The organism is Devosia sp. (genome assembly GCF_039927955.1).
Classification (GTDB): domain Bacteria; phylum Pseudomonadota; class Alphaproteobacteria; order Rhizobiales; family Devosiaceae; genus Devosia.
Map to the genome: position 1 here is coordinate 1 of NZ_JBDSUA010000026.1, position 86,454 is coordinate 86,454.

The following is an 86,454-nucleotide window of genomic DNA, read 5'->3' on the forward strand; positions in this document are numbered from 1 at the left end:
AGCCCTTGCCGCCTCCATCACCAAGGCCATCCGCCAATCAGGCTTCGACGCCCGCGACAGCGGCCATCCGTTCCCCGCCACCAATTCCGACAACCTCTGCAATCGCGGCCTGACCCATGCCGGGGCACAACTGGAACTACCGCGCAGCCTGCGCGACGAACTGGCCGACGATCTCGGCAAACGCACCGTATTCGGCAACGCCGTCGCCGCAGCAATCGACCAGCACCCGTAACCATGGTGCAGGCCAGCTTTTCCACCCAACTGCGTCAGTACGCCTTTCTTATCCTCGCGTTTTCTGCAACATCTATACTGTGAATGGAAACGGGAAGCCGGTTGAACACCGGCGCCGCCCCCGCGACTGTAACGGACGATAATTCGCTCTCGGGTGCAAAGCCCGGCCACTGGTTTGCGACTGGGAAGGCGAGCGAAGACGGGTCCGAAGCCAGGAGACCGGCCATTCAGCAAACGGTCAGGGACGGTGGGTCCCTCAAAGGAGCTTTCATGCGCGCATTTCTGGCTTTGGCTTTCGTCGTCCTGTTCCCGACCATGGCATTCGCTCATCCCGATCCGAGCCACGCGCTCGGCTTCGTGCATGGCTTCTCGCACCCGATCGGCGGCATCGACCATATCCTGGCCATGGTGGCCGTTGGCGTCTTCGCCTACGTGCTCGGCGGCCGCGCGCTGTTTCTGGTTCCCGCTGCCTTTGTCGGCATGATGGTTGTTGGCTTCCTGCTCGGCGTCGGCCACGTCAACGTGCCCTTCGTTGAACTGGGCATTGCCCTGTCGAGCGTCGTCATTGGTGGCGTCGCCGCCATGGGCCGCCCGATACCGGTTGCTGCTGCCATGGCGCTGGTCGGCGTCTTCGCTATTTTCCACGGCCACGCCCACGGCGCTGAAATGCCCGCAGATGCGGGCGGCGCGCTCTACGCAGCCGGCTTCATCGTCGCCACCGCCCTGCTCCACGTCGCTGGCATCCTCGCCGCCTTCGGTGTCGCCAGGGTCGTCGGCAAATACGGCAAACTCGTTGCCCAAGTCGCCGGCGGCGTCTTCGCTCTCGGCGGCATCGGCGTGCTGCTCGGCTGGCTCTAGGCACAATCCTTCTTTTTCTACCCTCTCCCCTTGAGGGAGAGGGACTGCAATTCTGCGTTCAGCAGAATTGCAGGGTGAGGGGTTGCAGCCGCATGCGCCCATCCAGAAAGAGACCCCTCATCCGCCCTTCGGGCACCTTCTCCCTCAAGGGGAGAAGGAATACGGGGCGTAGCTTGCCCCTCCCCTCATTCCATGCCAAACCACCGGTTGACGTATAGGGCAACCTGATGACCAATCCGCATACCGAACATCTGCGCCATTTCGAAGAGCTCGCGATCGGCGAAACTATCGATCTCGGCCACTCAACGGTGAGCAAGGATATGATCCTCACCTTCGCCCGCGAGTTCGATCCGCTGCCGTTCCACCTCGATGAAGCGGCCGCCAAGACCTCGCTGCTCGGCGGCCTCGCCTCCAGCGGCTGGCAAACCGGCGCCCTCAGCCTGCGCATGCTGGTGGACAGCTTCCTCAGCAAAATCGCCTCGGCCGGTGGACTTGGTTTCACCAATCTCAAGTGGAAAAACCCGGTCATGGTCGGCGACACCATTGGCGGCAAGGTCACCATCGCCGAATTGCGCCGCTCCGAAACCCATCCGCAATGGGGCATTGTCACGCTCGATTTCGATATCCGCAACCAGAAGGGCGCTCCGGTCATGTCGATGCGCCTCGCCAACCTGGTGGAGACCCGGCCATGACCCGGTGGTTTGAAGATATCGGCATCGACGAAGTCTTTCCGCTCGGCAGCCACACCTATTCCACTGAGGAAATCATCCGCTTCGCCAAAGCCTATGATCCGCAATATTTCCATCTCGATCCGGAGGCTGCCAAGCTCAGCCATTTCGGCGGGCTGGTCGCCAGCGGCTGGCACACAGTCAGCATCGGCCACCGCAAGATGGTCGATGCGCTGGAAGCGGAGGAAGAACGCCTGCGCGCCTTGGGCGAGCAACCCGGGGTTTCCGGCCCCTCGCCCGGTGTCAATTCCATGCAATTCAAGGTGCCCGTCCGCCCCGGCGATACCGTCACCTACATGCTCACCGTCATCGCCAAGCGCAATTCGGCGTCGATCCCCGGCTGGGGCGTGCTGATCAACCGCATTGATGCCAACAACCAGCGCGGCGAACAGGTCTATACCGCCGAACTCGCCAGTTTCTCCAAGCGCCGCGACTACGTGATGCCATTGCGGCTCAAACTGTTGCTGGCGCTCACCAAAACCCCGCTCATCGGTAAACTCATCAAGCGCAGCACTTGAAAGCGCGCGCCGCCCCAGCCAAAGTCTGTCGCATGCGCCGAATCATCACCGCCATCGCTGCTCTTTGCCTGCTCTCCGCTCCAGCCATGGCCCAGGCCTATACCGGCAATTGGGGCTGCAAAGCCAACGGCGTCAAAGCCGGCATCCTGACCATCTATGGCAACTCTTACGGTTTTGCCTCCGCAGTATTCGGCGACCCCGCCTCCGGCACTGGCGAATTGACCCCCTATACCGATGGCGTCGGCTTCAACAATGGCGCCCTGATGGAAAAGGGTAGTGTCGTTGCTGGCCGCATCGTTACCGATGCCAATGCCGTCACCGCGCTACAGCTGGAAAGCGCCACCGCCATCGTCATGCTCTGCACGCCGCGCTGACGCAAAAGTCTATTCCCACCTGCCCAGAACTATACTCGGCTGGCCGAAGTCGCATCATTGCGGGTGGGCGATCAGGCAAAATATCGGCTTGCGCAGTGTTGCCGCATTTGGGTTTTACCTCTGCTCCATTGCAAAGGAGACCAAGATGGGCCTGATCCAGGAAATCGTGTTCGACTGTGACCGCCCGGCAAAGCTGGCGGCGTTCTGGGTCGAACTTCTCGATGGCTATGCCATCCGCCCCTATGACCAAGTCGAAATCGCCCGCTTGGCAACGCTTGGCTTTACCCCCGATACCGACCCGACCGTGATGGTCGATGGCCCCGGTCCCAGCTTCTGCTTTCAAAATGTCGACGGCCGCCGCTATGACAATAATCGCGTGCATTTCGATATCGCCGTCACCAACCGCTCGGGCGAAGTCGATCGGCTGAAGGAAGCAGGTGCTGAAGTGGTGCGGGTGCTGCCCACCTATACGGTGCTGAAAGACCCCGAGGGCAACCAGTTCTGCCTGCTCGACCGGCAGCAAAGCATGGCCGCCTGACGCTGCTGACACGCCTTGTCAGCGGCGAGGGCTACAACAGGGCAAGTCCAGAACCGGAGTTTGCCATGACCTATGTCGCCACCTGCCATTGCGGCTCGACCCGCATCGAAGTCGATCGCCTGCCGGAAAGCGCCACCGCCTGCACCTGCACCTATTGCAGCAAATCCGGCGGACTCTGGGGCTATTATCGGCCCGACGAAGTGCGCGTCGTCGCTGCTGCGGAGGATCGGGTCTATACCGCCAGCGGCTTCAACCTGCACCATTTCTGCGCCAAATGCGGCACCAACACCTATGGCGACTCGCCGGACTGGTCCACTGCGGACATCGGTGGTGACGGCAGTTCCATGCCCACTGCCCGCAAGATCGGCCTCAACGTCCGCCTGTTCGATAACATCGACATCGCGTCATTCCGCATCGACACCATCGACGGCAGGAACCTGTGGTAGGCGCGAGGGGCTAGTGCCCCTCGAACTTCATCAATTCATGGATATTGACCGCCTCGGCGCGCAGCTTGTCAGCCCCGCCGAGATCCGGCAGATCGATGACAAAGGCCGCATAGTCGACGGTCGCGCCAGTACGGCGGAGCAGCCCGACAGCGGCAATAGCCGTGCCCCCTGTGGCGATCAGGTCATCAACCAGCAGCACCACGTCGCCCTTTTCCAGCACATCAGCATGGATTTCGATGGTATCGACGCCATATTCCAGCGCGTAGTTCTGGCCAATGGTTTCGCCGGGCAGCTTGCCCTTCTTGCGGATCGGGATGAACCCGACGCCCAGCGCAATCGCTACGCCAGCACCGAAGATAAAACCGCGCGCTTCGATCCCGGCCACATGGGTGATGCCCAGCCCGCGATGCGCCACCGCAATACGCTCGACGCTTTCCTTGAAGCCTTCGGGGTGTTCGATCAGCGTGGTGATATCGCGGAACAATATTCCCTTTTTGGGGTAGTCCGGAATCGTGCGGACCATGGCTTTGAGGTCGAGCGTCATTGAATAAACCTGATCTGAAAAACTATTGAACGCGCCGCCCGACGAGATGGCGCGCCACCACGCCCGCGGTATAGGCAACATCACGCGTCACACTGACGGCGATCTCGCGTGCCTTTGGATTGTCGGCAACCGCCCGCATCCCGGCACGCACCACAGGGTGTCGGCCCACCGTAACGGCAACGCCCAGCGCGGCAACGGCAATGCGGATGGCGGACATGGCAGCTCCTCAGGCGCGACTACAGCGGCAGGTTCGCAAGCGCCGCCCGCCTTGGCAAGTGCCTGGCAGCAACGTTATCGGCCCACAGGCAATTGCGACTCAAGAAAAAGGGCCCCGCGGGGCCCTTGATCGTTTTGGTCGGTGTCGAGCTTAGTGTTCGATACCCTGCCAGATTTTGCGTTTGGTCGCATACATCAGGCCGGCAAACAACACCAGGAACAGCAGCACCTTGAAGCCGGTTTCCTTGCGGGCAACCAGACCGGGCTCTGCCATCCACATCATGTAGGCAGCCACGTCCTTGGAATACTGGTCCACGGTCTGCGGCACTTCTTCCTGGCCTTCGGCTGCCACGTACGCCACCTGACCATCGGTCAACGGCGGCGGCATGCCGATCGCGTGGCCCGGGAACACGTGATTGTAGTGCTTGCCTTCCGGCAACGTGAAATCAGCTGGCGGCGTTTCTTCATAGCCGTTCAGCAGCGCGTGAATATAGTCCGGGCCACCTTCAGCGTACGCCGTAAAGTAGTTGGTGATCCACCACGGGAACGCGTCGGTGACGCCACGAGCCTTGGCCAGCACCGAAAAGTCTGGCGGGATGGCGCCGCCATTGGCATCGCGCGCGTCCTGATCCGTCGCAAACGGCGACGGCCAGCGATCAGCCGGCACACCGGGCCGCTTGCCGCCTTCGGCCGAGGGATCGGCGATTTCATACTCGGCCGCGAGCGCCTTGACCTGGGCTTCGGAAAATTCCGGGCCGCCCTCTTCCGCCAGGGTGCGGAAGGCGATCAGGCGAGCGCTGTGGCAGTTCGAGCAGACTTCGCGGAACACCTGAAAGCCGCGCTGCAGCTGGTTGGTGTCATACGTGCCGAACAGGCCGCCAAAGCTCCAGTGTTGCTTCTGGATGGTGATGGTTTCGTGTTCCTGCGCAAAGGCAGGAGCCGAAGCCATGGCGCCGATCAGTGCGGCAGCAGCGAGGATGGTCTTGATGTTGAACATGGTACCTGTCCCCGCCTTCAATGTGCCGAACCGAGCACGCTCTCGGAAATGCTGGTCGGCAGGGGCCGGGGCGTTTCAAAGATCGACAGTGCTGGCAGGACGACGAGGAAATGCAGGAAGTAGTAAGCCGTGCAGACCTTGGAGAGGATCAGGTAAATGCCATCCGCCGGAGCCGCGCCAAGATAGGCGAGGCCCAGGAAGTTGATCACGAACAGCCAGTAGAACCACTTGAACATCGGGCGGAAGGTGCCCGAACGGGTCTTGGACCGATCCAGCCACGGCAGGAAGAACAGGATGACGATGGAGCCACCGAAGAAAATCACGCCGCCCAGCTTGGAGTCGATGAACAGGATGTTGAAGTCGATGGCGCGCAGGATGGCGTAGAACGGCAGGAAGTACCATTCGGGCACGATATGCGCCGGTGTCACCTGGCTGTTGGCCTGGATGAAGTTATCCGGGTGGCCCAGGATATCGGGGATGAAGAACACGAACCACGCGAACGGGATCGCGAACAGCACGACGCCGTACAGATCCTTCATCGTGTAGTACGGATGGAAGGGCACGGTATCGCGGCTCGACTTCACATCGACGCCGATCGGGTTGTTATTGCCCGGCACGTGCAGCGCCCAGATATGCAGCACCACGACGGCGGCAATCACGAACGGCAGCAGGTAGTGCAGCGAGAAGAAGCGGTTCAGCGTCGGGTTGCCAACGGCGAAACCACCGCGCAGCAATTGGAGGATCGGATCGCCCAGGATCGGGATCGCCGAGAAGATATTGGTGATCACGGTCGCGGCCCAGAAGCTCATCTGGCCCCATGGCAACACGTAGCCCATGAACGCCGTCGCCATCATCAAAACGAAAATCAGCACGCCGAGAATCCACAGGATTTCGCGAGGCGCCTTGTACGAACCGAAATACAGGCCACGGAAGATGTGGATATAAACAGCAGCGAAGAACATCGAGGCGCCCACGGCGTGGGTCGCCTGGATGATGCGCCCGCCATTGACGTCGCGGCGAATATGCTCGACCGAGTCAAAGGCCAGACCGATATTTGGGGTGTAGTGCATGGCCAGGATCACCCCGGTCACGATCTGCACCACCAGCATGATCGCCAGGATCGCGCCGAAGGTCCACCAGTAGTTGAGGTTCTTCGGCGTCGGGAAATCCATCAGGTGTTCTTTGGAGAACCTGATGATCGGCAGGCGTTCATCGAGCCATTTCTCGATGCCGGTGCCGGGTGTGTAAGTCGAATGTTCTGACATCGGAAACGCCCCCATTAACCGATCTGGACCAGCGTATCGCTGATGAATTTATATGGTGGCAACACCAGGTTCTTCGGGGCAGGTCCCTTACGGATACGGCCGGCCGAGTCATACTGTGAACCGTGGCAGGGGCAGAACCAGCCATCGTAGTCGCCCGATTCACCCACCGGGATGCACCCCAGGTGGGTGCAGTTCGCGATCATGATCAGCCACTGTTCGTGACCTTCCTTGACCCGCGCCGAATCCGGTTCCGGATCCTTCAGATCGCTCATCGGAACGGCCTTGGCTTCCTCGATTTCCTTGGGCGTGCGGTGGCGCACAAACACCGGCAGGCCGCGCCACAGAATGGTCACCGACTGACCTTCCTCGATACCGGCGAGGCTGAATTCGATGCTGGCCAAAGCCAGCGTCGACTTGTCCGGGTTCATCTGGTTGATCAGCGGCCAAACCACTGCACCCACGCCCACTGCGCCCACGGCACCGGTGGCGACGAAGAGAAAGTCCCGCCGTGTCGATTGATGTTCTGCTTGCGTAGCCAAGGTACGATCCCCGTCAAATACACATGAGACGCGCCGGCTTTGGGACCATCTCCGCAGATGCGCAGAATCGGTCGCCGTCCGCCCTCAAGCGGCCCGTCATTCGGGTTCTTTTTGCACTGTCCCAGACACTTGTCCAGAGCAGCCCGCAGTGACAGGAGCCATCTGCGACACTATACCCATGTTCCCCGCCCCACTAAGGGCGTAAACCGCGTTCGCTCGATCTGAACCGCTTTTCCGGCCCGAAAAACATGCCCGTCGAAATCGCCCTCTACCAACCCGATATCGCGCTCAATACCGGCACGCTGTTGCGGCTGGGCGCCTGTCTCGATGTGCGCATCCACGTCATCCATCCAACCGGATTTCATTTCTCCCGCGCCGCGATGAAGCGCAGCGGGCTCGACTATCTTGAATATGCCGATTTCGTCGAGCACAACAGCTTTGCCCAGTTCGACGACTGGCGGCGCCAGGCAGGCAAGCGGCTGGTGCTGCTGACCACGAAGGCCAGCCAGTCCGCCTATGACGTTGCCTTTACCCCCGAGGACATCTTGCTGCTTGGCCGCGAAAGCGCTGGCGTGCCGCAGGGGGTCGCCGAAACTGCCGACCTGCGCATTCGCATCCCGATGCGCGAAGGCCTGCGCTCAATCAACGTCTCGCTCTCCGCCACGCTGATCATCGGCGAAGCCAAGCGCCAGACCGATGGATTCAAGACCCTGACATGACCCTGCCCGTCGATATCGAAACCAAACAGCTCACGGCCTCCACCTGGTTCCGCCAGCTCCGCGACCGCATCTGCGCCGAATTTGAAACCATCGAGGCCGAACTCACCGGCCCCAATGCAGACAAACCTGCCGGCAAATTCGAGCGCACGCCATGGGACCGCGAAGCTGGTGGTGGCGGCGAAATGTCGATGTTGCATGGTCGGGTCTTTGAAAAGGCCGGCGTCCACATTTCGGTGGTCCATGGCGAATTCTCGCCCGAATTTGCCAAACAGATGCCGGGCACCGAAGCCGGTGCAAAATTCTGGAGCGCCGGCATTTCGCTGATCGTTCACCCCTGCAATCCGCATGTGCCGGCAGTACACATGAACACGCGGATGATCGTCACCGGCCAGCAGTGGTTCGGCGGCGGCGCCGATCTCACCCCCGTGCTCGATCGCCGCCGCACCCAGACCGATCCCGACACGCTCGATTTCCACGCCGCCATGCGCGACGCCTGCACCAGAAATCCGGGCGTCGACTATCAGCGCTACAAGGAATGGTGCGACGACTATTTCTATCTGCCCCACCGCAAGGAACATCGCGGCGTCGGCGGCATTTTCTATGATCAGCTGAATTCGGGCAATTGGGACGCCGATTTCGCCTTCACCCAGGACGTCGGCACCGGATTTCTCCGGATTTACGCGGACCTGGTGCGCCGTAATTTTGAGACGGCCTGGACCGATTCGGACCGGCACGAACAACTGGTCCGCCGCGGTCGCTATGTCGAGTTCAACCTGCTCTACGATCGCGGTACCACGTTCGGACTGAAAACCGGCGGCAATGTCGATGCGATCCTCTCCTCGATGCCGCCAGAGGTGCGCTGGCCCTGATATGACCCTCACCGCTATCGAGATCGTTGGCTATCGCTCAATCCGGAAAATCCGTTTTCCGATGCGGCAGCTCACAGTGTTGGTCGGCGGCAATGGTGTAGGCAAAACCAACCTCTATCGCTCGCTCGAACTGCTGCAGGCCGCCGCCAGCGGCACCCTCGCCGGCGAAATCGCGCGCGAGGGCGGGCTGGCATCCATCTTCTGGGCCGGCGGCAAGAATTTGAGCCCGGATGACAGTTTCGATCCGATGTTTCGGACGGACGGTTACCGCCGCGGTGAAGGCAATAGCCTCCGGCTGGCTGCAAGTTTTGCCGATCTTGGCGATGGCAGTTTCGATCCAACCTATCGGCTGGAAGTGGGCTTCCCGCCAAAGGAAGGCACCGCCGCCTTCCCCAATGAAGCGCAGATCAAGACCGAAAGCCTTGAATGGCGACATCGCGGCAAGGCAGTTGAGCTCATGGAGCGCAAAGGGGCGACCGCCTGGGCCCGCGACGCGGCGGGAAAACGCGAGCTCGCCAATGACGATCTGCTCGCCAGCGAAACCGCGCTTGCGGCCCTGTCGGGGCGATCGGAAATTGCCTTGGTGCGGGATTCGCTGGTGGCCTGGAGGTTTTTTCACGGCTTTCGAACCGATGCGGGGTCGGCACTGCGCCGACCAGCACGCGCTGTAACTGCGCCGTCGCTGGCCTCGGACGGCAGCAATCTGGGCGCGGTACTGGCAACCCTGCACTACATTCGTGGCGACCGGATCGATCTCGACCGGGCCATCGAGGACGCTTTTCCCGGCGCAGAACTGGTGATCCCGGAGGTCGGAGAATTTGCCAGCTTCGGCATGCGCTATGCCGAAATGCCCAAGCGAGTCTTTGCGCCCCATGAACTATCCGACGGAACCTTGCAGTTCCTGGCGCTGGCTGGCGCCCTGCTGTCATATCGCCTTCCGCCGTTCATTGCGCTCAACGAACCCGAGAACAGCCTCCACCCCAGCCTGCTGCCAATGCTGGCGCGGTTGATCGTCCGGGCGGCTGAACTCAGCCAGGTCTGGGTGGTGACGCACGCCCGCGATCTGGCCGATGCGATTGCCGCCGAAAGTGGCATATTGCCCCGCGAAGTGGTCCGCAACGATGACGGGACCTGGATTGAAGGCCTTGGCAATCTTGGCGAATTTACCGACGGCTGACATCATCAGGCAAAGATGCATGGAACTCCCCCCCGCTCCGACCGTTGTGCCAAAGCACATCACATCGGAGATGAGACATGAAACGCTTTGACTCAGCCACCCTGATTCCGGGCTCCACTTGGTCTGCTGAGGCAGACACGACCGCCGAAGTGGTCCGCCGCGCAGTGGAAAATCTGCGCACGCTGCATGGCGAAACCGATATCCGCCCGGAAATGATCGAGCGGATCAAGGAACGTATCGTCGACAGCACTAGCACGCGGTCGCACTGACGGCTCAGTCGTCCAACAGATCCAGCAATTGCTGCGGGCCGAGGGTGAACCCACTCTCGACCCATTGTCTTTCCAGTCCGCGCAACGCCAGACCAAGCGCCGGACCCGGCGCAAAACCCCGCGCGATCAGGTCATTGCCCGAGACGGGCAGTGGCTTGGGTTCAATGAACGACAGCTTTTCCAGCACTGCCGCCTTGCCGGCCTCGCCCCATCCTGCCTCGACCCCCGCCACGTCCAGAGCTTCCGGCAAAATCGCCGCAAAGCGATACGCCGCCTCATTCAGCGACAATGCCACCAGCAACTTCGCCGCATCGTACAAAGCCAGCGCCCGCGCGATAACGTCATTGCTCAGCCGCCATTTGCCCTGCACTGGAGGGCAACGCTTGTGCAATAACGCCAGCCGTCCCTCAAGGCTCGGCACGCCCGCCTGCCGCTCATAGGCCAACAGCAGCCGCTGCGCATCCAGCCCGAAATCCACCAGCCCGATATCTTCAAGCTGCGCCAACGTCGCGGCAATCCTTGGCAGGCTGAGCATGCGCACCATTTCCGCGCCAACCCGCTCGGGCGACAGATGCGCCAGCCGCCCCGCCGCTTCCCCACAGGCCGCCAGCCCCGCCGCATCGAACTTCTGCTGCCCATGGCTCGCCGAAAACCGGAAGAACCGATAGACCCGCAAACCGTCTTCGGCGATGCGCTTGGCCGGATCGCCAATGAACCGCACATGGCCCGCCCGGCAATCGGCAATGCCGTCGACCGGATCGAACAGTTCGCCATCCATATTGGCGTAAAGCGCGTTCAGGGTAAAATCCCGCCGCCGCGCATCGGCCACCCAATCGCTGCCGAACTGCACCACGGCATGACGGCCGTCGGTCTCGATATCCTTGCGTAGCGTGGTAACTTCCACGCGGACCGCGCCATGCCGCAAAGTAACGGTGCCGTGGTCGATACCGGTCGGATAGGCAGCAATGCCCGCAGCCACGGCCCGCGCCATCACCTCGGCTGGCAACAACTCTGTCGCCATATCCACATCGCTCTCCGGCGTCACCCGTTCTAGCACGGTATCGCGCACAATGCCGCCCACGGCGCGGGTACGACCCGTTTCGCCATCGAGCAACCGGAAAATGTCCTGCACCTCGGGACGCGCCAGCCATTCGGCCTGTTGCAGGCGCAACATCGCCACCGCGATCATTGCCCGCCCTCCCCAAGCGCAATGTCGCGGAAGCGACGGGTCAGGTTGGCGGTAATACCCCAGATCACATGGCCATCATGGTCGATCTGCCAGGTCCGGTGCTCTTCCCCGTTCCGCTTGATCCGGTACTGGCCGTAGCTGCCAAGATCCAGAACCCGCGCCAGCGGCACCTCGAACAGCGAATATACCTCACTCGGATTGGGCACGAACGGATGCGTCGGGATAATTTCAGCCACGACGGGCGTGATCAGATAATTGGTGCCGGTATAATAGGTCGGCAGATAGCCCAGCACCCGCGCCTCATGCCGCCGCAGGCCAACCTCTTCGCCCGCCTCGCGCAGCGCAGCATCGGCTGCATCAATGTCGCTGGGATCAATCTTGCCGCCGGGAAACGCCACCTGCCCCGAATGCGCCCGCAATTCGCGCGAACGCTCGGTATAGAGAATCGTGTGCCCCTCCGGCCGCATCACTAGCCCGATCAGCACCGCGGCCAAAACCGGCGGCCGTTCAAACGGCAGCGTGGGGGCCCAGTCGGGGATCAGTTCGCCATGCGTGTCGAGGCCCGGCGCCTGCTGCAGCAGGCGCGCGGCAATCCGGTCGACAATGGCGTCATCCACCAACAAAGGCGTATCCCGCTGATTCACTTCAAGAGACCACCTTAGGCCAGCAAGATGACGCCTGCACCCCATTCGAGGTGCAGGCCTGTCACGCTTGTGGCACCAATCAGGCCCGGGCGTGCTTGAACGCGGCGATCGGACCGGCCAGAGATTTGGCCAGAGCCGTGTCGTCCGACAGCAGCAACACCCGCGATACATCGACCGGACCGGGGAACTGGATGGCGCCGGGCGTGGTGATTTCCCAGCCCAGCGGGCAGTAATAATCCTGGTCGCCTACTAGCAGCACAAAGCTGCCTTCGCCCCGCGCCAGCGCCCGCTTGCTCACTTCACGCGCCAGCAGTTTGCCAGCGCCCCGCTTGCGGAAATTGGGATGCGTGGCGAGCGGACCAAGCAGGTAGCCGTTCTTGCCATCCACACTGATCGGGGTCATCCACACCGAGCCGCAGGGCACGCCATCCACTTCGGCCACCAGCGACAGGCCCTTGTCGATCGGGAAGCGCTCACGCACCCGGAACGCTGTGCGGGCAAAACGGCCCGGACCGAAGGCAATGGCCTGCAGGTCGTCGATGAACAGGTCATCGGCGGCCACCGCGGGCCGAACAGTCAAAACACCGGTGAGAGGCGACGTCTCGGCCGCAGCCGAGGGGGCGGAAGGAGTGGTCATTGGATTGATCCAGATGCAGAGGTGATAACGAACCCGGCCGCATAAAATGCGAGCCCTTCAAGACCCATCAGGGTCGTCGTGTCACGTGTGCAACCTTTACCATCCTGGGCGCCTCCGACGCCTGATTTCCGCATTAGCATCATGGGCGCGTCACGTAAACAAAAAGGTCATATCGAACCCTGGTTTTTTCAGAAGCATTCTTGTCGAACCCGGCAACAATCCGTTGTCGCAAAACGTGCTTATCAATCCAGTTGCCAACCTCCAGATGAAGGCCACACTGCCGTGACGGTTCCATGATGATGATGGAGCGCCGAGAACACGGCCACACCGCGACGCAAAAGGGACCATCATGGGACAATTGGTAGACGGAAAATGGTCGACCGAATGGTACGACACCAAGAAAAGCGGCGGCAAATTTGTGCGCGCCCAATCCGGCTTCCGCAACTGGGTCACCGCTGACGGCAGCGCCGGCCCCTCGGGCGAAGGCGGCTTCCCCGCTGAGGCAGGCCGCTACCACCTCTATGTGTCGCTCGCCTGCCCCTGGGCCCACCGCACCCTGATCGTGCGCAAGCTGCGCCACCTTGAAGACCTGATTTCGGTCTCCATCGTTTCGCCGAAAATGCCCGACGAAACCGGCTGGAGCTTCCTCACCGAAGGCTCGACCGGCGATACGCTGCTGGGCAAGGACACCCTTTGGCAGGTCTATGCCGAAGCCGATCCGCACTATACCGGGCGCGTCACCGTCCCCGTGCTGTGGGACAAGCAGCGCCACACCATCGTTTCCAATGAAAGCTCGGAAATCATCCGCATGTTCAACTCGGCGTTCAATGCGCTGACCGGCAATGAGGAAGACCTGTATCCCGAGGCCCTGCATGGCGTGATCGATCCGATCAACGCCCGGGTCTATGATGAAATCAACAACGGCGTTTACAAAGCCGGCTTTGCCACCACCGAGGCGGCCTATACCGAAGCGGTGACCAGGCTATTCTCCGCGCTGGACTGGGTCGAAGAGCTGCTCGGCAAATCCGCCTACCTCGCCGGTGACAACATCACCGAAGCCGACTGGCGGCTGTTCACCACGCTGGTGCGCTTTGATAGCGTCTATGTCGGCCACTTCAAATGCAACATCCGCCGCATCGCCGACTATCCCAACCTGTCGCATTACCTCAAGGCGCTCTACGAAGTCCCGGGCGTCAAGCAAACCGTCGATATCGACCAGATCAAGACCCACTACTACTGGAGCCACATCACCATCAATCCAACCCGCATCGTCCCGGTCGGGCCAGATTTGGAATTCCTGAAGTAGGTCTGCAACCGACTTTGCGTAGCAACCGAACCCGCAGTCAGGTCTCCCTCCCCCTTGTGGGGAGGGGAAAGGGGTGGGGGTGGGCCACACGCACGGTACCAGCCGTCAGAGGCACGCAGAGGCCCCTCAATAACCCCAAACATCCCGCTTAGCCGCCCCATCGAAATATTCGTCGATCCGCTGCGAAGTGGCCGGGGTGACCTTCTCCGGCAATTGCCGCCGGTCGAACCAGCCGGCCTCGGCTATTTCGCGGTTCGCACGGAACTCGAACGCCTTCTCGAACTTGTGTGAGACAAAGAAGGCGACGTGATCGCGATCGGTGACCGGACTGGTATTGTGATAAAGCCCGAACAATTCCATAGCCCCGACAACGCGATAACCGGTTTCCTCCAGCACCTCGCGCGCCGCTGCGTACTCGGCCGTCTCTGCCGGCTCGACGCCACCGCCCGGAAACTGCCAGCCGGGCACATAAGTGTGGCGGATCAGGAAAACCTTGTCACCCTCGACCAGCATCACCCGGGCGCCAAAGGTCATGCGCCGCAATGTACCCAGCACGGTCAAGAACACCTTGGCGCGCAGGCGTTGAAAGCGATTCATCTGCATCATTTGCTCCCGATCGGCCCTAGCGGTAACAGCATTGGCAGCATGACAAAATTGGCATCAGCTGCAATTGTCCATTTTCTTGGTGGCCGCAGCATGGCATTACGCCTGCGATGACAACTCTCGCACATATCTCGGACATTCATCTTGGGCCGATGCCACCCGTCGCCTGGACCGACCTGCTGGGCAAGCGCCTCACTGGCTATCTCAACTGGCGGCTGATGCGGCACGATACGCTGAACGGAGAGGGCCTCAATAGCCTGGTCCGCCACATGCGCGAGCAGAACGCCGAATTCACCGCAGTCACCGGCGACCTGGTCAATCTGGCGCTGCCTGCCGAAGTTGTGCGCGCCGGAGAATGGCTCAAAACCGTCGGCCCCGCCGAAACCACCTGCGTCTCTCCTGGCAATCACGACGCTTACGTGCCGGGCGCACTCGAACAAGCCAAGCGCGATTGGGGCGCCTATATGCAGGGCGAAACCCTCGACAACGAGGCCTTCCCCTTCGTCCGTCGTGTTGGAGATCTCGCGATCATTTCCTGCTCGAGCGCCGTTCCCACCCGACCATTCCTCGCCATCGGCCGGTTTGAAGAAGCGCAGGCAGCCCGGCTCGCCAAAATCCTCAAGGCCATGGACGATGCTGGTTTCTTCCGCGTGGTGATGATCCATCATCCGCCCAATCAGGAACTGCAGCACCCATCCTTTGGCCTCAAGGGCCATAAACTGTTCCGCCAGGTGATTGCTGATAACGGCGCCGAACTGGTGCTGCATGGCCATACCCACCGCTCCTCGATCCACTCGATTAAGGGACTCAACCACGAAGTCCCGGTGATCGGCGTCGCCTCGGCAAGTTCGGCCCAGGGTGGCACGCTGGACGATCCGGCCCGCTACAATCTGTTCCGTGTCGATCGAAGTGGCACTGGCTGGACCTGCACCATGCGCGAATTCGGCTACCAACGGCTCGGCAGCGAAATCGTCATGCGGATGCAAATGCGCATCTACTGACGAATCCTGCCTTGATCGCTATATAGAAGAACAGCAGCGCCACGACGCGCGCGGAGTGCTTCGCAGATTGACCACGCATTTTCTCATCGAACGCCCGCTGTTTGACGCCGCCACCGGGATCGCGCGGTTCGAATATGGGCTCGATGACCGCAAGTTCATTGAAGTACTGGAACTGCCCGCTGGGTTTGATGCTTCGCAGGCGCAAACGGCAGCTTTCCGCAAACTGCTCGACCTGACTGCGCTCGTCCTCGGCGTCAGCTATTTCAAGCTGCTCGCTCCACTGGAAATTTGCGCCCCGACAATTGCGCTTACCAATGCCGAGCGCGCCTTCGTCATCGACATCTACGAAAATGGCCTCGGCGAATTTTACGCGCGCAATAACCTGCTGCGCTTTGGCAGACTGTCAGTCGATGCGCCGCTCGACGTTAACGATCCGCTAACAGTTTCGTCACTGCAAGACCGCGCTTTGTTACCCATTGGCGGCGGCAAGGACTCGCTGGTGAGCGTGGAATTGCTGCAGGCCGCAGGCATCGAATTTACCCCGTTTGCCGTCAGTCCCAAGGGTCCGATCCTGACCTCGGTCGACAAGATCGGCATCACCCCGATTTTCGTGACCCGCACGCTCGACAAGACCATGATCCAGCTTTCCCAGGAGCCGGGCTATTACAACGGCCATGTGCCCTCCACCGCCATCAACTCAATGATCGCCTCGCTCTGCGCGGTGCTGTTTGGCTACAATCGCATCGTGCTCTCCAACGAGCGCTCGGCCAGCGAAGGCAATGTTGTGTTCGACGGCCGCGAGGCCAATCACCAATATTCAAAATCCCTTGGTTTTGAACGACTTATCGCCAGCACCCTGAGCAACGCCACTGGCGGCGCGTTGAGTTATTTCTCCCTTCTGCGCCCTTATTCCGAAGCCCGCATCGCCACCTTGTTCGCCCGCGAAACCCGCTACGACAAGGTATTTTCGAGCTGCAATCGCAATTTCCGCCTCTCGGGTCACGAGGGCCCGCTCTGGTGCGGCGAATGTCCAAAATGCCATTTCGTCTTCCTGATCTTCGCCCCGGTGATGGACAAGGATCGCCTGATCGGCATTTTCGGCCAGAACCTGCTCGCCAAACCCGAGCACGAGGCCTCGTTCCGCGAACTGACCGGCCTGGCCGGACAAAAGCCATGGGAATGCGTCGGCGAAATCCTCGAAGCGGCCGCCTGCCTCTATGAGTTGACCAAACGCGCTGAATGGGCTGGCGAGGCTATCGTCGTGCGCCTCAAATCCGATCTGGAAGCCCAGTATGGCGAACAAAGGCTGGCCACCGCGCTGATCGAACTGATGACCGATAGCACCGAGCATCACATACCAGCCGATGTGGTCCGGCGGATAGCGTCCCATGCAGTTTGAACAGCCCGTCCTGCTCTACGGCGCCGGTCGCGAGGCCCGCTCCACCAGGTCGTTTCTCGCTGCGCGCCAGCCGGACCTTAAAGTCTATGTCACCGTCGATAGCGGCGACGCCGACATTGACGGTGCCGAAATTATCGCTCCCGCTGACCTTGATGCAGCCATTGCGGCCCACAAATTCGGGTCAATCATCAAAAGCCCCGGCGTGTCGCGCTACAAACCAATCTTCCAGACCGCTGAAGCCGCCGGCGTCCCCATCACGTCCAATCTCAATCTCTGGGCCGCCGCCTATCGCCACGGCCGCCAGGTCATTGCCATCACCGGCACCAAGGGTAAATCCACCACGGCCACGCTGGCCCACCTGATGCTGACAGCGTCTGGCATCGACGCGGGCCTTGCCGGCAATGTCGGTCTTGCACCGCTCGAAATCGCCGACAAACACCAGACGGTGGTGCTGGAGCTTTCCAGTTATCAAACCGCCGACATCAACTTCCTGCCCGATATCGCCGCCCTCACCAACCTGTACCCCGAACATGTCGACTGGCATGGCAGTGTCGAGCGGTACTTCCACGACAAGCTGCATCTGATTGACCGCGATGGTCCGATGCGTATCGCCCTGGGCGCGGCGGCACAGACCAATGCGCTGGTGCAGGCAGCAACGCGCGACCGCAGCCGCTTTGTGCCCGCGCTGACGGCCCAGCAGGAACAGGCCATTGTCGCGGCCGCCGGCACGTCGCGCCTCAAAGGCGCCCACAACCTGGACAACGCCCGCCTCGCTGCACAAATCACGCTGGCCGCTGGCGGCACGTTCGATGGTGTTATCAAAGGCGTCGCTGATTTCACGCCGCTGCCACACCGGCTGGAAGAGCACCATTTCGGCGACATCGCCTTTATCGACGACTCGATCTCGACCACCCCCGAAGCCACCAAGGCCGCACTCGCTGCCTATCACGGCCAGCGTATCGCACTGATCGCGGGCGGCCACGAACGGCAGCAGGATTATGCTGAACTGGCCACTCTGCTGTCCGGTCACGGCGTGGCCACTCTGGTCTGTCTGCCGGTAACGGGCGATCGTCTGGCAACCGCCACGCGCGCCGCCGCCCCGGACATTACGGTCCTGGAGCAGCCAAACCTCGACGGTGCCATGCGCGCGCTACTGGCGCTGCGCGCAGATTTTGACACCGTCATCCTGTCGCCGGGAGCGCCGTCCTATAACCAGTTCAAGAATTTCGAAGAACGTGGCCGGATCTTCGTCGCCCTTGCCGAACGATTGTTTGCCCCGGAGCGCTCGGCCTAGAAGGAGCCGCGCAGCGCCTCGTCGGGCACGCCGGCGTGCTTGAGCGCGGCTGCAATGGTGTCAAGCAGCGCCTTGTCGGCCACCCAGCGGCGCAGGCTGGGCAAAATGCCCTCCGCCCGGAAGCTGGTCGCGTCGAGAATCTGCGGCAAATAGCGGTTGACCACATCGGTATTGTTTGAGCCCACGGCCGCCACAACTGCCAATACCGGTCCCAGTTCCCGGTCGGCAGTTGCGTAAATGGCCGCGTCCTCAATCGCCAACGCAAAATCGGATTCGTGCAGCGCCACCAGCGCCGGCACGCCGTAATACCAGGGCGGCGGCTCCGGCGAGGCATATACCGCCGCATTGGACATTTCGATTGCATCGTCCAGATTGCCACCCAGCGCCAACAAACGGGCAAATCCTGCAAGCGCATCCGCATTGGCGGGATTGAGCTGGACTGATGAACTGAACGCGACGCGCGACGCTTCCACATCGCCCTGCGCCTGAGCAAAGCGTGCCTGCTGCTCCCACACAAAACCGCTGATCGGGGACTGGGCCAGCGCCATCTGCATGTCGTCACGCGCCAATGCGACCCGCGCGGCGCCGTCGCCGTCTCGCGGCTGGGGCGCATCGATCAACAAAATCGCGGCAGCCGCCAACGCGCGACCGCTTTGTCGATCACCATCAGGCAAGCCGGCGAAACAATCCGAGGCGAGCGCGCCGTCCGCCATCAGCCCGGTGTCGCGAAACTGGTGAAACTGCATCAGGCAGCCATACACACTCCTCGCAGACCCGGGAGCAATCGCAGCACCAACCCATTCACGCCCCGCCGCATGCAGGGGCCCTCTGGTACTACCCAAAATGAGACTGAAATCGCGAGAAATTGCATCGAGCCCAGCAGTCTCAAAGGCCTGTCCCTGCTTCATTGAAATCGACTTGCTCCACACCACCGTGCTGGAGCGAGCATCGGTCAGAATAGCGCTGTACTGCACATTGCCGTCGCTGATCCGCGCAATCCCCGTCAGATTATAGTCCGTCTCCTGCAGGCTATCGGCCGGAACCGCCGCAACGCCGGTGCCGGCGTAGCGCACGGTTACATCCTCGAACTGCTCGAGATCGGTCACCAATTCGATAGACAGTCCCGCCACCAGGGGCTTCCGGTTGGCGTCGCCGGTCAGGTTCTGAAATTCGAACACCGTCACCGATGGTGGCTGGGGCCCCTCGGATGCATGAAGGGTACTCATCATACCCGGGCCCATGGTCGACATCACGATCGCCAGCGCGGCGACTGCCAGCACCAGAAAGGCCAATGCCAGCCAAGAGCGCGCCATTCCCGAAAACCGTGATTCGGGGACGACTTCGGCGGACTGCCGACGCTCCTGGGCAGCGGTACCACTGTGAAATTCTGGCGTGTAACGTCCAACCGGCAGATAAAGCCGCACGAATGAGCCCCGGCCGGGGCCATCATAGTAACTGTCAAGTAAAGCCCGCAATCGACGCGCCTGCACCCTGACGATCGGATCGGTCTGCGGATCAAAATCCGGATTGCGACCGAACACATCAACCGCGATGGCGTAGGCCTTGATCCCTTGGCCGTCGCCATCCAGCGTCCGCATCACTATGTAATTGAGGAACTTTCCCAGTTGCGGGGAACGAGACATTTCTTCCCAGCCCAGGACATCCCCCAGGGCTTTGGTGACCTGCTCACGATCCGGCGCGGTCTCCGTTGCCAACGCGTCCTCCCGCGTTCATCTGGCCCGATTTACATGTAAAAAGCAAGGCGCGTTACGCTGGCTTTACACCAGTTTGCCTAACACTCCCCACAGATGAAGCGCATATCAGCGTCGTTGCAGTTTGCGGACTGCGGCTGTTTTCGGGCTCTAGGCCGGCCCGATTCCGTATTGACCACCATTTATTCTGTTAGAAACGCGCTTCTTCCAAGGGGCGTGTTTCTGGCGTTTTCAATCAGTGCCTGATGGCGCCAGCGGGGCGCAAGGAAGACCATGAATTTGCGTTCGAACACTGCCCTTGGGCTTGCGCTCATTGATGACGATGCTTTTTCGGCCCAATTGCTGACGCGCATGCTGCTGGCTGCTGGCGCGCCGCAGGTGACCTGGCTCGGCGGCCGTGACGACGGCAAAGCCAAGCTCGACGACCTGCTGGCGACACCCGGTGCAACCAGCGGAACGATGCTGATTGTTGACCTGAAGGCCAGCAGCCTGGCGACCCAGGAATTTGTTGCCTCGATCGCTGCTGCTGCCGGCGACCTCGATCTGCCGATCGTGGCGATGGCGCAGGCCGACGATCGCGAAACGCGCTCGGCGCTCTACAGGGCCGGCGCGGCCGGCGTTTTTGTACGCCATGCCGATCGCGATGCATACCGGCTGCAGGCAGCCGAAATAGTCAGTTTCTGGGCGCGCATCCGGCGCCCGGCAGCAGTTGGCATGTAACACCTGCGTCCACAGGTTGCATGCCTCGGTGGGGAAGGATGCTGCATGGGTACGCTTGCGCGGCACCTGCATTCCCAAGTGTCCTCCCCACCAAACTTCCCGGCGCAGCCAGCCCTCCTCTGGCTGCGCCGGTTGCGGTGCCCCTCCCTGGCACTGCAGGGAAATGCGGCAGCGAAACCCTCCCGGTCGCTTCCGCACCTGGGGAGAAGCACGTTGATGGCGCTGGTTCCCTGCGCCAATGGGCTGCTTCTCCCCACGACCCCAATTTCAGTCAAACGCCAGTTCGCACCAGCCGGCGCGCGCCGCTGCCTTCCTGTGCCAGCCGATCGCCGGCGTTATACAGCGGGCAACGATCCAGCGACAGGCAACCGCAGCCGATGCAACCATCCAGCTCGTCGCGGAGCCGCTCCAGCAGCGTAATGCGCCAGCTCAGTTTCTCCCGCCACTGCGTCGAAATGGCCGCCCAATCATCCCTGCCCGGCGCTCTCCCGTTTGGCAGGCCGCTCAACGCCTCGCCAACTTCGGCCAGCGAAATCCCCATCTCCTGCGCCATGCGAATAATTGCCACCCGCCGCAGCACGTCGTTCTCGTAACGCCGCTGGTTTCCCGACGTGCGATAGCTGCGGATCAGCCCCTTGGCTTCGTAGAAATGCAGCGCCGATACTGCCACCCCACTCCGCCGCGCCAATTCACCCACCGTCAGCGCTTTGTGCATTTTCCGCTTTACCTCAACTAAACTTGAGGTTGTACCGGTAGCATCGAACGGTGCATCAGCCTAGATGAACCCCCAATAGCCCAACTGCAGGATGACAAATGACCGAAGCCACCAGCACCTGGGGCGACCTTTTCCGCGGCAACAATGGCCTCCGCATTGCCGTATTGACTGGTGGGGTGGGCCTGCACGCCATCAATGTGTTGATGGGCGAAACCCTGTTGCCCTCAGTCGTCGGTGATATTGGCGGGTTGGATCTGTTCGCGTGGAACGTCTCGATATTCATCGTCGCATCGATCATTGCGTCGATCTTTGCGGCCATCCGCCCCTTTGGCATCGGACCGCGCAGCAATTACATCCTGGCCACCTGCGCATTCGGTCTTGGCAGCCTGATCTGCGGTCTTGCGGTCAACATGCCGATCATGCTGGTCGGACGCGCCGTTCAGGGACTTGGTGCCGGCCTGCTCATGGCCCTGAGCTACGGCATGGTCCGGCTGATTTTCCCACAAAATCTGTGGCCCCGTGCCATTTCCCTGGTGTCCGGGGTCTGGGGCGTCGCAACCCTGATCGGACCTGCCATCGGCGGGGTCTTTGCCCAGCTTGATGCCTGGCGCTTCGCCTTTATCCTGCTGGTGCCGCTTGCATTTATCCTCTGCGCGCTGTCGATGCGGGTCATTCCTCGCCACAGCGACGAGCGCGGCGTCGACAACGTGCCGGTCTTGCAGGTCGGCCTGGTGGTCGGCGCTGTGCTGCTGATCTCGGTGGCCAGCGTGCAAACCGCCAATCCTGCGCTTGCCCTGGCGCTCACTCTCGCCGCTGTTCTGGCGATAATCTGGCTTGGCTATGCTGAGCGCCATTCCGACCGCCGCCTGCTCCCGACGGGAACATTTACGGCCGCCTCAGTAATCGCGCCACTCTTTGCCACGATGCTGCTCCTGCAGTTGTCGATTACCAGCGACGTGTTCGTGCCGCTGTTCCTGCAGCGCCTGCACGCCCAACCGCCGCTGATGGCGGGCTATCTGGTTGCCCTGCTATCCCTGGGCTGGACCACGGGCTCGATGCTGTTGTCCGGGCAGACCGGCAACAATGCCCGAGCCGTTCTGGTTGGCGGCCCCATTGCCGTCGGGCTTGCTGCAATCGGGTTGGCGCTGTTCATGGCGCGAGATAACGCCAGTGGCGACCTGCTGCTGGTCCTCCCCGTTGCGGCGTCACTGCTCCTGCTTGGGCTCGGCATCGGTTCGGCATGGCCACATCTGCTGACCCGCTTGATGGCCGCGGCGCCAGAGGGCGAGAAGGACATCACCTCCGCCGCCATCTCGATGGTGCAGCTGTTTGCCAGCGGCTTTGGCGCCGCCCTTGGCGGCACCATCGTCAATCTGGCCGGCTTGTCCGAGAAGGGGAGCACGCAAGGCGCCATCCATGCCGCAAACTGGCTTTACAGCCTGTTCGCACTGGTGCCGATCATCGCCATCGGCACCGCGCTGATTGTCGTTCGCCGCGCCAACCAACCGGAAGGCCAGCTCAAACCGTCTTGAGCCAGCCGCCGTCAACGAAATAGGTGCTGCCCGTCGAATAGCTGGCCTTGGGCGAGCACATGAAGACGAAGAAGTTCGCCAACTCCTCAGGCGTGCCAAACCGCTTCATACCACCGGCTTCGTTGGCAACGTTTTGCAGATGGGCCTCCCAGCCGTCCTCGCCGGCGATCTGCTTGGCGGTCTTGATCCAGTCCGGCGTCAGGATCAGCCCCGGATTGATCGTATTGACGCGGATATTGTCGCCCACCACCTCATTGGCCAAGGTTTTGGAAAACATCATCAATGCGGCCTTGGTGGTGTTGTAGATCGGCTCATACCACAACGGCTGCACCGCGCAGATCGAAGCATTGTGCAACACCACGCCGCCACCGCGCTTCTTCATGCCCGGCACCAGTCCTCGCGCTAGTCGCACAGCCGCCATCACATGCAGATCCCAATAATACTGCCACTTGGCGTCGTCGGCTTCCTGGATGGTTTCGTTGGAACCCGTCCCGGCATTATTGATCAGGATATCGGCCCCACCGAAGGCTTTCTGCGTACCCTGGATCACGGCATCACAGCCTTCGGCGGTGGCAACGTCTGCCGCAATTGCTGTAGCGATAATGCCGAACGCATCGGCAATCCGCGCCGCCTCATCCTCGCCGCGCGCCTTGTCGCGCCCGACGAGCACCAGGTTCACCCCCTCTGCCGCCAACCCTTCGGCTACCGCCAGGCCTATCCCCACCGTGCCGCCGGTGATCACCGCAACCTTGTCGCGCAACTCCAAGTCCATGACGCTCTCCCCCCGCTCCTCCGTTATCGAAGGCTTACCTGGCCACGCGAATTTGCAGCTTCACATCGGTCGAGCGCGCTTCGACGGCTCGCTCGAATGCCTTGATCGAATCCTCGAACGCAAACGTCTCCGAAATCAGCGGCTTCAGATCCACCCGGCCCGACGCAAACAGCGCGATTGCGCGGTCGTATTGATGGGCATAGCGGAACACCGTCTCGATCTTGAGTTCCTTGGTCGACGCCGTGGCGATATCGAACGGTGCCGGCTCCACCGGCAGCCCCACCACCACAATGGTCCCACCGGGACGGGGCAGATCCATAATGGTCTTCCAGGCATGTGGCGAACCCGAACATTCAAACACTACGTCGGCGCCCCAGTCCTCGGTCAGTTTCTTAACCTCGGCAACCAGGTTTTGTTCACGAATATTGACCGGAATGACCCCCTGGTAGCGCGCCGCAATGTCGAGCTTGGGCTGCGCCAGATCGGCAACGATCACCCGGGCGCACCCACCGGCCAGCGCCGCAATCGCCACCATGGTGCCGATCGGGCCGGCCCCCAGCACCACGGCGGTGTCGCCCGGCTTGATGCCGGCCTTGAACGCTGCCTGCATGCCAACGGCAAACGGCTCCACCATCGCCCCTTCGGCAAAGCTCACATTATCGGGAAGTTTGAAGGTGTAATTGGCAGGATGCACCACCTCGGCGGTCAGCACGCCATGAACCGGCGGCGTAGCCCAGAATGTCACTGCCGGATCGATATTATACATGCCCAGCCGCGCCGCCCGCGAATTGGGGTCGGGAATACCCGGCTCCATGCAAACGCGATCACCAATCTTGAGATGGCTGACACCCTCGCCCACTTCGATGATCGTCCCGGCCGCTTCATGCCCCAGCACCATCGGCGCATTGACCACGAACGGGCCGATCTTGCCATGCGTGTAGTAGTGTATGTCAGACCCGCACACGCCCACCGTATGGATGGCAATCTTGACCATGCCGCGGCCAACCGCCAACGGCAGATCGATATCGCGCAAGGCCAGCTCGTGCTGACGCTCCAGAACCAGCGCCCTAACTTTCGTCATCTCAATTCCAATCTTGACCGCAACGGACGGCGAAGCACTGGCTCCAACCGCCCTCAACCATTCACATTGAATAGTCCCTGGGCCTGCCAACGGCAATGCGACCGTGCGTTTCATCGCGACGCCATGATGATTTGATTTTCTTTCAATCATCCGCCTTGCACGGAGCTATTTCCGGTTTTCGGTAACGTGTCCGCAATTCTACGTGGCTAGACTGGCGCCAATATCTGTCAATGGTCGCCCAATGCAGTCTAGATCGTCACCGATACAGCGCCGGCAGTTTTCCACGGGCGTTCTGCTGCCCGCCATTCTTGCATTGCTGATTACCGCTTCGGCTGTCCTGGGTTTCGTGATCTGGTCGACTGCCGATATTGATAATCGCGCCCTCAACCGGCAAACCACTCTGGTTGCTCAGGTCATGTCCGCGCAACTGGCCAGCATCATCCACGAACAGGAAAGCGTTTCCGTCTGGGATGACGCGGTTGTCAACACCAAGCTGGCGTTCAACCTCAAATGGGTCGACGCCAACCTCGGGCAGTGGATGTTCGAATTCTTTGGCCATAACCGCGCCATCGTGCTGGATGCCGAAAACCGGCCGCTCTATCTGATGAAAAATGGCAAATCCGCCCCGGTGGAGAACTATAGCGAGCTGTCTGGTACGATAGCACCTATCGTGACCAAGTTGCGCGCCGATATCGCCGCTGGCGGGCTCATCCCCTTCAATACCAAGGCCACTAGCGTTCCGGTCTCCGATGCTGAGTTCGTCATCATTGAAGGCATGCCCGCCATTGTCAGCGCCATGCCTATCGTTTCGGACACCCGCGCGCTGATCCAGGACCCGGGCACCGAAATTATTCTGGTCAACGTGCTGTTCCTCGATGCTGCCTATTCCAGTTGGCTGATGCAGGACTACCTGTTCGAAGGCGCCGCCTTCTCGCTGACGCGCACCGACGACATCTCCAAGTCTGTCTATCCGTTAGTCAGCGGCAGCGGCCGCATGGTCGGCTTTTTCGAGTGGCGCCGCGATCGGCCGGGCCAATTGATGCTGGCCCAGACTGGCCCGGCTTTGGCGCTGGCCTTTATGGTCGCCGGCCTTCTGATTTTCCTGCTGCTGCGAAAGCTCCACAAATCGTCGACCGCGCTCGAGGATGGACGACTGCATGCCGAACACCAGGCCGCACATGACCGGCTGACCGGCCTTGCCAACCGCGCCAGCTTTGATGCGCAACTGGCCCGCGTCCTGACCAGTTCGGGCACGGCCAATAGCCAGGTCACACTGATGATGCTGGATCTGGACCGGTTCAAGCAGGTCAATGATACGCTGGGCCATCAGGCTGGCGACGAACTGCTTTGTGCTGTGGGCGAACGCCTGCGCCGCGTAATGGCCAGCACCGAAGGCAGTAACGCATTATCCGGCATCGAAATCATCGCTCGCTTCGGCGGCGACGAATTTGCTATCCTGCACGTCTCACGCCACGGCATTGCCGACATGATGGCGCTTTCGGCCACTATCATCCAGACCATCGAACAGCCGTTCGAGATCTCGCGCGGCAAGGCGTTCATCGGTGTCAGTGTCGGCGTTGTCAATGCCGCCACCGGCGGCACCGAACCGCGCGAACTGATCCGCAAGGCTGATATTGCGCTGTATCAGGCCAAGTCCAGCGGCAGCAATCGCGCCGTGATCTACGAAGAGCACATGAACGAGATGCTGCAATTGCAGCGCACCATCGAGGCCGAGCTGCGTGAAGCGCTGCGCCGCGATGATCAGTTGTCGGTTGTTTTCCAGCCGCTGGTCGATCAGGCGACGCGCAAGACCATTGGCGCCGAGGCACTATCGCGCTGGAACCACCCCAAATTCGGACAGATTTCTCCCGCCAAGTTTATTCCGGTTGCCGAAAGCACGGGCCTGATTGAAAGCCTGGGCGATTTCGTGTTGCGCAAGGCCTGTCAGCTTGGCGCCTCGGTGCCAGGTCGCACCATTGCCGTCAACATTTCGCCGACCCAGTTGCGCAACCCCAAATTCGCCACTCGCGTCTTTGACGTGCTCCACCAGACCGGCATGCGGCCGACTGATCTTGAACTGGAAATCACCGAAAGCATCCTGCTGGACGATGAACATGTATCATCGCAGAACCTGCGCACCTTCCGCGCGTCAGGCATCCATATCGCCCTTGACGATTTCGGCACTGGCTATTCATCGCTGAGCTATCTCAAGCGCTATCCGGTGGACCGGATCAAGATCGACCGTTCATTCATCAACCAACTCTCCGAGGGTCACGTCTCCGTCGCCATCGCGCAAGCCATGGTGACTTTGGCCCACGCGATGGATATCGAAGTCACCGCCGAAGGGGTAGAAACTGAACAGCAGGCCGGAATCCTGGCGACGCTGGGGTGCAACACCCTGCAGGGGTTCCTGTTCTCCGCCGCAGTTCCGCGCGATCGCATCGAAGCGATGTTCGCTGATCCAGTGAACGCCATAGCGCGGCGGACCGAGGTCGCTTAGCTCAAGCGCGCCAATACCGCGCCCAACCGCTGCTCGCGCTGCTTGAGGCCGGGTTTTATCCGAGCCGTGCTGCTCCACAATGTGCCCAGCCTGCCCTCGTCAAACAGCTTGAACAAGCACGGTGCAATGTAGCTCTTGCGGCAGATCATCGGCGTGTTGCGCAAAAACTCCGATACCTCGCGCGCCACCTGCGCCATCTGTCGCTTCCGGGCAGAAACCGAAGCACCCAGTTCCAGCTTGGCCAAAGCCTCACCCGCCAACGCACTGGCGTGCAGAGTACGGAAATCCTTGGCCGCAATCTGCACGCCGGCAATCTCGCGCAAGTACTGGTTGATGGCCGAGGTTCTGATCGCGCTCATTTTCCCGTCGGCGTTCCGAAATACCAGCAGTCGTTTGCCAGGCAGGGTCTTGATCCGGGTAACGGCATCGGCCAGCCGCGCATCGGTCACGCAATAGCGCGCCTTCTTGCCGCCCTTGGCGTCGAACGCCATGCACACTTCATCCTGCGACACGGTAACGTCGCGTGAAAACAATGTCCCTGCGCCGCGTGTGCCACTGGTTTCCAGATATTTTTCGCGACCAACGCGCATTGCCGTCCGATCGATCATCGCCACCGCAATCGCCAAAGCCAGTTTCTGCGACCCGGTCTCAGCCGTGAGGTCCTGTTGAACGCGTCGCCGCAATCGAGGCAGCGCCACCGTCAACAATGACAGACGCTCCAACTTCTTTCCGGTGCGCTTCACCTCCCAATCGGGATGATAGATGTACTGGATGCGCCCGGCCTCATCGGTGCCCAGCGCCTGGATATGCGCCCGGGGATGTGGGGCAATGCGAACATCCCGCCATGCCGGTGGAATGCCAAGCGCCTGAATGCGGGCCTTGTTGGCGCTATCGCTAATCACCGCCCCGTCTGCAGCGCGATACGACCAGCCCGTGCCACTCCGTCGACGACCAATCGTCAAGTCCTCACGCGCTGTTTTTACTAACGCTCGCACCATTGCCGTCAGGCCGCGCCGGATTGGGTCATCGTATAAATCAGATAGATCGCGGCGAAGGCCACTACGATCAATGTCGAGGAAATAACCAGCACACGCAGGTTGGTCTTCTGCCCGGTGGCCTGGCGAACCTCGTCCGTGGTCTTGTGGGTATCCTTCGTTTTCATCGTGGCCTCCCTTTCCCCTAACCAACGTGCACCGCGCCAATGCGGTTCCGACCCTTGACGACACGTCCCCAGGAGCCGACTTTCGAGCATCTGTATGAACGGAACTTCAATGCTTTCATCTCAATCGCTGACGCGCATGATCCTCGCCGGCCAAGGCAAGACGCCCGCCGATATCGTCATTCGCAATGTGAGCCTGCTCGATGTCATTACCGGCGCCATCACCGTCACCGATATCGCCATTGTCGAAGACCGCATCGTCGGCACCCACCAAAACTACGAAGGCAAGACCATCATCGACGGCACCGGGCGCTTTGCCGTCCCTGGCTTCATCGATACCCATCTGCACATCGAGTCCTCGCTGGTCACCCCATTCGAGTTCGACCGTTGCGTGCTGCCCCATGGCGTTACGACAGTGATCTGCGATCCGCACGAAATCGCCAATGTGCTGGGCGCCGAGGGCATCCGCTATTTCCTCGATTGCGCCGAACAGACGGTGATGGACGTTCGGGTAAACCTCTCTTCCTGCGTTCCCGCCACCGCCTTCGAAACCTCGGGCGCCGCGCTGGAAATCGACGACCTCGAACCGTTCCGCAGCCACAACAAGGTCATCGGGCTGGCCGAAGTGATGAATTTTCCCGGTGTTCTCAACAGCGATCCAGGCATCATCGCCAAACTGCTGGCGTTCCAGGACGGCCATATCGATGGGCACGCGCCGCTGTTGCGTGGTGAAGCGCTCAACGGCTACCTCGCGGCCGGCATCCGCACCGATCACGAAGCGACCACCGCCGCCGAAGCGCGCGAGAAGCTGGCCAAGGGCATGGCGATCCTGATCCGCGAAGGCTCGGTCTCCAAAGACCTCACGGCGCTGGCCGAAATCCTCGACGAAAACACCTCGAGCTTCGTCGCGCTCTGCACCGATGATCGCAATCCACTCGATATCGCCGAAGAGGGGCACCTCGATAGCTCGATCCGCCGGCTGATCGCCATGGGCCGGCCGCTGCACCACGTCTATCGCGCCGCCTCGCACTCCGCCGCCCGCATCTTCGGCCTCAAGGATCGCGGCCTGCTTGCCCCCGGCTGGCGTGCCGATATCGCCTTGCTCGATAGTCTCGAAGGCTGTTTTGTGTCCGACGTGATCTCGGGCGGGCGACTGGTCGTTGCCGAACTCTTCGCCGCACGCATCCCCGTCGCGCCGGTCGGCCTCACTTCAATGAAGGCCACCCCAGTCACCGCCAAATCCTTCGATACGCCTGCCAAGCCCGGCCGCAACGAAACCCCGGTGATCGGCGTCAAACCCGGGCTGATCCTGACCTTCCGGGAAAGCGCCACGCTGGAACAAACCGAGAGCGGGCTGCAACCCGATCTGAATGCTGATGTGATCAAGGTTGCCGTGGTCGAGCGGCATGGCCTCAATGGCAATATCGGCCGCAGCTTCGTCAAAGGCTTCGGCCTCAAGACCGGCGCTATCGCCTCATCGGTGGGTCACGACAGCCACAACATCACGGTTATCGGCGCCAACGACGCGGACATGGCCGTGGCAGTCAATCGGCTGATCGAACTGGGAGGCGGCTTCGCCGTGGCCCAGGACGGCACGATCACTGCCGAACTCGCTTTGCCCCTCGCCGGCCTTATGAGCCTTGAACCGTTCGAAACCGTGGCTCACAAGCTGCATCATCTGCGCGATGCCGCCAACGCACTGGGCTGCGTCCTGCCCGAACCCTTCTTGCAGGTGGCGTTCCTGGCTTTGCCAGTCATCCCGCATTTGAAGATGACAGACAGGGGTCTCTTTGACGTCGATAAGTTCGATTTTGTCGACTGAACTCAACAATATATGTCGCCAACTATTGTCGGAAAAATTGACTTGCCGTAGCGTCCTCAAACTTTTGGGGGCAAACAAATGGCAATGGTCGGACAACAAGTCGGCGGCGTACCCGTGCGCTTTCGCTGCAATTTCAGTATCGCAGAATCCATCGGTCAGGTGATCATCTGGATTTTGCTCAGCATCATCACCCTCGGTCTGGCACTGATGGTTTTTCCGTATTATTTCAACAAGGTCGTGCTCAACAAAACCGAAGTGCTCGACGTCAATGACAAGGTGCTGGGCAAGCTCGATTGCCAGTTTAACCTGGCCTCATCGATCGGCCACGTCATCATCTGGATGCTGCTGATCATCGTCACCTTGGGACTGGCCTCGTTCCTGTTCGGCTATCGGGTTATCCGCGTGCTGCTCAACGAAACCCGCATCCAGTATTACTAAGCCGCTAGTGGCGCGCCTTGACCTCGGCACGGCGTGCATGCAGCACCGGCTCGGTATAGCCGGACGGCTGATCCGCGCCGTGCAGCGCCAGCTCCAGCGCCGCCTGGAAGGCTACCGAGTGCGGATTATTGGCCATCGAGCGATAGAGCGGGTCGTCCGCATTCTGCTCGTCCACCACATTGGCCATGCGCTCGAAGGTCGAGATCACCTCGTCCTTGCTCACGAGGCCATGGCGCAGCCAATTGGCGACCGCCTGGGATGAAATCCGGCAGGTGGCACGGTCTTCCATCAGCCCGACATTATTAATGTCGGGCACTTTGGAACAACCAACGCCCTGCTGCACCCAGCGCACCACATAGCCCAGAATGCCCTGCGCATTGTTCTCCAGCTCGCGGGTAATTTCCTCACGGCTGAGCGAGAACGGCGCCTGGATCGGCATCGAGAACAGCTCGGCCAATGTCGGCGTCGTCTGATTGTGCCGGCGCCTCTGCGCCTCGAACACGTCGACCTCATGATAATGCAGCGCATGCAGCGTCGCAGCCGTTGGCGACGGCACCCAGGCCGTATTGGCGCCAGCATTGGGGTGCGCAATCTTGGCGCTCATCATCGCTGCCATATCGTCGGGCCGCGCCCACATCCCCTTGCCGATCTGCGCCCGACCGGACAGGCCGCAGGCCAGCCCGATCAGCACATTGCGGTCCTCGTAAGCCTGAATCCAGCGCTCGTTCTTGATTTCGTCCTTGCGCAGCACCGGCCCCGCTTCCATCGAAGTATGAATTTCGTCGCCAGTGCGATCAAGGAACCCGGTATTGATGAAAAACACCCGTTGGCGCGCCGCATAAATCGCCGCCTTCAAATTGGCCGAGGTCCGGCGCTCTTCGTCCATGATGCCGATCTTGACGGTCAGCGGCGGCAGGCCCAGCGCCTTTTCCACCGAGGCGAAAATTGCGCAGGCGAAGGCCACTTCGTCTGGGCCGTGCATCTTGGGCTTGACGATATAAACCGCGCCGGTGGTGCTGTTCATGCTGTCATGCATGGCACACAGCACCGTCACCATCGCATCCATCAAGCCTTCGCCGATGGGTGCACCGGATGCGTCCTTGACCGCGTCGGTGGTCATCAGGTGCCCGACATTGCGCACCAGCAGCAGCGAGCGGCCCTTTAGGACCAAGGGTTTACCGTCAGCGCCGGCAAACGTGCGGTCGGCCTTGAGCGTGCGACGCACAGTCTTGCCGCCCTTTTCAAAGCTGTCTTCCAGCGTCCCGGTCATCAGCCCGAGCCAGTTGCGATAAACCCCGACCTTGTCCTCAGCATCGACGGCAGCAACAGAGTCTTCGCAATCCTGAATCGTGGTCAGCGCGGCCTCGACAATCACGTCAGCCAACCCGACCGCATGCTTGGCGCCAATCGCATTGGTCTTGTCGATGACCAGGATTGCGTGCAGGCCATGATGGCGCAGCACGATCTCACCGCCATCCTGCCTGCCCGCATAGCCGACGAAAGCATAGGGGTCTTTAAGATGAGTGCGACCGGCAACGGTGTCTGCGACGAGCACTTTAACCGGCCGCGATTCGTCACTGTTATTGCCCATAATGTCGGAATAGCGCGTGCGCTCCGTGCCATCCACCACATGGTAGCCGGTAACATCAGCATGGCTGCCGGAAGTCAGCGGAAATGCGGTGTCCAGAAAGGCCGCAGCGCGGTCCACGACGGCCTGCCCGCGCGTTTCATTAAAGCCTTTGCCGGGCGCCAGATCGCCGTCTCGCGCAATCACATCGGTGCCGTAAAGCGCATCGTAAAGACTGCCCCAGCGCGCATTGGCGGCGTTGAGCGCGTACCGCGCATTGGACACCGGCACCACCAATTGCGGTCCGCACAGGGTCGAAATCTCAGGGTCCAGGCCCGTCGTCTCGATAATAAAATCCGCAGGCTCATCAACCACATAGCCGATGTCCCGCAGGAACATCTGATAGCCCTGCGCATTGTTGGCAACCGGGCCATAACGGCGATGCCAGTCGTCGATCTTGATCTGGAGATCGTCGCGCTTGTGCAACAGCGCCGCATTGGTGGACGCATGCTCGGCGACCACGGCCGCAAAGCCGTTCCAGAACTGTTCCGCGCTGACCTTGAGCCCCGGCAGCGCCTCTTTTTCGATGAAATCCACCAGCAGCGGGGAGACTGTCAGCCCGGATTTCTGCTGGACGTGGTTCATCGTTGTATCCTTTTTAAGTGTGACGAAGTTCTAGGCCAGGCTGGCGGCTATGCCAACCCGCCTAAAGTAGACTTCGCCCTTGCGCCGGCCACATAGACCTCGGCAATCGAGCGATCGTCGCCCAGCGTCTGCAGCAGGAACAGCTCTTCCATCAGTGAGCGAACTGTTAGCATCCGCATCGCCATTGCTGACGTGGCGTTAGCATTGAGCACCACCAAATCGGCACTATTGCCAACAGCAATCGCCCCGATCGTACCCTCCAGCGACAGCGCGCGCGCATTGCCCAGCGTCATCATATAAAACGAGTTGAACGGGGTCAGACGCTGCCCGCGAAGCTGCAGGATCTTGTAGGCCTCGTCCATCGTCCGCAGCATGCCGAAACTGGTGCCACCGCCAATGTCGGTCGCCACCCCGATGCGCACCCCGGCATGCATCAACCGCTCGCGGTCGAACAGCCCGCTGCCCAGAAATAGATTGGACGTCGGGCAGAACACCGCCACTGAGCCCGTTTCCGCCAGCACCCGTGTTTCGCGGTGATTGAGATGGATGCAATGGCCCAGCAAGGTCTTGCGCCCCAGCAACCCGTAATCCTCATAGATGCCGGTATAGTCCATCGACTTGGGATAAAGCTCCATCGAGAAGCTGATCTCGGCGGCGTTTTCGCTGAGATGGGTTTGAACGTAACAATCGGGATACTCAGCCACCAATGCCTGCGACGCTGCCAACTGCTCGGGCGTCGAAGTGATGGCAAAGCGCGGCGAAATCGCATAGAGGCCGCGCGCCCGGCCATGCCAGCGCTCGATCAGCATCCTGGTGTCGTCATAGCCCGATTGTGGCGTATCGCGCAGCGCTTCAGGCGCATTGCGATCCATCATCACCTTGCCGCCGATCATCAGCATGTTGCGCTTTTCAGCCTCGGCGAAATACGCATCGACCGATTGCGGATGCACCGAGCAATAGGCCACCGCCGTGGTCGTGCCATTGCGGATCAATTCGTCATAGAAGGCGCTGGCCACAGCACCGGCGTGACCTTGCTGGCCAAATTTCTGCTCTTCCACGAAGGTGTACGTGTTGAGCCATTCAAGGAGCGACCCGGCATAGGCCGCGATCATCTGGCTCTGCACATAGTGCAGATGCAGGTCGATAAACCCTGGCAGGATCAGGTGCGGGCGATGGTCAATAACCTCCGCTCCCGCCGCCATGGCGGCATCGAAATCATTCACCGCGACAATCTTGCCGTCGGCAATGCTGATCGCGCCATCTTCGAGATAGCGATACGAGGCGTGATCATCAAGGCCCTGCGGCTCGCTGACAAACGTCAACACCCGGCCGCGCAAAATTGTCAGGCTCATTGCCCCGAGCCCTCCCGGAACCATGCAACGATCGTCGCCCGCTCCGCATTGGTCATTTCGGTAATGTTACCCGGCGGCATCGCATGCGAATAACCGGCAAACATCGCAATATCCTTGGCGTGGTTGGCGATGGCAATATCGTTTTCCAGCACCACATTCTTGGGCGGCTCGGCCATCCCCTCATAGCCCGGCACCTGTGAGTGACACATGGCGCAGCGGGTCTGCACGATCATGCTGGCTTCGGCAAACTTGCCGGCAGCGCGAAAGCTCTCGGACGTCCGCGACGCCACCTCCTCGCCGCCGGAATTGAACAGCTTCGGTCCGGTCGAGAGCCAGGCAATGATGATGAACAGCACCACAGCCGCCAACCAGGTCCAGTGCGGATTGCCCTTCCGAGCATGGCGGGTATTGAAATAGTGCCGGATGACCACCCCGACCAAAAAGATCAACGACGCGATCAACCAGTTCCACTGCGTCGCAAACGCCAACGGATAGTGGCTCGACAGCATGAAGAAGATCACCGGCAGCGTCAGGTAATTATTGTGCAGGCTGCGCTGCTTGGCGATCTTGCCATACTTGGCGTCGGGCACCCTGCCGGCCTTGAGATCGGCTACCACGATCTTCTGGTTGGGGATGATGATCATCGCCACATTGGCGGCCATGATCGAGGCGGTGAACACGCCCATATGCAGCATGGCCGCGCGGCCGGTAAACACCAGCGTATAGCCCCAGGCCATCGCGGTCAGCACAGCGAACAGCACCAGCATCAAGCCGTTCTGGCTGTTACCGAGCGGCGACTTGCACAATCGGTTATAGACCACGAAGCCCAAAACGATCGAGGCCATCGAAATCAGGATGGCGCCCCATTGCGGCACATCCAGCACGTGCCGGTCGATCAGATAGAGGTCCGCACCGGCGTAATAAACGATCGCCAGCAGCATGAACCCGGAGAGCCAGGTCGCATAGCTTTCCCACTTGAACCAGGTCAGGTGTTCCGGCAAAAACTCCGGCGCCACCAGATATTTCTGGATGTGATAAAATCCGCCGCCATGCACCTGCCACTCTTCGCCAGACGCCAGCGGCGGCAGGCTCGGCGTCTTGCGCAGACCCAGGTCCAGCGCGATGAAATAAAACGATGACCCGATCCAGGCGATGGCCGTGATCACGTGTAGCCAGCGGGCGGCAAAACTCAGCCATTCCCAGAAAATCGCAAAATCGGCCATGATAGTTCCCCAACCACCGGGTTACCCCTCGCCCCTTGCGGGAGAGGGTGGATCGCGCATCGCGCGAGACGGGTGAGGGGTTGCCCCAGCCATCGCAGCCCCCTCATCCGGCGCTGCGCGCCACCTTCTCCCACGAGGGGAGAAGGAAGATCGGAGGTAATGGGCGGATCGGAATCCGCCCATCAAAATCGGACGCTTATGCGCTCTGGATACCCTTGACGTACCAGTCGATCACAGCAAGATCGCCCAGCGACATCACTTCGCCGTCCTTGACCTTGAGCACGCCGTCCTGATCGTAGATCGGGCCGGTGAAGATGTTATAGCTGCCGTCCTTGTAACCGGCCTGCACAGCATCAGCGAGCGCGGCAACGTCAGCCGGCACGTCCTTGCTGTAGGGCGAGATAACGACGGTGCCCTCCTTGAAGCCGTCCCAGGTATCGGTCGACTTCCAGGTGTTATCGAGGATCGCCTGCACGCGAGACACGTAGTACGGACCCCAGATGTCTTCGATGGCGGTCAACTGCGCGTTCGGCGCAAAGGTCGACATATCGGCGCCCTGGCCAAAGCCGTGCAGACCCTTCTGCTCCAGAATCTGCAGCGGGCCGGGCGAGTCGGTGTGGGTGGTGATGATGTCGGCGCCGAGGTTGATCATGGTCTCGGTGGCGGCAGCTTCCTTCGGGGGATCATACCAGCTGTCGATCATAACCAGCTTCACGGTCGCTGCCGGGTTCTGCTTCTGGGCGGCGAGGGTAAAGGCGTTCACGCCCAGCACGACTTCTGGCACCTTGTACGAACCGAGATAACCGAGCGAACCCGACTTGCTCATTTTGCCCGCGATGGTGCCGAGCACGGCGCGGCCTTCGTGGAACTTGGAGTTGTAGGTCGAAACGTTGTCGGCGCGCTTGAAGCCCGTGCAATGTTCGAACTTCACGTCCGGGAACTCGCCAGCGACCTGGATGGTCTGGTCCATATAGCCATAGGAGGTGGTGAAGATGATCTTGCAGCCCTGCTGGGCCAGATCACGGATCAGTGGAACGGCGCTGGCGTCTTCAGCCACGTTTTCCACATAGATGGTTTCAACCTTGTCAGCGAAGGCGGCATCAACGGCCAGACGGCCCTTATTGTGGGCCCAGGTCCAACCATAGTCACCGATCGGGCCCAGGAAGATGAAGCCAACCTTGACCTTGTCTTCGGCAAAGGCCTTGGTCCCCATGAGCGGCAGCACCGCCGCGGCCGCGCCGGCGGCCTGGATGAAGGTACGGCGATTAAATTTTGCCATTATGTAACGTCTCCTGTTTTGGCATTTTTTAGTTGGACGGTAGGAAGGGCTTGCCGAGGCAAGCAGGCGCGTTGCTGCCGATGCTCTCTCGCGACGAGATGAGCGCCAAAACCACAACGGTCATGATGTAGGGCATTGCGGCCCAGAACTGCGACGGCAGGAACGAGAACCCTGCCGCCTTTGCATAAAGTTCGAGCGCCATCAGCACTCCGAAGAAGTAGGCGCCAGCCAAAAGGCGCCCGGCGCGCCAGCCGGCAAACACCACTAGCGCCAAGGCGATCCAGCCGCGTCCGGCAGTCATTTTTTCAGCCCACATCGGCGTAATGACCATCGAAAAATAACACCCGGCAATGCCCGCCATGGCGCCGCCAAAGGCAATCGCTGCATAGCGCACTTTGTTGACCGAATAGCCGATCGAGTGCGCCGAAAGGTCGTTTTCGCCGACTGCCCGCAGGATCAGCCCGGCGCGGGTGGATTTGAGGAACCACGCCACCGCCGGCACCATCAACAGCGCGAAATAAACGATAGGGCTGTGACCGAAGAACAGCTGCCAGATCGGATGCCGGGCCAGTTCAACGGGAAAGATCGACCCAAACGAGGCCACGATACGGCCGGTGAACGACAGGCCCAGCAGCGACGACAATCCGGTGCCAAAGATCGTCAGCGCCAGCCCGGTCGCCACCTGATTGGAATTGAGCCCCAATACCAGCACGGCAAACAGCATCGACGACAGTGCCCCGGCAGCGGCGGCGCCAAGCACCCCTACCCACGGATTGCCCGACATCACCGTGGCGGCAAAGCCGGCAATGGCGCCGATCAGCATCATGCCTTCGACGCCCAGATTGAGCACGCCGCTCTTTTCCACCACCAACTCGCCCAACCCTGCCAGCAGGATCGGCGTCGAAATGCCGATGATGGTGACAATCGCTGCGATAATGAATTCCAGGCTCATCTTATTCTCCCGGAACCACGGCCGGCGCGGTGCGGCCGACAAACCGCACCCGATAGCGCACCAGGATATCGCTCGCCAGAATGAAGAACAGCATCATTGCCTGGAAGATACCGGCGGTCGAATTGGGAATATGTACCGTGGTCTGCGCCACCTGCCCACCCACATAGGTCACCGCCAAAACGATGCCCGCGATCAACACGCCAATCGGATTGAGCCGGCCGAGGAACGACACGATGATGGCGGTGAAGCCATATCCCGATGGAAAGCCCAGATTGATCGACTTCAATGCGCCGGTCAGTTCCAGCACCCCGGCCAATCCCGCCATGCCGCCCCCGATCAGCATCGCCAGCCACACGGTTTCGTTGGTGTTGAACCCGCCGTGGCGCGCCGCATGTGGCGCGCTGCCGACGACACGGATCTGGAAGCCAAACACCGAGCGCGACATGATCAGCCAGAAGATCAGCGCCAGACCGACTGCGAACCCCACCCCAAGATGGATCGTCGTCCCGGGAAAAATGATCGGCAGCGTCTGGTCCGCCGTCAACGGCGCCGTCTGCGGAAAATTACGCCCGTTCGGATCTTTCCAAGGCCCGCCGATCAGATAGCTCAGCAACTGCAGCGCCACATAGGTCAGCATCAGGCTGGACAGGATTTCGTTGACCTTGTAGCGCGTCTTGAGCAGCGCCGGCACCGCAGCCCATGCCCCGCCACCAATCACGCCGCCGATCAGCATCAGGGTGATGCTGATCCAGCCGACGGCGCCCGTCGTCACCATGCCAATGCCCGCGCCGGCCAGCGCTCCGGCGATATACTGGCCCTCGGCGCCGATATTCCACACATTGGCGCGGTTGCCGATCGACAGGCCCAGCCCGATGATGATCAACGGCGCAGCCTTCACCGCCACGTCCTGCCACTTGTACGATGCCAGCAGCGGCGTGATGAAAATATCCACCACCGCCCGCTGCCCATTGATGCCGATGGCGTCAAAGATGATCACCCCCAGCAGCATGGTCAGCAGCACCGAGGCGATCGGCGTTATCACCTGTATCAGCTTGCTGGGTTCGGGTCGCTTTTCGAGCCTAATGCGCATGTGCGGCCTCAACTATGGTGGTGGGCGCATCGGGATCGCCGTGAATGCCGCCCATCAGTAGACCGATCTGTTCGATATCGGCGCCGCTCACCTGCATTGGCGGGCTGAGCGTGCCTTCGTTGATCACCGCCAGCGTGTCGCAGAGCGACAACAGCTCATCGAGATCCTGGCTGATGACCACGATGGCCGAGCCTTCCGCCGCCAGATCGACAATTGCCTGATGGATGGCCGCGGCCGCCCCCGCATCGACACCCCAGGTCGGCTGGCTCACCACCAAAACCGAGGGCTTCTGCATGATCTCGCGGCCCATGATGTATTTCTGCAGATTGCCGCCCGACAGCGAGCCGGCCATCGATCCGGACCCCAGCGCCTTGACCGAGAACTGCTTGATCACCTGCGCGGTATAATCCTTGGCCATGTCCGAGCGGATCAGCCCGGAAAACACCATGTGCAGCCGGTCGCGCGCCGTCAGGATCGAATTGTCGGCCAGTGTAAAATCCGGCACCGCCGCGTGGCCGTTGCGTTCCTCGGGGACGCTGGCGAGACCTTCGAGCCGCCGCGCCTTGGCACCGAGCTTGCCCAGCCACACGCCATCAAGGGTAATCGCCTCGCCATCGTCGGCGACCGTCTCGCCGCTCAGCGCCAGCAGCAGCGCATTCTGTCCATTGCCAGCAACGCCGGCGATGCCGAAGATTTCGCCGGCCCGCACCGCAAAACCGATATCCTTGAGCGACACCCCAAAATGCCCATCGCCGGGCACCGACAAATGACTGACCACCAGCTTGGAAGCCCCCATGCTGCGGCCGGCGGGCTTGCTGATGTCCTTGAGCCCGCCGCCGATCATCTTTTCGGCCATTGAACGCGAGGTTTCCTGCTTCGGATCGCAGGTATCGACCAGCTTGCCGCCGCGCAGGATCGTCGCCGTATCGCACAAGGCTTTGATTTCATGCAGCTTGTGGGAAATGTAAAGGATCGAACAGCCCTGCGCCGCCAACTTGCGCAGCACGTCGAACAACTGCCCTACTTCCTGCGGCGTCAGCACCGAGGTGGGTTCGTCCATGATCAGCAGTTTTGGATCAAGCAGCAGTGCCCGCACGATTTCGATGCGCTGGCGTTCGCCCACCGACAGTGTCGAGACCTGCCGATGCGGTTCGAGCTTGAGCCCGTAAAGGCTCATCACCTCGCGGATTTTGGTTTCCAGCTCCCGCGCTGGAATCTTGGCATCCATCCCAAGCGCAATGTTTTCCAGAACCGTCATCGCTTCGAACAGCGAGAAATGCTGAAACACCATGCCGATGCCCAGCTTGCGGGCCATCTTGGGGTTGGTGATGGTGATCGGCTGGCCATTCCAGCGGATTTCGCCGGCATTGGGCTGCATGATCCCATAGATCATTTTGACCAGCGTCGATTTACCAGCGCCGTTCTCGCCCAGCAGCGCGTGTATCTCACCCGGCTTGACCGCAAAACTGATATTGTCATTGGCAAGGACACCCGGGAACCGCTTGGTGATCCCCGTCAGCTCCAGCCGAAACGGCATACTAGCGTCCATTCACGGCCCCCAAAGTTCTGGTGCCCTGCGCGCTCATTTCAGCTTCCCGTCGAGATATATGAACCATTATTTCTGCCGCCGCCAGTGCTGCAATCACCTCGGGGCGCTTGTCCACAATGCCTCGGTCGCCGATTGGCAAAACCAGCCGGTCCAACGCCGAAGCGTCGCCGCCTTCACTGCGGAACCAACTCGAAAACTTGGCCCGCTTGGTGCGGCTGCCGACCATGCCAATATAGGGGCTGTCCAGCCGCTTCAGCGCCTCCTGCGCAATCAGAAAGTCCAGTGCGTGATCATGCGTCAGGATCACAAAGGCGCTGCCGGGCGGCGCATTGCGCACGACTGCTTCGGGCATTGCCACCACCCGCGATGCGATGCCCTCGGGCAATAGAGCCAATTCGTCGGCGCGCGCGTCGATCACCGTCACCTTTACGGGTAGCATTGCCAGCATCGTCGCCAGCGCCCGCCCGACATGTCCCGCGCCAAACAGGAATACCGGTGTCTGCCCGGCATCCTCGGCCTCTGTCCGCAGCACCAAGTCGCGCTGCATTGCCCGCGTCACATTCTGCAGGCTGACCCCGACCCGGCCACCACAGCACTGCCCGATTTCCGGCCCGAGCGGCACATCCATCGCCTCGCTTTGCCGACCATCCTGGATCAACCGGCGCGCGTGCTCGATCACCATGTATTCGAGCGCACCGCCGCCGATTGTGCCGAACTCGGACCTGGTGCCCACCAGCATAAACGTGCCCTGGTCGCGCGGGCTGGAGCCTCGCACCGAGGTCAATTCTGCAACGATGGCGACCGGCTCACGCGCAAAAAACGCTGCAATCGCCGCCGCCCTGGTGGTCATGCGCGGGCCTGCTTCTTGAGCCGTTCGCAGCCCATCAGCACCCGCTCGGGGGTCGCCGGCGCATCCAGCCGTGGCGCAATCTTGTAATCGGCGACCGAGGCCACCGCCATCGCCAGCGCTTCCAGCACGCTCATCGCCAGCACGAACGGTGGTTCGCCAACGGCCTTGGACCGGCCAATGGTCGGCTCGGTATTGATCGACCATTCGGCCAGCTTGATGTTGAAAATCGGTGGCACATCCGAGGCCAGCGGGATTTTGTAGGTGGACGGCGCATGCGTGCGCTGCTCGCCCTTGGCGTCCCAGACCAGTTCTTCGGTCGTCAGCCAGCCCATGCCCTGGATGAAACCGCCCTCGACCTGGCCGATGTCGATGGCCGGATTCAGCGACCGACCGACATCGTGCAGGATATCGACCCGGTCGACCTGATATTCGCCGGTCAGCGTATCGATGGTCACTTCGCTGACCGAGGCTCCATAGGCGAAATAATAGAACGGATGGCCGCGTCCGGTGGCGCGATCCCAGTGAATCTTGGGCGTGGTGTAAAATCCTGCTGCCGAAAGCTGCACGCGATTGAGATAAGCCGAAGCCACCAGCGCATCGAACGCGACGAACTCAGCGCCCGCATCGACGCCGCCCGGCACCCAGATCACCGCTTCTTCGGCACACTGATAAATCTTGGCCGCATGCGTGGTCAGCCGCGCCTTGATCTGCTTGCAGGCGTCGAACGCTGCCATGCCGTTGAGATCAGTTCCCGACGATGCAGCGGTCGCGGAGGTGTTGGGCACCTTGCCGGTAGTCGTGGCCATGATCTTGACCCGTTCCAGCCCGACGCCGAAGCAATCGGCCACCACGGCGGCGATCTTGACGTAGAGCCCCTGCCCCATCTCGGTGCCGCCATGGCTGAGATGAATTGAGCCATCCTTATAGACATGCACCAGCGCCCCGGCCTGATTGTACCAGGTCGCCGTAAACGAGATGCCGAACTTTACCGGAGTGAGGGCGATACCTTTTTTAAGGATCGGACTACCAGCATTATAAGCCAGCACCGCTTGGCGTCGCGCCTGATAATCTGCGCTCACCTCCAGCTCGTCGACGATGCGATGGATCACATTGTCGGTGACGGGCTGGTGATAGGGCGTGATGTTATTGCTGTCGGTGCCATAGAAATTGGCCTTGCGGATTTCCAGCGGATCGCGCCCCAGATCATAGGCGATATCCTCGATCCAGCGCTCCGCCGCCACGATCCCCTGCGGTCCGCCAAAGCCCCGGAAGGCGGTGTTGGAAACGGTATTGGTATACAGCGGCTCCGAGCGCGCCCGCACTGCCGGATACCAATAGGTATTGTCGCAGTGAAACAGCGCCCGGTCGGTCACCGGCCCGGACAGGTCCGACGAGAACCCGGCGCGTGCCGCATAAACCGCATCAACGGCGAGGATTTTTCCGTCGTCATCATAGCCAACATCGTAGTCGACCACGAAGTCGTGACGCTTGCCCGTGGCCACCATATCGTCGTCGCGATCCGGCCGGATTTTGCAGGCGCGGTTCCATTTCTTGGCGGCAACAGCCGCCACGGCGGCAAACAGGTTGCCCTGCGTTTCCTTGCCGCCGAAGCCGCCGCCCATGCGCCGCACATTGACCGTCACCGAATGCAGCGGCACGGCCAGAACGGCAGCGACCATCAGTTGTACTTCGCTTGGATGCTGGGTTGACGAATGAACGGTGACGTCTTCGTCCTCGCCCGGCACCGCCAGAGCGATCTGGCCTTCCAGATAAAAGTGGTCCTGCCCGCCAACTTCCATCGAGCCTTTGACGCGCCGGGACGATTTGGCAAATCCCTCGGCCAGATCGCCGCGCAACAGCGTCAGCGGCTCCGTCACCAGCTTACCGCCTGCGGCCTGCGCGTCGCGGATATTGGTCAAGAACGGCAGCGGTTTATATTCAACCTTGACAAGATGCGCCGCGCGGCGAGCCGCCTCGCGCGTCTCCGCGACGACCGCAAATATCGGCTGGCCCCAGAACTCGACCTTGCCGATAGCAAAGATCGGCTCGTCATGCTTGTGGCTGGGGCTGACGTCGTTCTCGCCCGGAATGTCGTCGGCAGTCAGAATGCCGATGACGCCCGGCGCCGTGCGCGCCGCCTCGAAATCAATCGAAACGATCTCGCCGTGCGGACATTTCGACAGCGCCAGATAGGCATGCATCGTGCCCTCCGGCTCGACCATGTCATCGATATATTCGGCGATGCCAGCGACGTGCTTGGGCGCGCTGTCGTGGCGGGCGGATTCGTAGAGCTTGGAGCGCGGGATGGTGGGGGCCGTGGTGTGTTTGTTCATGCCGGGCTCCCCACCCTCTCCCCTTGAGGGAGAGGGACAGACCTTTCTGCGTCCAGCAGAAAGGTCAGGGTGAGGGGTGCTGCGCCAACCCATACCTTGATCTTATCGAGGGTGTAGGACCCCTCATCCGCCCTTCGGGCACCTTCTAGCTCAAATCGCTCCACCGGAGCGATTTGCCGCCTTTCGGCGTCGCGTCGAAGTCCCTCAAGGGGAGAAGGGAGACAAGAAATGTTTGTGCACGTACCCATCACGCCACCGCCCGCTTCAACTGCTGGCCATTGCCAGTCGTCTCGGCATGGAACCGCCGCAGCAGGTTCTGCGCCACCGTCAGCCGGTATTCCGCTGACGCCCGCATGTCGCTGATCGGCTGGTAATCCTCGACAAAAGCGGCAATGGCCGCCTCGACAGTTTCCAGTGTCCATGGCTTGCCGACAATCGCCGCCTCAACCGTCTTGGCGCGCTTCGGCGTTGCCGCCATGCCGCCAAAGGCAATCCGGGCCATGCCGACGATACCGGCGTCATTGACGAAAATCCGAAACGCTCCGCACAGTGCCGAAATGTCTTCGTCGCGCCGCTTGGAAATCTTGTAGACGGCAAACTGCTCGCCCACCGGCAGGCGCGGAATGGTAACGCTCTCGACGAACTCGCCGGGCTGCCGGTCCTGCTTGCCATAGGCGATGAAGAAATCTTCGAGCTTGATCTCGCGCCGATGCTCGCCCTTGCGCAGTCCCAACTTGGCGCCCAGCGCAATCAACACCGGCGGTGTGTCGCCAATGGGTGAGCCATTGGCGATATTGCCGCCCACGGTGCCCATATTGCGCATTTGTTCACCGGCAATCCGGTCCCAGAATTCGGCTAGCTGTGGGAAAGCCCCAACCATGGCCGGACGCGCCTCGGAATAGCTCACCCCGGCATAGAGCCGCACTTCGCTGTCGTTCTCGGCAATCCGCCGCAGTTCGGGTACATTGCCGATGAACATCGCCGGCCCGATATCGCGCATGAACTTGGTGACCCATAGCCCGACATCGGTCGAGCCGGCCACGATCCGCGCCTCAGGCGCCGCCTCATAGGCGGCGGCAAAATCATCGAGAGTGGCCGGAACGACGATGCGACCCTTGCCCTCGCCAAAATCCACCCGCGACCCATCATTGAGCGCCATGATCCGCGCCTTGATCGCAATCCGCTCGGCCCGCAGCGGATCGGCTTCCGGCGCGCCATACGAGGAAATCGCCTTGGCCGCTCGGATGATCGGCGCATAGCCGGTGCAACGGCAGAGATTGCCCTGCAATGCCTTTTCGATCGACGGCGTCGACGGATTGGGATCGCGCATCCACAACCCATATAGGCTCATTACAAAGCCCGGCGTGCAAAAGCCGCACTGCGAGCCATGGTGATCCACCATTGCCTGTTGTACGGGGTGCAGCGTGCCATCCTTGGCCGCCAGATGTTCGACGGTCACCACATGGCAGCCATCAAGACTGGCCACGAAGCGGATGCACGCCGTCACCGAGTCATAAATGATCTCATCGCCGGAAAGCCGCCCCACCAGTACGGTGCAGGCCCCGCAATCGCCTTCGGCGCAACCTTCCTTGGAACCACGCAAACGCTGTCGGAGCCGCAGAAAATCCAACAACATCTGTGTTGGCGTCACATCGGTCAGATTGATTTCCTCGTCATTGAGGATGAAGCGGATCGACTTGCGGATGTCCGTCATGGCTTACGCCTAACTCCCCCGATACGTCGAATAGGCAAAGGGGCTGACCAGCAGCGGCACATGATAGTGCGCGTCCTCGGTCACCGAAAACCGGATCGGCACCACCTCAAGGAACGGATTCTCCAGCTCGACTCCGAGCCGCTCGAAATACTGGCCGACGTGGAAGTGGATTTCATAAACGCCGTGCTGGAACTGATCGGCGTCCAGCAGCGGCCGGTCCACCCGGCCATCAGCATTGGTATAGCTGTCGGTGATGTGGTGGTTATGATCGCCATGCACGAACAGCAAATCGATCCGCATACCCCGCGCCGGCTTGCCGTGCATGGTATCCAGAACGTGCGTCGTCAGGCGTCCGAGACCCGCCATTGGCTGCTATCCTTCATTTCCCCAAGTGGACAGACTAACCAATTTTCAGTCCGTTCCAAGGGGGTGCTCGCCTATTTTTTACCAACTGGTCTATTTTTGTGCATCTTGCTGTCACACAGCCAGCCGCTAAACTTCGCTCGAACAATGTGAGAATCCGCGATGCGCTACCCCCGCGACATGCAAGGCTACGGCCAGAACCCGCCAAATGCCAACTGGCCCGGCGGCGCCCACGTCGCCGTGCAGTTCGTGCTGAACTACGAAGAAGGCGGCGAAAACAACATCCTGCATGGCGATGCGGCTTCGGAAGCCTTCCTGGTTGACGTGCTTGGCTCGGTCCCCTGGCCAGACCAGCGCCACGCCAATGTGGAATCGATGTACGAATACGGCGCCCGCGCCGGCTTCTGGCGGCTGCACCGGTTGTTCACCGAAGCCGATCTGCCCGTCACCATTTACGGCGTGGCCACCGCGCTGATGCGCGCCCCGGCCCAACTCGAAGCCATGATGGAGGCTGGCTGGGAAATCGCCAGCCACGGCTATAAATGGGTGCAGCACAAGGACATGCCGCCCGAAATCGAGCGTCAGCAGATTGCCGAGGCTATCCGCATCCATACCTTGGCCACTGGTTCGCGCCCGCTCGGCTGGTACACCGGCCGTTCCTCGCTCAACACCGTCGATCTGGTCTCGGAGGCCGGTGGCTTCGCCTATGTCTCCGATACCTATGATGATGACCTGCCCTATTGGCGCGTTCACAAGGGGCAGCCGCAGCTGATCATCCCCTATACGCTCAGTGCCAATGACATGCGCTTCGTCACCGCGCCCGGGTTCAACACCGGCGAGGAATACTTCCAGTTCCTCAAGGACAGTTTCGACGCGCTGTATGCCGAAGGCCAGGCCGGCTCGCCCAAGATGATGTCGATCGGCCTGCATTGCCGGCTGGTGGGTCAACCGGGGCGCTATCAGGGGCTCAGGAAGTTCGTCGATTATATCAAGAGCTTCGACAAGGTCTGGGTGCCGACTCGTCTTGCCATCGCCGAGCACTGGGCCAGGGAGCATCCCTATGTCGCCCCGGCGATGATACCCTCGGAACTGGACAAACCAGCGTTCGTCGAAACGTTCGGCTCGATCTTCGAGCACTCCCCCTGGATTGCCGAGCGCGCCTGGGAGGGTGAACTCGCTCCCGTCAACGACACCGCCGTTGGCCTGCATTTCGCCCTGCGGACCCAGTTCCGGATGGCTACCGATGCTGAACGCCTCGCCGTGCTGCGCGCCCACCCCGACCTTGCCGGCAAACTCGCCGCCGCCAGGCGGCTGACGGCCGCCTCGACGGAGGAACAGGCTTCAGCGGGGCTCGATGCTTTGACTGCGGAGGAGCATCAGGCATTCACCGATCTCAATGCAGCTTATGTCGCCAAATTCGGCTTCCCGTTTATCATTGCGGTCAAGGACAATACAAAGGCGTCGATCCTTGCGGCCTTCCAGACCCGTATCGGCAACAATGCCGAAACCGAATTCGCCATCGCCTGTACCCAGGTGGAACGCATCGCACGGTTACGTCTCGACGCCATGCTGGGCTGAAACATCGATCGGCGCTGCCGTTTGGACTTGGCCTACCCGCCAATGACGCACTAGTGTCGCACCAACATTTTGGACCGAAGACCTGATGGCTGATTCAACCTACGCCTCCCCTGCCGGCGGCCTGCCGCCGCAAAGCGCGCTGCATACCGGCCGCGCCGTGTTCACCGAAGCCTATGCGGTGATTCCACGCGGGGTGATGACCGATATCGTCACCAGCTATCTGCCGAACTGGCGTGACGAGCGCTGCTGGGTGATCGCCCGCCCGCTGTCCGGTTTTTCCGAGACGTTTTCGCAGTACATCATGGAAGTCATGCCCGGTGGGGGCAGCGAGAAGCCGGAACCCGATCCGACTGCCGAGGGTGTGCTGTTCGTGGTTGACGGCCAGGCGACTGTCACCATCGAAGGCAAGTCCCACCTGCTCAAGCCAGGCGGTTATGCCTTCCTGCCACCCGGCTGTGTCTGGACGCTGGTGAACAAGGGCGCCGTCCCCGTTCGGTTTCATTGGGTTCGCAAACGCTACGAAGTGGTCGAGGGCATCGCCGTGCCTGCCCCCTTTGTCGCCAACGAACAGGACGAACCGATCATCTGGATGGCCGGCACCAACAACACCTGGGGCACCACCCGCTTCGTCGATCCCAACGACATGCGCCACGACATGCACGTCAACATCGTCACCCTCGAACCGGGCGCCAACATTCCCTTCGAGGAAACCCATGTCATGGAACACGGTCTTTACGTGCTCGAAGGCAAGGCGGTCTATCGGCTCAACCGCGACTGGGTCGAGGTGGAAGCCGGCGATGTCATGTGGCTCCGCGCCTTCTGCCCGCAGGCTTGCTACGCCGGTCCCAACCGCTTCCGCTATCTGCTGTACAAGGACGTCAATCGTCACATGAAGCTGGGCCTGCGCTGATGAACACCATTCCGATCGAACCCCTGACCGCGGTGGCCTTTGCGCCGTTTGGTCAGGTGATCGAGCTGGACGGCGCCCATCATTATCCGATCAACAACGGCATGACCGAGCGCTATCACGACCTCGCCAGGGTCGAACTCGGCGGCGTGCATGCGCGGCCACTGATCTCGATCTTTCGCGGCCAGCCCTATGCCTTGCCACTGAGCCTGTTGCTGGTGGAACGCCACCCTCTGGGCAGCCAGGCGTTCTATCCGCTGGCACAACCATCGTGGCTGGTCATTGTCGCCGAAGACGATAGCGGCACACCAGTCCGCCTGCGCGCTTTCCGTCCCGCCCTCGGACAAGGCGTCAACATCGCCATGAATACCTGGCACGGCGTCTTGACCACGCTCAGCGTGGTCAGCGACTTTGTCGTTGTCGATCGCGGTGGTGAGGGCAATAACCTCGAAGAATTCACCTTCGATCAGCCCTATCTCATTGCAGAGCAAGCCTGAGCTTTACCTTCTAGGCACAATCTACTAGGCCGCGCCGCCCGGTCGTTCTAAACTCGCAGGCAGCGAAGGGAGAGCGCTATGGTTCGATATCTTGTGCGACTGCTCGGTTTTCTGGTCCTCAGTCTTGCCAGTGTCACATTAGCCGCGGCTGCATCTGGTCTGGCGGTGCATTTCACCGGCGAAGTGACCTACCGCGAGCGCATCGCCCTGCCCACCAATGCCACCTTGCGCGTCGCCCTGATCGACCTGGACAATCCGGGCGGCCAGAGCATTGTCGCTGCCACCGCCGGTATCGGCAGCACTGGCCAGGTGCCACTGCAGTTCGACCTCTCGGTCAAATCCGATGTCGCCAGGTCCGGCGGCCATTATGGGCTGATCGCCGAGATCACCGCCGATAACCGGGTCTGGTTCCGCAGCGCCCAACCATTGCCGATCGATCCAGCAGGGGCCGCGGGCCTGTCGCTCATCGTCAATCTGGTCGCTGCAGACGAGCCTCAGATCATCATCATTTCTCCCGCTATTCCGGCCGAACTCGCCGTGGACTCGCTGTTCGATACGCTGTGGCGGGTCCAGATGATTGCTGGCAATCCGGCGCTGCCTGAAACCGACATTACCTTTTCCATCGCCCCGGATCGCCGGGCGGGCGGCAATGCCGGCTGCAACAATTACTTCACCGAAGCCGCCTTCGACGGCGAGGCGCTGAGCTTTGGCGCCCTTGCCGCGACGCGGATGGCCTGTGCGCCCGATGTCATGGTGCAGGAAGCCGCCCTGTTCGCAGCCTTTGCCAATGTCTCCAGCTACCAGTTGGACAAGAGCGAACTGGACCTGCTCGGCGCCGACGGCAAGCCCCTCTTGCGCATGGCACCGGCAGAATAGCAGGCAAAATCAACCGCGTCGCATTGACCTTGGCCCAAACCTGTTTAGCGTTGGGCGCAAACAAGGGGTCATGATGGACACTGCCGCGCTGATCGAACGCTTCATCGATGTCATCGAGAACGACATTGCCCCCAAGACCCGCAAGGGCGTGACCAAGGGCAACAAGCTGTTCGGCGCCGCCATTCTGCGCAAATCCGACTGGTCGGTGGTAGTCGCGGAAACCAATAACGAAATCGAAAATCCGCTGTGGCACGGCGAAATGCATGCCATCAAGCGCTTCTTCGAACTCGATCCGGCTGATCGGCCCGACCCGAAAGATTGCCTGTTCCTTGCCACCCACGAGCCCTGCTCGCTGTGTCTTTCGGGCATTACCTGGACCGGATTCGACAATTTCTATTACTTGTTCAGCCACGAAGACAGCCGCGACAGCTTCGCCATTCCCTACGATATCCAGATCCTCAAGGGTGTTTACGCAGTGCCTGATCCGGAGACCGGCACCGTCTCGCCCGACCGGCCGCTGTACAATCGCAGCAATCAATATTGGACCAGCCACAATATCGCGCAGATGATTGCCAGCCTTGATCGCGGCAATCGTGAACTGCTGCTCAGCCGGTTTGATGATCTGACGGCGCTGTATGCCGATCTGTCGGCCATCTATCAGGCCGACAAGGGCAGCAAGGGCATTCCGCTGGCCTGAGCCTATTGGTGGCTCATGGAATTGCCGACGAATTCGCTGCGCGGCACTTCGGCGAACGAAGCGGCAAAGGTCAGGAAACTGAGGGCGATGGCGAACATCGCGGTGAGTACAAGCTGGGTCAATTTGTGCGGTCCCCGAAGTGATATCCGCTGCATAACGCACTGACCCTGAACTCTGTTTGACAGCGCCGTTTATAATTCGTTCATCTTGATCCAACCACCCGACCGGCCGCATGGCGGTCCTGCGCTGACGACTTACCAAAACGTCATCCAGCTCTCTGCTTTGTAACGACGATTTTGCCCGCATCGCCCCTATCTAACTCCCATCGAGATCATCAACGGGGATCTAGCATGACCGACAAAACCACCATGAACCGCCGACAGGCCCTGTCGCTGGTTGCCATCACCGCGGCGGGCGGCGCCATGCTGAGCCAGCAGGCCTTTGCTGCTGAAACCGGCGCTACCGCGGCCCAGACGACGACGCTGATGCCGGGTGCCGATGTCTGCGTCATCACCCCTGAAGTGACTGAAGGCCCATATTACTTCGATCCGAAGATGGAGCGGCTCGATATCACCGAAGGGCGTCCCGGCGTGCCCACCCGCATCAAGCTGCAAGTGGTCGATGCCACCTGCGCGCCGATGTCCGGCGCCCGCGTCGACATCTGGCATGCCGACGCCACCGGGCTTTATTCGGGCTATGCCAACCAGGGCAATGACGGCACCACCGACACCACCGGCCAGACCTTCATGCGCGGGACGGTGTTCACCAATGTGTCCGGCATTGCCGAATTCGTCACCACCTATCCGGGCTGGTATCGCGGCCGCACCACCCATGTGCACTTCAAGGTGTTCCTCGACACGACCAACATCCTGACGGGCCAGATCTTTTTCCCCGATGCGCTGAGCGAGTACATCTACCTCAATGTCCCGCCCTATTCGGATCGCGGCGCCGAGCGCGATACGCTCAACAGCAATGACAACATCGCCGCCCAGGCTACCCGCGCCTCCTTCGCCTATGTCAAGGAAATGGAGGCCGAATATCTGGTGGCCATGATCATCGGCGTCGATCCCAATGCCACCTCGATGGGCATGCCGGTCGGTGGCGCCACCCAATCCGGAAATCGCCCCGCCGGCCCGCGACCTGATGCCGGCATCGCTGCCCCGGCAGGCGCGAGCGGCTCGCGCGGCTCGCTGGTCCCCGGCGTCTAGCACGCAGCCAAGAGCGCCACGACCATGGCGTTCATCGGCGTGGCGATGCCGTGCCCGAACCCCAGCCGCACGATCACCCCGTTGCGCGCATCAAACTCCATCGGCCGCCCGGCCAATCGGTCGGCATGCATGGAGTTGATGGCGCCGGCCGGCATGGTGCGGGCATTCTCGACCACCACATCCACCACATCCGGCCCAAGATCCGCCCCTTCGGCGCGCGCCACCGCAACACACTCGCCCACCAGCCCGCCGATGATTTCGGCCAGCCCATCGCTCCAGACCGGCCCGGTCGACCGCAACGTCAGTGCCGAGGCCGCACCGGCGCAATTATAGGCCAGCTTGAGCCAGGCGCGGGAGACGAACTCCTCGGTGGCTCTGGCGGCAATCGGGGTGTGGCCAAACAGCTCCACGAAGGCCTGACCATTCGGCCCTGCCGGAACAATCAGCATTCCATAGCGATGCTGGGTGATGCGGCCAGGTGCGGTGCGAATAGCGGGTACGTCCACCACCACCGGCACGATGATCTGCATCGGCAGCACAGGCGCAAAGCGAGCAACCTGCTCCACCCCGTTTTGCAGCACCGCGACGCGGGTCTGCGGCCCAACCAATCCGATTAGCCACGGCTGCACCGAAGCAACATCATAGGCCTTGGTGGCGATCAGCACCCAGTCGACCGGCGGCGCCTTGCCCGGATCGGTCAACACCATGGGCGAAGCCGAAATGACCCCGTCCGGCGTTTCGACAACCAGTTCGGCAAACGCTGTCCGCGCACAGACCGTCACTTGATAATCGGCGTTCTGCGCCAGCCAGGCCGCCACTGTCCCACCGACGGCCCCCGGGCCGATCACTGCAATACTGACCATAGGCTTTCCCCGAAACAGTGCGCAGGATAGCGCAGCGAGCACCGCATGGGGATAAAGAAAAAGGCGGCCACGGGCCGCCTTTCTCAAACTTCAAACTCGCCTGCGATCAGGCGACGCGGCCGCGCGGGCGATCGCCGCCTTCGGGACGACGCGTCGACTTGGCGGCATCCTTCTGCGACTTGCCCCAACGCTGCTTCGGCGCACCGACAGGCTTGGCGCCCATTGGCTTGCCGGTTTCGCTATCGCGACGCACGCGGGTGGCCTGACCTTCGTGGCGCGGCGCTTCTGCCAGTTGGCGCGCCGTGGGCTTGGCCGAACCATCGCTGAAAGCAGCAAACGGGCGACGTTCTGCCGGCGACCGACGATCGCCGGTTGCCTTGGGATTGCGCGGCGAGCGCTGGCTCGGACCATTGCCCGGCTTCTTGTATGCCGAGCGGGGTGCTTCCACCACGCCGGTATCATTGGCCAGATGCAGATCGCCGGAAACCGGCAGGCTCTTGCGGATCAGGCGTTCGACATCGCGCAGCTTGTCACGCTCGGTGCTGTCGCAAAGGGTAATGGCGATGCCCGATGCGCCGTTACGACCGGTCCGGCCAATACGGTGAACATAGTTCTCCGGATCGTCTGGCAGTTCGTAATTGATGACGTGGGTGATGCCGGGAACGTCGATGCCGCGCGCGGCGATATCGGTGGCGACCAGCAGGCGAACCTGACCCGAGGCAAAGCCCTTGAGGGCTGCCTGGCGAGCGTTCTGGCTCTTGTTGCCATGGATGGCGGCAGCCTTGTGGCCGTCGATCTCGAGGTTCTTGGCGACGCGGTCAGCGCCATGCTTGGTGCGCGAGAAGATGATGACGCGTTCCAGCGCCGAATCTTCCAGCAGCCCGTTCAGCACGCCGCGCTTGGCCTTGGCACCCGACAGGATGACGCTCTGCTCGATCTTGACCACGGTCTGGCCCTGCACATTGGCATCGACGCGGATCGGCTCATTGAGCAGGCCCTTGGCCAGATCGGCAACTTCAGGCGCCATGGTGGCGGAGAACATCATGGTCTGGCGGCGCGGACCGATCGCCTTGGCGATATGCTTGACCGGGGCGATGAAGCCCATGTCCAGCATCCGGTCGGCTTCGTCGAGCACCAGCCAACGGGTTTCGTTGAGCTTGACCTTGCCGTCGTCCATCAGGTCCTTGAGGCGGCCAGGAGTGGCAACGATCACGTCGACGCCCTTGGCAATGCGCTGCACCTGATGGTAGCGCGACACGCCGCCGAGCACGAGCACGGTCTGCAGGCGCATTTCGGTGGCGGCAAACTTGCGGATCGCTTCATCGATCTGCACGGCCAGTTCGCGGGTCGGCGCCAGGATCAGCGCCCGGGCAGTGCCGGGACGCGGGCGGCCGGTGAGGGTGAGAATGCCAGCCAGGATCGGCATGGCGAACGCTGCGGTCTTGCCGGAGCCGGTCTGGGCAATGCCCATCAGATCCTTGCCCTGCAGCAGGTGCGGAATGGCTTCCGCCTGGATTTTGGTCGGCACGGTGAAGCCGGCGCGCTCAAGCGAGCCAACCAGCATTTCCGGCAGTCCAAGGTCTTTAAAATTGGTGGTCAAATCAAATAGTCTTTCAATTGGCGCGCCGTCCAACGAGGCGCACGCAGCGCCTGTCCACATGGACAAGCGGGTTCACAAGGTGCAAACGGGCGATAAATTGAGCTATCGCGCGGGTGCTGGCTTTCCCCGGATGGTCGTCTTCCGGGATACTTCGCCGCTCACCGCATTGGTCGATAAGAAGAGAAGTCCGTCACATATTTAAGGCGGTGTGCTGTCATTGCTGACGCACGATGCCAGTGCCGATGAGCGTCATATGGGGCAAGGTGGCTGAAATAGCAAGGCAATTGCGGTTTGGGGTCTGCATGGCTGGGCTGCGGGGGCGTAAAATAGCGCCGGACGGCGATGGCCTCCGGGTTTGAGAGATGGACGGGTCCCGAGGCGCATGGCGTCTCTTGGATAATTTAATAGATGAAACACCGTGCGCCTCGGAACGCCGGGATTTATGGCGATGACGCTCAGTGCCGGACTTTGCGCTGTCCAGGCTCATGGCCCATACGCCCAAGGCGAGCACGGTCCTCACCTCTCCCGGCAGTCGTCTTGTCATTGGCCGTTGCAACACCGTCCGGCAAGACTGATGGGTGGAGTATGGCACGAGTGTGTGGGGAGGGGGATTTGTTGCGGTTGGTGCGCAGGCAATGGGACCGCAGGAACACTTAGCCCTTGCGCTAAGCATCATAACCCTGATACTTAGCCTTATGGATCACCATCCGCTCGACAGCATCTTCCAGGCTCTGGCCGACCCGACCCGCCGGGCGGTGCTTGGACGGCTGGGCACTGGCCCGGCCAGCATCAGCGATCTGGCGGAGCCGTTTGCCATGGCCCTGCCCTCGTTCATGAAGCACATTCATTTTCTCGAAGATGCGGGGCTGATCCGCACGCACAAGCAGGGCCGGGTGCGCACCTGCAGCATCGAGCAGCAACAGTTCGCCGCCATCGATGGCTGGCTGAAGGATCAACGCGCCGTGTGGGAAGGCCGCACCGACCGGTTGGAGCAGTTCGTGCTGAACCAGCAAAACAAGGATAAACCGACATGAGTAATCCCGATCTCGACCTCACCATCACCCGCATCATCAAGGCACCACGGGCCGCAGTATGGGATGCGTGGACCGACCCGCGCAGTTTCGAGCAATGGTGGATTCCCGAGCCGGCGCTGTGCCGCGTCACGGAATGGAACCTGACGCCGGGCGGCGGTTTTCAGACGCTGATCAGCGAAAACGGCGGCGACTTTACGCCCCATCTCAACGGATGTTTCCTCGCCATCGACGCGATGGACCGCATCGTCTTCACCAATGCGCTGACCGGCGGCTGGCGACCCGCAGCCCAGCCGTTCATCACCGCGATCATCAGCTTTCGCGACCATGCCGATGGTACGGAATACACGTCCGAGGTGATGCACAAGTCCGATGCGGATCGTAAAATGCACGAGGAACTGGGGTTCTTCGATGGCTGGGGGACGGTGATCGGGCAATTGGCCAAGCGGGTTGAGCGGCAGGTGCAGTAAGGTTCGCATTCGTCACCCTCCCCCTTGCGGGGCTTCGATGCGACCCGGCGGGACAAATCGCTCCTGTGGAGCGATTTGAGCTGAGAAAGCCTGAGCGTAAGCGAATGGCAGGGGATCAAGGGTGGGGATGAGAGTCCGGTCGCTATCAGTTGACATCGTGGCTCTGCACACCCCCACCTAGCCTCCCCCGTCAAGGGGGAGGTACAGGCCGGTGATTGGGAAAGCACTAGAGTCCGATCTCTAGATCCCGCCATACCAGTCATAGCCATTGTCTTCCCAATAGCCGCCGTGACCCTTGCCGAAGGGGGTCAGGTCATCGACCAGTTCGATGGTGTGCAGGTATTTGGGCTGCTTGTAGCCCAGTGCCCGCTCGATGCGCAGGCGGATCGGGGCGCCATTGGCCACCGGCAACACCTGATCATTGAGCCCATAAGACAGGATCGATTGCGGATGGTAGGCATCGATCAGGTCCGAGCTTTCATAATAGATGATGTCGCCGGACAACGATTTCTGGATATTGTCCATGCAGTGATAGACCGCAAAGCGCGCGGTCGGCTTGACCCGCGCCATGTCCAGCAGCGGGCCGAGCGGCGTGCCGGTCCATTTGGCGATGCAGCTCCAGCCTTCCACGCAATCGTGCCGGGTGATCTGGCTTTTGGCGGGCATGTTGCGCAGCTCATCGAGGCTAAAGCTCAGCGGCTGTTCGACCATGCCGATGATCTGCAATTTATAATCGGCAAAATTGTTGGCCTTCATCGCCAGATATTCCGGCGTGGTCGGATCGGTCGAGCCATTGGCGCGCTGGCCCTGGCGGATTTCGCTGGAGGAGAATTCACGGGCCAGCGCCTGCGTGCCGATCAACTGCCGCTGCACCTTGTAGGTCAGCGTATTGGCCATCTCGACAATATCGCGCACCTGATTGTCGCGGGCGCTGAGAAAATCGAACTGGTCGCAACCAGCCAGCAGCAGCGACGAACCGGTGGCAGCAGCGCCGGTGAGAAAGCGGCGGCGATTGAGCTGAAAACCGCTCATGATTTTTTCTCGCTGAAAACCGCTCATGGCTTCTCTCCTGGCTTGACCGGCGTGCCGGGGCTGGCGCGATACCACCCGGTGATCATTGAACGCAGTTCATTGATCGGCCCGGCGGCAAGAACCATGATGATGTGGATGATGAAAAAGCCCACCAGCAGCGCCATGGTGATGAAATGGATGGTGCGCGCGGTCTGGCGACCGCCGAAGATATCGAGCAACCATGGGGTGATGGAATTGAAGCCCGGCGACATCGACAGGCCGGTCAGGATGATCAACGGAAACAGGATGAAGAACACGCCGAAATAGGCAATGCGCTGCAGCGGACCATAGGTGCGGCCACGGTGAAAATTCAGCGTCGCGTGATCAACAATGTCCTTGGGCACGCCAGCGATATCCCTGGGTCGCACGATGATGTCGCGCTTGATATGGCCATTGATAAAGCTGGCCAGAAACCAGACGAACATCGTTGCCACGAACAACCAGGCAAAAAAGAAGTGGATGACACGGCTGGTCGCCAGATCGGTGAACGAGGGGATGGTCACCGGCGCCGGAAAGCCACGGAACTGCGGCCGATCGTCCGGTCCGCTCATGCCAAAAATGCCGGTGGTGTCGAACTCATGGCCAAACAGCTTGGTCTTGCCGCGCGGGCCGGCATCGGTGTTCACCGCATAAAATTCGAGAATGGCATTGTCGTATTCAAAGCCGCTCTCCTGCCCGATATTGAGCGATGGATGGGCGTTGAAAATACCCAACCCCGTCAGCAGCAGGAAGAACAGGCAGATCGCCCAGGTCCAATGCGTCAGGCGGGTAAAAATCGATTGCCGATAGATCAGCGGCCCCTTGGCCGGTTTGACCTCCGGCACGACGGTGTCGTCCGATATGCTTGTCATTTTGCCCTCCCGACGCTTTGGTTGAGTGCCCCGCGTCGTCCCCGTAGCAACGGTACTCCGCAGGGCATTCGTCGGCGATCACATAAAAGTTACTTAGCCGGAGCCATTGCGTCAGCGGCTGGTGCCATTGCGTCAGCCGGAGCCATGGCGTCTGGGGCCATCATCGAGTTCATTATGTCGTGGAGGGTGCCGTCCTTCATCGCCTTGCAGGCGCCTTGGGCGGCCATCATCACGTCGGGGAAGGTGATCATGGCGGTCTGATCCATGCACGTCTTCAGATCTTCGTCGCTCATCGGCGCCATCGGTGCCATTGCGTCGGCGGCCGGGGCCATCGCATCGGCAGCAGGCGCCATGGCATCAGCGGCTGGCGCCATCTTGTCTTCGGCATAACTGGAAACGCCGCCGGCCACGGCGAGCAGCAAAGCGAGAACTGGAAGGGACAGGCCGCGAAGGGTTTTGGACATTGAGTTTCTCCTGATGGCGACCACGCCCGTTCGACGTGGTTCATGGTCCTCCATTCGCCTGGCCCAGCAACTCGGTTACGTGGATTACGAAAAATTTTGCGGAAGAACTCCCTGCGGCCGAAAAACATGCTGCCCATTTGCCCCAAGTCGCTGTAACCATAGAAGCAATCCGAGCGAATGAGGGGTAATGAGCGGACACGACACCACCGAGGCGCATCTGCGCACGTTGATGATCGCATCGCTCGACGGCGACGCGGCGGCCTATCGCACTCTGTTGAGTGAGCTTGGCCGTCACTTACGCCCCTATTTCACCCGGCGGCTTCATGCTGCCCACGCGTCATACGCGGAGGATCTCGTGCAGGACACATTGCTGGCCATTCATACGCGGCGCATGTCCTATGAGCGCGACCGTCCGTTCACCGCCTGGCTCCACGCGGTGGCGCATCATAAATTTGTCGATCACGTCCGCCGCCACAAGCTGCGCATCACCGTGCCGCTGGAAGACGATGCACCGATCTTTGCTCGCGACGAAGCCGCCGACGCCACCGCCAAGCGTGACCTTGATGTAGTGCTGCAAACCGTGCCGCCGCGCACCGAAGCGCTGATCCGCAAGGTGCGCGTCGAGGGCGCCAGCATTGCCGAAGCCGCCGAACAGATCGGCATCAGCGAAACCGCTGCCAAGGTGTCGATCCATCGCGGCCTCAGGTCCCTCGTCGCCAGATTCTCCGGAGGCAGCGATGACCGATGATTTGATCGCGCGCCTCAGTGCCGACCTCAAGCCGGTGCCGCGCCATGCCGTGCGCTACCTGCTGCTGGGCGCACTGGGTGTTGGCCTGGTGGTTGCAGCGCTCTCGATGCACATGATGCTCGGCCTGCGCAGCGATTATCCGCAGGCGTTCATGCTGCCGGTATTCTGGACCAAGTTCGGCTACACGCTGGCGCTCGCAATTCTGGGCGCCGTCGGCACCTTCGTGCTGTCGCGCCCCGAGGGCCGGACAAAGCTGCCATGGCTGGGCGCGGGGCTATTGGTGATCCTGCTGGCCGCGATCGCTTTCATGCAGATGTACGGCGCCGACCCGGCGCTGCGACATCACCTGATGATGGGCGGTTCCGCCATGGTCTGCCCGTGGTACATCGTAGCCCTTTCGCTGCCGATACTGGCTGGTGTGCTGCTGGCCATGCGACAGCTGGCGCCAGGCAACCCGACGCTGGCCGGGCTTGCCGCGGGACTATTTGCCGGCGGCGCCGGCGCATGGGTCTATTCGTTCCACTGCGGCGAGGACGGAATGATGTTCCTGCTGCTGTGGTACTCGTTGGGGATTGCGGTGGTTTCGGCGCTCGGTGCGGTGATCGGGCGCTTCGTGCTGCGGTGGTAGTGGCACGCCCTCGTGGTTCGACAAGCTCACCATGAGGGCTACTGGGCTGGACCGTTTCCAGTTGTAAATGAAGCACCCCAGCACTCGATTGTCACCCCGGCGCAGGCCGGGGCCCATCCCGAAATCTCAAGATGGGTACCGGCCTTCGCCGGTATGACACCGCGTTTTTGGGTACTGCAACGCAAGCGTGAAATGAGTTAGCCTTCGGACTTGGCCGCCCAGTTCATGCCGCGGCGCATGATCGTGGCCATGTTGGAATCCTCGAATTCCTTGGCGGCGTGGCCCAGGGTCATATGGAAGACCTTGCCTTTGCCGTGCATGCGCTTCCACACCACCGGCATGATCACACCATTGATCCAGGCGGCGTGCTCACCGGTAAAGGTCGTGGTCGCCAGTACCTCGTTGGAGGGGTCGACATGCATGTAATACTGCTCTGAGGTGTAGGGGAACGACTTGATCCCCGCCATGATCGGGTCTTCCGGCTTGGTCACATCGACGGTGTAGTCGATAATATTGCCCGGATGCTGCACCCACTGCCCGCCAACCATGAACTGGTAGTCCACCGCCTTGCGGAACGCATCGCTCATGCCGCCATGATGGCCGGCAATGCCGACACCATTCTCGACGGCCTTGGTGAGGTTCTTGACCTCTTCGTCCTGGATTTCCGACATGGTGAAAATCGGCACGATCAGCGACAGATCATGGATCGATGGATCGGCAAAGGCCGAGGTTTCAGTCGCCATCCGCACCGAATAACCATCTTCGTGCAGCCAGCGCCGGTAGATTGCCGCACATTCTTCCGGATCATGCCCGGACCAGCCACCATAAACGATCAACGCACTGCGCATATGAAATTCCCCGCAAATCAAACGCGGGGAACTTAGCGCAACGGGCGTCGATTGAAAGCCAGAAACGGCAGCGGCCCTAATCGGCCCGCGGCGCCAGCAGCGCAATAAAATGCAGGTCGCGCTCGAACAACCAGGACAGCGGGGCGGGATAAAGCCCCAACCGGTCATCCATGCCCTGCCCGACCAATCCGGCGCGCTCGAAGGCTGCGCTCCACTCGGCCAGAGTGAGATAGTTATACGGCAGGCGCACGTCATGGCCGCGATTGCCGACCCAATCCATCAGCCGCAGCGTCGGCCCAGCCAGCACGCCTTCGCGCAGGTGATCCTTGATCACCACGCCCTGCCTCGCCACCCGTGCCGCCTCAGTCAGAACCGCCGCCGGATCATCGGTATGGTGCAGCACATCGACAATGGTCACGAAATCAAAGCTGTTGTCGGCAAACGGCAAAACGTTGCCATCATATTTCGTCACTGGAATATGCGTCTTTGGCCGCACCAATACATCGACGCCTTCGATGCTGAGGTCCGGACGCCGAGCCATGATCGACGCCGCGATCTGCCCGTCACCACAGCCCAAATCGAGCACTCGGCCCGAACCGGGAATGGCATCAGCAAGTTTTTGCGAGAGGACCGCGACGCGACGGCCAAAAACGGCTTTGTCATGCGCGACGTTCAGCAGCGATTTAGCGCCTTTGACCAGCATGGACGGCGCCCCTCAAACTCGGGCGAACGCCCAAGTCCGCAATATGATGAAATTGACGCCCGATGTCAGCGCAATCACCAGCATCGATGCAACAAGCGTTGGAACCACCAGCATGCCGTAGACCAGATAGGAAAATGCCGTGGCCAGCAGCAGCGCCATTGCCTGCACGGCAACATAACGCGGCAGCGCCTGATAGTGCGGCGCGCTGGAGTCGAAGGAAAACCGGCGATGCATCAGATAAACCGGCACGATGAACTCGGCGTAGCACAGAGCGCTCACCAGCCAGTTGGCCAGCCCGGTCGGCAGTGCCAGCATCAGATTGGACAGCACCACGAACCCGAACGCGGCCCCCGCGCCAATGCCGACAAACAACAGAAGCCCTTCGAGCACCGTGCGGCCGGCAGGTTCGGACCGCGTATCTGGCATCAGGCTTTGCAGGGCAACATTCATTGGGCAATTCCTTGGGCAGACAGGTTTGGGCGCACCTGCCCGGCATACGCGGGCGAGCTTGCGATTTGGCTTAAACTTCCAAATCGCGCCCGGATTCTATGCGGCATGGTTGAGGAATGCTGAACCCCCACCAGCGCAGGCCTGCCCTGTCCGGTCTTCGCCGAAGTGATCGAATGAGCGCTTTTGCTTGTCACAAATGCCTGCTTAACTGGCTGACCTCTGCGGCCGAACAGGCTGATTTGCGCCTGATCTACCTGCCGCGATCACAGCACGAGGGATGACAGCGATGCGAAAGCTACTTCTCGGCGCCACGGCGCTGACTATGTTTGCCGGCCTGTCAGGGGCCGCCTACGCCGACTTCACGCTCAATATTTTGCACATCAACGACTTCCACTCCCGGTTTGAATCGATCACCGGCAGCGACAGTAATTGCAATGCCGAGGGCGAAACCAAGGGCGAATGTTTTGGCGGCATAGCCCGCCTGAAAACCGAAATCGACGCCAAGCGCGCCGAGTTCAAGGCCGCGGGCGCCAATTCGATCCTGTTGTCGGCCGGCGACAATTTCCAAGGCTCGCTGTTTTACACCACCTACAAATCCAAGGTGGTATCCGACTTCATGAACCAGATGGGGTTCGATGTGGTCGCCACCGGCAACCACGAATTCGATGACGGCCCCGCCGAATTCTCCAAATTCATCGCCGCCGCCAAATTTCCCATTGTCGGCGGCAATTTCGACGTCAGCCGGTCACCCGACCTCGCCGGCAAGATCAAGGGCTCCATTGTGCTCGACGTCGCTGGTGAAAAGATCGGCATCATCGGCGCCACCACGGTGGATACCCCCGATATCTCCTCATCCGGCAAGGATGTGGAATTTGGCAATGTCGCCAATTACGTGCGCGGTGCGGTCGAGGCGCTCGACGCCGCCGGGGTCAACAAGATCATCGTGCTCAGCCACATCGGCTACACTATCGACCAGCAACTGGCGGCGCAGGTGCCGGGCATCGACCTGATCGTCGGCGGCCACTCCCATACGCTGCTGTCGAACGTGGCCGAGCACGCCGCCGGCCCCTACCCGACCTGGATCGTCAATCCCGATGGCATCAAGGTGCCGATTGTCACCGCCAACCAGTATGGCAAATATCTGGGCGACCTGAAGGTCACCTGGGACGACAAGGGCGTGCTGACCGCTGCCGAAGGCGAACCGATCCTGCTCGACGCCAGTGTCAAGCCGGACGAGACTTTCCTTGCCGATGTCGCCGAGCTCAAGGGCCCCATCGACGCCGTGCTGTCAAAGGTGGTCGGCAACGCCACGGCCGCGATTGATGGCGCCCGCGAAACCTGCCGCGCTGCGGAATGCCAGATGGGCGACCTGATTGCCGACGCCATGCTCGACCGCGTCGCCGGCCAGGGCGTCACCATCGCCATCCAGAATGGTGGCGGGATCCGTGCGTCGATCGATGCCGGCGACATCTCCATGGGCGATGTGCTGACAGTGCTGCCCTTCTCCAACACGCTGGCGACTTTCAAGATCACCGGCGCCGACCTGCTGGCTTCGCTCGAAAACGGTCTCAGCGATATCGAAAACGGCGCTGGCCGTTTCCCGCAGGTGGCGGGGCTGAAATACAATTTCACCCTGGCCAATCCGGCTGGCAAGCGGGTGATCTCGGTGCAGGTCAAGGAAGGCGATGCGTACGTGCCGCTCGATCCGGCCAAGACCTATGGCGTGGTCACCAATAACTATGTGCGCGGCGGCGGCGACGGCTATGCGCTGTTCGGCTCCAACGCCATCGACCCCTATGACTTTGGCCCGCCGCTCGAAGACGTGCTGGCCGACTACATCGCCAAGCAGGGCGGCTCGATTGCGGCGACGACTGATGGGCGAATTACAGAGGTGAAGAGCTGAGTTCAAGCCTACCCTCTCCCCTTGCGGGAGAGGGACAGAAATTCTGCGTCCAGCAGAATTTCAGGGTGAGGGTGGCCTTCGCATACACTGCACGTAAAGCAAACGACCCCTCATCCGCCCTTCGGGCACCTTCTCCCTCAAGGGGAGAAGGAAGTCCGGTGGGAGGGAGAGGGGAGATAAGGGTCGAGCCTAAGCCCGACGGGCGATCTGGCCCCAGGCCAGCAAAATGATTACTGCACCGACGACCGACGCCAGGAACCCGGCGCCGTCGCCAAAGTGATACCAGCCGATCTGTTGACCCAGCCACGTCGCCAAAACCGAGCCGACGATGCCCAGCACCGTGGTCAGGATAAAGCCCTGCGGCTTGTGATCGCCCGGGGTGATCCATTTGGCGATCAGGCCCGCCAGAAAACCAATAATGATGCTCCAGAGAATGCCCATTGCGCTGCTCCAAAAATGCGTTCGAGCGATAGATCGTGATGTTTGAGGGGAATGCAAGATGGTGGGGGAAAATCCGCCGTCGTCGTGCCCAACCCCCCTCCCTTCCCTCCCCGCAAGGGTGAGGGTGAACGCCGTGGATGTGGCAGCATTTCGCCTAATACTCGATGCCACCCGCCCCCTTGCGGGGAGGGAAGGGAGGGGGTTGTTCAGCAGTCACCAAAACAAAAAGGCCCGCCGAAGCGGGCCCTTTCTAATTTCAAACCGCAGCCTAGGCGTTGACGGCGTGCTCGCGGCGGTCGGTATCCGTCACTGTCGCCAGATCCAGCACCTTCTGCAGATTGGTGGCATGGCGGAATGAGGGCTCGGCGGTCTTGCCATCCTGCACGGCGGCGTAGAACCGCTCATAATTGGTGGGCACCGGATCGCATTCCATTTCGGTCCAGGTGCCGGTTTCAGCATCCGGGCCAAGGCAGGTCAGCAACCTGGAGCCGTCATGGCGGTGCTGTACTTCCACCGAACCCAGTTCGCCATAGACGCGCAGGCGCAACTCGTTCATGTGGCCAGTCGCCCAGCGGGTGGCATGGACCACGCCCAGCGCGCCGTTTTCGAGCTGGATCGACATGGCAAAGCTGTCATTGGCATCCAGTTCGTATTCGCCGATCTTGTTGTTCTCGGCCTTCTCGAAAGTCTGCAACCGGCAGAACACCCGGTCGATATCCGAGCCGGCGCCGTAGACGGCGAAGTCCAGGATATGCACGCCGATATCACCCAGCACCCCATTGGAGCCGTGCTTCTTGCTGAGGCGCCACAGCCACTGGCTTTCCGTGCGCCAATCGCCCCAGGCCTTCGACACCAGCCAGCTTTGCAGATAGCTGGCTTCCACATGCTTGACCTTGCCGATGGCGCCGGACTGCACGATGGCGCGCGCCCGCTGCAACTGGGCGACGTTGCGATAGGTGAGGTTTACCATCGCGACAATGCCGGCTTTTTCGGCCGCTTCTGTCATTTCCACGGCCTTGCCGTGATCAGTCGCCAAAGGCTTTTCGCAGAACACATGCTTGCCGGCCGCGATGGCAGCCATCGAGGTGGCATAATGCACGCTGTCGGGCGTCACGTTGGCGATGGCATCGAATTCGCCCCACGCCAAGGCGGCTTCCAGCGAGGCAAAGCCGCGCGGGATATTGTGGACCTTGCCGAAGGCTTCGACGCGCGCCGGATCGACATCGACGCCGCCCACCAGGGTGACGCCGGGAATTGCCGCAAAGTGTTTGGCATGCTGGTGGGCCATGCCACCGGTGCCCAGAATAAGCAGACGCATAATCGTAATCCCGTTACTTCTTGGCGCCAGCGACTTCGCCGGCATGATCAGCATTGGTAAGCTTGGCGCCGCGTTCGACCAGTGGTTCGATCGAGCTGGCAACCGGCGTGTTCGGCGCCTTCATCAGTTCGGCGTGGCGATCGGCATTGAACGCCCAGTTGACCGAATTGCGCAGCACCTTGCCCACATTGGCATCGTGATAGGTCGGATAGGTTTCGTGGCCGGGGCGGAAGTAGAAGATATTGCCGGCGCCGCGACGATAGGTCAGGCCCGACCGGAACACTTCGCCGCCCTGGAACCAGCTGACGAACACAGTTTCCAGCGGCTCCGGCACCGAGAAGGGTTCGCCGTACATTTCTTCGTATTCGAGTTCGAAATATTCGCCCAGGCCCTTGGCGATCGGGTGCCCCGGATTGACCACCCACAGGCGCTCGCGTTCGCCCGCTTCGCGCCAGTGCAGGTTGGCCGGCGTGCCCATCAGCCCCTTGAACACCTTGGAGTGGTGGCCGGAGTGCAGAACGATCAAGCCCATGCCCTGCCAGACGCGTTCCATGACGCGCTTGACGATCACGTCATCCACCATGTCGTGGGCCGCATGGCCCCACCACAGCAGCACGTCGGTTTCATTGAGCCTGGCTTCGCTCAGCCCATGTTCCGGATCCTGCAGCGTCACGGTGGACACCGAAATATTCTTGTCCTCGCTCAGCAGCTTGGCGATCTGGCCATGCATGCCGATGGGATAATTCTCGGCAACTGCCTTGTTTTTCTGTTCGTGAAGGTTTTCGCCCCAAACCAGAGCCCGGATCGCCATTGTCGTCTCCTGTAAATCGTCGCTGCTGTGAAAGCCCGGTCCGCAGGTCTTGGGAGGCGCTGGGGACGGAGCTGGAAATGGCGCCTAGATGCGCCGAAGATGAGAAATCTGTGGGTAGCAACTGTGCCGCAAGTGTGGCGCACGATGCATCATCGGCGTCACAGCTGCATTTAATGGATCAAGTCGATCAACCGCGATCCGATCAGCGGATCGGTTTGCCCGTCGTATCGAACCGGTGGACTTTATCAGCCATGGGCGAGAAACCGATGACGTCTCCGCTCTTGTATTTGCTGGTCCCGTCAGCCCGGATAACCACTGGCTCTTCCTGTTCCACATCGACATAGACATAGTTGTCTGAACCGAGATTTTCGGTGTGGATCACCGTGCCGCTCCACTCGCCGCCCGTTGGCTTGATATCGATGTGTTCGCTGCGGATACCGACAGTATGCGCATTGAACGGCGCCGCCTTGGCCCCTTCGATCAGGTTCATCTTGGGTGAACCAATGAAGCTGGCAACGAACAGGGAGTTCGGCTGCTCGTAAAGCTCCAGCGGGGTGCCGACCTGCTCGATGCGACCATCGCGCAGCACGCAGATGCGATCGGCCAGTGTCATCGCCTCCACCTGGTCGTGGGTCACGTAGATCATGGTGGTCTTTTCCATGGTCTCGTGAAGCTTGGCGATCTGGATGCGGGTCGCCACGCGCAGCGCCGCATCGAGGTTTGATAGCGGCTCGTCGAACAGGAAAACCTTGGGATCGCGCACGATGGCACGGCCGATGGCGACACGCTGGCGCTGCCCGCCCGAAAGTTGCCCCGGCAGGCGTTGCAGATAGGGCGTCAACTGCAACTGCTCGGCGGCAGCGGCCACCTTGCGGGCAATTTCGTCCTTGCTGACATTGGCGATCTTGAGCGCATAGGCCATGTTGTCGAACACGCTCATGTGCGGGTAGAGCGCATAGCTCTGGAACACCATGGCAATGCCGCGCTTGGAGGGCGCCCGGTCATTGACCACCTCGCCATCGATCTCCAGCGTCCCGCCGGTGATTTCTTCGAGCCCGGCAATGCAGCGCAGCAGGGTGGATTTGCCGCAGCCGGATGGCCCGACAAACACCATGAACTCGCCGGAGCGGATATCGAGATTGATTTTCTTGAGCACCTCGACTTGCCCGTAGCGCTTGTTGAGGTCGGTGAGCTTGAGGTTTGTCACGATCCGCTCTTCTTTCTTGAATTGACCCGCCCGAGGGCAGATGCAGGCCGTTGCCCGACTTACTTGACCGATCCCGCCAGCAATCCGCGGACGAAGTAGCGCTGCAGTGCAAAGAACACGATCAGTGGCACCACGATGGTGATGAAGGCGCCCGCCGTCAGGATTTCCCAGTTATTGCCGCGCGATCCCAGAAGGCTCACCAGCTTGCCGGTCAGCACCAGCTTGTCCTGCTGCGCGCCCAGGAACACCATGGCCACCAGCAGGTCATTCCACACCCACAGGAACTGGAAGATCGAGAACGAGGCCAGCGCCGGAAAGCTCAAGGGCAACACCATGCCGGTGAAGATCTTGAAGTGCGATGCGCCATCGATGCGCGCCGACTCCATGATTTCCTTGGGCAAGCCCACCATGTAATTGCGCAGCAGATAGATCGCCAGCGGCAGGCCGAACGCCGTATGCGCCAGCCAGATGCCTTGATAGGTCTTGCCGTTCTCCGCCCCGAACAGCTGCGCCAGCTGATTGTACAGCGTCAACAACGGGATCAGCGACATCTGGAGCGGCACCACCAATAACCCCACCACCAGCGCCACGATGAAACCGCGGAACGGGAACCGCATCCAGGCCAGTGCATAGGCAGCAAACGCCGCGATCAGGATGGGAATGATGGTCGCGGGGATCGTCACCGTGAACGAATTGATGAAGCTGCGCCAAACCCCGTTGGAGGTCAGCACTTCATAGTAATTGTCCAGCGTGAAGCGTGGCGCGATCTCGGCCAGATAAAACACGCGCGGGCCACGGGTATGGGTAAACTGCGTGTCCGAGGTCCACGCGAATGCACCGTTCGCTGCCACCGTCAGGGTGCCGCCATCGCTCATCGGCATCGTGCCGCCTGGCGGGGTTTGGCCCGGCGTGGAATTGGTCAGGCCGAAGCCGCCCAACTGCTTGTTGGTGTCGGCGCCGAACACATTGCCGCTGATGACGAAGTGACCATCTTTGGCCACCTGGTCGGCAGCAGTGCCAATGCGGGTAACACCCAGCGACTCCGATGGCCGCAGCGCCGTCCACCAGCCCGATACCGCCAACTGGTCCTTATCGCGCAGCGATGAGACCAGCAGGCCCACCGTGGGCAAGGTCCACAGCGCCACCAGCAAAAGCAGCAGCACATGGGTAATCACGCGCCCGGCATTGAGCCGTTTGCGCCAGCTCGAACGATACGGCTTGGCTGGTGCGTCGGTCAGCACGGCTGGTTCTGCGACAGCAGTCATTAGCGTGTCCCCTGCTCGGCATTGGCGCGACGAATGTTCCAGATCATGATTGGCAGCACCGCCAGCATGATCACCACGGCAACGGCCGAACCGCGACCGTAGTCAAAGTTCACAAACATCCATTTGAACATGAAATTGGCGAGGACTTCGGTGTCCCACTGCCCATTGGTCATGGCGAAGATGATGTCGAACACCTTGAGCACGACGATGGTGATGGTGGTCCACACCACAACGATGGTGCCGATGATCTGCGGGATCATGATATCGAAGAAAATACGGACGTCGCTGGCGCCATCGATCCGGGCGGCCTCGAGCGTTTCTTCGGGAATGCCACGCAAGGCAGCCGACAGGATGACCATGGCAAAGCCGGTCTGAATCCAGACCAGGATGATCATCAGGAACAGCGAGTTCCAGACCGGAATGGTGATCCAGGCCTGCGGCGGCAGCCCGAAGCCGGTGACGATGGCGTTCAGCAGCCCGATCTGCACATCGCCTTCGCCGCGATAGTCATAGACGAAGCGCCAGATCACCGACGCCCCCACAAAGCTGATGGCCATCGGCATGAACACCAGTGACTTGGCGATATTGCCCCACCACAGCCGGTCCGCCAGCACGGCGATTACCAGCCCAAAGGCGGTTGCCAGCGAGGGCACCACGATCAGCCACATGATATTGTTCAGGATCGAGCGCTGGAAATTGTTGTCCGACAGCGCCCAGGCATAATTGGCAAAGCCAACGAAATTGCTGCCGGTCTTGTCAAGCACGCTTAGACGCAGCGTCTCGAACACGGGATAGACCAGGTACACCGACAAGAACAGCAGCGCCGGCAGCAGGAACAGCCAAGGACGGATGCTGTCGCGCAGATGGTCGCGCCGGGTTTCGGCATCGCCCGTAACCTTGCGCGAACTCAGGAACCGGTCCAGCATCCAGTTGCTGCCCCAGAAATAAGCAACACAGGCCGCAAGCGCCACGACGATGGCGACAATGGCGCCAGTTATCTGCTGCAGGACATCGCCCACGTGTCGCTCCTCCCCAGGATGCTCGATCTTTTTGGTTAGAGGAGCCGGCGCTTACGCCGGCCCCCGAACTGTGCAGCCTCAGGCTGACCTACTTGATAGCGTCCCAGCTTGCCTGGATCTCGTCGCCAACGTCCTTGGCCGACTTGCCGCCAACGAAGTCCACCATGCCGGTCCAGAAGCTGCCGGCACCGATGGCGCCGGGCATCAGATCCGAACCATCAAAGCGGAACGTCGTTGCGTTGAGCAGGATCGAGCCTTCGCCCTTGAGCGTCTCATTGGCGTAGGTATCGACATTGGCCGCCTTGAGGGTGGACAGGAAGCCCGACTGAGCCATCCATACTTCGTTGGAGATCGGGTTCAACAGGAAGTCGACGAACGCCTGTGCTGCCGGCGAATCCTTGGTCACCACGGCCAGGGTGCCTGCACCCAGAACCGGCTTGCCCAGATCATGCTCGCTCGACTGCGGGAAGTAGAAGAAGTTCGCGTCGGTCCCCAGCTTGGTATCCTTGGGGAAGAACGACGGGATGAACGACGCCTGGTGATGCATGTAGCACTTGGGCGGCACCGAGAAGAGACCCAGCGGGCTTTCACGGAAATCAGTGGTGCCGACAGCTGCAACGCCGCCATCGACGTTCTTGTCGTTCTTGGCAAACCAGCCGAATTCATCCAGCGCAGCAATCACCTTGGGATCATTGAACTTCAGGTCATTCTTGACCCAAGCGTCATAATCCTCAGGGGTATTGATGCGCAACATGATGTCTTCCACCCAGTCGGTGGCGGGCCAGCCGGTTGCACCGCCCGAACCCAGGCCAATGCACCATGGCGTATTGCCATCGGCGACCATCTTCTCGGTCAGGGTCTTGAGTTCCTCATAGGTCTGGGGAACCGCATAGCCAGCATCGGTGAAGTTGTCAGGCGAGTACCAGACCAGCGACTTCAGATCCGACTTGTAGGGGACGGCATAGAACTCAGCCTTGCCGGCCTTGTCATTGTAGGTGCCCAGCGACACAAAGGACGCCCCGGCAGCATTCTCGGCTTCGACGCGAGCCTTGAGCGCATCGCTCAACGGCGTCAGATAGCCCTTGGAGGCCATATCGGCCAGCAGGCCAGGCTGCGGCAGGATGGTGACGTTGGCCGACGAACCGGCTGCGGCATCGATCTGTGCCTGCTGCTCATAGTTTTCCGAGGAGCCGTACTTGACGGTGACGCCGGTAGCGTCCTCGAAATAGGCCAGCACGCTCTGGAACATTTCCTGGTCGCCACCTTCGCGCCAAGGACCCCAGATGGTCAGGGTCTGACCCTTGAGGTCGGTATGATCTGCTGCGAACTTTTCCAGCGCCGACCAGCTGAAGGCGCCTTCGCCCTTGGGGAACTTCAACTCGGCCGCCTGCACATTGGCAGCAGCAAACGAGACACCCAGCAACATTGCTGCTGCCATCATATTGATCTTCATAGATTCCTCCCGAATGAACATTTGCAGGAGGCCGCAAACAAGGCAGCTACGACAAGCGTAGCCGACAAATCTGCGAATTCCTCCCAATTCGAAAAACGCCGGTCGAGGCAGGTTGTCCTGCACAGGTTTCCAAAGCGCTTTGAATGAAAAACAACCAGAGCGGCGATTTCCTGTCAAGCGAGGTTTTTATGTCCTCGGAAAAAGCCGCAGCAAAATCAGATTTAATCCTTATATTTCAGCTAGATAAATTTATTTGCAGGTGTGAAGAAATGGTAAATGGCCAAAATGGCTTGATGTACGCACCTCAAATAGGCCCCTGAATTTCCCCGCTTGCGTTCAAATTTGAAATCGCTTTGAATGGTTTCTGGAGGAGAGCCACAGGAACCGCTGTTCAAGGCGGGCTGTGTGCCCTAAGGCACTTCGAGGGCGGCACGCCGGAGCGCGGCCGTGGCTGCCTGGTGCAATGGGCCATTGATTTGATGAGACTAAAAGACCTCGCCCAACACCTCGGCCTGTCGCAGACCACTGTAAGCCGGGCGCTGAACGGTTATCCGGAGGTCAACGAAGCGACGCGTGTGCGCGTCAGCGAGGCAGCGCTGCGGCTGGGCTATCGCCCTAATGCCAATGCGCTGCGCCTGGCCACCGGCCGATCCGGTGCGGTGGGCCTGGTATTGCGCGGCTCAAGCGATTTCGGCCCGCACATGACCGAGTTTCTCGCCGGGATAGGCGGCGCCCTCACCCATGGCGAACTCGACATCCTGTTCTCAACGGTCGAGACCTATGAGGAGGAAGTGGCGATCTACCGCCGCCTCGCCGCCAGCCAGTCGGTCAGCGCCATCATCCTGCACTCCCCCACCATCGCCGATGAGCGGGTCGGCCTGCTCACCGAACTCGGCCTGCCGTTTGTGCTGCATGGCAGGACCCACGCCGACCAGGCTCATGCCTGGCTCGATATCGACAATGAAGGGGCCATCGAACGCGCCACCTCGCACCTGCTCGATCTGGGCCATAAGCGCATCGGGCTGCTCAACGGCCTCAAGGGACGAACCTTCTCCGAACATCGCGAGGCGGGTTATCGTAAAGCCCTGCAGGCGCGTGATATTCCGTTCGATCGGGCGCTGGTTGGCCACCTGCCATGGATCGACGAAATTGCCTTTCGCATGGCCCAGTCCATGCTCGAATTGCGGCCGCGTCCGACGGCATTCCTCGCCGGTTCGATGATGACGGCGCTGGGCGTTTTCCGCGCCTTGCGCATCGCCGGGCTAACGCTTGGCCGCGACGTTTCAATCATCGCCCATGACGACGTTTTCCCCTATCTCAATGCCGATAACATGGTGCCCTCGATGTCGACGACGCGCTCGTCGATCCGTGCAGCGGGTGCCCGCGTCGCCGAGCTGATCCTGCAATTGCAGGCGGGCAAGCCGGTCACCTCGGTGCATGAACTGTGGCCCGTCGATCTGGTGCTGCGGCAGTCCTCGGGACCAGCGCCGGCGGACTGATCAGCTCAATAGCGCGATGTGATTATCGAACGAAAAATCCAGCTTGCGATCACTGACGGTCGAGCCGGCAATACCCAGCCATTCGCCGTCGCCGCTTGAAGCAACAAAGCCATTGCCTTGCGGCGCCAGACCACAGCCGTTCTTGAGCGTCTGCATCAGGCTGGGCCGGGATGAACTGGTATCGATGGCCAGCACCAGATCGCCCTCTGGCGAGGCCACGCCCACGGTCTTGCCATCGGCAGAAGCGGCAACCGAGCCGATGTAATTGCGCAAATCGCCCAGCGTATCGGCCGGCAGTTCGATCAGCTCGATCTTGCCGTCCATGGTCGCATAGCCCACCAGTTGCGGGCTGTCCTCCGCCGGGCCGCGATACTGGCAGCCAAACCACACCCGCTGGCGCGCATCGATCGCCATGTGGCGGATCGAGAGCTGGTGCAGCCCGGCATTGAGCCGCAACTGCCCGATCAGCGCGCCGCTGGCGGTATCGACGAACACCACCGACGGGTCCATGGTATCGAGGTTGAGTTCGGTCCGGCCATAATCGGGATGAGTGAGGATGCCGCCATTGGCAATCACCAGGGTCTTGCCATCGGGCATCAGCAGCAATTCGTGCGGGCCAATGCCATAGGTCGGAAATTCCGCCATGCGCTTGTAGCCACCGGTCGCATCGTAAATACCGATTACGCCCTGCCCGGCTTCGAAATCGCTCTCGGTGGCGTAGAGCAGTTTTCCGTCAGGCGAGAACACGCCGTGCCCATAAAAGTGCCGTCCCTCGGGACTGGTCAACGTCAGCGGCTCGACCTTGCCCGCCGGGTCGAACACCACGGCAAAGGTGCCCGGCTGGCGCGCAAACACCACGCCGCGCCCGGCCTGCGGTGAAAAGGTGATGTCGTGGCCACGATCCGGCAATGCGACCGTAGCAACCACCTCGCCGCGCTCGGTCAACAGCGCGGCGCCATAACCTCCACCGATCTTCTGGATCGCGGAGGCGAACACCAGTTCAGCCGTTTCCAGCGCCTGCGCCCGCCATGGCAACAACGACGCCGCAAATCCCGCCCCGGCAGCCTTGAGGAATGCGCGGCGCTGCCACATCTCAGTCTCCGTCGAGCGAGGAGAAGCCGACAGATAACGACAAGGCCGCCGAGAGCGTATCGCCAAACAGCGACCCCAGCGACTGCGTCACGATCACCAGATAGTTCAACGCTGCCAATTGCCTTGTGTCGACCAGGGCATCGGCAACCGGCGACGTGACCAGCCCCAGCCCCCGATAGGCGTTCTTGAATTCGAACAGCGTGGTATTTTCCAGCCCGGCATGGTCCGGCCCCACCGCCTGGGCAATCCGGGACACTTTGAACAGCGTCTCCAACCCCTCGATATTGGCCCGCACGGCCGCCATGGTCAGCCCCGAGCGCCAGAACAGCGCCTGCTTTGGCGCCGCCTTGCCGGTGCGCCCGATGAAGGGCAGCAAGCGCGTATCGCGCACCGCTTCGATGCCATGAGCCAGCGTGCCGACGATCTCTTCGAGCGCTTCGATCTTGGTGCGGTAATCGGTGTAATCCTCGCGCGGCTCCATCAGATGGGTGGCAATGCCGTCGCGCGTCTGCCAATCGAGGTCGAGGTCGCTGGCAATGCCGGCAATAGCCGTGGCGACGGTTGCGCCATAGTGGCAGCGGAAATGGCCCGCGTCGGCCGCCAACGTATCGGAGCCGGTGCCAAACAGCACATATTCCAGCGCCCCCAGCCCCTGCACGGCGACGCTCTTGCCGCGCAGCCCATCGACAATCGTCGCCGCTGCATCCTGGCTGCTGAGAATTTGCTGCACCTGCTTGAGCGCAATGCCCTTGGGGTCGGGCCAGAACAGCAGCCGCTCAGCGCGGTTCTGTTCGGTAATCGGCCCGATCTTGAAAAACTCGACGCGCGAATAGCCATCAACGACTTTGGCAAAGGCGGCGTTGGCAGTGGCAACTGCCTGTGCCGACGGGGTCTCGCACAGCGCCCCCATCGCACTATTCAGGTCTGCCGTTTCGGCCTTGAACGTCGCAAACGCCGGCCGGATCACCTTTTCCACGGCATTGGCCAGAACTTCGGCCCGTGCGATCAGCGGATATTTCGCGTCTGCGGCATTGGGCGGCGGCGCCTTGCCCTCCTGCGCCAGGACCGGGGCAGCGCACAGTGCGAGCAGCAGGGCAAAAATCAACCGCATCACAACGACTCCAGGAAAGCGGTCAGATCATCGCGCGCCGATTTGGGCAAATTGGCGAACGCATCGCGCGATTTCTGCCCCTCGCCGCCATGCCACAGGATGGCTTCGGTCACATCACGGGCCCGCCCGTCATGCAGGAGCTCGGTCTTGCCCGACACAGTCTGGGTCAGGCCGGTGCCCCATAGCGGCGGCGTCCGCCATTCATAGCCGTCGGCCAGCCCCTCGGGACGGTAATCGGCCAGGCCATCCCCCATATCGTGCAGCAGGAAATCCGAGTAGGGCCAGATCAGTTGGAACTTCTGCGCCGGATTTTCCGCCTTGCGGCTGGTGACGAATTTGGGGGTGTGGCAGGCGGTGCAGCCCAGCGTGTAAAACGCTTCCTTGCCGCGCAGCACTGCTGGATCGCCGATATTGCGCCGCTCCGGCACGCCCACGGTCTGCGAATAGAACGTCACGAGATCCAGCACCGGATCCGGCGCTTCGCCCACGCCCAGCCGCTCCTGCACGCCGTTGGGGAGCGCTAGGCAGGCGGCCTCATTGGGCGTGCAATCGCCGTACGGCTTGTTGACCAGCGGCGTGGCAATGCCGATATCGCCGGCAAAAGCCCCGGCCGATTGTGAGCGAACCGTCGCCTTGCCCGCCTTCCAGCCAAACCGTCCCAGCATCACCGAATGGCTGACCGGATCGACCGTATAGTTCGGCTTGCCCGAAATTCCGTCGCCGTTGGCGTCCTTCGGATCAGCATTGGCGAGGATGTCCTCGGCAGGAATCTGCTCCACCAGCCCCAGTCCGATCATCTGCGGCGCAATGCGCGGTGACATCATGACGTCGGGCGCCATCGGCCCAAAGCCCAGATCGGCCACCGAATAGTGCGGCGAGCGCAGATGCACCACCGTGCCGTCGCCAAGCGTTACCGGCAGATCGGTGTAGTCGATGACCATGCGGCCTTCGCCGGGCAGGCCAGCCACAGCAAAATTCTGCAATTGCCCGCCATAGGTGGGGTCGCCCACCTCGTCGGCAAAAATGCCGTTGACCGATTCCCGCGTGTCATTGGCACCCGGCGGCACCGACAGCCGCAGGAACAGCGACTCCCCTGCCTCACCCGGTCCCGGCACGTGGCCGCGCCCGTCCTTGATATGGCAGCTCTGGCAGGCGCGTGAATTGAACAATGGACCCAACCCGTCCGAGGCCTGCGTCGAGGAGGGCGCCGAAACCCACAGCTTGCGGAACAGCGAGTCGCCAATGCTGAAATCGGCCTGTTGCTCGAAGCTCAGATTGGCCTGGAAATGCGAAAACACATTGCCATTGACCGGCTTCCTGGTGGTGCCAGCACCGGCGGACAAGTTTTCGAATTGCTCGGGCTTGGAAAAATCCGTCGTCGGCGCGGTTACTTTCTGCACACGCAACAGGTCCTTGGGGATCAGGTCGGTGCGGGTTGCCGGCACGCCATCCTGAGCCACGGCAAGACCGGTGGCCAGAACGGCGGCGAGCAGAATGGTCAGGCGGATATGCATAGCGTCCTGCTTGTGCTGGTTCAGCATGCGAGTTCAATGAGGCAAAACGTCTAGGCAAGACTGTCTGCCTGGCCCCTACTGGAACACGGCGTCCGGATTGGTCAGGCTGTCGCTGCCCTCAATGGTGACGCCATCGAGCTTGAGCAGCGCCACGGCGCGTTCGATGCCGCGCGTCTGCGCAATCAGCGCGTCAATCGCGGCCTGCACCGTGGCATTGCCTTCGACATTGCCTTCGCCGATCTGCTGGTCATAGGCCTCGCCGCCCTTGGCGCGGTCGGCAATTGCCTGCAGTTTACCGACGCTGGCATCGAGCAGACCCTTGAGTTCGGTATCGAGTGCTGCGTCCTTGGCCGCGATCAGCTCCGAAATCGATGGTCCCTTGACCACGCTGCCGTCGACGCGGGCATAGGTGCCCAGATAGACGTTGCGCAGGCTGATGCCATCATCAAGATAGGAGTTATAGGTATTGTCCGAAAAGCAATCGTGCTCTTCTTCCGGATCGTGCAGCAGCAGCCCCAGCTTCATCCGCTGCCCGGCCAGTTCGCCGAACGACAGCGAACCCATGCCGGTCAGGATCGCTGAAATCCCCAGACCCGGCAGCGCCTTGCGTGCCGCGCCGTCGGTCTGCCAGTCGCCGACCATCTCCTCCAGGTCGCTGACCAGCAAGCTGGTTGCAGCCTTAAGATAGGCCGCGCGACGATCGGCATGGGCAGCCGTGGAATAATCTGTAAACGGCCGCTCGCCGGCGCCCGGACCGGTGCCGTGCAGATCCTGCCCCCAGAGCAGGAACTCGATGGCGTGATAGCCGGTGGCGACGTTGGATTCGATACCGCCCGCTTCCTGCAGGGTATTCTGCAGGAAATCCGGGGTTATATTGGCCGCATCCACTTCCTTTCCGTCGATGGTGATCCTGGTATTGGCGATCACATTTGCGGTATAGAGCGAATTGGCGTCGCTTTCGGTGCCATAGCTGGCATCGACGTAATCGATCAGGCCCTCGTCCAACGGCCAGGCGTTCACCCGGCCCTCCCAATCGTCCACGATCGGATTGCCGAAGCGGAATGCCTCGGTCTGCATATAGGCCGGACGCGAATTGATCCAGGCTTGGCGGGCCGCCTTGAGCGTGGCCTCGCTCGGCGAAGCGATCAGGGCATCGACGGCAACTTCGAGCGCCTTGGCCCCGGTCAGCGCATCTTCATAACCGGCCTGCGCCACATTGGCATAGGTGTTCAATATCTCGGCGTCAGCAGGCGCCTGCGCATAGGCCGCGACCGGCGCCGTCATCAGCGTCAATGCCAGGGTCAGGCGTGCAAGCACGCCGTACGATTTCAGTTTCATGTGCTGATGCTCCGGGCAATTGGGTGGCCACGCTGCCAACTAGCAGCGCACGCGTGGAAAGCGGACTATCAATATCAACTATCAAAATCAACAATATTTCCAATAGTTTAGAAGAACTCTAAACTACGCAGCAGCGCGTTTTGATCCGCGTCGCGCAAAATCCAAGCCGAACCAAAGCCTTGTGCGGCGCGAGGCGGTTTACAGCCCGCGCAAAGAATTTTGACCATCTGGACGAAACTGTCACAAACGGGCACTGTCACAATTGTGAGCAGGCGGGGGCTAGCGGGCAAATGTGACAGTGGGATGCGCGGGTCTGCTAGGCGTTCCGGCCAATTCTGATCGGCCCACGCTGTCAAAGGACCATCGTCATCCAACCGTCATGTCGCCTGACTAAGTCAGCCGCAGTTCGCCACGCCCCACTGAATGGGCAAGATGAACGACGATATCTCAGGGAGACTACCAATGAACCTCAAGAAAGCGCTCGCAGCGTCCACCGCACTGGTGTCCGTGTTCGCCGTTGCCGCTCCTGCCTTCGCCCAGACCGATCTGACCGCGCTTTACGAAGCCGCCAAGACCGAAGGCCAGCTTACCACCATCGCCCTGCCCCACGACTGGTGCGGCTATGGCGCCGTGATCGATGGCTTCAAGGCCAAGTATCCCGGTATCACCATCAACGAGCTGAACCCCGATGCGGGTTCGGGCGACGAAATCGAAGCGGTCAAGACCTCCAAGGGCAATGCTGGCCCGCAGTCGCCTGACGTGATCGACGTCGGCCTCTCCTTCGGCCCATCCGCCAAGGCCGATGGCCTGATCCAGGCGTACAAGGTCTCGACCTGGGACTCGATCCCGGACAGCGCCAAGGATGCCGATGGCTTCTGGTACGGCGATTATTATGGCGTGCTGTCGTTCCTCGTGAACACCGACATCGTCTCCAAGGTTCCGACCTCGTGGGCCGAGCTCAAGGCATCCGACTATGCCAACAGCTTCGCTCTGGCCGGTGACCCGCGCGCTGCCAACCAGGCTATCTCGGCTGTCCACGCTGCTGGCCTCGCCACTGGCGCCGCTGCCGGCGCTGATGCCGCCAAGGCTGGCCTCGCCTTCTTCGCTGATCTGAACAAGGCCAGCAATTTCGTACCAGTGATCGGCAAGGCTGCCGCTGTTGCGCAGGGCACCACCCCGATCGTTGCCGCATGGGACTACAATGCTCTCGCCTGGCGCGATGGCTTTGCTGGCAACCCGAAGGCTGAAGTCGTTGTGCCCTCTGACGCCGTCGTCGCCGGTGTGTACGTTCAGGCGATCAGCGCTTACGCGCCCCACCTGAACGCTGCCAAGCTGTGGATGGAATACCTCTATTCGGACGAAGGTCAGACCGGCTGGCTGGCTGGCTATTGCCACCCGATCCGCTTCAACGACATGGTTGCCCGCAAGGTCGTCCCGCAGGCTCTGCTCGACAAGCTTCCGCCGGCTGACGCCTATGCCAAGGCTGTGTTCCCGACCCTTGACGAACAAGCTGCCGCCAAGACCGAAATCACCGGTCAGTGGGACGCTGTCGTTGGCGCGAACGTCCAGTAAATGACTGATACCAGTTCGCTGGTGACAGGTTCTGCGGCCCCGGTTTCGACCGGGGCCACAGGCTCACCCCGCCGCAATCCGCTCGCTAATTTTGCCCGCTCGCAGCTGGGGGCCTATCTGGGCGTCGCGCCCTTTCTGATCTTTGCCGTGCTGTTCCTTTTGGTGCCGACCCTGACGCTGGTCGCTGGCGCCTTTGTCGACGATGCCGGCCATTTCACCTTCCAGAACATCCTTGATCTGGGCACGCCCGCGATCCTCAACTCCTACTGGATCTCGATCCGAGTTTCCGCCGCCTCGGCCATCCTTGGCGCGGTCTTCGGGTTGATCATCGCGCTCGCCGTTATTCGTGGCCGCCTGCCCGAAGGCATCCGCGCCGCGGTTTTGACCTTCTCAGGCGTCGCCTCGAACTTTGCCGGCATCCCGCTCGCCTTCGCGTTCCTGTCCACGCTTGGCCGCCTTGGCCTCGTCACTGTCATTCTCAAGACGGTGTTCGACTTCGATATGTATAAGGCCGGGTTCAACCTGCTGAGCTTTTCCGGCCTGACGCTGACCTATCTCTACTTCCAGATCCCGCTGATGATCCTGATCATCGCGCCAGCGATCGATGGGCTGAAGAAGGAATGGAGCGAAGCTGCCTCAACGCTGGGCGCTACCAAGACGCAGTTCTGGCGCTATATTGGCCTGCCGGTGCTGTGGCCCAACCTGCTCGGCACCGTGTCGCTGCTGTTCGCCAATGCTTTCGGCGCCATCGCCACCGCCTATGCGCTGACTGGCTCGTCGCTCAACATCGTGCCGATCCTGCTCTATGCGCAGATCCGTGGCGACGTGCTGCACAATCCGGGCCTCGGCGCCGCACTGGCGCTGGGCATGATCGTCATCACCGCCTTCGCCAACGTCATCTATCTTGTCATCCGCAGTCGCGCCGAACGGTGGCTCAAATGAAGCGCTCCAAACTCTGGGCCTGGATTACCTTCGGTGTTGCAGTGGCCTATTTTCTGGTACCGCTGCTGGCCACCTTCGAATTCTCGCTGCGCATCCGCCGCGGCACCTATTCGCTCGATGCCTACGCTTCGGTGTTCTCCGATCCGCGCTTCCAGGCCACCTTCGGCTATTCGCTGCTGGTCGGGCTGTTTGCCATCATCGTCGGCATCTTCATCGTCGTTCCGGCAGCCTATTTCGTCCGCCTGCGCGCGCCGCATCTGCGCCCGCTGATCGAATTCGTCACCCTGCTGCCGCTGATCATTCCGCCGATCATCCTGGTGTTCGGCTATATCCGGCTCTACAATACCTCCTCGATCCTGCCACTGACCGGCTCGACCTTCGGCACCGATATCCTGCTGGTGCTGGCTTATGTGGCGCTGGCGCTGCCCTATATGTATCGCGCCGTCGATACCGGCCTGCGCACCATCGATGTGCAGACGCTGACCGAGGCGGCGACCATTCTCGGTGCCAACCAGATGGTGATCCTTGCCCGGGTCATCTTTCCCAACATCATCGTTGCGGTGCTGTCCGGAGCCTTCCTGACGCTGGCCATCGTCATTGGTGAATTCACCATTGCCAGCCTGCTCAATCGCCCGGCTTTCGGCCCCTATCTGCAAAATGTCGGCGCCAACCGCGCCTTCGAGCCGGCGGCCCTGGCTGTCATCTCGTTTGTCATCACCTGGGGTGCCATGGGCATGATCCAGTTGCTATCCCGCTTCGCCCCCAAAACCGCTGCCCTCACGGACTGAGACCATGACCGAATTTCTCCGTATCGAAAATCTGGTCAAAAGCTTCGGCGCGACCACCGTCGTCAAAAGCGTCAACCTCAGCTTCAATGCCGGCGAGTTCGTCACTCTGCTCGGCCCTTCGGGCTGCGGCAAGACCACGATCCTGCGCATGGTGGCCGGCTTTGAACGCCCAACGTCGGGTTCGATCACCGTCGAAGGCCGCGACATCACCGATCTCGCCCCCAACCAGCGCCAGATCGGCATGGTGTTCCAGGCCTATGCGCTATTCCCCAATATGAACGTTGGCGACAATATCGGCTTCGGCCTCAAGATCGCCGGCAAAAGCCGCGACGAGATCAAGTCGCGCACCGAGGAAATGCTCAAGCTGATCGGCCTGCCCGGTTACGAAAAACGCTACCCCTACGAGATGTCCGGTGGCCAGCAGCAGCGCGTGGCCCTCGCCCGCGCCATCGCGCCGCGGCCGCGCATGCTGCTGCTCGATGAGCCGCTGTCGGCGCTCGACGCCAAGATCCGCGTATCGCTGCGCGAAGAAATCCGCGCCATCCAGCGCGAACTCGGCATCACCACATTGTTCGTCACCCACGATCAGGAAGAGGCGCTGTCGATTTCCGACCGCGTCGTGGTGATGAATGCCGGCAATGTCGAACAGGTGGGCGAGCCCTTCGAAATCTACAACAAGCCCGCGACCCGCTTCGTGGCGCAGTTTGTCGGTACGCTCAACACCATTGAAGCCACCGTCGCCAGCACCGCCGACAATACCGTGAGCATCGATGGCCAGATCGTCAAACTCAGCGCCCTGCCCGCCGGCGCCAGCAATGGCAATCCGATCGCGCTGACCCTGCGCCCCGAAGTGATGACCGTGGGCACCCGCCCCGACGCCGACATCACGCTCAATGGCACGGTTGAAGAAGCCCACTTCCTCGGCTCCGTCATCCGCCTCAGCATCTCGCTGGGCCGCACCGTTCTCAACATCGACACCTTCAACGACCAGCGCACCGCTCCCCCCGCGCGCGGCGACCACGTCAAGATCAGCATCGCCAGCAAGGACCTGCTGATCCTGGGGGCGTAATAAGGGTTACCAGTCGCCGCCTACCCTCGCCCCTTGAGGGAGAGGGACAGAAATTCTGCGTCCAGCAGAATTCAGGGTGAGGGGTTGCCACCGCATATGCTGAACCTAGAAAGACACCCCTCATCCGCCCTTCGGGCACCTTCTCCCTCAAGGGGAGAAGGGAGAAAGAGTTCAGCCACAGCAAGAACCACCCCCCTAAAACAAAACCGCCGCGCTCCTTCCGGAACGCGGCGGTTGTCACTCCAGCCTGAAAGATCAGGCCTTCTTTTTGTTGTACACGTCGAACACCACGGCACCCAGCAGCACCAGGCCCTTAATGACCTGCTGCCAGTCGATGTTGACGCCCATGATCGACATGCCGTTGTTCATTACACCGATGATGAACGCACCGATCACAGCACCAGCCACCTGGCCGACGCCACCCATGGCCGAAGCGCCGCCGATGAACACGGCCGCGATCACGTCCAGCTCGAAGCCCTGGCCGGCCTTCGGCGTTGCGGTATTGAGGCGGGCCGCAAAGATCAGGCCGGCGACAGCCGCCAGCACGCCCATGATGATGAACACGATGAAGGTCAGGCGCTCGGTCTTGATACCCGAGAGCTGCGCCGCCTTGGAGTTGCCGCCCAGGGCATAGATGCGGCGACCCAGGGTGGTGCGCTTGGTGATGAACACAAAGAGCGTGATCAGGATCGACATCACGATCAAGACGTTCGGCAGACCCTTATAGGACGCCAGCAGATAGGTGAAGAACAGGATCAGCAGCGCGATGATGGCATTCTTGACGATATAGAGTGCAGTCGGCTCAGCATCATAACCATTGCTGATGCGGCGGGTGCGGGTGCGGAAACCGGTGATCAGCATCGCAGCAACGATCACCACGCCGATAACCAAAGTCGTAGCATGCAACGGTGTACCGCCGATGTTCCATGGCCCGATCAGATCAGGGATGAAACCGGCGCTCAGCAGCTGGAATTCAGTGGGGAACGGGCCAACCGAGGCGCCGCCGAGAACGGCAAGGCTCAGCCCCTTGAACACCAACATGCCCGCCAGCGTCACGATGAACGACGGGATCTTGAGATAGGCGATCCAATAGCCCTGGGCCGCTCCCACGACGGCGCCGATGATCAGGCACAGCAACCCCACCGGAATTGCCGGCAGCTTGTAGGTCACCATCAGGATGGCGGCCACCGCGCCGATAAAGCCGGAGACCGAGCCGACCGACAGATCGATATGGCCCGCGATAATCACCAGCAACATGCCCAAGGCCATGATGATGATGTAGGAGTTCTGCAGGATCAGGTTGGTCAGATTGACCGGCTTGAACAGCACGCCATTGGTGGTGATCTGGAAGAACACCATAATCACCAGCAAGGCGATAACCAGGCCGAAATCGCGCAGATTGGATTGAAGCAGCGAGCGTACGGACAGCTTGCCGCTGCTCGGTGCCGGGGTGACGGTTTCTGTGGTCATGCTGTTTTTCCTTCTGCACGGACAATGGCGCGCATGATTTTTTCCTGGCTGGCTTCGCTGCCGGCCAGTTCGCCGACAATACGCCCTTCATTCATCACGTAGATGCGGTCACAGATCCCCAACAATTCCGGCATTTCCGACGAAATGACCAGGATACCCTTACCCTCGTCGGCCAGCTTGTTGATGATCGTATAGATTTCGTACTTGGCGCCAACGTCGATACCGCGGGTCGGCTCGTCCAGAATCAGCACTTCCGGGTTGGAGAACAGCCACTTGCTGAGCACAACCTTCTGCTGATTGCCGCCCGAGAGATTGCCCGTAGTCTGGTAGACGCTGGACGAGCGAATATTGGTGCGGGCGCGGTATTCATTGGCCACCTTCATCTCGGCCATGTCATCGAGCACCGACATGGTCGACACGCCAGGCAGATTGGCGATGGTGATATTGTGCTTGATATGGTCGATCAGGTTCAGGCCATATTGCTTGCGATCTTCGGTGGCATAGGCGAGGCCCGCATCAACCGCGCGGGCGACATTGGAGGTGTCGGCCTTCTTGCCATGCACGAACACTTCGCCGCTGATGTTCTGGCCATAGGTCTTGCCGAACACGCTCATGGCGAACTCGGTGCGGCCGGCGCCCATAAGCCCGGCAATGCCGACGACCTCGCCTTTTTTGACGTGCAGATTGACGTTCTTGATCATCTGCCGATCAGAGTGCAGCGGGTGGAAGACGTTCCAGTCCTTCACCTCGAAGATCGTCTCGCCGACATGCGGCGTGCGCGTCGGATAACGGTTTTCCAGCGAACGGCCCACCATCGAGGTGATGATCCGGTCCTCGGAAATGTCTTCCTTGTTGAGCGTTTCAATGGTGCGCCCGTCACGGATCACCGTGATGCGGTCAGCAACCTTGCCCACTTCGTTGAGCTTGTGCGAAATCAGGATCGAGGAAATGCCCTGCTTCTTGAATTCGAGCAGCAGCGCCAGCAGCGCATCGCTGTCCTTTTCCGACAGGGAAGCAGTAGGCTCGTCCAGGATCAGCAGCTTGACTTCCTTGCTGAGCGCCTTGGCGATTTCCACCAGCTGCTGCTTGCCCACCCCGATATGGGTGATCAGGGTGTCCGGATCTTCCTTGAGCCCAACCATGGCCATCAGCTTGCGGGCGCCGTTGCGGGTTTCATCCCAGTCAATCACGCCGTTCCTGGCCTGCTCGTTGCCCAGAAAGATGTTTTCCGCAATCGACAGCAGCGGCACCAGAGCCAGCTCCTGATGGATGATCACGATGTTCTTGTGTTCGCTGTCGCGAATGGATTTGAAGGCGACTTCCTCGCCCTGGTAGATGATTTTTCCGTCATAGCTGCCGGCGGGATAGACGCCGCTCAGCACCTTCATCAGCGTCGATTTGCCAGCGCCATTTTCGCCAACAATGGCGTGGATCTCGCCGGCGCGCACATCCAGGTTCACATCCTGCAGCGCTTTGACACCGGGAAAAGTCTTGGTGATGCCGCGCATCTCCAGAATTGTCGTGTCCATCGTCTTCTCTCAATCTGACGCAAGCCCGGCGCTTAGCGCGGATTTCGGCCCGACACAAGCGGGCACGGGGTCATCACGGAAAAAGGGCCCCGCGTTGCCGCGGAGCCCAATGTCTTGGAGTAGGACCTTACTTCAGGTCGTCGGCCTTGATGTAGCCCGAGTCGACGACGAGCTTCTGGTAGTTGGAAGCATCGACAGCGTACGGGGTCAGCAGGATCGAAGGAACAACCTTGACCTTGTTGTTGTAGGTCTTGGTGTCGAGACCTTCTGGGGTGCCACCGGAAACAACGGTGTCAACCAGCTCAGCAGTCGTCTTGGCCAGTTCGCGGGTGTCCTTGAACACGGTCGAGTACTGTTCGCCAGCGATGATCGCCTTCACGGACGGGACTTCAGCGTCCTGGCCGGAAATGATCGGCCAAGCCTGATCGGCAGTGCCATAACCAACGCCGCGGAGCGACGAGATGATACCACGGCTCAGGCCATCATATGGCGAGAGAACGGCATCAACACGCGAACCGTCGGAGTAGTTGGCGGACAGGATGTTGTCCATGCGGGCCTGTGCAACAGCACCGTCCCAACGCAGCGTACCAACCTTGTCCATGCCGGTCTGGCCGGACTTCACGACCAGGTCACCCTTGTCGATCAGCGGCTGCAAAACCGACATAGCGCCGTCATAGAAGAAGAACGCGTTGTTATCATCCGGCGAACCGCCGAACAGTTCGATATTGAACGGACCAGCCTTGGCAGGATAGCCCAGGCCCTGCAGCAGCGAATTCGCCTGCAGAACGCCAACGCCGAAGTTGTCGAAGGTGGTGTAGTAGTCGACGTTTGGCGTCTGGTTGATCAGACGGTCATACGCGAAAACCTTGGCGCCAGCGTCGGCAGCCTTCTGCAACACGTCAGACAGCGTGGTGCCATCGACAGCTGCGATGATCAGAGCCTTGGGGCCCTTGGTGACCATGTTTTCGATCTGAGCGAGCTGGTTCGGGATATCGTCTTCTGCGTACTGCAGATCGACGGTGTAGCCCTTGGCAGTCAGCGCAGCGACCAGTGCGTCACCGTCCGAGATCCAGCGCAGCGACGACTTGGTCGGCATCGAAATACCGATCAGGCCCTTGTCCTGAGCGAATGCGGTCGAAGCAGTCAGCGCCATTGCGCCAACGGCCAGTACGGTTGCGAGTGTCTTTAGCATCTTCACGTCTCGACTCCCTTTTTGTCTTTCGAGAAGCTTTGGTAGATTGTTTGTTGGGAAGGTCTTCAGAACGGACAATTCACAGCAGTCCGGGCGCGACAAATCTCCGCCGGGTTGCACCGCTTGCGCGGCACAAAAGAGTGAACGGACACCCGAGGGCGCGCCACCTTGTCTTGCTGCATGAAGTCCTCCTGCATGGCGGCCTGGGCCGCCTGAGCCCTCCCAAGCTCACGGCGGCAAGCTAGGATAATCAGATACCCTTGTAAAGCGCGATTGCGGGTGATTTCGAATTCTTTCAGCGACCTAAAGTTAACGTTAAACACGCTGCAGCATGGTCTTTTCACTGATTGCTTCCAGTGACAGCCCAGTTTATCACTGCAACGATGCACAAATCCGACAGCCGAAAAATGCTTAAGCATTGCGGCAAAGATCGGAACATATCAGATATCTCGGAGGAGATGTGTCGCAGTCCAGTCCCGTTTCGCGGCCCGAGCACTCGAGCGCCGCCAGCACTGTTGCGGATCATCTCGCGGCAGTGATTCTGGGCGAACTGTCGCCGGGCGTATCGCTGCCCAGCGAAGCGGAGCTCGCGGAGCGCTACGATGTCAGCCGCCTGACCATCCGGGAAGCTGTCAAAATGCTTGAGGGACGCGGTCTGCTGGAGATCGCCAGGGGCCGAAAGGCCGTGGTACGCGCACCAAA

At 61.0% G+C, this 86,454-nt stretch carries 85 protein-coding genes and 1 riboswitch; of the genes, 37 read left to right on the plus strand and 48 right to left on the minus strand.

From position 1 onward, the window contains the following. The 7 genes from ABIT12_RS07345 to ABIT12_RS07375 all read left to right on the plus strand — a co-directional run. On the plus strand, window positions 1–232 hold a 232-nt coding region (locus ABIT12_RS07345), incomplete at its 5' end, for a poly-gamma-glutamate hydrolase family protein (RefSeq protein WP_348044828.1). A gap of 40 nt (window positions 233–272) precedes the next feature. Next, a riboswitch (cobalamin riboswitch) is annotated at window positions 273–474 on the plus strand. 27 nt (window positions 475–501) lie between these two features. Beyond that, on the plus strand, window positions 502–1,089 hold the full coding sequence (locus ABIT12_RS07350) for a HupE/UreJ family protein (RefSeq protein WP_348044830.1): 588 nt from the start codon (window positions 502–504) through the stop codon (window positions 1,087–1,089). A 227-nt stretch (window positions 1,090–1,316) separates the two neighbouring features. Next, window positions 1,317–1,781 (plus strand): MaoC family dehydratase, encoded by a 465-nt coding sequence (locus ABIT12_RS07355; protein WP_348044832.1) that lies wholly within the window; start codon window positions 1,317–1,319, stop codon window positions 1,779–1,781. Then, window positions 1,778–2,335, plus strand: coding sequence for a MaoC family dehydratase (locus ABIT12_RS07360; protein WP_348044834.1), 558 nt, complete (start codon window positions 1,778–1,780; stop codon window positions 2,333–2,335). Before ABIT12_RS07355 ends, ABIT12_RS07360 begins: the two co-directional genes overlap by 4 nt. A 32-nt stretch (window positions 2,336–2,367) precedes the next feature. Next, entirely contained in the window at window positions 2,368–2,709 is a 342-nt protein-coding gene (locus tag ABIT12_RS07365) for a hypothetical protein (RefSeq protein WP_348044836.1), read from the plus strand. 145 nt (window positions 2,710–2,854) lie between these two features. Continuing rightward, complete coding sequence (locus ABIT12_RS07370; protein WP_348044838.1) at window positions 2,855–3,247, plus strand: VOC family protein; 393 nt, start codon at window positions 2,855–2,857, stop codon at window positions 3,245–3,247. 65 nt (window positions 3,248–3,312) lie between these two features. Next, window positions 3,313–3,693 carry a GFA family protein gene (locus ABIT12_RS07375; RefSeq protein WP_348044840.1) on the plus strand — a complete coding sequence of 127 codons (381 nt, stop codon included), beginning with the start codon at window positions 3,313–3,315 and terminating at the stop codon, window positions 3,691–3,693. 10 nt (window positions 3,694–3,703) lie between these two features. Here the strand turns inward: ABIT12_RS07375 and ABIT12_RS07380 are convergent, their stop codons facing one another. The 5 genes from ABIT12_RS07380 to petA all read right to left on the minus strand — a co-directional run bounded on the left by ABIT12_RS07380 (window position 3,704) and on the right by petA (window position 7,254). Beyond that, a complete protein-coding gene (locus ABIT12_RS07380; RefSeq protein ID WP_348044842.1) occupies window positions 3,704–4,237 on the minus strand; it encodes an adenine phosphoribosyltransferase in 534 nt (177 codons plus the stop codon). Window positions 4,238–4,259: 22 nt separating this feature from the next. Further along, window positions 4,260–4,454 carry a hypothetical protein gene (locus ABIT12_RS07385; protein WP_348044844.1) on the minus strand — a complete coding sequence of 65 codons (195 nt, stop codon included), beginning with the start codon at window positions 4,452–4,454 and terminating at the stop codon, window positions 4,260–4,262. 150 nt (window positions 4,455–4,604) lie between these two features. Beyond that, window positions 4,605–5,450, minus strand: coding sequence for a cytochrome c1 (locus ABIT12_RS07390; RefSeq protein WP_348044846.1), 846 nt, complete (start codon window positions 5,448–5,450; stop codon window positions 4,605–4,607). Window positions 5,451–5,467: 17 nt separating this feature from the next. Further along, window positions 5,468–6,715, minus strand: a complete 1,248-nt coding sequence (locus tag ABIT12_RS07395; protein WP_348044848.1) for a cytochrome b/b6 — start codon at window positions 6,713–6,715, stop codon at window positions 5,468–5,470. A gap of 14 nt (window positions 6,716–6,729) precedes the next feature. After that, window positions 6,730–7,254 (minus strand): ubiquinol-cytochrome c reductase iron-sulfur subunit, encoded by a 525-nt coding sequence (gene petA / locus ABIT12_RS07400; RefSeq protein WP_348044850.1) that lies wholly within the window; start codon window positions 7,252–7,254, stop codon window positions 6,730–6,732. A gap of 248 nt (window positions 7,255–7,502) precedes the next feature. Here petA and ABIT12_RS07405 point away from each other — a divergent pair, with 248 nt between their 5' ends. The 4 genes from ABIT12_RS07405 (at window position 7,503) to ABIT12_RS07420 (ending at window position 10,288) form a co-directional block, all read left to right on the plus strand. Further along, window positions 7,503–7,973: a TrmH family RNA methyltransferase gene (locus ABIT12_RS07405; protein ID WP_348044852.1), complete on the plus strand. Its 471-nt coding sequence runs from the start codon at window positions 7,503–7,505 to the stop codon at window positions 7,971–7,973. Continuing rightward, on the plus strand, window positions 7,970–8,842 hold the full coding sequence (gene hemF / locus ABIT12_RS07410) for an oxygen-dependent coproporphyrinogen oxidase (RefSeq protein WP_348044854.1): 873 nt from the start codon (window positions 7,970–7,972) through the stop codon (window positions 8,840–8,842). Before ABIT12_RS07405 ends, hemF begins: the two co-directional genes overlap by 4 nt. Before the next feature lies 1 nt (window position 8,843). Then, window positions 8,844–10,019: an AAA family ATPase gene (locus ABIT12_RS07415; RefSeq protein ID WP_348044856.1), complete on the plus strand. Its 1,176-nt coding sequence runs from the start codon at window positions 8,844–8,846 to the stop codon at window positions 10,017–10,019. 77 nt (window positions 10,020–10,096) lie between these two features. Beyond that, window positions 10,097–10,288 (plus strand): DUF1059 domain-containing protein, encoded by a 192-nt coding sequence (locus ABIT12_RS07420; RefSeq protein ID WP_348044858.1) that lies wholly within the window; start codon window positions 10,097–10,099, stop codon window positions 10,286–10,288. A 4-nt stretch (window positions 10,289–10,292) separates the two neighbouring features. Here the strand turns inward: ABIT12_RS07420 and ABIT12_RS07425 are convergent, their stop codons facing one another. The 3 genes from ABIT12_RS07425 to ABIT12_RS07435 form a co-directional block, all read right to left on the minus strand. Next, window positions 10,293–11,477, minus strand: coding sequence for a CCA tRNA nucleotidyltransferase (locus ABIT12_RS07425; RefSeq protein WP_348044860.1), 1,185 nt, complete (start codon window positions 11,475–11,477; stop codon window positions 10,293–10,295). After that, entirely contained in the window at window positions 11,474–12,094 is a 621-nt protein-coding gene (locus tag ABIT12_RS07430) for a CoA pyrophosphatase (protein WP_348063319.1), read from the minus strand. The genes ABIT12_RS07425 and ABIT12_RS07430 overlap by 4 nt, the downstream gene beginning before the upstream one ends. A gap of 106 nt (window positions 12,095–12,200) precedes the next feature. Beyond that, window positions 12,201–12,758 carry an N-acetyltransferase gene (locus tag ABIT12_RS07435; protein WP_348044864.1) on the minus strand — a complete coding sequence of 186 codons (558 nt, stop codon included), beginning with the start codon at window positions 12,756–12,758 and terminating at the stop codon, window positions 12,201–12,203. A gap of 349 nt (window positions 12,759–13,107) precedes the next feature. On the opposite strand from ABIT12_RS07435, the gene ABIT12_RS07440 reads away from it, so the two are divergent. Further along, window positions 13,108–14,064 carry a glutathione S-transferase family protein gene (locus tag ABIT12_RS07440; protein ID WP_348044866.1) on the plus strand — a complete coding sequence of 319 codons (957 nt, stop codon included), beginning with the start codon at window positions 13,108–13,110 and terminating at the stop codon, window positions 14,062–14,064. A 126-nt stretch (window positions 14,065–14,190) separates the two neighbouring features. On the opposite strand, the gene ABIT12_RS07445 is transcribed toward ABIT12_RS07440, so the two are convergent. Continuing rightward, window positions 14,191–14,667, minus strand: a complete 477-nt coding sequence (locus tag ABIT12_RS07445) for an NUDIX domain-containing protein (protein ID WP_348063315.1) — start codon at window positions 14,665–14,667, stop codon at window positions 14,191–14,193. 110 nt (window positions 14,668–14,777) lie between these two features. Between ABIT12_RS07445 and ABIT12_RS07450 the strand changes: the two genes are divergently transcribed. The 3 genes from ABIT12_RS07450 to murD all read left to right on the plus strand — a co-directional run bounded on the left by ABIT12_RS07450 (window position 14,778) and on the right by murD (window position 18,361). Next, window positions 14,778–15,668: a metallophosphoesterase gene (locus tag ABIT12_RS07450; RefSeq protein ID WP_348044870.1), complete on the plus strand. Its 891-nt coding sequence runs from the start codon at window positions 14,778–14,780 to the stop codon at window positions 15,666–15,668. Window positions 15,669–15,735: 67 nt separating this feature from the next. After that, window positions 15,736–17,067, plus strand: coding sequence for a hypothetical protein (locus ABIT12_RS07455; protein WP_348044872.1), 1,332 nt, complete (start codon window positions 15,736–15,738; stop codon window positions 17,065–17,067). Continuing rightward, window positions 17,057–18,361 (plus strand): UDP-N-acetylmuramoyl-L-alanine--D-glutamate ligase, encoded by a 1,305-nt coding sequence (gene murD / locus ABIT12_RS07460; RefSeq protein ID WP_348044874.1) that lies wholly within the window; start codon window positions 17,057–17,059, stop codon window positions 18,359–18,361. Before ABIT12_RS07455 ends, murD begins: the two co-directional genes overlap by 11 nt. Here murD and ABIT12_RS07465 read toward each other — a convergent pair. After that, entirely contained in the window at window positions 18,358–20,076 is a 1,719-nt protein-coding gene (locus tag ABIT12_RS07465) for a tetratricopeptide repeat protein (protein WP_348044876.1), read from the minus strand. The genes murD and ABIT12_RS07465 overlap by 4 nt on opposite strands. A gap of 270 nt (window positions 20,077–20,346) precedes the next feature. Between ABIT12_RS07465 and ABIT12_RS07470 the strand changes: the two genes are divergently transcribed. Next, window positions 20,347–20,793, plus strand: a complete 447-nt coding sequence (locus tag ABIT12_RS07470; protein ID WP_348044878.1) for a hypothetical protein — start codon at window positions 20,347–20,349, stop codon at window positions 20,791–20,793. 271 nt (window positions 20,794–21,064) lie between these two features. Here ABIT12_RS07470 and soxR read toward each other — a convergent pair whose 3' ends face one another. Further along, window positions 21,065–21,508 (minus strand): redox-sensitive transcriptional activator SoxR, encoded by a 444-nt coding sequence (soxR, locus tag ABIT12_RS07475; RefSeq protein WP_348044880.1) that lies wholly within the window; start codon window positions 21,506–21,508, stop codon window positions 21,065–21,067. A 98-nt stretch (window positions 21,509–21,606) separates the two neighbouring features. On the opposite strand from soxR, the gene ABIT12_RS07480 reads away from it, so the two are divergent. Beyond that, a complete protein-coding gene (locus ABIT12_RS07480; RefSeq protein WP_348044882.1) occupies window positions 21,607–23,040 on the plus strand; it encodes an MFS transporter in 1,434 nt (477 codons plus the stop codon). Here ABIT12_RS07480 and ABIT12_RS07485 read toward each other — a convergent pair. Continuing rightward, complete coding sequence (locus ABIT12_RS07485; RefSeq protein WP_348044884.1) at window positions 23,027–23,812, minus strand: SDR family oxidoreductase; 786 nt, start codon at window positions 23,810–23,812, stop codon at window positions 23,027–23,029. The genes ABIT12_RS07480 and ABIT12_RS07485 overlap by 14 nt on opposite strands. 34 nt (window positions 23,813–23,846) lie before the next feature. Next, window positions 23,847–24,893 (minus strand): NAD(P)-dependent alcohol dehydrogenase, encoded by a 1,047-nt coding sequence (locus ABIT12_RS07490; RefSeq protein ID WP_348044886.1) that lies wholly within the window; start codon window positions 24,891–24,893, stop codon window positions 23,847–23,849. 241 nt (window positions 24,894–25,134) lie between these two features. Between ABIT12_RS07490 and ABIT12_RS07495 the strand changes: the two genes are divergently transcribed. Then, window positions 25,135–27,393 (plus strand): bifunctional diguanylate cyclase/phosphodiesterase, encoded by a 2,259-nt coding sequence (locus ABIT12_RS07495; protein ID WP_348044888.1) that lies wholly within the window; start codon window positions 25,135–25,137, stop codon window positions 27,391–27,393. On the opposite strand, the gene ABIT12_RS07500 is transcribed toward ABIT12_RS07495, so the two are convergent. Both ABIT12_RS07500 and ABIT12_RS07505 read right to left on the minus strand, forming a co-directional pair. Continuing rightward, window positions 27,390–28,391, minus strand: coding sequence for a DNA topoisomerase IB (locus tag ABIT12_RS07500; protein WP_348044890.1), 1,002 nt, complete (start codon window positions 28,389–28,391; stop codon window positions 27,390–27,392). The two genes, ABIT12_RS07495 and ABIT12_RS07500, sit on opposite strands and share 4 nt — an antisense overlap. Window positions 28,392–28,396: 5 nt before the next feature. Then, window positions 28,397–28,555 carry a hypothetical protein gene (locus ABIT12_RS07505; RefSeq protein ID WP_348044892.1) on the minus strand — a complete coding sequence of 53 codons (159 nt, stop codon included), beginning with the start codon at window positions 28,553–28,555 and terminating at the stop codon, window positions 28,397–28,399. A gap of 109 nt (window positions 28,556–28,664) precedes the next feature. Here ABIT12_RS07505 and ade point away from each other — a divergent pair, with 109 nt between their 5' ends. Both ade and ABIT12_RS07515 read left to right on the plus strand, forming a co-directional pair. Next, the gene (ade, locus tag ABIT12_RS07510; protein WP_348044894.1) at window positions 28,665–30,374 is read left to right on the plus strand and encodes an adenine deaminase; all 1,710 of its coding nucleotides are present in this window, start codon (window positions 28,665–28,667) and stop codon (window positions 30,372–30,374) included. A 78-nt stretch (window positions 30,375–30,452) separates the two neighbouring features. Further along, a complete protein-coding gene (locus tag ABIT12_RS07515; protein ID WP_348063317.1) occupies window positions 30,453–30,812 on the plus strand; it encodes a DUF6693 family protein in 360 nt (119 codons plus the stop codon). A gap of 4 nt (window positions 30,813–30,816) precedes the next feature. On the opposite strand, the gene ABIT12_RS07520 is transcribed toward ABIT12_RS07515, so the two are convergent. The 11 genes from ABIT12_RS07520 to uraH all read right to left on the minus strand — a co-directional run bounded on the left by ABIT12_RS07520 (window position 30,817) and on the right by uraH (window position 45,732). After that, window positions 30,817–33,024: a malate synthase G gene (locus ABIT12_RS07520; RefSeq protein ID WP_348044898.1), complete on the minus strand. Its 2,208-nt coding sequence runs from the start codon at window positions 33,022–33,024 to the stop codon at window positions 30,817–30,819. Window positions 33,025–33,071: 47 nt separating this feature from the next. After that, entirely contained in the window at window positions 33,072–34,376 is a 1,305-nt protein-coding gene (gene guaD / locus ABIT12_RS07525; protein WP_348044900.1) for a guanine deaminase, read from the minus strand. Next, the gene (locus ABIT12_RS07530) at window positions 34,373–35,599 is read right to left on the minus strand and encodes a urate hydroxylase PuuD (protein ID WP_348044902.1); all 1,227 of its coding nucleotides are present in this window, start codon (window positions 35,597–35,599) and stop codon (window positions 34,373–34,375) included. Before ABIT12_RS07530 ends, guaD begins: the two co-directional genes overlap by 4 nt. Before the next feature lie 196 nt (window positions 35,600–35,795). Next, on the minus strand, window positions 35,796–36,878 hold the full coding sequence (locus tag ABIT12_RS07535; RefSeq protein WP_348044904.1) for a BMP family ABC transporter substrate-binding protein: 1,083 nt from the start codon (window positions 36,876–36,878) through the stop codon (window positions 35,796–35,798). Window positions 36,879–36,906: 28 nt separating this feature from the next. Beyond that, window positions 36,907–37,824, minus strand: a complete 918-nt coding sequence (locus ABIT12_RS07540) for an ABC transporter permease (RefSeq protein ID WP_348044987.1) — start codon at window positions 37,822–37,824, stop codon at window positions 36,907–36,909. Window positions 37,825–37,831: 7 nt separating this feature from the next. Then, complete coding sequence (locus ABIT12_RS07545) at window positions 37,832–38,920, minus strand: ABC transporter permease (RefSeq protein WP_348044906.1); 1,089 nt, start codon at window positions 38,918–38,920, stop codon at window positions 37,832–37,834. Further along, complete coding sequence (locus tag ABIT12_RS07550) at window positions 38,910–40,469, minus strand: ABC transporter ATP-binding protein (protein WP_348044908.1); 1,560 nt, start codon at window positions 40,467–40,469, stop codon at window positions 38,910–38,912. The genes ABIT12_RS07545 and ABIT12_RS07550 overlap by 11 nt, the downstream gene beginning before the upstream one ends. Then, window positions 40,459–41,319 (minus strand): xanthine dehydrogenase accessory protein XdhC, encoded by an 861-nt coding sequence (xdhC, locus tag ABIT12_RS07555; protein ID WP_348044910.1) that lies wholly within the window; start codon window positions 41,317–41,319, stop codon window positions 40,459–40,461. The genes ABIT12_RS07550 and xdhC overlap by 11 nt, the downstream gene beginning before the upstream one ends. Further along, window positions 41,316–43,652, minus strand: coding sequence for a xanthine dehydrogenase molybdopterin binding subunit (gene xdhB / locus ABIT12_RS07560; protein WP_348044912.1), 2,337 nt, complete (start codon window positions 43,650–43,652; stop codon window positions 41,316–41,318). The genes xdhC and xdhB overlap by 4 nt, the downstream gene beginning before the upstream one ends. A gap of 247 nt (window positions 43,653–43,899) precedes the next feature. Next, window positions 43,900–45,366, minus strand: coding sequence for a xanthine dehydrogenase small subunit (gene xdhA / locus ABIT12_RS07565; protein WP_348044914.1), 1,467 nt, complete (start codon window positions 45,364–45,366; stop codon window positions 43,900–43,902). A 9-nt stretch (window positions 45,367–45,375) separates the two neighbouring features. Next, complete coding sequence (gene uraH / locus ABIT12_RS07570) at window positions 45,376–45,732, minus strand: hydroxyisourate hydrolase (RefSeq protein ID WP_348044916.1); 357 nt, start codon at window positions 45,730–45,732, stop codon at window positions 45,376–45,378. 159 nt (window positions 45,733–45,891) lie between these two features. Between uraH and puuE the strand changes: the two genes are divergently transcribed. The 6 genes from puuE (at window position 45,892) to ABIT12_RS07600 (ending at window position 51,492) form a co-directional block, all read left to right on the plus strand. Further along, the gene (gene puuE / locus ABIT12_RS07575) at window positions 45,892–47,307 is read left to right on the plus strand and encodes an allantoinase PuuE (protein WP_348044918.1); all 1,416 of its coding nucleotides are present in this window, start codon (window positions 45,892–45,894) and stop codon (window positions 47,305–47,307) included. Window positions 47,308–47,392: 85 nt separating this feature from the next. Continuing rightward, window positions 47,393–48,217 (plus strand): bifunctional allantoicase/(S)-ureidoglycine aminohydrolase, encoded by an 825-nt coding sequence (locus ABIT12_RS07580; protein WP_348044920.1) that lies wholly within the window; start codon window positions 47,393–47,395, stop codon window positions 48,215–48,217. Next, window positions 48,217–48,711 carry an ureidoglycolate lyase gene (locus ABIT12_RS07585; protein WP_348044922.1) on the plus strand — a complete coding sequence of 165 codons (495 nt, stop codon included), beginning with the start codon at window positions 48,217–48,219 and terminating at the stop codon, window positions 48,709–48,711. The genes ABIT12_RS07580 and ABIT12_RS07585 overlap by 1 nt, the downstream gene beginning before the upstream one ends. 78 nt (window positions 48,712–48,789) lie before the next feature. After that, the gene (locus ABIT12_RS07590) at window positions 48,790–49,587 is read left to right on the plus strand and encodes an META domain-containing protein (RefSeq protein ID WP_348044924.1); all 798 of its coding nucleotides are present in this window, start codon (window positions 48,790–48,792) and stop codon (window positions 49,585–49,587) included. Between the two features lie 73 nt (window positions 49,588–49,660). Beyond that, window positions 49,661–50,284, plus strand: a complete 624-nt coding sequence (locus ABIT12_RS07595) for a nucleoside deaminase (protein ID WP_348044989.1) — start codon at window positions 49,661–49,663, stop codon at window positions 50,282–50,284. 350 nt (window positions 50,285–50,634) lie between these two features. Then, on the plus strand, window positions 50,635–51,492 hold the full coding sequence (locus ABIT12_RS07600) for an intradiol ring-cleavage dioxygenase (RefSeq protein WP_348044926.1): 858 nt from the start codon (window positions 50,635–50,637) through the stop codon (window positions 51,490–51,492). Here ABIT12_RS07600 and ABIT12_RS07605 read toward each other — a convergent pair. Then, window positions 51,489–52,355, minus strand: coding sequence for a 2-dehydropantoate 2-reductase (locus ABIT12_RS07605; RefSeq protein ID WP_348044928.1), 867 nt, complete (start codon window positions 52,353–52,355; stop codon window positions 51,489–51,491). The genes ABIT12_RS07600 and ABIT12_RS07605 overlap by 4 nt on opposite strands. Before the next feature lie 106 nt (window positions 52,356–52,461). Next, on the minus strand, window positions 52,462–53,919 hold the full coding sequence (locus ABIT12_RS07610) for a DEAD/DEAH box helicase (RefSeq protein WP_407065603.1): 1,458 nt from the start codon (window positions 53,917–53,919) through the stop codon (window positions 52,462–52,464). Window positions 53,920–54,650: 731 nt separating this feature from the next. Between ABIT12_RS07610 and ABIT12_RS07615 the strand changes: the two genes are divergently transcribed. Beyond that, window positions 54,651–54,989, plus strand: coding sequence for a metalloregulator ArsR/SmtB family transcription factor (locus ABIT12_RS07615; RefSeq protein WP_348044932.1), 339 nt, complete (start codon window positions 54,651–54,653; stop codon window positions 54,987–54,989). Next, window positions 54,986–55,456, plus strand: a complete 471-nt coding sequence (locus ABIT12_RS07620) for an SRPBCC family protein (protein ID WP_348044934.1) — start codon at window positions 54,986–54,988, stop codon at window positions 55,454–55,456. The genes ABIT12_RS07615 and ABIT12_RS07620 overlap by 4 nt, the downstream gene beginning before the upstream one ends. Before the next feature lie 240 nt (window positions 55,457–55,696). Here ABIT12_RS07620 and ABIT12_RS07625 read toward each other — a convergent pair whose 3' ends face one another. From ABIT12_RS07625 to ABIT12_RS07635, 3 genes are all read right to left on the minus strand, one after another. Continuing rightward, complete coding sequence (locus ABIT12_RS07625; protein WP_348044991.1) at window positions 55,697–56,488, minus strand: molybdopterin-dependent oxidoreductase; 792 nt, start codon at window positions 56,486–56,488, stop codon at window positions 55,697–55,699. Between the two features lie 23 nt (window positions 56,489–56,511). Continuing rightward, window positions 56,512–57,378 carry a cytochrome b/b6 domain-containing protein gene (locus ABIT12_RS07630; RefSeq protein ID WP_348044936.1) on the minus strand — a complete coding sequence of 289 codons (867 nt, stop codon included), beginning with the start codon at window positions 57,376–57,378 and terminating at the stop codon, window positions 56,512–56,514. A gap of 89 nt (window positions 57,379–57,467) precedes the next feature. Next, window positions 57,468–57,842 (minus strand): hypothetical protein, encoded by a 375-nt coding sequence (locus ABIT12_RS07635; RefSeq protein WP_348044938.1) that lies wholly within the window; start codon window positions 57,840–57,842, stop codon window positions 57,468–57,470. Between the two features lie 187 nt (window positions 57,843–58,029). Between ABIT12_RS07635 and ABIT12_RS07640 the strand changes: the two genes are divergently transcribed. Beyond that, complete coding sequence (locus tag ABIT12_RS07640) at window positions 58,030–58,590, plus strand: sigma-70 family RNA polymerase sigma factor (protein WP_348044940.1); 561 nt, start codon at window positions 58,030–58,032, stop codon at window positions 58,588–58,590. Beyond that, window positions 58,580–59,218, plus strand: coding sequence for a DUF1109 domain-containing protein (locus tag ABIT12_RS07645; RefSeq protein WP_348044942.1), 639 nt, complete (start codon window positions 58,580–58,582; stop codon window positions 59,216–59,218). Before ABIT12_RS07640 ends, ABIT12_RS07645 begins: the two co-directional genes overlap by 11 nt. A 197-nt stretch (window positions 59,219–59,415) precedes the next feature. Here the strand turns inward: ABIT12_RS07645 and ABIT12_RS07650 are convergent, their stop codons facing one another. The 3 genes from ABIT12_RS07650 to ABIT12_RS07660 form a co-directional block, all read right to left on the minus strand. Continuing rightward, window positions 59,416–60,066 carry a ThuA domain-containing protein gene (locus tag ABIT12_RS07650; protein WP_348044944.1) on the minus strand — a complete coding sequence of 217 codons (651 nt, stop codon included), beginning with the start codon at window positions 60,064–60,066 and terminating at the stop codon, window positions 59,416–59,418. 76 nt (window positions 60,067–60,142) lie between these two features. Next, on the minus strand, window positions 60,143–60,769 hold the full coding sequence (locus ABIT12_RS07655) for a class I SAM-dependent methyltransferase (RefSeq protein WP_348044948.1): 627 nt from the start codon (window positions 60,767–60,769) through the stop codon (window positions 60,143–60,145). Window positions 60,770–60,781: 12 nt separating this feature from the next. After that, window positions 60,782–61,219, minus strand: coding sequence for a GtrA family protein (locus ABIT12_RS07660; RefSeq protein WP_348044951.1), 438 nt, complete (start codon window positions 61,217–61,219; stop codon window positions 60,782–60,784). A gap of 286 nt (window positions 61,220–61,505) precedes the next feature. On the opposite strand from ABIT12_RS07660, the gene ABIT12_RS07665 reads away from it, so the two are divergent. Then, complete coding sequence (locus tag ABIT12_RS07665) at window positions 61,506–63,122, plus strand: 5'-nucleotidase C-terminal domain-containing protein (RefSeq protein ID WP_348044953.1); 1,617 nt, start codon at window positions 61,506–61,508, stop codon at window positions 63,120–63,122. Between the two features lie 189 nt (window positions 63,123–63,311). On the opposite strand, the gene ABIT12_RS07670 is transcribed toward ABIT12_RS07665, so the two are convergent. The 7 genes from ABIT12_RS07670 to ABIT12_RS07700 all read right to left on the minus strand — a co-directional run bounded on the left by ABIT12_RS07670 (window position 63,312) and on the right by ABIT12_RS07700 (window position 70,621). Then, complete coding sequence (locus ABIT12_RS07670; protein ID WP_348044955.1) at window positions 63,312–63,563, minus strand: GlsB/YeaQ/YmgE family stress response membrane protein; 252 nt, start codon at window positions 63,561–63,563, stop codon at window positions 63,312–63,314. Window positions 63,564–63,831: 268 nt separating this feature from the next. Beyond that, the gene (locus ABIT12_RS07675) at window positions 63,832–64,881 is read right to left on the minus strand and encodes a Gfo/Idh/MocA family oxidoreductase (protein WP_348044957.1); all 1,050 of its coding nucleotides are present in this window, start codon (window positions 64,879–64,881) and stop codon (window positions 63,832–63,834) included. 13 nt (window positions 64,882–64,894) lie between these two features. Then, window positions 64,895–65,692, minus strand: a complete 798-nt coding sequence (locus tag ABIT12_RS07680) for a ThuA domain-containing protein (RefSeq protein WP_348044959.1) — start codon at window positions 65,690–65,692, stop codon at window positions 64,895–64,897. Window positions 65,693–65,894: 202 nt separating this feature from the next. Then, window positions 65,895–66,899, minus strand: a complete 1,005-nt coding sequence (locus ABIT12_RS07685; RefSeq protein ID WP_348044961.1) for a sn-glycerol-3-phosphate ABC transporter ATP-binding protein UgpC — start codon at window positions 66,897–66,899, stop codon at window positions 65,895–65,897. A 59-nt stretch (window positions 66,900–66,958) separates the two neighbouring features. Continuing rightward, window positions 66,959–68,164, minus strand: coding sequence for a carbohydrate ABC transporter permease (locus ABIT12_RS07690; RefSeq protein WP_348044963.1), 1,206 nt, complete (start codon window positions 68,162–68,164; stop codon window positions 66,959–66,961). Then, the gene (locus ABIT12_RS07695) at window positions 68,164–69,171 is read right to left on the minus strand and encodes a sugar ABC transporter permease (RefSeq protein ID WP_348044993.1); all 1,008 of its coding nucleotides are present in this window, start codon (window positions 69,169–69,171) and stop codon (window positions 68,164–68,166) included. Before ABIT12_RS07695 ends, ABIT12_RS07690 begins: the two co-directional genes overlap by 1 nt. Before the next feature lie 100 nt (window positions 69,172–69,271). After that, entirely contained in the window at window positions 69,272–70,621 is a 1,350-nt protein-coding gene (locus ABIT12_RS07700) for an ABC transporter substrate-binding protein (protein ID WP_348044995.1), read from the minus strand. 494 nt (window positions 70,622–71,115) lie between these two features. Here ABIT12_RS07700 and ABIT12_RS07705 point away from each other — a divergent pair, with 494 nt between their 5' ends. Beyond that, window positions 71,116–72,135 (plus strand): substrate-binding domain-containing protein, encoded by a 1,020-nt coding sequence (locus ABIT12_RS07705; protein ID WP_348044965.1) that lies wholly within the window; start codon window positions 71,116–71,118, stop codon window positions 72,133–72,135. On the opposite strand, the gene ABIT12_RS07710 is transcribed toward ABIT12_RS07705, so the two are convergent. Genes ABIT12_RS07710 through ABIT12_RS07725 form a run of 4 tightly spaced genes read right to left on the minus strand, consistent with a single transcriptional unit; the run spans window position 72,136 to window position 77,190 of the window. Then, window positions 72,136–73,227 carry a DUF1513 domain-containing protein gene (locus tag ABIT12_RS07710; protein WP_348044967.1) on the minus strand — a complete coding sequence of 364 codons (1,092 nt, stop codon included), beginning with the start codon at window positions 73,225–73,227 and terminating at the stop codon, window positions 72,136–72,138. Window position 73,228: 1 nt separating this feature from the next. Continuing rightward, window positions 73,229–74,338: an imelysin family protein gene (locus ABIT12_RS07715; protein ID WP_348044969.1), complete on the minus strand. Its 1,110-nt coding sequence runs from the start codon at window positions 74,336–74,338 to the stop codon at window positions 73,229–73,231. Beyond that, window positions 74,338–75,879 carry a di-heme oxidoredictase family protein gene (locus tag ABIT12_RS07720; RefSeq protein ID WP_348044971.1) on the minus strand — a complete coding sequence of 514 codons (1,542 nt, stop codon included), beginning with the start codon at window positions 75,877–75,879 and terminating at the stop codon, window positions 74,338–74,340. The genes ABIT12_RS07715 and ABIT12_RS07720 overlap by 1 nt, the downstream gene beginning before the upstream one ends. Before the next feature lie 48 nt (window positions 75,880–75,927). Beyond that, on the minus strand, window positions 75,928–77,190 hold the full coding sequence (locus ABIT12_RS07725; RefSeq protein ID WP_407065602.1) for an imelysin family protein: 1,263 nt from the start codon (window positions 77,188–77,190) through the stop codon (window positions 75,928–75,930). A 462-nt stretch (window positions 77,191–77,652) separates the two neighbouring features. Between ABIT12_RS07725 and ABIT12_RS07730 the strand changes: the two genes are divergently transcribed. The 4 genes from ABIT12_RS07730 to ABIT12_RS07745 are packed head-to-tail and all read left to right on the plus strand — an operon-like array spanning window position 77,653 to window position 81,561. Next, window positions 77,653–78,762, plus strand: a complete 1,110-nt coding sequence (locus ABIT12_RS07730; RefSeq protein ID WP_348044973.1) for an ABC transporter substrate-binding protein — start codon at window positions 77,653–77,655, stop codon at window positions 78,760–78,762. Next, window positions 78,763–79,704, plus strand: coding sequence for an ABC transporter permease subunit (locus ABIT12_RS07735; RefSeq protein WP_348044975.1), 942 nt, complete (start codon window positions 78,763–78,765; stop codon window positions 79,702–79,704). Next, a complete protein-coding gene (locus ABIT12_RS07740; RefSeq protein WP_348044977.1) occupies window positions 79,701–80,492 on the plus strand; it encodes an ABC transporter permease subunit in 792 nt (263 codons plus the stop codon). The genes ABIT12_RS07735 and ABIT12_RS07740 overlap by 4 nt, the downstream gene beginning before the upstream one ends. Before the next feature lie 4 nt (window positions 80,493–80,496). Continuing rightward, window positions 80,497–81,561, plus strand: a complete 1,065-nt coding sequence (locus ABIT12_RS07745; protein ID WP_348044979.1) for an ABC transporter ATP-binding protein — start codon at window positions 80,497–80,499, stop codon at window positions 81,559–81,561. A 255-nt stretch (window positions 81,562–81,816) separates the two neighbouring features. Here ABIT12_RS07745 and mmsB read toward each other — a convergent pair whose 3' ends face one another. From mmsB to chvE, 3 genes are all read right to left on the minus strand, one after another. Continuing rightward, window positions 81,817–83,031, minus strand: coding sequence for a multiple monosaccharide ABC transporter permease (gene mmsB / locus ABIT12_RS07750; RefSeq protein ID WP_348044981.1), 1,215 nt, complete (start codon window positions 83,029–83,031; stop codon window positions 81,817–81,819). Next, on the minus strand, window positions 83,028–84,560 hold the full coding sequence (gene mmsA, locus ABIT12_RS07755) for a multiple monosaccharide ABC transporter ATP-binding protein (RefSeq protein WP_348044983.1): 1,533 nt from the start codon (window positions 84,558–84,560) through the stop codon (window positions 83,028–83,030). The genes mmsB and mmsA overlap by 4 nt, the downstream gene beginning before the upstream one ends. 127 nt (window positions 84,561–84,687) lie before the next feature. Then, window positions 84,688–85,752, minus strand: coding sequence for a multiple monosaccharide ABC transporter substrate-binding protein (chvE, locus tag ABIT12_RS07760; RefSeq protein ID WP_348045001.1), 1,065 nt, complete (start codon window positions 85,750–85,752; stop codon window positions 84,688–84,690). A gap of 460 nt (window positions 85,753–86,212) precedes the next feature. On the opposite strand from chvE, the gene ABIT12_RS07765 reads away from it, so the two are divergent. Then, on the plus strand, window positions 86,213–86,454 hold a 242-nt coding region (locus tag ABIT12_RS07765; RefSeq protein ID WP_348044985.1), incomplete at its 3' end, for a winged helix-turn-helix domain-containing protein.

Coding starts and splice junctions, on each gene's coding strand:
- ABIT12_RS07350 (WP_348044830.1), top strand. CDS start 502: ATGCGCGCATTTCTGGCTTTGGCTTTCGTCGTCCTGTTCCCGACCATG.
- ABIT12_RS07355 (WP_348044832.1), top strand. CDS start 1,317: ATGACCAATCCGCATACCGAACATCTGCGCCATTTCGAAGAGCTCGCG.
- ABIT12_RS07360 (WP_348044834.1), top strand. CDS start 1,778: ATGACCCGGTGGTTTGAAGATATCGGCATCGACGAAGTCTTTCCGCTC.
- ABIT12_RS07365 (WP_348044836.1), top strand. CDS start 2,368: ATGCGCCGAATCATCACCGCCATCGCTGCTCTTTGCCTGCTCTCCGCT.
- ABIT12_RS07370 (WP_348044838.1), top strand. CDS start 2,855: ATGGGCCTGATCCAGGAAATCGTGTTCGACTGTGACCGCCCGGCAAAG.
- ABIT12_RS07375 (WP_348044840.1), top strand. CDS start 3,313: ATGACCTATGTCGCCACCTGCCATTGCGGCTCGACCCGCATCGAAGTC.
- ABIT12_RS07380 (WP_348044842.1), bottom strand. CDS start 4,237: ATGACGCTCGACCTCAAAGCCATGGTCCGCACGATTCCGGACTACCCC.
- ABIT12_RS07385 (WP_348044844.1), bottom strand. CDS start 4,454: ATGTCCGCCATCCGCATTGCCGTTGCCGCGCTGGGCGTTGCCGTTACG.
- ABIT12_RS07390 (WP_348044846.1), bottom strand. CDS start 5,450: ATGTTCAACATCAAGACCATCCTCGCTGCTGCCGCACTGATCGGCGCC.
- ABIT12_RS07395 (WP_348044848.1), bottom strand. CDS start 6,715: ATGTCAGAACATTCGACTTACACACCCGGCACCGGCATCGAGAAATGG.
- ABIT12_RS07405 (WP_348044852.1), top strand. CDS start 7,503: ATGCCCGTCGAAATCGCCCTCTACCAACCCGATATCGCGCTCAATACC.
- hemF (WP_348044854.1), top strand. CDS start 7,970: ATGACCCTGCCCGTCGATATCGAAACCAAACAGCTCACGGCCTCCACC.
- ABIT12_RS07415 (WP_348044856.1), top strand. CDS start 8,844: ATGACCCTCACCGCTATCGAGATCGTTGGCTATCGCTCAATCCGGAAA.
- ABIT12_RS07420 (WP_348044858.1), top strand. CDS start 10,097: ATGAAACGCTTTGACTCAGCCACCCTGATTCCGGGCTCCACTTGGTCT.
- ABIT12_RS07425 (WP_348044860.1), bottom strand. CDS start 11,477: ATGATCGCGGTGGCGATGTTGCGCCTGCAACAGGCCGAATGGCTGGCG.
- ABIT12_RS07435 (WP_348044864.1), bottom strand. CDS start 12,758: ATGACCACTCCTTCCGCCCCCTCGGCTGCGGCCGAGACGTCGCCTCTC.
- ABIT12_RS07440 (WP_348044866.1), top strand. CDS start 13,108: ATGGGACAATTGGTAGACGGAAAATGGTCGACCGAATGGTACGACACC.
- ABIT12_RS07445 (WP_348063315.1), bottom strand. CDS start 14,667: ATGCAGATGAATCGCTTTCAACGCCTGCGCGCCAAGGTGTTCTTGACC.
- ABIT12_RS07450 (WP_348044870.1), top strand. CDS start 14,778: ATGACAACTCTCGCACATATCTCGGACATTCATCTTGGGCCGATGCCA.
- murD (WP_348044874.1), top strand. CDS start 17,057: ATGCAGTTTGAACAGCCCGTCCTGCTCTACGGCGCCGGTCGCGAGGCC.
- ABIT12_RS07470 (WP_348044878.1), top strand. CDS start 20,347: ATGAATTTGCGTTCGAACACTGCCCTTGGGCTTGCGCTCATTGATGAC.
- soxR (WP_348044880.1), bottom strand. CDS start 21,508: ATGCACAAAGCGCTGACGGTGGGTGAATTGGCGCGGCGGAGTGGGGTG.
- ABIT12_RS07480 (WP_348044882.1), top strand. CDS start 21,607: ATGACCGAAGCCACCAGCACCTGGGGCGACCTTTTCCGCGGCAACAAT.
- ABIT12_RS07485 (WP_348044884.1), bottom strand. CDS start 23,812: ATGGACTTGGAGTTGCGCGACAAGGTTGCGGTGATCACCGGCGGCACG.
- ABIT12_RS07490 (WP_348044886.1), bottom strand. CDS start 24,893: ATGACGAAAGTTAGGGCGCTGGTTCTGGAGCGTCAGCACGAGCTGGCC.
- ABIT12_RS07495 (WP_348044888.1), top strand. CDS start 25,135: ATGCAGTCTAGATCGTCACCGATACAGCGCCGGCAGTTTTCCACGGGC.
- ABIT12_RS07500 (WP_348044890.1), bottom strand. CDS start 28,391: ATGGTGCGAGCGTTAGTAAAAACAGCGCGTGAGGACTTGACGATTGGT.
- ABIT12_RS07505 (WP_348044892.1), bottom strand. CDS start 28,555: ATGAAAACGAAGGATACCCACAAGACCACGGACGAGGTTCGCCAGGCC.
- ade (WP_348044894.1), top strand. CDS start 28,665: ATGCTTTCATCTCAATCGCTGACGCGCATGATCCTCGCCGGCCAAGGC.
- ABIT12_RS07515 (WP_348063317.1), top strand. CDS start 30,453: ATGGCAATGGTCGGACAACAAGTCGGCGGCGTACCCGTGCGCTTTCGC.
- ABIT12_RS07520 (WP_348044898.1), bottom strand. CDS start 33,024: ATGAACCACGTCCAGCAGAAATCCGGGCTGACAGTCTCCCCGCTGCTG.
- guaD (WP_348044900.1), bottom strand. CDS start 34,376: ATGAGCCTGACAATTTTGCGCGGCCGGGTGTTGACGTTTGTCAGCGAG.
- ABIT12_RS07530 (WP_348044902.1), bottom strand. CDS start 35,599: ATGGCCGATTTTGCGATTTTCTGGGAATGGCTGAGTTTTGCCGCCCGC.
- ABIT12_RS07535 (WP_348044904.1), bottom strand. CDS start 36,878: ATGGCAAAATTTAATCGCCGTACCTTCATCCAGGCCGCCGGCGCGGCC.
- ABIT12_RS07545 (WP_348044906.1), bottom strand. CDS start 38,920: ATGCGCATTAGGCTCGAAAAGCGACCCGAACCCAGCAAGCTGATACAG.
- ABIT12_RS07550 (WP_348044908.1), bottom strand. CDS start 40,469: ATGGACGCTAGTATGCCGTTTCGGCTGGAGCTGACGGGGATCACCAAG.
- xdhC (WP_348044910.1), bottom strand. CDS start 41,319: ATGACCACCAGGGCGGCGGCGATTGCAGCGTTTTTTGCGCGTGAGCCG.
- xdhB (WP_348044912.1), bottom strand. CDS start 43,652: ATGAACAAACACACCACGGCCCCCACCATCCCGCGCTCCAAGCTCTAC.
- xdhA (WP_348044914.1), bottom strand. CDS start 45,366: ATGACGGACATCCGCAAGTCGATCCGCTTCATCCTCAATGACGAGGAA.
- uraH (WP_348044916.1), bottom strand. CDS start 45,732: ATGGCGGGTCTCGGACGCCTGACGACGCACGTTCTGGATACCATGCAC.
- puuE (WP_348044918.1), top strand. CDS start 45,892: ATGCGCTACCCCCGCGACATGCAAGGCTACGGCCAGAACCCGCCAAAT.
- ABIT12_RS07580 (WP_348044920.1), top strand. CDS start 47,393: ATGGCTGATTCAACCTACGCCTCCCCTGCCGGCGGCCTGCCGCCGCAA.
- ABIT12_RS07585 (WP_348044922.1), top strand. CDS start 48,217: ATGAACACCATTCCGATCGAACCCCTGACCGCGGTGGCCTTTGCGCCG.
- ABIT12_RS07590 (WP_348044924.1), top strand. CDS start 48,790: ATGGTTCGATATCTTGTGCGACTGCTCGGTTTTCTGGTCCTCAGTCTT.
- ABIT12_RS07595 (WP_348044989.1), top strand. CDS start 49,661: ATGGACACTGCCGCGCTGATCGAACGCTTCATCGATGTCATCGAGAAC.
- ABIT12_RS07600 (WP_348044926.1), top strand. CDS start 50,635: ATGACCGACAAAACCACCATGAACCGCCGACAGGCCCTGTCGCTGGTT.
- ABIT12_RS07605 (WP_348044928.1), bottom strand. CDS start 52,355: ATGGTCAGTATTGCAGTGATCGGCCCGGGGGCCGTCGGTGGGACAGTG.
- ABIT12_RS07610 (WP_407065603.1), bottom strand. CDS start 53,919: ATGCTGGTTGGCTCGCTTGAGCGCGCCGGCTTCACCGTGCCGACCAAA.
- ABIT12_RS07615 (WP_348044932.1), top strand. CDS start 54,651: ATGGATCACCATCCGCTCGACAGCATCTTCCAGGCTCTGGCCGACCCG.
- ABIT12_RS07620 (WP_348044934.1), top strand. CDS start 54,986: ATGAGTAATCCCGATCTCGACCTCACCATCACCCGCATCATCAAGGCA.
- ABIT12_RS07625 (WP_348044991.1), bottom strand. CDS start 56,488: ATGAGCGGTTTTCAGCTCAATCGCCGCCGCTTTCTCACCGGCGCTGCT.
- ABIT12_RS07630 (WP_348044936.1), bottom strand. CDS start 57,378: ATGACAAGCATATCGGACGACACCGTCGTGCCGGAGGTCAAACCGGCC.
- ABIT12_RS07635 (WP_348044938.1), bottom strand. CDS start 57,842: ATGTCCAAAACCCTTCGCGGCCTGTCCCTTCCAGTTCTCGCTTTGCTG.
- ABIT12_RS07640 (WP_348044940.1), top strand. CDS start 58,030: ATGAGCGGACACGACACCACCGAGGCGCATCTGCGCACGTTGATGATC.
- ABIT12_RS07645 (WP_348044942.1), top strand. CDS start 58,580: ATGACCGATGATTTGATCGCGCGCCTCAGTGCCGACCTCAAGCCGGTG.
- ABIT12_RS07650 (WP_348044944.1), bottom strand. CDS start 60,066: ATGCGCAGTGCGTTGATCGTTTATGGTGGCTGGTCCGGGCATGATCCG.
- ABIT12_RS07655 (WP_348044948.1), bottom strand. CDS start 60,769: ATGCTGGTCAAAGGCGCTAAATCGCTGCTGAACGTCGCGCATGACAAA.
- ABIT12_RS07660 (WP_348044951.1), bottom strand. CDS start 61,219: ATGAATGTTGCCCTGCAAAGCCTGATGCCAGATACGCGGTCCGAACCT.
- ABIT12_RS07665 (WP_348044953.1), top strand. CDS start 61,506: ATGCGAAAGCTACTTCTCGGCGCCACGGCGCTGACTATGTTTGCCGGC.
- ABIT12_RS07670 (WP_348044955.1), bottom strand. CDS start 63,563: ATGGGCATTCTCTGGAGCATCATTATTGGTTTTCTGGCGGGCCTGATC.
- ABIT12_RS07675 (WP_348044957.1), bottom strand. CDS start 64,881: ATGCGTCTGCTTATTCTGGGCACCGGTGGCATGGCCCACCAGCATGCC.
- ABIT12_RS07680 (WP_348044959.1), bottom strand. CDS start 65,692: ATGGCGATCCGGGCTCTGGTTTGGGGCGAAAACCTTCACGAACAGAAA.
- ABIT12_RS07690 (WP_348044963.1), bottom strand. CDS start 68,164: ATGACTGCTGTCGCAGAACCAGCCGTGCTGACCGACGCACCAGCCAAG.
- ABIT12_RS07700 (WP_348044995.1), bottom strand. CDS start 70,621: ATGGCAGCAGCAATGTTGCTGGGTGTCTCGTTTGCTGCTGCCAATGTG.
- ABIT12_RS07705 (WP_348044965.1), top strand. CDS start 71,116: ATGAGACTAAAAGACCTCGCCCAACACCTCGGCCTGTCGCAGACCACT.
- ABIT12_RS07710 (WP_348044967.1), bottom strand. CDS start 73,227: ATGTGGCAGCGCCGCGCATTCCTCAAGGCTGCCGGGGCGGGATTTGCG.
- ABIT12_RS07715 (WP_348044969.1), bottom strand. CDS start 74,338: ATGCGGTTGATTTTTGCCCTGCTGCTCGCACTGTGCGCTGCCCCGGTC.
- ABIT12_RS07720 (WP_348044971.1), bottom strand. CDS start 75,879: ATGCTGAACCAGCACAAGCAGGACGCTATGCATATCCGCCTGACCATT.
- ABIT12_RS07725 (WP_407065602.1), bottom strand. CDS start 77,190: ATGAAACTGAAATCGTACGGCGTGCTTGCACGCCTGACCCTGGCATTG.
- ABIT12_RS07730 (WP_348044973.1), top strand. CDS start 77,653: ATGAACCTCAAGAAAGCGCTCGCAGCGTCCACCGCACTGGTGTCCGTG.
- ABIT12_RS07735 (WP_348044975.1), top strand. CDS start 78,763: ATGACTGATACCAGTTCGCTGGTGACAGGTTCTGCGGCCCCGGTTTCG.
- ABIT12_RS07740 (WP_348044977.1), top strand. CDS start 79,701: ATGAAGCGCTCCAAACTCTGGGCCTGGATTACCTTCGGTGTTGCAGTG.
- ABIT12_RS07745 (WP_348044979.1), top strand. CDS start 80,497: ATGACCGAATTTCTCCGTATCGAAAATCTGGTCAAAAGCTTCGGCGCG.
- mmsB (WP_348044981.1), bottom strand. CDS start 83,031: ATGACCACAGAAACCGTCACCCCGGCACCGAGCAGCGGCAAGCTGTCC.
- mmsA (WP_348044983.1), bottom strand. CDS start 84,560: ATGGACACGACAATTCTGGAGATGCGCGGCATCACCAAGACTTTTCCC.
- chvE (WP_348045001.1), bottom strand. CDS start 85,752: ATGCTAAAGACACTCGCAACCGTACTGGCCGTTGGCGCAATGGCGCTG.